The sequence below is a fragment of the Modestobacter lapidis genome, from assembly GCF_054780755.1.
This window is the reverse complement of the sequence record NZ_BAAGVS010000012.1, coordinates 1-112,428: the sequence shown is the minus strand read 5'-3', so window position 1 is coordinate 112,428 and position 112,428 is coordinate 1. Positions and strand designations below refer to the sequence as shown.

Annotated in this window: 101 protein-coding genes and 3 tRNA genes; 34 read left to right on the top strand and 70 right to left on the bottom strand. The window is 74.7% G+C overall.

Going from position 1 to position 112,428, the window contains the following annotated elements:
* The 5 genes from ACYVG5_RS13775 to ACYVG5_RS13755 all read right to left on the bottom strand — a co-directional run.
* A partial coding sequence (locus tag ACYVG5_RS13775; protein WP_460683254.1) for an excinuclease ABC subunit UvrA occupies positions 1-1,949 on the bottom strand: 1,949 nt, incomplete at its 3' end.
* 218 nt (positions 1,950-2,167) lie between these two features.
* Positions 2,168-3,139, bottom strand: coding sequence for a nucleoside triphosphate pyrophosphohydrolase (locus ACYVG5_RS13770; RefSeq protein WP_222049548.1), 972 nt, complete (start codon positions 3,137-3,139; stop codon positions 2,168-2,170).
* 5 nt (positions 3,140-3,144) lie between these two features.
* Positions 3,145-4,137 (bottom strand): peptidylprolyl isomerase, encoded by a 993-nt coding sequence (locus ACYVG5_RS13765; RefSeq protein ID WP_222049547.1) that lies wholly within the window; start codon positions 4,135-4,137, stop codon positions 3,145-3,147.
* Between the two features lie 91 nt (positions 4,138-4,228).
* A complete protein-coding gene (mfd, locus tag ACYVG5_RS13760) occupies positions 4,229-7,801 on the bottom strand; it encodes a transcription-repair coupling factor (protein WP_222049546.1) in 3,573 nt (1,190 codons plus the stop codon).
* A 276-nt stretch (positions 7,802-8,077) separates the two neighbouring features.
* Complete coding sequence (locus ACYVG5_RS13755; RefSeq protein WP_222049545.1) at positions 8,078-8,527, bottom strand: adenylyltransferase/cytidyltransferase family protein; 450 nt, start codon at positions 8,525-8,527, stop codon at positions 8,078-8,080.
* A 368-nt stretch (positions 8,528-8,895) separates the two neighbouring features.
* On the opposite strand from ACYVG5_RS13755, the gene ACYVG5_RS13750 reads away from it, so the two are divergent.
* Positions 8,896-10,080, top strand: coding sequence for a YveK family protein (locus tag ACYVG5_RS13750; RefSeq protein ID WP_222049544.1), 1,185 nt, complete (start codon positions 8,896-8,898; stop codon positions 10,078-10,080).
* Between the two features lie 338 nt (positions 10,081-10,418).
* Here the strand turns inward: ACYVG5_RS13750 and ACYVG5_RS13745 are convergent, their stop codons facing one another.
* The 14 genes from ACYVG5_RS13745 to ACYVG5_RS13680 all read right to left on the bottom strand — a co-directional run bounded on the left by ACYVG5_RS13745 (position 10,419) and on the right by ACYVG5_RS13680 (position 29,515).
* On the bottom strand, positions 10,419-11,696 hold the full coding sequence (locus tag ACYVG5_RS13745) for an O-antigen ligase family protein (RefSeq protein WP_246630689.1): 1,278 nt from the start codon (positions 11,694-11,696) through the stop codon (positions 10,419-10,421).
* A 29-nt stretch (positions 11,697-11,725) separates the two neighbouring features.
* Entirely contained in the window at positions 11,726-13,030 is a 1,305-nt protein-coding gene (locus ACYVG5_RS13740) for an MATE family efflux transporter (protein ID WP_222049542.1), read from the bottom strand.
* Between the two features lie 106 nt (positions 13,031-13,136).
* Complete coding sequence (locus ACYVG5_RS13735) at positions 13,137-18,182, bottom strand: PKD domain-containing protein (RefSeq protein WP_246630650.1); 5,046 nt, start codon at positions 18,180-18,182, stop codon at positions 13,137-13,139.
* A 313-nt stretch (positions 18,183-18,495) separates the two neighbouring features.
* Positions 18,496-19,236, bottom strand: a complete 741-nt coding sequence (locus tag ACYVG5_RS13730) for a polysaccharide deacetylase family protein (RefSeq protein WP_460683253.1) — start codon at positions 19,234-19,236, stop codon at positions 18,496-18,498.
* 97 nt (positions 19,237-19,333) lie between these two features.
* Positions 19,334-20,566: a glycosyltransferase gene (locus ACYVG5_RS13725; protein WP_222049540.1), complete on the bottom strand. Its 1,233-nt coding sequence runs from the start codon at positions 20,564-20,566 to the stop codon at positions 19,334-19,336.
* Positions 20,567-20,569: 3 nt separating this feature from the next.
* Positions 20,570-21,241 carry a hypothetical protein gene (locus ACYVG5_RS13720; protein WP_222049539.1) on the bottom strand — a complete coding sequence of 224 codons (672 nt, stop codon included), beginning with the start codon at positions 21,239-21,241 and terminating at the stop codon, positions 20,570-20,572.
* Positions 21,238-22,023, bottom strand: a complete 786-nt coding sequence (locus tag ACYVG5_RS13715) for a CDP-alcohol phosphatidyltransferase family protein (protein ID WP_460683252.1) — start codon at positions 22,021-22,023, stop codon at positions 21,238-21,240. The genes ACYVG5_RS13720 and ACYVG5_RS13715 overlap by 4 nt, the downstream gene beginning before the upstream one ends.
* Complete coding sequence (locus ACYVG5_RS13710) at positions 22,020-23,291, bottom strand: DUF1972 domain-containing protein (protein WP_222049538.1); 1,272 nt, start codon at positions 23,289-23,291, stop codon at positions 22,020-22,022. The genes ACYVG5_RS13715 and ACYVG5_RS13710 overlap by 4 nt, the downstream gene beginning before the upstream one ends.
* A 213-nt stretch (positions 23,292-23,504) precedes the next feature.
* Positions 23,505-25,010, bottom strand: coding sequence for a sugar transferase (locus ACYVG5_RS13705; RefSeq protein ID WP_460683251.1), 1,506 nt, complete (start codon positions 25,008-25,010; stop codon positions 23,505-23,507).
* A gap of 217 nt (positions 25,011-25,227) precedes the next feature.
* Positions 25,228-25,785, bottom strand: coding sequence for an aminoacyl-tRNA hydrolase (gene pth, locus ACYVG5_RS13700; RefSeq protein WP_246630685.1), 558 nt, complete (start codon positions 25,783-25,785; stop codon positions 25,228-25,230).
* Between the two features lie 121 nt (positions 25,786-25,906).
* The gene (locus tag ACYVG5_RS13695; RefSeq protein ID WP_222049536.1) at positions 25,907-26,602 is read right to left on the bottom strand and encodes a 50S ribosomal protein L25/general stress protein Ctc; all 696 of its coding nucleotides are present in this window, start codon (positions 26,600-26,602) and stop codon (positions 25,907-25,909) included.
* 227 nt (positions 26,603-26,829) lie between these two features.
* On the bottom strand, positions 26,830-27,810 hold the full coding sequence (locus ACYVG5_RS13690) for a ribose-phosphate diphosphokinase (protein WP_222049535.1): 981 nt from the start codon (positions 27,808-27,810) through the stop codon (positions 26,830-26,832).
* A gap of 10 nt (positions 27,811-27,820) precedes the next feature.
* Positions 27,821-29,341 carry a bifunctional UDP-N-acetylglucosamine diphosphorylase/glucosamine-1-phosphate N-acetyltransferase GlmU gene (glmU, locus tag ACYVG5_RS13685; protein WP_460683250.1) on the bottom strand — a complete coding sequence of 507 codons (1,521 nt, stop codon included), beginning with the start codon at positions 29,339-29,341 and terminating at the stop codon, positions 27,821-27,823.
* A 98-nt stretch (positions 29,342-29,439) separates the two neighbouring features.
* Positions 29,440-29,515: transfer RNA gene (locus ACYVG5_RS13680), tRNA-Gln, on the bottom strand.
* A gap of 202 nt (positions 29,516-29,717) precedes the next feature.
* On the opposite strand from ACYVG5_RS13680, the gene ACYVG5_RS13675 reads away from it, so the two are divergent.
* Positions 29,718-30,380, top strand: a complete 663-nt coding sequence (locus ACYVG5_RS13675) for a TetR family transcriptional regulator (RefSeq protein ID WP_246630649.1) — start codon at positions 29,718-29,720, stop codon at positions 30,378-30,380.
* Between the two features lie 22 nt (positions 30,381-30,402).
* Here ACYVG5_RS13675 and ACYVG5_RS13670 read toward each other — a convergent pair whose 3' ends face one another.
* From ACYVG5_RS13670 to ACYVG5_RS13640, 7 genes are all read right to left on the bottom strand, one after another.
* Complete coding sequence (locus tag ACYVG5_RS13670) at positions 30,403-31,377, bottom strand: 4-(cytidine 5'-diphospho)-2-C-methyl-D-erythritol kinase (RefSeq protein ID WP_222049534.1); 975 nt, start codon at positions 31,375-31,377, stop codon at positions 30,403-30,405.
* 32 nt (positions 31,378-31,409) lie between these two features.
* Complete coding sequence (gene rsmA / locus ACYVG5_RS13665; RefSeq protein ID WP_222049533.1) at positions 31,410-32,330, bottom strand: 16S rRNA (adenine(1518)-N(6)/adenine(1519)-N(6))-dimethyltransferase RsmA; 921 nt, start codon at positions 32,328-32,330, stop codon at positions 31,410-31,412.
* Positions 32,297-33,409: a resuscitation-promoting factor gene (locus ACYVG5_RS13660; protein WP_222049532.1), complete on the bottom strand. Its 1,113-nt coding sequence runs from the start codon at positions 33,407-33,409 to the stop codon at positions 32,297-32,299. The genes rsmA and ACYVG5_RS13660 overlap by 34 nt, the downstream gene beginning before the upstream one ends.
* A gap of 345 nt (positions 33,410-33,754) precedes the next feature.
* Positions 33,755-34,591 (bottom strand): hypothetical protein, encoded by an 837-nt coding sequence (locus ACYVG5_RS13655; RefSeq protein ID WP_222049531.1) that lies wholly within the window; start codon positions 34,589-34,591, stop codon positions 33,755-33,757.
* A 43-nt stretch (positions 34,592-34,634) separates the two neighbouring features.
* A complete protein-coding gene (locus ACYVG5_RS13650) occupies positions 34,635-35,504 on the bottom strand; it encodes a TatD family hydrolase (RefSeq protein WP_222049530.1) in 870 nt (289 codons plus the stop codon).
* A 91-nt stretch (positions 35,505-35,595) separates the two neighbouring features.
* Positions 35,596-37,419 (bottom strand): methionine--tRNA ligase, encoded by a 1,824-nt coding sequence (gene metG, locus ACYVG5_RS13645; protein WP_222049529.1) that lies wholly within the window; start codon positions 37,417-37,419, stop codon positions 35,596-35,598.
* A gap of 48 nt (positions 37,420-37,467) precedes the next feature.
* Complete coding sequence (locus ACYVG5_RS13640; RefSeq protein WP_222049528.1) at positions 37,468-38,124, bottom strand: hypothetical protein; 657 nt, start codon at positions 38,122-38,124, stop codon at positions 37,468-37,470.
* A gap of 234 nt (positions 38,125-38,358) precedes the next feature.
* On the opposite strand from ACYVG5_RS13640, the gene corA reads away from it, so the two are divergent.
* Both corA and ACYVG5_RS13630 read left to right on the top strand, forming a co-directional pair.
* A complete protein-coding gene (gene corA / locus ACYVG5_RS13635) occupies positions 38,359-39,471 on the top strand; it encodes a magnesium/cobalt transporter CorA (RefSeq protein ID WP_460683249.1) in 1,113 nt (370 codons plus the stop codon).
* 129 nt (positions 39,472-39,600) lie between these two features.
* Positions 39,601-40,476: an endonuclease domain-containing protein gene (locus ACYVG5_RS13630; protein WP_222049525.1), complete on the top strand. Its 876-nt coding sequence runs from the start codon at positions 39,601-39,603 to the stop codon at positions 40,474-40,476.
* A 67-nt stretch (positions 40,477-40,543) separates the two neighbouring features.
* Here ACYVG5_RS13630 and rsmI read toward each other — a convergent pair whose 3' ends face one another.
* A complete protein-coding gene (rsmI, locus tag ACYVG5_RS13625; protein ID WP_222049524.1) occupies positions 40,544-41,383 on the bottom strand; it encodes a 16S rRNA (cytidine(1402)-2'-O)-methyltransferase in 840 nt (279 codons plus the stop codon).
* A 104-nt stretch (positions 41,384-41,487) separates the two neighbouring features.
* On the opposite strand from rsmI, the gene ACYVG5_RS13620 reads away from it, so the two are divergent.
* Together ACYVG5_RS13620 and ACYVG5_RS13615 are read left to right on the top strand one after the other, a co-directional pair.
* The gene (locus ACYVG5_RS13620; RefSeq protein WP_222049523.1) at positions 41,488-43,011 is read left to right on the top strand and encodes a dolichyl-phosphate-mannose--protein mannosyltransferase; all 1,524 of its coding nucleotides are present in this window, start codon (positions 41,488-41,490) and stop codon (positions 43,009-43,011) included.
* 84 nt (positions 43,012-43,095) lie between these two features.
* Positions 43,096-43,899: an enoyl-CoA hydratase/isomerase family protein gene (locus ACYVG5_RS13615; protein WP_222049522.1), complete on the top strand. Its 804-nt coding sequence runs from the start codon at positions 43,096-43,098 to the stop codon at positions 43,897-43,899.
* Between the two features lie 76 nt (positions 43,900-43,975).
* Here ACYVG5_RS13615 and ACYVG5_RS13610 read toward each other — a convergent pair whose 3' ends face one another.
* From ACYVG5_RS13610 to ACYVG5_RS13585, 6 genes are all read right to left on the bottom strand, one after another.
* Positions 43,976-46,459 carry a PQQ-dependent sugar dehydrogenase gene (locus tag ACYVG5_RS13610; RefSeq protein WP_222049521.1) on the bottom strand — a complete coding sequence of 828 codons (2,484 nt, stop codon included), beginning with the start codon at positions 46,457-46,459 and terminating at the stop codon, positions 43,976-43,978.
* Positions 46,460-46,581: 122 nt separating this feature from the next.
* Positions 46,582-46,655 (bottom strand) — tRNA-Ala (locus ACYVG5_RS13605).
* A gap of 209 nt (positions 46,656-46,864) precedes the next feature.
* Complete coding sequence (gene sepX, locus ACYVG5_RS13600; RefSeq protein WP_222049520.1) at positions 46,865-47,590, bottom strand: divisome protein SepX/GlpR; 726 nt, start codon at positions 47,588-47,590, stop codon at positions 46,865-46,867.
* A gap of 220 nt (positions 47,591-47,810) precedes the next feature.
* Positions 47,811-48,362, bottom strand: coding sequence for a GNAT family N-acetyltransferase (locus ACYVG5_RS13595; protein WP_246630648.1), 552 nt, complete (start codon positions 48,360-48,362; stop codon positions 47,811-47,813).
* 67 nt (positions 48,363-48,429) lie between these two features.
* Positions 48,430-49,926 carry a molybdotransferase-like divisome protein Glp gene (gene glp, locus ACYVG5_RS13590; protein ID WP_222049519.1) on the bottom strand — a complete coding sequence of 499 codons (1,497 nt, stop codon included), beginning with the start codon at positions 49,924-49,926 and terminating at the stop codon, positions 48,430-48,432.
* A gap of 116 nt (positions 49,927-50,042) precedes the next feature.
* Positions 50,043-50,960: a UTP--glucose-1-phosphate uridylyltransferase gene (locus ACYVG5_RS13585; protein ID WP_222049518.1), complete on the bottom strand. Its 918-nt coding sequence runs from the start codon at positions 50,958-50,960 to the stop codon at positions 50,043-50,045.
* Positions 50,961-51,002: 42 nt separating this feature from the next.
* Between ACYVG5_RS13585 and ACYVG5_RS13580 the strand changes: the two genes are divergently transcribed.
* The 4 genes from ACYVG5_RS13580 (at position 51,003) to ACYVG5_RS13565 (ending at position 55,282) form a co-directional block, all read left to right on the top strand.
* Positions 51,003-51,623, top strand: coding sequence for a 5-formyltetrahydrofolate cyclo-ligase (locus ACYVG5_RS13580; RefSeq protein WP_222049517.1), 621 nt, complete (start codon positions 51,003-51,005; stop codon positions 51,621-51,623).
* 49 nt (positions 51,624-51,672) lie between these two features.
* On the top strand, positions 51,673-52,887 hold the full coding sequence (locus ACYVG5_RS13575) for a CaiB/BaiF CoA transferase family protein (protein WP_222049516.1): 1,215 nt from the start codon (positions 51,673-51,675) through the stop codon (positions 52,885-52,887).
* Complete coding sequence (locus ACYVG5_RS13570) at positions 52,884-54,416, top strand: carboxyl transferase domain-containing protein (RefSeq protein WP_222049515.1); 1,533 nt, start codon at positions 52,884-52,886, stop codon at positions 54,414-54,416. Before ACYVG5_RS13575 ends, ACYVG5_RS13570 begins: the two co-directional genes overlap by 4 nt.
* A gap of 146 nt (positions 54,417-54,562) precedes the next feature.
* Positions 54,563-55,282 (top strand): AAA family ATPase, encoded by a 720-nt coding sequence (locus ACYVG5_RS13565; RefSeq protein WP_222049514.1) that lies wholly within the window; start codon positions 54,563-54,565, stop codon positions 55,280-55,282.
* A gap of 29 nt (positions 55,283-55,311) precedes the next feature.
* Here the strand turns inward: ACYVG5_RS13565 and ACYVG5_RS13560 are convergent, their stop codons facing one another.
* The 4 genes from ACYVG5_RS13560 to ACYVG5_RS13545 all read right to left on the bottom strand — a co-directional run bounded on the left by ACYVG5_RS13560 (position 55,312) and on the right by ACYVG5_RS13545 (position 58,499).
* Positions 55,312-56,193 carry a class I SAM-dependent methyltransferase gene (locus ACYVG5_RS13560; RefSeq protein WP_222049513.1) on the bottom strand — a complete coding sequence of 294 codons (882 nt, stop codon included), beginning with the start codon at positions 56,191-56,193 and terminating at the stop codon, positions 55,312-55,314.
* A 106-nt stretch (positions 56,194-56,299) separates the two neighbouring features.
* Positions 56,300-56,860, bottom strand: a complete 561-nt coding sequence (locus ACYVG5_RS13555; protein WP_460683248.1) for a helix-turn-helix domain-containing protein — start codon at positions 56,858-56,860, stop codon at positions 56,300-56,302.
* A gap of 78 nt (positions 56,861-56,938) precedes the next feature.
* Complete coding sequence (locus ACYVG5_RS13550) at positions 56,939-57,973, bottom strand: LLM class flavin-dependent oxidoreductase (RefSeq protein WP_222049511.1); 1,035 nt, start codon at positions 57,971-57,973, stop codon at positions 56,939-56,941.
* A 43-nt stretch (positions 57,974-58,016) separates the two neighbouring features.
* Positions 58,017-58,499 carry a MarR family winged helix-turn-helix transcriptional regulator gene (locus ACYVG5_RS13545; RefSeq protein ID WP_222049510.1) on the bottom strand — a complete coding sequence of 161 codons (483 nt, stop codon included), beginning with the start codon at positions 58,497-58,499 and terminating at the stop codon, positions 58,017-58,019.
* Positions 58,500-58,700: 201 nt separating this feature from the next.
* Here ACYVG5_RS13545 and ACYVG5_RS13540 point away from each other — a divergent pair, with 201 nt between their 5' ends.
* The 3 genes from ACYVG5_RS13540 to mscL all read left to right on the top strand — a co-directional run bounded on the left by ACYVG5_RS13540 (position 58,701) and on the right by mscL (position 60,321).
* Positions 58,701-59,081: an FmdB family zinc ribbon protein gene (locus ACYVG5_RS13540; RefSeq protein ID WP_222049509.1), complete on the top strand. Its 381-nt coding sequence runs from the start codon at positions 58,701-58,703 to the stop codon at positions 59,079-59,081.
* A gap of 112 nt (positions 59,082-59,193) precedes the next feature.
* A complete protein-coding gene (gene cpaB, locus ACYVG5_RS13535) occupies positions 59,194-59,835 on the top strand; it encodes a Flp pilus assembly protein CpaB (protein ID WP_222049508.1) in 642 nt (213 codons plus the stop codon).
* A gap of 48 nt (positions 59,836-59,883) precedes the next feature.
* Positions 59,884-60,321 (top strand): large conductance mechanosensitive channel protein MscL, encoded by a 438-nt coding sequence (gene mscL / locus ACYVG5_RS13530; RefSeq protein WP_222049507.1) that lies wholly within the window; start codon positions 59,884-59,886, stop codon positions 60,319-60,321.
* 4 nt (positions 60,322-60,325) lie between these two features.
* On the opposite strand, the gene ACYVG5_RS13525 is transcribed toward mscL, so the two are convergent.
* Positions 60,326-60,487, bottom strand: a complete 162-nt coding sequence (locus tag ACYVG5_RS13525; protein ID WP_222049506.1) for a hypothetical protein — start codon at positions 60,485-60,487, stop codon at positions 60,326-60,328.
* A 27-nt stretch (positions 60,488-60,514) separates the two neighbouring features.
* Positions 60,515-61,072 carry a YbaK/EbsC family protein gene (locus ACYVG5_RS13520; RefSeq protein WP_222049554.1) on the bottom strand — a complete coding sequence of 186 codons (558 nt, stop codon included), beginning with the start codon at positions 61,070-61,072 and terminating at the stop codon, positions 60,515-60,517.
* Positions 61,073-61,185: 113 nt separating this feature from the next.
* Here ACYVG5_RS13520 and ACYVG5_RS13515 point away from each other — a divergent pair, with 113 nt between their 5' ends.
* Both ACYVG5_RS13515 and ACYVG5_RS13510 read left to right on the top strand, forming a co-directional pair.
* A complete protein-coding gene (locus ACYVG5_RS13515; protein WP_222049505.1) occupies positions 61,186-61,542 on the top strand; it encodes a VOC family protein in 357 nt (118 codons plus the stop codon).
* Positions 61,539-61,958, top strand: a complete 420-nt coding sequence (locus ACYVG5_RS13510) for a PaaI family thioesterase (protein WP_222049504.1) — start codon at positions 61,539-61,541, stop codon at positions 61,956-61,958. The genes ACYVG5_RS13515 and ACYVG5_RS13510 overlap by 4 nt, the downstream gene beginning before the upstream one ends.
* 117 nt (positions 61,959-62,075) lie before the next feature.
* Here the strand turns inward: ACYVG5_RS13510 and ACYVG5_RS13505 are convergent, their stop codons facing one another.
* Positions 62,076-62,990 (bottom strand): MSMEG_6728 family protein, encoded by a 915-nt coding sequence (locus ACYVG5_RS13505; protein ID WP_222049503.1) that lies wholly within the window; start codon positions 62,988-62,990, stop codon positions 62,076-62,078.
* Positions 62,991-63,029: 39 nt separating this feature from the next.
* Positions 63,030-63,884: an NAD-dependent protein deacetylase gene (locus tag ACYVG5_RS13500; protein WP_222049502.1), complete on the bottom strand. Its 855-nt coding sequence runs from the start codon at positions 63,882-63,884 to the stop codon at positions 63,030-63,032.
* Positions 63,885-64,012: 128 nt separating this feature from the next.
* Here ACYVG5_RS13500 and ACYVG5_RS13495 point away from each other — a divergent pair, with 128 nt between their 5' ends.
* Positions 64,013-64,474, top strand: a complete 462-nt coding sequence (locus ACYVG5_RS13495; RefSeq protein ID WP_222049501.1) for a hypothetical protein — start codon at positions 64,013-64,015, stop codon at positions 64,472-64,474.
* Here the strand turns inward: ACYVG5_RS13495 and ACYVG5_RS13490 are convergent.
* From ACYVG5_RS13490 to ACYVG5_RS13445, 10 genes are all read right to left on the bottom strand, one after another.
* Entirely contained in the window at positions 64,461-64,907 is a 447-nt protein-coding gene (locus ACYVG5_RS13490; protein WP_222049500.1) for an SRPBCC family protein, read from the bottom strand. The two genes, ACYVG5_RS13495 and ACYVG5_RS13490, sit on opposite strands and share 14 nt — an antisense overlap.
* Positions 64,908-64,980: 73 nt before the next feature.
* Positions 64,981-65,364 (bottom strand): hypothetical protein, encoded by a 384-nt coding sequence (locus ACYVG5_RS13485; protein WP_222049499.1) that lies wholly within the window; start codon positions 65,362-65,364, stop codon positions 64,981-64,983.
* Between the two features lie 128 nt (positions 65,365-65,492).
* Complete coding sequence (locus ACYVG5_RS13480; protein WP_222049498.1) at positions 65,493-65,783, bottom strand: hypothetical protein; 291 nt, start codon at positions 65,781-65,783, stop codon at positions 65,493-65,495.
* On the bottom strand, positions 65,783-67,060 hold the full coding sequence (locus tag ACYVG5_RS13475) for a hypothetical protein (RefSeq protein ID WP_460683247.1): 1,278 nt from the start codon (positions 67,058-67,060) through the stop codon (positions 65,783-65,785). Before ACYVG5_RS13475 ends, ACYVG5_RS13480 begins: the two co-directional genes overlap by 1 nt.
* A gap of 428 nt (positions 67,061-67,488) precedes the next feature.
* The gene (locus ACYVG5_RS13470) at positions 67,489-68,625 is read right to left on the bottom strand and encodes an FUSC family protein (protein ID WP_222049496.1); all 1,137 of its coding nucleotides are present in this window, start codon (positions 68,623-68,625) and stop codon (positions 67,489-67,491) included.
* 71 nt (positions 68,626-68,696) lie between these two features.
* Entirely contained in the window at positions 68,697-68,993 is a 297-nt protein-coding gene (locus tag ACYVG5_RS13465) for a hypothetical protein (RefSeq protein WP_222049495.1), read from the bottom strand.
* An 83-nt stretch (positions 68,994-69,076) separates the two neighbouring features.
* A tRNA-Arg gene (locus tag ACYVG5_RS13460) sits at positions 69,077-69,152 on the bottom strand.
* Positions 69,153-69,337: 185 nt separating this feature from the next.
* Positions 69,338-70,267: a glycine betaine ABC transporter substrate-binding protein gene (locus ACYVG5_RS13455; protein ID WP_222049494.1), complete on the bottom strand. Its 930-nt coding sequence runs from the start codon at positions 70,265-70,267 to the stop codon at positions 69,338-69,340.
* A gap of 99 nt (positions 70,268-70,366) precedes the next feature.
* Complete coding sequence (locus tag ACYVG5_RS13450) at positions 70,367-71,368, bottom strand: ABC transporter permease (RefSeq protein ID WP_222049493.1); 1,002 nt, start codon at positions 71,366-71,368, stop codon at positions 70,367-70,369.
* Positions 71,361-72,626: a quaternary amine ABC transporter ATP-binding protein gene (locus ACYVG5_RS13445; protein ID WP_222049492.1), complete on the bottom strand. Its 1,266-nt coding sequence runs from the start codon at positions 72,624-72,626 to the stop codon at positions 71,361-71,363. Before ACYVG5_RS13445 ends, ACYVG5_RS13450 begins: the two co-directional genes overlap by 8 nt.
* A 706-nt stretch (positions 72,627-73,332) precedes the next feature.
* Here ACYVG5_RS13445 and ACYVG5_RS13440 point away from each other — a divergent pair.
* The 5 genes from ACYVG5_RS13440 (at position 73,333) to ACYVG5_RS13420 (ending at position 78,508) form a co-directional block, all read left to right on the top strand.
* Entirely contained in the window at positions 73,333-73,653 is a 321-nt protein-coding gene (locus ACYVG5_RS13440) for a GNAT family N-acetyltransferase (protein ID WP_222049553.1), read from the top strand.
* The gene (locus ACYVG5_RS13435; protein ID WP_222049552.1) at positions 73,650-75,038 is read left to right on the top strand and encodes a cryptochrome/photolyase family protein; all 1,389 of its coding nucleotides are present in this window, start codon (positions 73,650-73,652) and stop codon (positions 75,036-75,038) included. Before ACYVG5_RS13440 ends, ACYVG5_RS13435 begins: the two co-directional genes overlap by 4 nt.
* Before the next feature lie 129 nt (positions 75,039-75,167).
* On the top strand, positions 75,168-75,977 hold the full coding sequence (locus ACYVG5_RS13430; protein ID WP_222049491.1) for an Fpg/Nei family DNA glycosylase: 810 nt from the start codon (positions 75,168-75,170) through the stop codon (positions 75,975-75,977).
* 117 nt (positions 75,978-76,094) lie between these two features.
* On the top strand, positions 76,095-77,489 hold the full coding sequence (locus ACYVG5_RS13425; protein WP_460683246.1) for an FAD-dependent oxidoreductase: 1,395 nt from the start codon (positions 76,095-76,097) through the stop codon (positions 77,487-77,489).
* A gap of 80 nt (positions 77,490-77,569) precedes the next feature.
* On the top strand, positions 77,570-78,508 hold the full coding sequence (locus tag ACYVG5_RS13420; protein ID WP_222049489.1) for an SMP-30/gluconolactonase/LRE family protein: 939 nt from the start codon (positions 77,570-77,572) through the stop codon (positions 78,506-78,508).
* A 90-nt stretch (positions 78,509-78,598) separates the two neighbouring features.
* Here the strand turns inward: ACYVG5_RS13420 and ACYVG5_RS13415 are convergent, their stop codons facing one another.
* The 3 genes from ACYVG5_RS13415 to ACYVG5_RS13405 form a co-directional block, all read right to left on the bottom strand.
* Positions 78,599-79,579, bottom strand: coding sequence for a TIGR03557 family F420-dependent LLM class oxidoreductase (locus ACYVG5_RS13415; protein WP_222049488.1), 981 nt, complete (start codon positions 79,577-79,579; stop codon positions 78,599-78,601).
* 320 nt (positions 79,580-79,899) lie between these two features.
* Positions 79,900-81,135: an ABC transporter permease gene (locus ACYVG5_RS13410; protein WP_222049487.1), complete on the bottom strand. Its 1,236-nt coding sequence runs from the start codon at positions 81,133-81,135 to the stop codon at positions 79,900-79,902.
* A complete protein-coding gene (locus tag ACYVG5_RS13405) occupies positions 81,132-82,043 on the bottom strand; it encodes an ABC transporter ATP-binding protein (RefSeq protein WP_222049486.1) in 912 nt (303 codons plus the stop codon). Before ACYVG5_RS13405 ends, ACYVG5_RS13410 begins: the two co-directional genes overlap by 4 nt.
* 164 nt (positions 82,044-82,207) lie before the next feature.
* Here ACYVG5_RS13405 and ACYVG5_RS13400 point away from each other — a divergent pair, with 164 nt between their 5' ends.
* Positions 82,208-82,900, top strand: coding sequence for a UdgX family uracil-DNA binding protein (locus ACYVG5_RS13400; protein WP_222049485.1), 693 nt, complete (start codon positions 82,208-82,210; stop codon positions 82,898-82,900).
* A 12-nt stretch (positions 82,901-82,912) separates the two neighbouring features.
* On the opposite strand, the gene ACYVG5_RS13395 is transcribed toward ACYVG5_RS13400, so the two are convergent.
* The 3 genes from ACYVG5_RS13395 to pdxH all read right to left on the bottom strand — a co-directional run bounded on the left by ACYVG5_RS13395 (position 82,913) and on the right by pdxH (position 86,258).
* A complete protein-coding gene (locus ACYVG5_RS13395; RefSeq protein WP_222049484.1) occupies positions 82,913-84,094 on the bottom strand; it encodes a glucose-1-phosphate adenylyltransferase family protein in 1,182 nt (393 codons plus the stop codon).
* A 42-nt stretch (positions 84,095-84,136) separates the two neighbouring features.
* Positions 84,137-85,528, bottom strand: a complete 1,392-nt coding sequence (locus tag ACYVG5_RS13390) for an MFS transporter (protein WP_222049483.1) — start codon at positions 85,526-85,528, stop codon at positions 84,137-84,139.
* Between the two features lie 73 nt (positions 85,529-85,601).
* Entirely contained in the window at positions 85,602-86,258 is a 657-nt protein-coding gene (gene pdxH / locus ACYVG5_RS13385; protein ID WP_222049482.1) for a pyridoxamine 5'-phosphate oxidase, read from the bottom strand.
* Between the two features lie 170 nt (positions 86,259-86,428).
* Here pdxH and ACYVG5_RS13380 point away from each other — a divergent pair, with 170 nt between their 5' ends.
* Together ACYVG5_RS13380 and serC are read left to right on the top strand one after the other, a co-directional pair.
* Complete coding sequence (locus ACYVG5_RS13380) at positions 86,429-87,562, top strand: citrate synthase 2 (protein WP_222049481.1); 1,134 nt, start codon at positions 86,429-86,431, stop codon at positions 87,560-87,562.
* A 91-nt stretch (positions 87,563-87,653) separates the two neighbouring features.
* Positions 87,654-88,769, top strand: coding sequence for a phosphoserine transaminase (gene serC, locus ACYVG5_RS13375; protein ID WP_222049480.1), 1,116 nt, complete (start codon positions 87,654-87,656; stop codon positions 88,767-88,769).
* Between the two features lie 39 nt (positions 88,770-88,808).
* Here the strand turns inward: serC and ACYVG5_RS13370 are convergent, their stop codons facing one another.
* The 6 genes from ACYVG5_RS13370 to ACYVG5_RS13345 all read right to left on the bottom strand — a co-directional run bounded on the left by ACYVG5_RS13370 (position 88,809) and on the right by ACYVG5_RS13345 (position 96,114).
* Complete coding sequence (locus tag ACYVG5_RS13370; RefSeq protein ID WP_222049479.1) at positions 88,809-89,645, bottom strand: Fic family protein; 837 nt, start codon at positions 89,643-89,645, stop codon at positions 88,809-88,811.
* Positions 89,646-89,847: 202 nt separating this feature from the next.
* Complete coding sequence (locus ACYVG5_RS13365; protein ID WP_222049478.1) at positions 89,848-90,093, bottom strand: hypothetical protein; 246 nt, start codon at positions 90,091-90,093, stop codon at positions 89,848-89,850.
* A 144-nt stretch (positions 90,094-90,237) separates the two neighbouring features.
* Positions 90,238-90,459, bottom strand: a complete 222-nt coding sequence (locus tag ACYVG5_RS13360; RefSeq protein WP_222049477.1) for a hypothetical protein — start codon at positions 90,457-90,459, stop codon at positions 90,238-90,240.
* A gap of 103 nt (positions 90,460-90,562) precedes the next feature.
* On the bottom strand, positions 90,563-92,179 hold the full coding sequence (locus tag ACYVG5_RS13355; protein WP_222049476.1) for a tannase/feruloyl esterase family alpha/beta hydrolase: 1,617 nt from the start codon (positions 92,177-92,179) through the stop codon (positions 90,563-90,565).
* Positions 92,180-92,690: 511 nt separating this feature from the next.
* Complete coding sequence (locus ACYVG5_RS13350; protein WP_222049475.1) at positions 92,691-94,178, bottom strand: circularly permuted type 2 ATP-grasp protein; 1,488 nt, start codon at positions 94,176-94,178, stop codon at positions 92,691-92,693.
* A gap of 52 nt (positions 94,179-94,230) precedes the next feature.
* A complete protein-coding gene (locus ACYVG5_RS13345; RefSeq protein ID WP_222049474.1) occupies positions 94,231-96,114 on the bottom strand; it encodes a S9 family peptidase in 1,884 nt (627 codons plus the stop codon).
* Positions 96,115-96,403: 289 nt separating this feature from the next.
* Here ACYVG5_RS13345 and sepH point away from each other — a divergent pair, with 289 nt between their 5' ends.
* Together sepH and ACYVG5_RS13335 are read left to right on the top strand one after the other, a co-directional pair.
* Positions 96,404-97,351, top strand: a complete 948-nt coding sequence (gene sepH / locus ACYVG5_RS13340; protein ID WP_222049473.1) for a septation protein SepH — start codon at positions 96,404-96,406, stop codon at positions 97,349-97,351.
* A gap of 145 nt (positions 97,352-97,496) precedes the next feature.
* The gene (locus ACYVG5_RS13335; RefSeq protein ID WP_246630647.1) at positions 97,497-97,970 is read left to right on the top strand and encodes a general stress protein; all 474 of its coding nucleotides are present in this window, start codon (positions 97,497-97,499) and stop codon (positions 97,968-97,970) included.
* 30 nt (positions 97,971-98,000) lie between these two features.
* Here the strand turns inward: ACYVG5_RS13335 and ACYVG5_RS13330 are convergent, their stop codons facing one another.
* Positions 98,001-98,813, bottom strand: a complete 813-nt coding sequence (locus tag ACYVG5_RS13330) for a TrmH family RNA methyltransferase (RefSeq protein ID WP_460683245.1) — start codon at positions 98,811-98,813, stop codon at positions 98,001-98,003.
* Positions 98,814-98,884: 71 nt separating this feature from the next.
* Between ACYVG5_RS13330 and ACYVG5_RS13325 the strand changes: the two genes are divergently transcribed.
* The 7 genes from ACYVG5_RS13325 (at position 98,885) to ACYVG5_RS13295 (ending at position 106,229) form a co-directional block, all read left to right on the top strand.
* Positions 98,885-99,847: an NAD(P)/FAD-dependent oxidoreductase gene (locus ACYVG5_RS13325; protein WP_222049471.1), complete on the top strand. Its 963-nt coding sequence runs from the start codon at positions 98,885-98,887 to the stop codon at positions 99,845-99,847.
* Between the two features lie 87 nt (positions 99,848-99,934).
* Positions 99,935-100,657 carry an ABC transporter ATP-binding protein gene (locus ACYVG5_RS13320; RefSeq protein WP_222049470.1) on the top strand — a complete coding sequence of 241 codons (723 nt, stop codon included), beginning with the start codon at positions 99,935-99,937 and terminating at the stop codon, positions 100,655-100,657.
* Positions 100,654-101,463, top strand: coding sequence for an ABC transporter permease (locus tag ACYVG5_RS13315; protein ID WP_222049469.1), 810 nt, complete (start codon positions 100,654-100,656; stop codon positions 101,461-101,463). The genes ACYVG5_RS13320 and ACYVG5_RS13315 overlap by 4 nt, the downstream gene beginning before the upstream one ends.
* Entirely contained in the window at positions 101,379-102,107 is a 729-nt protein-coding gene (locus ACYVG5_RS13310) for a TetR/AcrR family transcriptional regulator (protein ID WP_222049468.1), read from the top strand. The genes ACYVG5_RS13315 and ACYVG5_RS13310 overlap by 85 nt, the downstream gene beginning before the upstream one ends.
* A 12-nt stretch (positions 102,108-102,119) precedes the next feature.
* Positions 102,120-102,866, top strand: coding sequence for an ABC transporter ATP-binding protein (locus ACYVG5_RS13305; RefSeq protein ID WP_222049467.1), 747 nt, complete (start codon positions 102,120-102,122; stop codon positions 102,864-102,866).
* Positions 102,863-103,543 carry an ABC transporter ATP-binding protein gene (locus tag ACYVG5_RS13300; RefSeq protein WP_222049466.1) on the top strand — a complete coding sequence of 227 codons (681 nt, stop codon included), beginning with the start codon at positions 102,863-102,865 and terminating at the stop codon, positions 103,541-103,543. The genes ACYVG5_RS13305 and ACYVG5_RS13300 overlap by 4 nt, the downstream gene beginning before the upstream one ends.
* Before the next feature lie 22 nt (positions 103,544-103,565).
* On the top strand, positions 103,566-106,229 hold the full coding sequence (locus ACYVG5_RS13295) for a hypothetical protein (protein WP_222049465.1): 2,664 nt from the start codon (positions 103,566-103,568) through the stop codon (positions 106,227-106,229).
* Between the two features lie 70 nt (positions 106,230-106,299).
* Here the strand turns inward: ACYVG5_RS13295 and ACYVG5_RS13290 are convergent, their stop codons facing one another.
* The 6 genes from ACYVG5_RS13290 to ACYVG5_RS13265 form a co-directional block, all read right to left on the bottom strand.
* Entirely contained in the window at positions 106,300-107,130 is an 831-nt protein-coding gene (locus ACYVG5_RS13290; protein ID WP_222049464.1) for an acyl-CoA thioesterase, read from the bottom strand.
* 43 nt (positions 107,131-107,173) lie between these two features.
* Entirely contained in the window at positions 107,174-107,710 is a 537-nt protein-coding gene (gene thpR, locus ACYVG5_RS13285) for an RNA 2',3'-cyclic phosphodiesterase (protein ID WP_460683255.1), read from the bottom strand.
* A gap of 56 nt (positions 107,711-107,766) precedes the next feature.
* A complete protein-coding gene (locus ACYVG5_RS13280; protein WP_222049463.1) occupies positions 107,767-108,219 on the bottom strand; it encodes a hypothetical protein in 453 nt (150 codons plus the stop codon).
* A 77-nt stretch (positions 108,220-108,296) separates the two neighbouring features.
* Entirely contained in the window at positions 108,297-109,652 is a 1,356-nt protein-coding gene (locus ACYVG5_RS13275) for an MFS transporter (protein ID WP_222049462.1), read from the bottom strand.
* A gap of 38 nt (positions 109,653-109,690) precedes the next feature.
* Entirely contained in the window at positions 109,691-110,125 is a 435-nt protein-coding gene (locus ACYVG5_RS13270; protein ID WP_222049461.1) for a MarR family winged helix-turn-helix transcriptional regulator, read from the bottom strand.
* A gap of 154 nt (positions 110,126-110,279) precedes the next feature.
* Positions 110,280-111,851 (bottom strand): NCS2 family permease, encoded by a 1,572-nt coding sequence (locus ACYVG5_RS13265; protein ID WP_222049460.1) that lies wholly within the window; start codon positions 111,849-111,851, stop codon positions 110,280-110,282.
* 162 nt (positions 111,852-112,013) lie between these two features.
* Here ACYVG5_RS13265 and ACYVG5_RS13260 point away from each other — a divergent pair, with 162 nt between their 5' ends.
* Positions 112,014-112,223 carry a DUF2530 domain-containing protein gene (locus ACYVG5_RS13260; RefSeq protein WP_222049459.1) on the top strand — a complete coding sequence of 70 codons (210 nt, stop codon included), beginning with the start codon at positions 112,014-112,016 and terminating at the stop codon, positions 112,221-112,223.
* Positions 112,224-112,428 lie beyond the last annotated feature (205 nt).

The following is a 112,428-nucleotide window of genomic DNA, read 5'->3' as shown; positions in this document are numbered from 1 at the left end:
TCCTCGGCCTCGGTCACCGGCATCGCGAGGACCTCGGCGATGTTCCGGCCGCCGAGCGTGTACTCGAGCACCGCCGCCTGGAACCGCTTGCCCTCGCACTCCTCGCAGGTGGACTCGACGGTGGCCATCACGCCCAGGTCGGTGAAGATGACGCCGGCGCCGTTGCAGGAGGGGCAGGCGCCCTCGGAGTTGGCGCTGAACAATGCCGGCTTCACGCCGTTGGCCTTCGCGAAGGCCTTGCGGATCGGGTCGAGCAGTCCGGTGTACGTGGCCGGGTTGCTGCGTCGCGAGCCGCGGATCGCGCCCTGGTCGACCACGACCACGCCGTCGCGGCCGGCGACCGAGCCGTGGACCAGCGAGCTCTTGCCGGAGCCGGCGACGCCGGTGACCACGCAGAGCACTCCGAGCGGGACGTCGACGTCCACGTCCTGCAGGTTGTGCGTCGACGCGCCGCGGATCTCCAGCGCGCCGGAGGACGTGCGGACCGAGTCCTTGAGGGCGGCCCGGTCGTCGAGGTGGCGGCCGGTGACGGTGTCGCTGCCCCGCAGCCCCTCGAGGGTGCCCTGGAAGACCACCTCGCCACCGGCGGTACCCGCGCCGGGGCCGAGGTCGACGACGTGGTCGGCGATCGCGATCGTCTCGGGCTTGTGCTCCACGACGAGCACGGTGTTGCCCTTGTCCCGCAGCTGCAGCAGCAGGTCGTTCATCCGCTCGATGTCGTGCGGGTGCAGCCCGATGGTGGGCTCGTCGAAGACGTAGGTGACATCGGTGAGCGAGGAGCCCAGGTGCCGGATCATCTTGGTGCGCTGCGCCTCCCCGCCGGAGAGGGTGCCCGCCGGGCGGTCCAGCGAGAGGTAGCCCAGCCCGATCGCCGCGAACGAGTCGAGGAGGTGCTGCAGCCCGGTCAGCAACGGGGCCACCGACGGCTCCCGGAGGTCTCGGACCCAGGCGGCGAGGTCGCTGATCTGCATCGCGCAGGCGTCGGCAATGTTCCTTCCCCGGATCTTCGACGACCGGGCCTCGGCGCTGAGCCGGGTGCCGTCGCACTCGGGGCAGGTCGTGAACGTCACCGCCCGCTCCACGAACCGCCGGATGTGCGGCTGCAGCGCCTCGACGTCCTTGGCGAGCATCGACTTCTGGACCTTCGGGATCACGCCCTCGTAGGTGAGGTTGACGCCCTCGACCTTGATCTTGGTCGGCTCCTTGTACAGGAGGTCGTGCATCTCCTTCTTCGTGTACCGGCCGATCGGCTTGTCCAGGTCGAGACCGACGCCGGCGAACAGGCGGCCGTACCACCCGTCCATGCTGTAGCCGGGCACGGTGAGCCCGCCCTCGTTCAGGGACTTCGACCCGTCGAACAGCGCGGTGAGGTCGAAGTCGTTGAGCGCGCCCATGCCCTCGCAGCGCGGGCACATGCCGCCGAGCCGGTTGAAGGTCGCCTTCTCGGCTTTCGTCCGCCCGCCGCGCTCGACCGTGATCGCGCCGCTGGCCTTCACCGACGGGACGTTGAACGAGTACGCGTTCGGCGAGCCGATGTGCGGCTGCCCGAGCCGGCTGAACAGGATGCGCAGCATCGCGTTCGCGTCGGTGGCGGTGCCGACCGTGGAGCGCGGATTGGCGCCCATCCGCTCCTGGTCGACGATGATCGCGGTCGTCAGACCGTCCAGGACGTCGACCTCGGGCCGCGCCAGCGTCGGCATGAAGCCCTGCACGAACGCGCTGTAGGTTTCGTTGATCATCCGCTGCGACTCCGCGGCGATCGTGCCGAACACCAGCGAGCTCTTGCCCGAGCCGGAGACGCCGGTGAAGACCGTCAGCCGGCGCTTCGGGATCTCGACGCTGACGTCCTTGAGGTTGTTCTCGCGCGCACCGTGCACGCGGATCAGGTCGTGACGGTCGGCGGCGTGCAGCTCGGACGACTGCGTGTCGGTCCTCGGGGCCGTGCTCATCGTGTCTCCATCCCTCGGGCGGGGCCGCCCTCGCGGGCTTCCTCGGCGTCGCCGGGCTCGATCCGACCAGCGTCGAGCAGCACGTCAGGTCCTCCCCGTCGACGCGGTCGTTGTCTACCTGATCGGCGGCGTCGGCGGGGAGTGGCGCAACACCCCTCCGGCGGACGCCCCGTCCGCGCAGCCGTGCCGCGGGGGCGCACCGATTCGGGCGCCCGGTCTCAGCAGGGGGGGCGGGCGGCCGCGGCCGCGTCCAGCTCGCCGGCGTACCGGCGGACGGCGGCGCGCAACGCATCCTCGGCGTCCCAGCCGCGCTCGCGGGCGGCCACCACCAGGCCGAGCAGCTGCTCCCCCAGCTCGCCGGCGTCCCGCGCGGTCAGCTCGCCCGGCGGCGGGGTGGGCAGCCCGGCACGGGCGGCCCGCCCGGCCAGCGCTGCCCCCCAGGAGGTGGCCGGCTGCGAACGGGACACGCCCTCGGTGGGTGAGCGGCGCTGCTTCTCGCGCTGCTTGATCTCCTCCCAGCCGCGCTCGACGGCGGCGATGCTCATGCGGCTGTCGCCGATGCTGGCGCTCCCGTCACCTCCGGCGCCCGGCCGCCGGTCCCCGGGGCCTCCGCTGGCACCGAAGACGTGCGGGTGCCGGCGGACCAGCTTGCCGACCAGGTCGCCGGCCACGTCGTCGACGTCGAAGGCCCGGTCGGGGCCCGCCTCGGCTGCCACCCGGGCGTGGAAGACCACCTGCAGCAGCACGTCGCCGAGCTCCTCGCGCATCGCGACCGGGTCGTCGTCGACGATCGCGTCGTAGGCCTCGTGCGCCTCCTCCAGCAGGTAGCCGCGCAGCGAGGCGTGGGTCTGCTCGGCATCCCACGGGCAGCCGCCGGGCGAGCGCAGCCGGTCCATCACCGTGACGACGTCCAGCAGCCGGGCGCCGGGCGGCTCGGGCGCTCCGGCGACCACCGGGGTCTCGATCCCGACCGCCTCGTCGACGGCGAGCAGGCAGGTGGCCCCGGCCGGCACGTCGGCCAGGGCCCCGACGTCGGTGACGGTCGTCCCGGCCTCGCGGAGCGCCTGCGCGGTCGCGGCCGCGCCCGGGAGCGCCACGAGCGGGTCGGCGGCCTGCACCGCCTGCCAGCCGGCCGGGGCGAGCAGGCCGGGCAGCCGGGAGCTGACGGTGACCAGGGTGGAGGGCGGCACGCTCCTCAGTCTCCGCTGCCTCCCGCGACGCCCGCGCCGGCGTCCTCCAGCAGCTGGACGACCCCACCCTCCGCGGGCACGATCTGGCCCTGCTCGAGCACCCCGAACCGGGGGTTGACGTCGACGTCGACGTCCTCCTGCAACTCACCGATCAGCGCGGCGCCGGCCGCTTCGGCCTCGCTGCCGAGCTGCTGGGCGAGCTGGTCACGGACCTCGGCGTAGCTGGGGATGACGAGGTCGCTCACGAAGCCGACGACGACGCCGCCGATCTCGGGGACGGCCTGGGTGAACCCCTGGCCGGCCGGGGTCGCGGCGACCGACTCGGCGAGCACGCCGGGCAGGTCGGCCGACGCGAAGCCCTGCACGGTGGGCAGCGTGCTGTTGCTCGGGTACTGGGCCGCGATGGCCGGGTACGCCGCCGGGTCGGCCACCAGCTGGGCCAGGACGGCGTCGGCGGTGGCCTGGTCGGGAACGGTGATGATGCCGAGCTGCACCTGGGTCAGCTGCCCCTGGGACTGCTCGTAGCGCTGCCGGAGCGCCGCCTCGGACAGCTCGGCCTCGCCGGCGGCGGCGGCCAGCTCCAGCCGCATCAGCTGGTGGCGGATGTTCTCCGCGATGTCGGTGGCGTTGACGCCCTGCTGCCGGGCGAGCTGGCGGAAGGCATCGTCCTGCGACGCGCCCCCGAGCAGGCTGTCGATCCGCGCGCGCACCTCGCCGTCGGTGACCGTGACGTCGTAGCGGCGGGCGGCCACGTCGTAGATCTCCTCGGTGACCAGCAGGGTGAGGACCTGACGGGCGTAGTTGCGCCGCTCGCCCTGGACGTAGGCCGCGATGGCCGGGTCGGCGAGCCGTTCGTCGACGGCCGCCTCCAGCTCCGCGACGGTCACCTCGGCGTCGCCGACGTAGGCGGCGACGTTCGGCGACGTGCGGCAACCGGCCAGGACGGCGACCCCGACCAGGCCGACGGCGAGCAGGGCAGGAACTCTGCGGCGCGACACGGCGCGAGCGTGCCACACCGGTGCGACCCAGGCCCCGCACCGCCGGAGAGGTTGTGGATTCGTCGGCGTCGGCCCGACGGATCCACTCCGCTCAGGACGCGACCGGGACCGGCGCCTTGAGGACGGCGGACAGCAGCGCGTGCAGCTTCTCCAGCAGGGCGACGTCGCGCAACGGGGTCCGCCGATCCGGCCCCACCGGCACCTTGATCGACACCGTGCGGACCGCGTCCTTGTAGCCGGCGCCCTCGGCGAGCCGGGACAGCTTCATCACCTGCGACTCGCGCAGCTCCACCGGGGCGACCCGGATGTTGCGCCCCTGCATCGAGATCTCGGTGACGCCGAGCGTGCGCATCGCCGCGCGGAAGCGGGCCACGGCGAGCAGGTTGAGCACCGGCGCCGGGGCGGGGCCGTAGCGGTCGGTGAGCTCGTCCAGCACGGCCTGCGCCTGGTCGTCGTCCTGCACCGAGGCGACCTTGCGGTAGGCCTCCATCCGCAGCCGCTCGCCGGGCACGTAGTCGTGCGGCAGGTGCGCGTCGACCGGCAGGTCGACCCGGACGTCGGCCGGCTCGACCGCCGGCGACTCCCCCGTCGCCTGCGCCCGGTAGTCGCTGACCGCCTCGCCGACCAGCCGCACGTAGAGGTCGAAGCCCACGCCGGCGATGTGCCCGGACTGCTCGCCACCGAGCAGGTTGCCCGAGCCGCGGATCTCCAGGTCCTTCATCGCCACCGCCATGCCGGCCCCCAGGTCGGTGTTGTGCGCGATGGTGGTCAGCCGGTCGACCGAGGTCTCGGTGAGCGGCTTGGTCGGGTCGTAGGTGAAGTAGGCGTAGGCCCGCTCCCGGCCACGGCCGACCCGGCCGCGGATCTGGTGCAGCTGGGAGAGGCCGAAGGTGTCGGCCCGGTCGACGATCAGGGTGTTGGCGTTGGGGATGTCCAGCCCGGACTCCACGATCGTGGTGGCGACCAGGACGTCGTACTCCTTCTCCCAGAAGCCGACCATGATCCGCTCGAGCTCGTGCTCCTTCATCTGCCCGTGCCCGACGGCGATCCGGGCCTCGGGCACCAGGTTGCGGATCTTCGCCGCGGCCTTGTCGATCGACTGCACCCGGTTGTGGATGACGAACACCTGCCCGTCGCGCAGCAGCTCGCGCCGGATCGCGGCGGCCATCTGCTTGTCGTCCCACGCGCCGACGTAGGTGAGCACCGGGTGCCGCTCCTCGGGCGGGGTGAGGATCGTGGACATCTCGCGAATGCCGGTGAGGCTCATCTCCAGGGTGCGCGGGATCGGGGTCGCCGACATGGACAGCACGTCGACCGCCGTCCGCATCGTCTTCAGGTACTCCTTGTGCTCGACGCCGAAGCGCTGCTCCTCGTCGACGATCACCAGGCCCAGCTCCTTGAACCGGGTGGTCGGCTGCAGCAGCCGGTGGGTGCCGACCAGGACGTCGACCTCGCCGGCGGCCAGCTTGCGCAGCGTCTCGGCGCTCTCCGCCGCCGACTGGAACCGGGACAGCACCGCCACGGTCACCGGGAACTGCGCGAAGCGCTCCGAGAACGTCTTGAAGTGCTGGTTGGCCAGCAGCGTCGTCGGCACCAGGACCGCGACCTGCTTGCCGTCCTGCACCGCCTTGAACGCCGCGCGCACCGCGATCTCGGTCTTCCCGTAGCCGACGTCGCCGCAGATGATCCGGTCCATCGGCACCGGCTGCGCCATGTCCGCCTTGACCTCGTCGATGGCGGCCAGCTGGTCGGGGGTCTCGGTGAAGGGGAAGGCGTCCTCCAGCTCGCGCTGCCAGACGGTGTCCGGGCCGAAGGCGTGACCCTTGGTCGCCATCCGCGCGGAGTAGAGCCGGATCAGCTCCGCGGCGATCTGCTTGACCGCCTTGCGCGCCTGGCCCTTGGTCTTCGCCCAGTCGGCCCCGCCCAGCTTGGACAGCGCGGGGGCCTCGCCGCCGACGTAGCGGGTCAGCTGGTCGAGGGCGTCGGTGGGCACGAACAGCCGGTCCGGCGGCTGGTTCCGCTTGCCGGGGGCGTACTCGACGATCAGGTAGTCACGCTGGCCACCGTGCACGGTGCGGCTGACCATCTCCACGTACCGGCCGATGCCGTGCTGCTCGTGCACCACCAGGTCGCCGGGCTGCAACTGCACCAGGTCGACGGCGTTGCGCCGGCGGGCCGGCATCTTCGTCGCGTCGCGCATGCTGGTGCCGCGCTGACCGGTGAGGTCGTGCTCGGTGACCAGCGCCAGCCCGATGCCGGGGAAGGCGAACCCGGCGTCCAGGTTGCCCTGGGTGACGTGGGTCGGGCCGGCGTCGGGCGCGGACTCGATGCCGGGCACCAGCCGGGCACCGAGGTCGGCCTCGGCGAGCTGGTCGGTGGCGCGCTGCGCCGGGCCCGGGCCGGCGAAGGTCAGCACGACCCGCCAGCCCTCCCGCGCCCAGCCGCGCAGCTGGTCGAACGCCCGCGCCTGGTCGCCGTGGAACCGCTCCACCGACGTGGCGTCCAGGGTGACGTGCCGCTCGTCGTCGTCCGGCTGCAGGGTGAACACCCCGGTCGTCCACCAGGGCAGCCCGCGACCGCGGGCGGCGTCGGCGACGTCGGCCAGGTCGCGGAAGGACGACGCCCCCAGGTCGACCGGCGCGTCCCCGGCGGCCGCGGCGGTCTGCCAGGAGGCGGCGAGGAACTCGTCGGCGGTGCGCACCAGGTCCGCCGCCCGGCTGCGCACCCGCTCGGGGTCGAGCACCAGCACGTGCGTGCCCTGCGGCACCAGGTCGGTGAGCAGGTCCATCCGGTGGCCGGCATCCTGTCCCGCCCCACCACCCCCACTGATCAGGGCCGGGATCAGCGACTCCATGCCCTCCACGGCGATGCCCTCGGCGAGCTTGCCGGTGACCTCGGCCAGCTCCGGGTGCTTGGCGCCCAGCGCCGTGGCGCGGGCGCGCACCTCCTCGGTGAGCAGCAGCTCCCGGCACGGCGGGGCCCACAGCCGCTCGGGTCGCTCGTCGAGCGAGCGCTGGTCGCTGGCGGCGAAGTAGCGCAGCTCGTCGACCTCGTCGCCCCAGAATTCGACGCGGACCGGGTGCTGCTCGGTGGGCGGGAAGACGTCGAGCAGGCCACCGCGGACGGCGAACTCGCCCCGCTTCTCCACCAGCTCGACCCGGGTGTAGGCGGCGTCGGACAGCGCCCGGGCCACCTCGTCCAGATCGGCGCTCTGCCCCGCGCGCAGCTCGACCGGAACCAGGTCACCCAGGCCCGGGGACAGCGGCTGCAGGACGCTGCGCACCGGTGCGACCAGCACGTCGACGGCGCCGCCGTCGCCGGGGTGCGCCAGGTCGCGGAGCACCGCGAGGCGCCGGCCCACCGTGTCGGCACGGGGCGAGAGCCGCTCGTGCGGCAGCGTCTCCCAGGCCGGGAACACCTCGACCCGCCGGTCGGGGACGACGCAGCGGAGCAGGTCGGCGACGGCGTCGGCGTCCCGTTCCCCGGCGGTGACCACGAGGACCGGCACGCCGGCGCCCGGCGCGGCCGCGGCGAGCGCGCCGGCCACCCACGGCTGCACCGAGGGCGGCGCGGTGACCGCGAGCTCGGCGGAGCCGGCCGCAGCGACCACCTGGGCCATGCCGGGATCGGTCAGGACGACGTCGAGCACGCCGCGCAAGCTCACGGTTCCGTTCACTCCTGATCCGTGGCCCGCTCCAGGTCCGCAGCGAGCAGAGCGCGCAGGGTGCGCGCGGGGGGCCACCGTCCAGGATAGTCAAAGGACCCCGTCCCCCTCACCCCTCGCAAGCTCGGGGCGAGCCTCTGGACGGGGCCGCGCTGCCCCCCACGGCTCGCAGGCTCACCGCGGGCCCCTGCAGCGGGGCCGCGTCAGAGGCTCGGGGCGAGCCTCTGGACGGGGCCATGCGGCCCCGCCGGCTCGCACGCTCGCCGCGGGGCCGGGTCAGGCGCGGGCCTGCACCGCCACCGGCGCCTCGGCGGTGATCACCGACAGCGCCTTGCGCAGGATCGTGCTCGAGGTGTGCATCGTGTACGGGAAGTAGCGGACCTCCACGCCGACGGCGGCGAAGTCCTGCTCGAGCCGGTCGCCCTTGGCGGTGCCCCGCCAGTCGTCGCCCTTGAAGATGACGTCGAAGCGGACCTCACGCCAGGTGTCGATCTTGTCCGGGACGACCTCGGCGTGCACCGAGTCGACGAAGCGCAGGCTCCGCACGATCTCCATCCGCTCGGCCAGCGGCACGACCGGCGCCCGGCCCTTGGCCAACAGCAGCATCTCGTCGGACACCACCCCGGCGACGAGGTGGTCGCAGTTGTCCGCGGCGTGCCGGAGGACGTTCAGGTGGCCGATGTGGAACAGGTCGTAGGCGCCGGGTGCGTAGCCGACAACGGTCATGACGAGCCTCCTGGTCGATCGGGGCGGGCCGCTGGGTCGCGACCCCCCGCTCGTCCGCCACGTACCGTGACCGACGACCGGAGCCGGCCCTCCTCGGGCCGAGCCATCAGCGGAACGGTAGGCACCCGCTGGTCACTGTGGGTGAGCAGAGCGGGTGGTTCACCCCATCGGGCGCCGTTCCGCTCACCCGGTCGGGGAGCCCCCGTCACCGGCCGCGTGCGGCCTCCCCTCCTTCCGGGTGACCGGCCCGCCGGAGCCCGGCATGGAGGCTTCGCGCCGCCCTAACCTGCGGGGGCGACCCACGACCGGCGGCGATCCCCCGGGCCGTCGGGGCATCCACGAGCAGGCCAGGACAGAAGGCGGACACGATGGAACTGCGCGACTACCTGCTGGCGCTGCGCCGGTACTGGCCGACGTGGGTCGGCGTGACCGTGGCGGCCCTCGTGGTCGCCGTCGGCGTCGTGCTGATCAGCCCGCCGAGCTACCAGGCCACCGCCCGGGTGTTCGTGGCCAGCCTGGGCGAGGGCACCAGCGGTTCGCAGTTCGTCAACCAGCGCGTCGCCAGCTACCCCGACGTCGCCCGCAGCAGCGCGGTCCTGGGCCCGGTCATCGAGGACCTCGACCTCGCCGAGTCGGTCGCCGCCCTGCGGTCCCGGGTCAGCGCGAGCAACCCGGCCGACACCTCGCAGATCGACATCGCGGTCACCGCCGCCGACGCCGGGCGGGCCGCCGAGGTGGCCAACGCCGTCGCCGAGCAGTTCGGGACCGTCGTGGAGCAGCTGGAGCGGCCGGGCACCGGCGAGCCCCCCGTCGAGCTCACCGTGACCGACCCGGCCACCGCGCCGTCCGCCCCGGTCTCCCCCGACCCCGGACTGCTGCTGCCGCTGGGCCTGCTGGTGGGGCTCGCGCTGGGGGCCGCCGCCGCCATCGTCCGCAGCCGCCGGGACACCCGCCTGTACACCGGTGCCGACGTCCGGTCCGCCTGGGGCGGCACCGACGAGGAGCTGACCGTGCACGCCCCGGCCGCCGACCGCCGCCGCAACCCGCTGGCCGGCCGGCCGGTGACGTTGCTCGCCCGGCAGCTGGAGCCGCTGGCGGAGGACCGGACGCTGCGGATCGTCGTGCTGTCCCCGTCCGCCGGTGACGAGGCGGCCGCCCGCCGGCTGGCCGACGAGGTCAGCGCCGAGCTGAGCGGCTGGGACGTGCCCGTCGAGGTGGCCGCGACGGTCCCCGAGGCCCCGGCCACGGGTGACCGGGCCGGCGTCCAGCTCGCCGTGGGCACGGCCGGGGCCGCGCTGCGCCGATGGCGGGCCATCGGCCGTGAGCACGACGGCGTCGTGCTCACCGTGGAGTCCGGCCGGGTCGACCGCGCCGAGCTGCAGGAGATCCGCTCGGTCCTCGGCGCGGCCGGTATCCAGCCGCTCGCCGTCGTCGTCACCCCGCGCCGGAAGGCCGCCCGCACCACCGCGGCCGCCACGGCCCCCCGCCCGGCGCCCGCCCCCTCGCAGCCCGGCGCCCGGCCCGCGGCGCCGGTCCCCGCCGGCCGTCGCTGAGCGCTCCGGCCGCACCAGCCGGACCCCGGTCCCCGTTCCCGCCGCCCGGCGGGGGCGGGGACCTCGTCGTTGCCGGGCCCGGTCCCGCGGCCCCGCCGGAGGTTCGCGGGGTGCAGGCCGACAGGCAGCCGGGTCGCCAGGCGGCCGGGGCCCGGGTCACCGACCGCACGCGGTGGTCGCCGACCTCGGCCTACAGCATGAGGACGGCGACGACAGCGTGCGCCCGGGACAGGCAGCGCAGGTCCCGGACACGGCGAGCAGGTCCCCGACACGGCGAGCGGGTCCGGGACGGCGCCGCGCGGGGACGACCGGCGCCGGGGGCACCCGGAGGAACGGGTTCAGCGCCGCCCGGAGGGCGTGCGGGCGTCATCCAGGGCGGGCTCGGGGATGCCGCCGGCCCCGCTGGCCGCCTCGTCGCGCAGCCGTTGCCGCGATCCGCCTTCGGCCAGCAGCGAGACGGCGAGGAAGAGCAGGAACGCGGGGGTGGCGTCGAACAGGCCGCTCTCCAGGGTGCTGCGCCCGAGCAGGAACACCAGCAGCCCCAGGAAGAGCACCCGGTGCGGGTGGGGCGCGCGCAGGGCGCCGCGGAAGGCCCACAGGGACCAGCCGAGCGCGCACAGCACGCCGAGGACGCCGGTCTGCACCAGCAGGGACACCCAGCTGCTGTCCAGCGGCTGGGTCTGCCAGTACTGGCCGTACACCCGGATGATCTTGACCGAGAGGCCGCCGCCGAAGACCTCCTGCCAGGCGGAGTCCGCCCAGCTCAGCGAGGCCCGCCAGGCGATGAAGCGGGAGTCCAGCGTGCTGGCGCCCGTGCCGTCCCGGCCGGCGAACGCCGCGACCGCGCCGGTGGCGACCGCCCCGACCGCGCCGACCGCCCCGAGCACCAGGCAACCGACCACCAGGCCGACCCGGGGCCGCCGGATCTGGACGGCCATGACCGCGATTCCCAGCAGCAGCATGAGCAGGCCCGTGCGCGATCCGGTCACCCAGACGACGGCCAGCAGAACGGCACCCGTGACGCCGGCGGACCAGCGGGCCTCGCCGAGCACGGCCCGCCAGGCCAGGACGAGGACCACCACCCCGGAGAGCAGGGCCAGTTCGTTGGGGTCGATCGCCGGGACGCCACCGGCCAGGCGGCCGGAGGTGATGGTGGGCAGCCCGGTTCCCGCGGCGACCACGGCCACCGCACCGCAGGCCCGGGCGAGGTCGGTGATCACCTGCACCGCCGGAGCGGCACGCAGCAGGAAGACGACGGTGGCGGCCAGCACGGCCACCCGGATGGCGACCACGCCGCCGGCCACCAGGAGGTCCGCGGTCAGCGCCCCGAACACCGAGATGCCGAGCAGCAGGCCGAGCCACCAGAGCGTGCCCGTGCCCAGCCGCCGCCCGGGCACGGACTGTGCACGCAGGAAGGCCAGCGACAGCGCCAGCAGGCTGACCACGGCCTTTCCGACGACGACGGGGTCCAGGGAACCCGAGAAGTACTCGCCGCGGCGCCAGCCCACGGCACCGACGACGATGAGGACGGCGGCCAGCAGCTCGATCCGCCGGCCTGCGTCGTGCCGCCCGAAGAGCCGCGGGGAGCGGCCGCCGGCGTCGACCTGTGCTGACATGGTCACCTCGCGTGCTGTCAGGGCTCGGGTCACGGGGCCGCCACGCCCCCACGGACGGCTGCGACGCCGGCCGGGGCGCTCCTGCGGTCGGCGGCGGCCGGCTCGGCTGCCGCGTCGCGCACGATCGGCAGCACCACCGTCTGGCGCACCGCCAGGGCGGCCAGGACGGGCCCGAGCGCAAGCACCAGCGGCACCCAGACCACCGCGCCGTCGGCCAGCGCGACCAGCAGGGCCGCCAGGCCGAGAGCGGCGAACTCGAGGCCGCGCAGCGCCAGCACCCGGCGCTGGACGCCGTGCACGGCGGCGAGGCCGGAGTACGGCAGCAGCACCGCCCCGGCGACGGCGTACAGCGCCCAGCCGGCCACCGCCGCGACCGGGACGCCGTAGCCGCCCCCGGTGAGCAACGGACCGAGCCACGGCAGCGCGGCGACTCCGGCCAGGCCGATCGCGCCCACCGCGAGCGCCAGGCCGGCCGCTGCGCGGTCGGCGGTGCGCAGCCCGGCGGCCGGGCCGCGGGACCGGAGGGAGACGAAGTGCGGGAGGAGGAAGGAGCCGAGCCCGGCGACCAGCACCAGGGTGGGAGCGGTGTACACCCGCGCCGCCTCGAGGGGGCCGTAGGCGGCCGCGCCGGCGAGGCCCACGACCAGCACGCGGAGCACCGTGAGCAAGGCGGGCCGGACCGCCTGGGAAGCAGCCCGCCAGGCACCGAAGGACACCACCACGGCGATCGAGGGCCGCCGCCACGGCCCGTGGGGGCGCTCGGTGGCCGGCAGCAGCACCCAGGCCACCAGCGCGGCACCGGTCTGCCCGGCCAGCAGCGCCACGACGAAGGAGGTGAGGCTCAGGTTCCCGGTCGTCGCCAGCCAGACCAGGACGGCCAGCGCCAGGGCCATGCTGGTGACATCGACGGCCGGCAGCGACCAGAACCGGCCGGCCGCCATGAGCAGGCGGCGCAGGGTGTCCTCGACGATGAAGGCGGCGGTCGCCAGACCCAGCAGCAGGCCGGCCCATGCCGGCACCAGGCCGGTGACCACGGCCAGCAGGCACCCGACCAGGCCGGCGGCGCCGGAGACCACGGCCGTGCCCACGTGCAGGCCGGCCCGGATGCCGGGATCGGTGCGGTCGAGCACGGTGAGCGAGTCACCGACCAGGCCGCTGCACACGGCGGTGGCCAGCACGATCGCCCCGTAGACGAGGGAGAAGGCCGCCAGCCCGGCCGCCCCGAGCTCGCGGGCGGCCGCGACCTGGAGCACGAGCCCGGCCAGCGCCGAGGTGGCCTGCCCGGCCAGCGCGCCGGCGGCAGGACGCCGCAGCACGCGCGCGAGACCGGTCACCGGTCGATCCTCCCAACGACGACACCCGGTTCCGCCTGGGCGGGACCGGGTGTCATCCGAAGTGGTGAACGCGGGACCGCACCGGGTGGTGCGGCCCCGCGGCCGGTCAGCCGACCGGGGTGACGGTGATCTGGGCGAACCGCACGTCCACCGGCGCCGAGGCGCTGCCGGAGAGGTAGGCGTTGAGGCCGACCGCACCCGGCGCCTGCAGCGCCGCGGTGGTGTCCGAACCGGTCACCGTCGGGGTGGTCGGCTCGGCGGCGCCGGCCGCCCACACCGTGACCGACAGCTCGGTGGCGTCGGTGCCGGACGCCGTCACCCGGACGTCGAGCTCCGTGCCCGGGACGTAGACCAGGTCCTCCACGAGGACCTCCCGGCCGAGCAGCACCTCGTCGCTGGTGCCGTCGAGCTTGGCCAGCGCCACGCCCACGGTGCCGTCGGCGAGGAAGCGCACGCGGCCCTGGTAGGCCAGGTTGGTGCCCACCCGGCGCGCCCCCACGTAGACGCTGGCCCCGCCGCCGGTCGGCACCCCCGACAGCGACAGCGTGGTCCGGACGTCGACCCCCGTCTGCGCGACCTCAGCGAGGTAGGAGCCGGTGTTGGTGCCGCTGGTCAGGGCGAACGTCGCCGCTCCGTCGGCCACCGACTGCCGGGCTGCGCCGGCCGCCACCGTCCAGGCGCTCCCGTCGTCCGCAGCACCCAGGCCGCCGGACACCGTCCGGTCGAACCCGTCCACCGCCAGCACGTCGGCGTCCGCCGGGACCTCCGGCTCGGCCGGGACCTCCGGGACCTCCGGGGCCTCCGGCTCGGCCGGGACTTCCGGGACCTCCGGGACTTCCGGGACCTCCGGGACCTCCGGGGCCTCCGGCTCGGCCGGGACCTCCGGCTGCACCGGCTCGGCCGGCGCCGCGCCGACCGGGGTGACGGTGAACTCGCCGATGCGGAGCTCGACCGGCGCCGACGCGCTGCCGGACAGGTAGGCCGTGAGGCCCACCCCACCCGGCGCCTGCAGCGCATCGGTGCTGTCGGTGACGCTCACCGTCGGGCCGGCCGGCTCGTCCGTGCCCGCCGCCCACACCGTCACCGCGAGCTCGGTGGTGCCGGTGCCCGAGGCCCGGACCCGGACGTCGAGCTCGTTGCCCGGGGTGTAGGTGAGCCCGCTGAGCAGGACCTCCTTGCCGATGATCACCTCGGCGGTGCTCCCGGACAGCCGCACCGCGGCCACCCCGACCCGGCCGTCGGCCAGGAAGCGCACCCGGGCCTGGTAGGCCTGGTTGGTGTCCACGCGGCGGGCGCCGACGTAGACCATCGCCCCACCGCCGGTCGGCACCGACGACAGCGACACCGTCGTCCGCACGTCGGCGCTCGGCTGCAACACCGCATCCAGGTACGAGCCGGTGTTGGTGCCCTTGTTCATCGTGAACACGGCGTCACCGCCTTCCACCGACTGGCGGGACCCGCCGGCCGACACCGTCCAGGCGCCACCGACGTCCGCCGTTCCCAGCCCACCGGACACCGTCCGGTCGAAGGCGTCCGAGGCCAGCTGCGCCGGCGCACCGGGCACCTCGGGGTCGGCCGGGGTCTCCGGCTCGGCCGGGGTCTCCGGCTCAGCCGGCGCCGGAGCATCGCCCGGCACCGTGATGCCGACCGGGGTGACGGTGAACTCGCTGACGCGGAGCTCCACCGCCGAGCCGGCACTGCCCGACAGGTAGGAAGACAGCCCCACCGCACCCGCCGCCTGCAACTCAGGGGTCGAGTCGGTCCGGGTCACCGTCGGGGTGGCCGGCTGCGCGGTGCCCGTCTCCCACACCGTGACCGACAGGTCGGTGGTGCCGGTGCCGGCGGCCTGCACCCGGACGTCGAGCTCCGTGCCCGCGGTGTAGGTCAGGCCAGGAACGGCGACCTCGCTGCCGATCAGCACCTCGTCGGTGCTCCCGGCCAGCCGCACGGCGGCCACCCGCACGCTCCCGTCGGCCAGGAAACGGAGCCGGGCCTGGTAGGTCAGGTTGCTGGCGACCCGGCGGGCGCCGACGTAGACCATCGCCCCGCCGCCGGTCGGCACCGACGACAGCGCCACCGTCGTCCGCACGTCGGCGCTCGTCTGCGACACCGCATCCAGGTACGAGCCGGTGTTGGTGCCCCTGGTCATGGCGAACACCGCGGCACCGTCGGCCACCGACTGGCGGCTGGCACCGGACACCACCGTCCAGTTCCCGCCCACGTCCGCCGTTCCCAGCCCGCCGGGCACCGTCCGGTCGAAGGCGTCCGAGGCCAGGAGGTCGGAGGAGACGGTGATCTCCTGCGTACCGGTGGTCGTCGCGCCGTCGTCGTCGGTGACCCGGAGAGTGACGGTGTAGGTGCCGTCCGCGGCGTACTGGTGCGACGCCTGGGCGCCGGTACCCGTGCTCCCGTCACCGAAGTCCCAGGCGTAGCCGGTGATGGTGCCGTCGACGTCCTGCGCCGCGGCGGCGTCGAAGGTGCCGGCCAGCCCGGCGCCCGCCGCGGTGAAGTCCGCGGTCGGCGGGGCGTTCGGGATCGGCGCCGTCACCGTCACCGACGTGGTGCGGGTGGCGGTGGTGCCCTTGTCGTCGGTCACCGTCAGGGTGACGCCGTAGGTGCCGGCGGCCCGGTAGGTGTGCGTGACCGTGCGGCCGGTGCCCGTCGTCCCGTCGCCGAAGGCCCACGCCCAGGAGGTCACCGTGCCGTCGGAGTCGCCGGAGGCCGCGGCGTCCAGGGTGGCGGTCAGGTCGGTGCTCGCCGAGGTGAACGCCGCGGTCGGCGGGAGGTTGAGCACCGCCCCCGTGCTGCCGGCCGTGTAGTGGTCGGCCACCTGCCTGCCGGTGAGCGCCTTCGGGTAGATGGCGACCTCGTCGACCCGCCCGCTGAAGAACTTGGCCCCGGACCAGGTGCTGTCCCCGCCGATCCGCCAGTAGCCGTAACCCGGCTGGCCGCCGGTCGTGTCGGTGCGCGAGGCGACCGCCTTGCCGTCGACGTAGAGGGTCATCCCGGTGGCGTCGACCGTGGCCACGACGTGGTGGAACCGGCCGTCGTTGTACGACTTCGGGCTGGTGACGATCCGCTCGGACCCGGGCCACAGGCCGAAGTGGAGCCGGCCGAAGAAGTCCATGTAGACGTGCCGGTCGTAGTTGGCGCTGGTGCCGGTGTTGCTGCTCCCGAAGCCGATGATCTTGCCGCCACCCCAGGTGGTCGTGGTGAACCAGGCCTCGATGGAGAACGTCTGCGGGCCCAGGACCGGCTTCTGGGTGGCCAGGAAGCTGGAGTTCTGCCCCAGGGTGTTCGCCGCCGTGTCGCCGTCCCTGGCGATGGCGCCGGCCTGGCCCAGGCTGATGCCGCCGTGCACGGTCAGGTCGCTGCCGCCGACGCTGTCGTAGGCGACCGTGCTGCCCCTGCGCTCACCGAGGGACCAGTGGTTGGCCGCCCCGTCGGCCTTGACCGTCGCGGCGTAGGACCGCTGGGCGGCGGTGCCGGCTGCGACGTCCACCGACGTCCACGCCCCGGTGTTCTTGTTGCCCGTCGGGTCGAGCACGCCGATCCGGTAGGTGTGCCGGCCGGCGGACAGGCCGGTGTCGGTGAACGCGAGGGTGTTCACGTCGTACCAGGTCGAGGTGGACGTGACCTCGTGCACCGGGGTGGTGCCGTCGTCCCGGTAGACGCGGTAGGTCAGGTTCGCGTCGTCCTGGTCGGTGCTCTCGGTCCAGCTGACCCGGGCGGCACCCGGGCCGGTCGGGACGACGGTCGGGGTCAGCCCACCGCCCGTCGGGCCCATCGCGGCCGGCGCCGTCCCGGCGAAGGCGAAGCGCACCAGCCCCTGCTGGGTAGCGCCGTTGACCCGGGGGAACTCGCCGCCGAAGACGACGTACTCGCTGGTGCCGGTCACCGACCAGCCGGCCTGGTTCTGGCCGGTGTAGGTGCCGCCGGCGAAGCTGGGGAACCAGTTCAGCAGGGAGGGCGCGGCCTGCCCGGCGAGGTTGGCGTTCTCCATCGTGAAGGCGCCGGTCCGGCCGGTCGCCGCGAGGCTCTCCGCGGTGGCGTACTTGTTGACCTGGGGGTTGTGCTCCGGAAAGCCACCGATGTTGGCGCAGTCGTGGGCGTGCGACGCGACGTACAGGGCGCCGCCGACGGGGAAGCTGGAGTAGGAGTCGCCGCGGCAGTCGCCGATCCAGCGGATCGCGCCACCGGCGGCCTCGGCGGCGAAGGTGCCCTCGAGGTTGCCGGGGCCGTTGAAGTCGTACCCGGTGCCGTAGACGGTCGTCCCGTCGGTGCTCAGGCTGTAGACGGCGGAGTTGACGCCCTGGTTGGTGATCTTCTGGTTGACGGCGAAGGGTCGGGTGGCCCCGGTTCCCGCGTCCAGCGCGCCGACGCCGGCGGCCGGGGTGTTGTTGAGCGAGTTGAACCGCCCGCCCACCACGACCTGGGAGCCGCCGTTGGTGAGCACCATGGCCAGGACCTCGTTGCTGCCGGCCGTGGCAGCGGCGCCGGCCACCGGCGCCCACGGCAGCAGCGCGCCGTTGGCCGCGGACACCGCGGCCAACCGGGTGCGGCTGGTCGAGCCGACGGCGGTGAGGTTGCCGCCGAGGTAGACCTTGTCGTCGGTGGCCGCGAGGGCGCGGACCTGGCCGGAGACGCTGGGCCTGAAGTCGGCGACCAGCCGGCCGGTGCCGGTGTCGTAGGCCGCGATCCGGTTGCGCACCTGGCCGTCGGCCACGGTGAAGTCACCGGCGACGTAGACGCGCGTGCCGTCCGGGGAGGCGGTGACGGCCAGCGCCTGGGCGTTGAGGCTCGGCACGAAGGAGGTGATCAGCTCCCCGGTACGGATGTCGTAGGCCAGGAAGTTGTTGCGCGCCACCTCCTGCGTGCCGGCAGCAGCGCCGGCCGGGCGGGCGGTGGTGAACTTTCCGGCGACGTAGACGGTGTCGCCGACGACGACCTGGGACCACGCGACGCCGTTGATCTGCACGGTGGGCAGCGCGTCGGCGGTCACCGTGGTGGGGGTGGCCGGGTCGGCCGGGTTCACCGGCGCGGAGTCCGCCCGGGCCGCGGGGGCCATCAGGCCGAGGCCGCCCGCTGCCAGCAGCAGGCTCGTCACCCCGGCGATGCACCGTGACGCCATGGGCGCCTTGCGTGCCGTCATGCTCGTTCCCCAGTCGCTCATCCGCTCGGACCCTGGTGGTCCCAACGCGGTAAACGAACACTAAGCGTGACGATCGATCAGTCGCCAGAGTGAGCCAGTCACCCCTTTTGGTGCATTTGTGCAGGTGGGCGAGGGGCTTGCGGAAACCTGGGTGACGCTCGGTGAGTAAATTGTGGTTACGTAGAGCAACCGCACACACGGCCGCGCTACCCGGGCGCCCGCAGGGGCCGGGAACGCGAGAGCCGGGCCGGCCCGGCGCTGTGGTGCAGCGCGGGGCCGACCCGGCGAGGGTCGACGCGGGGTACGGCGGAGCTCAGTGCAGCCGCAGCCGCACCGAGTGCCGGGCGATCCGCGCGATCAGGTGCGCGGCGGTGTCGCGGGGGCTGATGTAGCAGCGGGGCAGGGTGAACCGGTCGCCCGGGTCGTAGTCGCCGATGACGCATCCGTGGTCGTAGCCGGCCGCCCGGACGGCGTCGGCCGCGGCGTCGTCGAACTCGCCGTAGGGATAGCAGAAGCCGGCCACCTCGGCCTGCAGGACGTCGGCCAGGACCTCGCGGCTGCCGCCGATCTCCGCGGCCAGGGTGCCGGCGCCGGCGCCGGCCAGGTGCGGATGGGTCATCGTGTGGCTGCCCACCTCCTGCCCGGCGGCGGCGACGGCGCGCACCTGGTCGGCGTCCATCAGGCCCAGTCGGGGGCCGTCGTCCCACTCGTTGCTGCCGCCCAGGCGGCCGGCGACCACGTAGAGCGTGCTGGTCATCCCGTGCCGCTGGAGTACCGGCAGAGCGTGCTCGAGATAGTCGGTGTAGCCGTCGTCGAAGGTCAGCCCGATGAGCCCGCGGGCCGCGCCGCGGTCCGCGGCGCGCAGCAGCTCGGAGAGCGACACCCCCCGTAGCCCCAGCCGGCGCAGCAGCCGCAGGTGCCGGTCCAGCCGCGCCGGGGAGACGCGCAGCCGGTGCGGGTCGGGCCGGGTCGACGGGCTGATCGAGTGGTACATGAACACCGGCGGGGTGGCCGTCCGGACCCGGCCGGCGGAGATCGCGGAGTTGTCGAGCACGGTGGTTCCCCCTGGTCGAAGAGCGAGGTGTACGCCGGCAGTGCGCCGGCGGGGTGGTGCTGTCGTCATCCCCCGGAAGGTGCGGCGGGACGGGCGGTCAGGCCGGCCGGTCCCCCGCCGTCGCCACCACGGGCTCGGCGGGCGCCGCGGGCTCCGCGGGCGCCGCGGGCGGGACCGGACGGGCGCCGCCGAGCGAGGTCAGCACCGCGACGAGTCCGTCCCGGTACCGCTGGGGTGCGTGCCGGCGGCGGGCCTCCCGGGCGTCGTCGCAGGCGGCGTTCCGGAAGGTGGCCCAGTCCGCGGCCACCCGCTGGACGGCGTCGGCCCACTCGGCCGTCCGTCCGGCGGGCACCGACTGCGCGCTGGCGTAGCCCGCGGCGGCCTCACGGAGACCGCTGTGGTCGCTGACCACGAGCGGCCGGGCGGCGAGCACCGCCTCCACCGCGGTGTTGCCGAAGGACTCCTCCTTGACCGAGGGCACCAGCACCACGTCGGCGTCGGCCAGGTGCGGCCAGATGTCGGCGCGGAACCCCAGGAACTCGACCCGGTGGCCCAGGCCGTGCTCCTCGACCGTGGCGCGCAGCTCGGCCTCGAACCACTCGTAGCCCTCGAACACCGAGCCGAGCAGCCCCAGCCGCGCGTCCACCCCGCGCGCCAGCAGCTCCTGCAGCGTGGCGAGGGCGACCTGTGGTCCCTTCCGCGGCGACAGCCGGCCCACGAACAGCAGCCGCAGCGGACCGTCGAGCTCCGCGCGGGCCGGCCGCACCTCGGCCGGCGCCGGGACGGTGTTGTGGACGACGGTGCTGCGCGCCCGCAACCGGGGGGCGACATCGGTCAGGACGTCGAGGCAGAACGCGCTGTTGGCCACCACCCGGTCGGCCAGCGACGGGCACACGGCCATCGCCCGCCGCAGCAGCCGCGGCGCCGACTCCTCCGCCTCGTGCACGTGGCAGACCGAGCGCCGGCCGGCGAGCCGCGCGAGCAGCGGCCAGGACGGCAGGGTCAGGGTGTTGACGTAGACGCCGTCGGCGCCGTGCCGCCGGATCAGCCGGAGGGCCGGCACCAGCCCGAGCACGGCGTCGCCGAGCAGCCGGAGGGCACCGCGGGGCCGCAGCGCGGCGTTGCGCAGCACCGGCATCCGGCAGAGGGCGACCCGCACCCCGCGCGCCTCGAGCTCAGCGACGAGCGGCCCGGGTCCCGGCAGCGCGACCGTGACGTCGAAGCGGGTGGCCAGGGCGGCCGCCGAGGCCAGCAGCACCCGGTCGGCGCCGTACAGCTCGGCCCCGGGGTGGACGACCAGCACCCGGGGCTGCGTCGGGACGGCGGCCACGGGTCAGGCCGCCGGTCCGGTGAACACCAGGAACGGCGCGCCGGCCTGGTACCCGACCGAGAGCGTGACGACCGCGCGGGCATCCACCGGCACGGTGAAGACGTAGCGGCCCTCGGCCGCCTCCCCCGGGGCGACGGTCCCGCGGAACGGCAGCTCCGACGGGTCGTCCAGCGGCGAGGCGGGCGTCAGGTCGGTGCCGGTGGCGAGGTCGACCGTGACGGCGTCCAGGGACACCGGCTCGGCTGTGTCGTTGCTGATCCGCACGGTCGCCCGCAGCGCCGGGCCGGCGACGTTGCCGGGGCCCTGCGCCGTCCCGTCGATGGCCTCGAGCGACACCACGGCCCCGGTGATGCCGTTGCCGACGGCGGCGGGCTGGTCGAGGGGTACGGCGGGCAGGCTGGGCGGCAACGCGTCGGCGTCGCTGGTCGGCCCGGCCGGGACCGGCGTGGGCGGCGCGGGGACGACCGTCTCGTCCGGGGCCACGGTGCCGGTCGGGACGACGACCCCCGAGGGCGGCGCCGTCGTCGCGGCCGTCGCGCTGGCGTTCCCGCCGTCGCCGGAGCCGGTCACGACCAGGGCGAGAGTGACCACCGCGACCAGGACCGCCGCGGCGAGCCCGCTCAGCAGCAGGCGCCGGCGGGTCCACGCCGGGCGGGAGAGCTGGGGGGTGTTCATCGGGGCAGCCTGCCGATCTCGCGGAACCACTTGACCGAGGCGAGCAGCAGGAAGGCCGCCGCCGCCAGGAAGAGGAGGGTGTACAGGGGGACGAAGAGCGCCGGCGCGCCGAGGACCAGGAAGAAGCAGCAGAGGAGGCCGTAGTCGGTGGGCAGCACGAGCAGCGACCGGAGCACGCTCGGCCGCTGGTCGGAGCGCTGGGCCCGGGTCGGCGCACCGTGCTGGGCGCGCAGCGCCTCGTTGAGCATCGTGCCGAAGTAGGTGACCGCGTCGACGACGCAGTAGCCGATCGGCACCAGCAGCAGCGCCGGCTCGACGAGGTCGTTGCGGTACATCCCGATCAGCACGGCCAGGTGCAGGCTGGAGGCCTTGACCGCGTCGACCATGTGGTCGAGCCACTCACCGGCCGGTGAGCCACCGCCGCGCAGCCGGGCCAGCTGGCCGTCCGCGGCGTCCAGCGCATAGCCGACGACGAGGCAGGCGGCGATGACGGCACCCAGCGTCCAGGTCGGCGGCCGCAGTGCGATCAGCGCGATGCCGGTGGCGGTGCACGCGGCGCTGATGCCGGTGACCGCGTTCGGGGTGAGACCCAGGTGGTAGGCGACCGCGGCGAGGAGCCGGCCGAGCCTGCGGTTCACGAACCGGGAGTAGGCGGGCGCGCCGGTCGCGCCCTTCTGCGCCGCCGCCAGGCGACCGAGGGTCTGGCCGAAGGTCTCCCCGGTCGCCCGCGGGCCCGGCCCGGGAGCAGGTGCGGGCCGCAGGTCGGGGGCCGTCGCGGTCACTGCCCGACCCCGGCCACCGGGGTCTGCGCCTCGGCGGCCACGTCGGGCACGGGCTCCCCGGCGGCCCGCTGACGCGGGAACGGCACGACGGTCGCGATCTGCCGCTCGCGCTGCGGGCAGCGCCGGCCGCTGGGCCGCCGGCGCGGGAACTGCCGGCCGGCCAGCCGGCGGGCGAGCTCCTCGTAGCCGGTGGCGACGTCGTCCCAGTCGTAGTCGGCCGCCAGCTCCCGGGACCGGGCGCCGTTGCGCCCGACCTCGGCCGGGTCACCCTCGGCGGCCTCGACGGCCGCGGCCACGTCGGCGGCGTCGGTGAAGTAGCGCCCCGCCTCGGCCACGACCTCGCGGTTGAAGTCGACGTCGAAGGCCAGCACGGCAGCACCGGCGCCGATGGCGCGCAGCAGCGAGGGGTTCGTCCCGCCGACCGAGTGCCCGTGCAGGTAGGTGTAGCTGTGCGCGTAGAGCTGGTCGAGCTGGCGCTGGTCCCAGACGCCGCCCAGGAAGCGGACCCGGTCGTCGGCCAGGGAGTGCACCCGCTCGGTGTACGCGTCGGAGTACGGCGCCGACCCGACGACGACCAGCGGCCTGGTCGCCCCGCTGCGGCGGTAGCCGTCGACGATCACGTCGACGTGGTTCTCCGGCTCGAACCGGGCGACCACCAGGTGGAAGCCGCCGGGCTCGAGGCCGAGCTCGGCGAGCCGGTCGTCGCCCGGGTCGATCATCGGGGCGCCGTAGGTGAGCAGCGTGGTGGGCGCGGAGAACTCGCGCCGGTAGTAGTCGGCGATGCCCTCGGCGTCGGCGATCAGCGCGTCGGACCAGCGGACGGCCATCGCCTCCGCGGCCCGGTAGTAGCGCTGACCGGTGGGGCCCCACTTGGCCCGCTTCCACTCCAGCCCGTCGACGTGGGTGGCGACCGGGATCCGCGCGGCGCGCAGCACCGGGAGCAGCGGTGAGTTGGCCGCGTTGAACACGATCGCCGCATCGGTCCGGTGGGCCAGCAGGTGGCCGACCGACAGGGCGGAGTGGCTGAGCGTCTCCAGGGACCGCTTGCGCGCCGCGGGCAGGTGGACCAGGTCCATGCCCAGGTGCGTCGCCGGCGGCGCGGACCGGTCACCGGGCGCCGTCCGGCAGTAGACGACGACGCGGTGACCGCGGTCGGCCAGCCGGAGCCCGACCTCCTCGACGGCGGTCTCGAAACCTCCGTACCGGGCGGGGACGCCGCGCGTGCCCACCAGGGCCACGCTCAGCTTCCCGGATGTGCCTCGGGCCATCGGTGTCACTCCGTTCTGTGCTGCGTCGTCTCGCGGCCGGCGCGACCTCGGGCCGGCAGTGGCGGGTGGTCCCGGTGGGCACGGGCCGCTGCCCGGTCCCGGGTTCCGACCCCTTCCCCGTCGACCATCGACCCGGGACGGCCGGACATCGCGCCGTCCCGGGACGGCGTCACCCGGACGGATGATCGGGCGGACACGTCCGGGTGCCGGGGGTCAGTACGCCCCCGAGGCGCTGACGACGGCGCGGGCCGTGCGCCAGAGGATGTGCAGGTCCATCGCCAGCGACCAGTTCTCCACGTACCGCAGGTCGAGCCGGACGGCCTCCTCCCACGGCAGGTCGCTGCGCCCGGAGATCTGCCAGAGCCCGGTCAGGCCCGGCTTGACCAGCAGCCGGCGGCTCACCGAGGTGTCGTAGCGGGCGACCTCGGTGGGCAGCGGCGGCCGGGGGCCCACCAGGGACATGTCACCGCGCAGCACGTTGACCAGCTGGGGCAGCTCGTCCAGTGACAGCCGGCGCAGCCAGCGCCCCACCGGGGTCACCCGCGGGTCGGCGCGCATCTTGAACAGCAGCCCGTCGGCGTCGTTGCCGTCGCTGAGCCCGGTCACCTGCTGGTCGGCGCCGGTCACCATGCTGCGGAACTTCAGCATGGTGAACGGCACGCCGTTCAGGCCCACGCGCTGCTGCCGGTAGAAGACCGGGCCGGGGCCGGACTGCCGGACGGCCAGTCCGATGGCCAGGAACACCGGCAGCAGGAGCACCAGGGCGCCCAGCGCCGCGGACCGGTCGAGGCCGTCCTTGACCACCCGCCGCCAGCCGGTGAAGCGGGGCTGCTCGACCGACAGCAGCGGGAGCCCGTCGAAGGGACGGATGTGCAGCCGGGGACCGGCCACCTCGACCAGGCCGGGGGCGACCAGCAGCTCCAGGCCGCTGCCCTCCAGCTGCCAGCTGAGCGTGCGGAGGTACTGGGCGGCCGTCTCGCTGGCCGACGTGACGGCGACGGCGTCGGCCGAGGTGAGTGCGGCAGTGGCGAGCACGTCCTGCAGGCCGCCGACCGGCAGGTCGACCGCCTGCGCGACCCGGCTCCGGTCGTCGGGGGTCACGCAGACGCCCACGACGTCCAGCCCGGCGTGCTGGGTCCGGCGCAGCCGGTCCACGAGCTCCAGGACGGCGCCGCCGCGGCCCACCACGACGACGCGCTTCAGGCACCGCCCCTGCTGCCGCTGCCGTTGCACGAACTGCCGGCTGACGTAGCGCTCGGCCGAGGTGACGACGGCGAGGGCCGGGACGGCGACGACCACCAGGGCCCGGCTGAGGTCGAGCCCGGCGGCGTAGGAGATGAACCCGAGGAGCGCGAGCAGCACCAGGCCGGCGCGGCCCACCCGGCGGAACTCCTCGCTGCCGGAGCCGAAGACCCGCTGGTCGTAGGCGCCACAGGCGGCGAGCAGGGCCGGCCAGGCGGCGACGAGGGAGAGGCTGGCCCAGAACAGGCCGGTGGCCGCCGACACCGGCTCGGCCGCCGCGCCCAGGACCACGGCACCGACGGCGCCGGCGATCGCGATCTCGGCACCCAGCAGCAGACCCTGGTACCGGCGGACCCACCGGCGGGCTCCCCGCGGCGCGACCTGGGCGGGACGCAGCTGTTCCGGGGAGTGGCGTGGGCTCGGCACGGCCCGGGCGCGCCCGATGCGCTCGGTCAGCTCTGCGCGTTCCAGCAGCACGTCATCTCCCTGGCACTCCGGCGGTCACGGACCGTCGCCAGGAGTTCCGCGCCCGGACCCAGGTGCTGCAGGTCCGGCGGCGGTCGTCGGTCGGCGACACGACAACCATCACCGTGCGTGACGACCGGGGCAATCCGCTCGCCCAGGGTTCACCCGAAGGGGAACGACCTCGCCCGGCCGGGCCACCCGTTCGTGGGCATGGCTCCGCAGCGTGCGCTCAGCTGCGCGGGTGGACCACGTTCTGAGCTGCTTCCAGCCCCCGCTCGAGGAGCAGCTCCGCGGCGTCCGCGGCCTCGGCGACCAGCAGGTCGAGCGTCTTGCGCTCGGTCGCGGAGAAGTCCTTCAGCACGAAGTCGGCCGGGTCCTGCCGGCCGGGCGGGCGGCCGATGCCGATCCGCACCCGGAGGTAGTCGCGGGTGCCGGTCGAGCGGGAGATCGAGCGGAGCCCGTTGTGCCCGCCCTCGCCCCCGCCGCGCTTGAGCCGCACCACCTCGAAGGGGAGGTCGAGCTCGTCGTGCAGCACCACCAGATCGGTGGCCGGCAGGTGGTGGTAGTCCAGCAGGCCGCGCACCGGTCCGCCGGACTCGTTCATGTACGTGGTCGGCTGGGTCAGCACCACCCGGCGCCCGGCCAGCCGGCCCTCACCGGAGATCGCCCGCGCCCGGGCCCCCTTGCCCGGTGACAGCCGGACGCCTGCCCGGGCGGCGAGCTCGGCCAGCACCATGGCGCCCACGTTGTGCCGGTTCCCGGCGTAGCCCGGCCCCGGATTGCCCAGGCCGACGACCAGGAAGGGGCCCGTGGAGGGCGGCTGGGAAGACGCCGCGGGGGCGCCGGCACTGCCGGCGCCCCCGCGGGTCGTGCTCTCGCTCAGCCCTGTTCCCCGGTCTGCGCCGTGCTCAGGCGTCGGCGGACTTCGAGGCGGAGTCCATGGACTCACCGCTGCCCTGGTCCTGCGGCTCGGGGACGACGTCGCCGTCGGTGTCGGACTCCTCGCGCTCGATGCCGACCTCGGCCTCGGCCTCTTCCAGCTCGGCCTCGAGCTGCTCGGCGGTCGGGGCGCCGAGGAAGCCGATGACCAGCGCCTCGGGGTCGGTGATCAGGCTGGCGCCGGCCGGCAGCGGCAGGTCGCCGGCGGTGATGCCGTTGCCGGCGGTACGGCCGGTGATGTCGACCTCGATCGACTCGGGCAGGTCGGTGGCGTCGGCCTCGAGGGAGACGCTGTTCAGCTGGTGGTTGCTGATCGTGTCGGGAGCCGGGGAGCCCACGATGATCACCGGGACGTCGACGGTGGTCTTCTCACCGCGGCGGACCAGCAGCAGGTCGACGTGCTCGTGGATCCGGCTGATCGGGTCGCGCTGGACGGCCTTGGTCAGCGCGAGCTGCTCCTTGCCGTCGAGCACGATGGTCAGCAGCGCGTTGGTGCCGCCGTTGCGCAGGGCCGCGGCGAACTCGCGGGCCGGCAGGGACAGGTGGACGACGTCCTGGCCGTGGCCGTAGAGGACGCCGGGGACGCGGCCCTCCCGGCGGGTGCGGCGGGCGCTGCCCTTGCCGAACTCGGTGCGGGTCTGTGCCTCGAGGCGGAAGTCAGCCACGGTGATGTGCTCCTCAACAGGTGGATCGGGTCTGGAGCCGGCGCACGGGCGCGGCACACCCGGTGAGGGCAGACGCACGTCGATCACGGAGCACGGTCGGACCGTCTCCCTCGCCGGGCAACGGGAACGAGGTTACAGCACCCATCGCGGCCGCCCAGCACCGAGATCGGAGTCGTGGGGGCCTCGACGTGGGTTGCGCACCCCCACATTCCCGATCTCGCCGGAGGCTACGACGCCCCGTCGAACAGGCTGGTCACCGAGCCGTCCTCGAAGACCTCCCTGATGGCCCGGGCGAGCAGCGGGGCGATGGGCAGCACGGTCAGCTTGTCGAAGCGCCGTTCCGGCTCGATCGGCAGCGTGTTGGTGACGATGACCTCGCTGACCCGGCTGTTCTTCAGCCGGTCGACCGCCGGTCCGGACAGCACCCCGTGGGTGGCGGCGATGATCACGTCGGCGGCGCCGGCGGCGAACAGCGTCTCGGCCGCGGCGACGATCGTGCCGCCGGTGTCGATCATGTCGTCGACGAGGATGCAGACCCGGCCCTCGACCTCACCGACCACGCGGTTGGCGACGACCTGGTTGGGCTGGGTCATGTCGCGGGTCTTGTGGATGAAGGCCAGCGGGGTGCCGCCGAGCTTGTCGGTCCAGCGCTCGGCCACCCGGACCCGGCCGGAGTCGGGCGAGACGACGGTGAGGTCGCGATCGCCCCACTTGCGGCAGATCTCGCCGACCAGCAGATCGATGGCGAAGAGGTGGTCGACCGGGCCGTCGAAGAAGCCCTGGATCTGCGCGGTGTGCAGATCCACCGACATGAGCCGGTCGGCGCCCGCGGTCTTGAACATGTCGGCCACCAGCCGGGCGGAAATCGGCTCCCGGCCGCGGTGCTTCTTGTCCTGCCGGGCGTAGGGGAAGAACGGCGCCACCACGGTGATCCGCTTGGCCGAGGCACGCTTGAGCGTGTCGACCATGATCAACTGCTCCATGAGCCAGGTGTTGATCGGCGCGGTGTGGCTCTGCACCACGAAGGCGTCGCAGCCGCGTACCGACTCCTCGAACCGGACGAACAGCTCGCCGTTGGCGAACTCGTACGCCGCGGTGGGCGTCGGCGTCACCCCGAGGTGACCGGCGATCTCCCCGGCCAGCTCCGGGTACGCGCGCCCGGAGAAGAGCATCAGGCTCTTGTTGGTGGTCTGCCTGATGGCGCTCATCTGCTTGTCCCTACCGCTCGTCGTCCGGCGCCGAGCCGGTGGCCCGGCTCCCGGCTTGCCCGCCCCCACCAGTCTCCGCCGCAGCCTCGGCCGCCGCCTCGGCAGCTCGCGTCCCAGGGCGTCGGAGCGCGACCCAGCCTGCCACATTGCGTTGCCGGCCCCGGGCGACGGCCATCGCCCCGGCGGGGACGTCCTCGGTGATCACCGACCCGGCGGCGGTGTACGCACCGTCGCCGACCTGCACCGGAGCGACGAACATGTTGTCCGCGCCGGTGCGCGCGTGGCTGCCGATCGTGGTGTGGTGCTTCGCGACGCCGTCGTAGTTCACGAAGACGGTCGCCGCGCCGATGTTGGTGCCCGCACCGATGGTGGCGTCCCCGACGTAGCTCAGGTGCGGAACCTTGGAGCCCTCGCCCAGCTGGGCGTTCTTCGTCTCGACGAAGGTGCCGACCTTCGATCCGCGGGCCAGCCGGGTGCCGGGGCGCAGGTAGGCGAACGGCCCGACGGAGACGTCGTCGCCGACGACGGCGAGCTGGCAGTGCGCCCGCACGACCGAGGCCCGCTCCCCCACCTCGGTGTCGGTGAGCGTGGTGTCCGGTCCGACGACCGCGCCGGCCGCGACGGTGGTGGCGCCCAGCAACTGGGTGCCCGGGTGCAGCACGACCTCGGGGGCCACCTCCACGGTCACGTCCACCCAGGTGGTGCGCGGGTCGACGACGACCACGCCGTCCCGCATCAGGCGGTCGAGCACCCGGTCGTTGAGCGTCCGGCGCCGGTCGGCGAGCTCGCGCTGGTCGTTGCAGCCGAGGGTGTCGGCCGGGTCGTCCGCGCGGTGCCCACCGACCCGCCGCCCGTCGGCGACCAGCAGCCCGAGGACGTCGGTCAGGTACTGCTCACCCTGCTGGTTGGCCGACCCGACGCGGGTCAGCGCCTCCCGGACGGTCCCCGCGTCGCCGACGTAGACCCCGGCGTTGACCTCGGTGATCGCCCGCTGCGCGTCGTCGGCGTCCTTCTCCTCGACGATGCGCTGCACCGCGCCCCCGGTGTCCCGGACGATCCGGCCGAGGCCGGTCGGCTCGGCCACCTCGGCGGTGAGCACGGTCAGCGCGTCGCCGGCGGCGCGGTGCGCGGCGACCAGCCCGGCCAGCGTCTCCGGCCGGAGCAGCGGGGCGTCCCCGTTGACGATGAGCACCGGCCCGGCCACGTCGGGCAGCGCGTCGAGCGCGACCGCGGCCGCGTGACCGGACCCGTTCTGCTCCTCCTGCACGACGGCCAGGGCCGACGGGGCGGCCTCGGCCAGGTGGGCGGTGACCTGCTCGCGGCCCGAGCCGACGACGACGGCCGTACGCGCTGCGGCCAGTGGAGCGGCGGCGGCGAGCACGTGACCGAGCATCGAGCGCCCGCCCAGCGCGTGCAGCACCTTCGGGGTCCGGGACCGCATCCGGGTGCCCTGGCCGGCAGCCAGGACGACGACGGCCGCGACGACCGGCTCGGCGGGGGTGGTGCCCACCGGGGGCTCCTGCAGACTCACGTGACTCCTCGGCTGGTGGTTCGTGGACTGGTGCCGGGCGGCAGGTCGGCCGGCCGGGCGCGCCGCGGTCGTCCGGCGCTGGACGGCGCACGCGGCTGTGGCTGGGGGACTCGGACTCGAACCGAGACTGCACGGCTCCAAAGGCCGGCGGGCTGCCGATTACCCCATCCCCCATCGCCGGCCACCCGCGCCGGCGCCCCGGACGAGTCGCCTCGACCCGGACGTGCCGGTGGAACCGGTGGCCCGCGCCTGAGCCTAGGGCCGGGACGTCGCCCGGGCACCAGCGGTCGGCGTGGCCGTCACCTGCCCGGGGGACAGCAGGAGCGCCGCGGCACGCCGACCGGCCCCCTCCGGGGGCGCGGAGGACGATGAGGGCATGACCACACCGGACACCGCGGGCGGGTCCCGGCCCCGGGTGCGGATGACCGGCGCGCAGCGTCGGCAGCAGCTGCTGGACGTCGGGCGCGAGCTGTTCGCCCAGCGCGGCTACGAGGCCACCTCCATCGAGGAGATCGCCACCCGCGCCGACGTCTCCAAGCCCGTGGTCTACGAGCACTTCGGCGGCAAGGAGGGCCTGTACGCCGTCGTCGTGGACCGGGAGATGCAGCGACTGCTCGACCGGTTCACCTCGACGCTGTCCTCCGGCGGGCACCCTCGCGAGCTGCTGGAGCGCGCGGCCCTGGTGCTGCTGGAGTACATCGAGGACGAGACCGACGGCTTCCGGGTGCTCACCCGCGACTCCCCGATCGCGACGTCGGGCACCTTCTCCTCGCTGATCAGCGAGGTGGCCCGCAAGGTCGAGCACATCCTGGCCGCGCAGTTCAGCACGAACGGGTACGACCCGCGCGCCGCGGAGCTGTACAGCCAGGCGCTGGTCGGCATGGTGGCGCTGGTCGGCCAGTGGTGGCTGGAGAGCCGGACGCCGGGCAAGCGGCAGGTCGCCGCGCACCTGGTGAACCTGGCCTACAACGGCCTGGCCCACCTGGAGACCCGGCCGCAACTGGTCGGCCCGCCGCGGCCGGCTCCCGACCCGCGGTAGCTCCCCCACCGGCAGGTGCGGTTCAGCCCACCAGCCGGGCGCCCGGCACCGGCCCGTGCACGGCCCGCACCGTCCGGAACACCCCGGCCCCGGCCAGGCTCGCGGCGAGCCGGACGGCGGCGTCCTCGTCCTCGGCCAGCGCGGCCACCGTGGGGCCCGAGCCGCTGACCACCGCGGCCCGCGCGCCGGCCTCGGCGGCCGCCTGCAGCGCCCGGCGCAGTTCGGGGCGCAGCCGGACGGCCGGGGCCTGCAGGTCGTTGGTCAGCGTGGCCGCCAGCGCCGACGTCGGGCCGCTGCGCAGCGCGGCGATCACCGGCTCCGCGGCGTCCCCGGCCCCCTCGGCGTGCGGCGCGGCCGTGCCGTCGGTGCGCATGGCGTCCAGCTCGCCGTAGACCGTCGGCGTGGACAGCCCCTCGCCGGCGATGCCCAGCACCCAGTCGCAGCGGCGCCGGGCCAGCACCGGCGAGAGCTGCTCGCCGCGGCCGGTGCCCAGGGCGACGCCACCCATCAGGCTGAAGGGCACGTCGCTGCCCAGCTGGGCGGCCAGGCCGGCGAGGTCGCCGCGCGTCGCCCGGGTGCCCCAGAGCGCGTCCAGGGCGACCAGGGTGGCTGCGGCGTCGGCGCTGCCGCCGGCCAGTCCCGCCGCGGCCGGGATCGACTTGTCGACGTCCAGGTGTGCGTCGGCGGCCACCCCGGCGTGCCGGGCGAGCAGTTCGGCGGCCTGCCAGACCAGGTTGCGGCGGTCGGTCGGCACGCTCGCCGGCCCCTGCCCGGCCGCGCTGCCCTCGCCGCGGACGGTGAGCGCGATCCCCTCACCCGGGCGGGCGGTGACGGTGTCGAAGAGGGAGACGGCGAGGTAGACCGTCGAGAGCTCGTGGAACCCGTCGGGGCGCAGCGGGCCGACCCGCAGGTGCACGTTGACCTTGGCCGGGGCGCGGGCCACCACGGCACCGTCGCCGGCGATCCGTCTCGGGCCACCGGTCATCGCGTTGCTCACCGGCACACCCTCCCCGCCGAGCGGAGCACGCGCTACCGACCCTCGCCCGGCACCGGGGCGGTGGCGGCCAGCCGGGCGAAGTCGGTGACCGACAACTGCTCACCGCGCGTGGTCGGGTCGATGCCGGCCGCACGCAGCCGGGTCTCGGCGGCCGCCGGGCTGCCCGCCCAGCGGGCGAGGGCGGCGCGCAGCCCCTTGCGGCGCATGGCGAAGGCGGCGTCGATGACGGCGAAGGTCGCCGCGCGGTCGCCGGCCGGAGCCGGCCGGCGGGTGAGCGCGACCAGGCCGGAGTCGACGTTGGGAGCCGGCCAGAAGACCGGGCGCGGCACGTTCCCGGCCCGGCGGACGTCGGCGTACCAGGCGGCCTTCGCGCTCGGGACGCCGTAGGCAGCGGTTCCAGGCGCGGCCGCCAGCCGGTCGGCCACCTCGGCCTGCACCAGCACCAGCGCGGTGCGGACCGACGGCAGCAGCTCGAGCAGGTGCAGCAGCACCGGGACGGCGATGTTGTAGGGCAGGTTCGCCACCAGCGCGGTAGCGGGCGGCCCGGGGAGCCCGGTCACCCGGAGCGCGTCCGCGGTGACCACGGTCAGCCGGTCGGCGAACTGCGGGGTGCGCGCGGCGACGGTGTGCGGCAACTGGTCGGCCAGCCGGGGGTCGATCTCCACGGCGGTCACGCCCGCGCAGGCCGGTAGCAGGCCCAGGGTCAGCGACCCGAGGCCGGGACCGACCTCGCAGACGACGTCGTCCGCCGACAGCCCGGCGGTCCGGACGATCCGCCGGATGGTGTTGGCGTCGTGCAGGAAGTTCTGCCCCAGCGCCTTGGTGGGGCGCAGGTCGAGCTGCCGGGCCAGATCGCGGATCGCGGCCGGGCCCAGCAGCCCGTCGGACTGCGGTGCTGCGTTCAGGGCGTCGTGTCTGCTCAGCCGAACAGGCGCGGGCCGCAGTGCGGCCACTGGCCGGCACCGGAGCGGGCGTACAGCATCTGCGCCCGCTGCGTCTGCTCCGCCGCCGAGGCCGCGGCCGGGTCACCGGAGCCGCCGACGGCGTTCCAGGTGCTCTGCGAGAACTGGTACATGCCGCGGTACTTGCCGGTGCCGCTCACCGCGTCGGGGCGGCCGCCGGACTCGCACTTGGCCAGCGCGGCCCAGTTGAGGCCGTCGGCGGTGGCCGGGGCACCACCGGCGGCGGGGGCCGGCTCCGGCTTGGGCTTCGTGCCGACAGCGACCTGCTGGTCGACCGGCGCGGTGGTGACCGTGACGCCGACCTGCTCGCGCGCCGTCTCGACACCGTCGGTCACGGTGACCCGGAAGGTGACGGTCTGCGCGCCCTCGACACCCCGCTGCGTGACGGTGCGGGTGCCCTCGAGCGCCCCGGCGTCCGGGGTCTCGACGGTCTGGTAGTCGATCGGCTGGACCTCGGCCACGTCGGTGACCTGGATCCGCGAGACCCGCAGGACCATGGCGTTCATCAGGGGCTGGGTCGCGGCGAGGCTGGTCCGGTCGGTCGGGGAGAGGGCGATGCCCTGCTCGGCGAGCAGCTCGCCGGCGGTGGCGGCGATGGTGTTGACGACGCGCTGCTGCCCGTCGGCCACCAGGGTCACGGCCTTGGGGGTCTGGATGGCCAGGTCCATCCCGTCGAGCGGGAGGCGCTCGCTGCGGCTGGCGGACAGGACGAGGTCGTCCTCGCGGTAGCCGAGCTGCTCCAGCGCGGCCTCCACGGACAGCGCGGTGGTGTAGACCTCGCTCCGGACGCCGTCCACGGTCAGCGCCAGCGGGCGGGCCCGGTTCAGGACGACGGTGTCACCGTCGCGGACAGCCTGGTCCGGCGCCGGCAGGACGACGTCGTGCGCCGCCGGGCTCAGCCCCTCGTCGGCGAGGATCTCGCCCGCGGTCGAGGCGTAGGTGCTCACCTCGCGCGACTGCCCGTCGATGGTGAGGGTCACCGACTTCTGGGCGACGAAGTAGGCGAAGGATCCACCCACCAGGCCCGCCAGAACCAGGGCGAAGAGACTGAGCTTCAACGAACGGCGCACAACACATCCACGTGGTCACAGGTCCGGGCAGGGAACGTGGGCAGCACGCCACAGACCCGGCCCGGAGGCGGCGGTCCGTCGTCGTACGCCCCGACGGTGGCCTGCCCGGGATACCCGGGCCGGCCGCCTGGGAGTTCCCACCCCGGCTGGTCGGTCACGACACGATAACGAACGCGGTTCGGAAGACAACCGTGCTCCGGCAGTAAAGCGCCCTGTCGACAAGTCGTTGCGCAGGCGCGCCGGTACACAGCGTCACACCGGGTCGGCGTTTCGGCGGCGGATCGGGCAGATGATCAGTGGTGAGGCCCACACAACGGCTGGGCCGCCCCCGGGCAACCCGGGAGGTCAGCCCGCCAGGGCCCGGCTGCTCTGCCGCACCGGGCGCAGCCAGGTGGTCAGGAACACCGCGACGGCCAGGCCGGCCAACAGCGCGGAGAAGCCACCGGCCACCAGCGCGACCGGCACCAGGCCGGCCCCGTCGCCGCCGACCACCTCGCCCTGCCCCAGCCCGGCGACCAGCAGCAGGCTGCCCAGCGGCAGCAGGGCCAGCGTGCTGGCCGCCGCCACGACCAGGTGCGCCGTCCAGGTGCGCTGCGCCTCGTCGACCGGCACGTCGGCCCCCTCGGCCGGCACCGGCCGGACCAGCACGCGCAGCAGCGCCACCTCCGCCAGCAGCCAGGCGACCAGTGGCACGGCGAGCGCCGTTCCGGTGACCGGCGTGCCGAGGTCGTCGGCGAGCAGGACGGCGGTGAACACCTCGCCGGCGACGGCACCGCGCATCGTCCACAGCAGCCACGGCGAGAGCTGGTCACCCCGGCGGGGCCGGCGCGCCGGGGACGAGAGGGCCCAGCGCGGGCGGGGCCGGCTGGCCTCGGCCAGCAGCACCCCCAGCAGCAACCCCGTGGCGAGCGCCGGCACCCACAGGAAGACCGACGCCTCGGCGAAGATCACGATGCTGGCGACCACCGCCAGCACGCCCAGGACCAGGCCCAGCTGCCGCACCCGGCGACCGTGCACGGCCTGCCGGGTCAGTTCGGCGGCGCCCGCCTGCGAGGGCGTGACGAACTCGACGGCGGCACCTGCGACGGCACGACGGCCGGCGGCCAGTGACCACCCGCGGACGAGCAGCCCGGCGGGCACCATCAGGGCGATGAAGAGCACGACGGCGATGAGACGGCCCACACCGAACAGTGTGCCCTTCTTAGCTGTGTGACGGCGCCGGGTGTCAACCCCAGGCGCCGAACACCCGCTCCGCGTTCGTGGTGAGGGCGTCGCAGAGCTGGTCCAGCGGGGCGCCGGTGAGGTCGGCCAGGGCACGGACGGTGTGCGGCACGAGCCGGGAGGAGTTGGGCCGGCCGCGCAGCGGGGCCGGGGTGAGGAACGGTGCGTCGGTCTCGACCAGCAACCGATCCATCGGCGTCAGCGCCGCGGCCTCCCGCAGCCGGCCGGCGTTGCCGAAGGTCAGCGTTCCGGCGAAGGACAGCACGTAGCCGCGCTCGATGCACGCCCGCGCGAACGCGGCGTCCCCGGAGAAGCAGTGCAGCACCGTGTGCTCCGGGGCCCCCTCCTCCTCGAGAACGCGCAGCACCTCGTCGTGGGCGTCGCGGTCGTGGATGACCAGCGCGATGCCGTGCCGCTTGGCGATGTCGATGTGCGCCCGGAAGGACGCCTCCTGGGCCGCCCAGCCCTCGGGGCCGGTGCGGTAGCGGTCCAGCCCGGTCTCCCCCACGGCCCGCACCCGGGGCAGCGCCGCCAGCCGGTCGATCTCGGCCAGCGCCCCGTCGGTCGACGCACCGGCGCCGGCCTCGTTGGGGTGCAGCGCGACGGCGGCCAGCACCTCCGGACGGCGGGCGGCCAGCGCGGCCGACCAGCGCGAGGAGGCGACGTCCACACCGACCTGGACCAGCCGTGGCACGCCCACCGCCACCGCTTCCGCGACCGCCCCGTCGACCTCGGCGTCCGTGGGCTGCCGATCCTCGCCGCCCACGGCGATGTCGAGGTGCGTGTGGCTGTCGACCGCCGGCGCGGGCAGCGGCTCCGGCGACGGTGGCGGCTCCCCCCGCCGGTTGGCCCGGGAGCCGGCCGACCGGCTCACCTGAGGGCCAAAGTCGCGACTTTGGCCCTGCGGTGCGGCCCGCTCGGCCTCCCGGACAGGGCCAAAGTCGCGACTTTGGCCGGTGGTGTGCTCACGCCTCGCCGTCCGCCCGGCCGCCCGCGCCGCCCTCTTCCAGCCGGGCGAGCTCCTCGTCGACCACCGACGGGTCGAGCTTGGTGAACACCGGCTTCGGCGGGGCCAGGGGCGTGCCCGGCGCGGCCAGCGGCGTGGAGCCCCAGACCGCCTGCGCCTCCCCGTAGGGGCCGGTGATGATCGGGTAGGGCGAGCCGTCGTCGAGGTCGGTGACCTCCTCGACCCGGGGCACCACCGACCAGATCCCGGTGCCGCCGAGCAGCTCGTGCACCTGCTGCGACGAGTGCGGCAGGAACGGCGTCAGCAGGGTGTTGCAGTCCTTGATCGCCTGCAGCGCGGTGTGCAGCACGGTGTCCCGGCGGGCCGGGTCCTCCTTGAGCTTCCACGGCGCCTGGTCGGACAGGTACTTGTTCGCCTCGCCCACCACCCGCATCGCCTCGGTGGCCGCGGCCTTCTGCCGGTTGCGCGACAGCAGGTCGCCCACCGGCCCGAACGCGCCCGACGTCGTCGCGAGCAGCGCCCGGTCGGCATCGGTCAGCTCGCCCGGGGTGGGGACGGCGCCGACGTTCTTGGCCGCCATCGACACCGAGCGGTTGACCAGGTTGCCCCAGCCGGCGACCAGCTCGTCGTTGTTGCGCCGCAGGAACTCCGCCCAGGTGAAGTCGGTGTCCTGGGTCTCCGGTCCGGCGACGGCGATGAAGTAGCGCAGCGCGTCGGCGTCGTAGCGGGCCAGGAAGTCACGGACGTAGATGACCACCTGCCGGGAGGAGGAGAACTTGCGCCCCTCCATGGTCAGGAACTCGCTGGACACCACCTCGGTGGGCAGGTTCAGCCGCCCGTAGGAGCCCGGCGTCCCGCCCTTGTCACCCGCGCCGTTGTACCCGAGCAGCTGGGCCGGCCAGATCTCGGAGTGGAAGACGATGTTGTCCTTGCCCATGAAGTAGTAGGCGTCGGACTCCGGCGACTGCCACCACTGCCGCCAGGCCTCGGGGTCGCCGGAGCGGCGGGCCCACTCGATGGACGCGGACAGGTAGCCGACGACGGCGTCGAACCACACGTAGATGCGCTTGTCCGGCCGGTCGCGCCAGCCGTCCAGCGGCACCGGCACGCCCCAGTCGATGTCCCGGGTGTAGCTGCGCGGCTTGAGGTCGTCGAGCAGGTTGACGCTGAAGTTCAGGACGTTGGGCCGCCAGCTCTTCCGGGTGCCCAGCCAGTCGCCCAGCGCGCGGGTGAATGCCGGCAGGTCGAGGAAGTAGTGCTCCTCCTCGACGAACTTCGGGGTCTCGCCGTTGATCCGGCTGACCGGGTTGATCAGGTCGACCGGATCGAGCTGGTTGCCGCAGTTGTCGCACTGGTCGCCGCGGGCGCCGTCGTAGCCGCAGATCGGGCAGGTGCCCTCGATGTAGCGGTCGGGCAGCGTGCGGCCGGTGGACGGGCTGATCGCACCCAGCGTCGTCTGCGGGAAGACGTAGCCGTTCTTCAGCAGGCCGAGGAAGATCTCCTGGCTGACCGCGGCGTGGTTGGCCGTCGTCGTCCGGGTGAACAGGTCGTAGCTCATGCCCAGGCTGGCCAGGTCGTTGACGATGACCCGGTTGTTCCGGTCGGCGATCTGCCGCGGGGGAACCCCTTCGGCGTCCGCCGCCACGGTGATCGGCGTCCCGTGCTCGTCGGTGCCGCTGACCATCAGCACCTGGTCACCGGCCATCCGGTGGTACCGGCTGAAGACGTCGGAGGGCACGCCGAAGCCCGAGACGTGCCCGATGTGCCGCGGGCCGTTGGCGTAGGGCCACGCGACTGCGGTCAGGATGTGTCGGTCACTCACGGTCCGAGACTAGTTCGGCTCGCCCGGCCGGTTCCCGCCGGACCGGCGTCAGGGGGCGGTGTCGACCGCGGCGGTGGCGGGGTCGGCGACCGGGCCGGCCGGGGAGCTGACGAGGCAGAACGTCGTCAGCGCGAGGCCGATCACGCCCACGGTCACCCCACGCAGCACCCGGTGCCGGCGAGGCAGCGCCGGGCGCGCGGCCCGCGGCCGGGGCCCGGCGGCCAGCCAGCCGGTCGCCGCGACCGAGCCGGCCAGCAGCAGCTTGGTGAGCGGGACGGCGAGCGCCAGCAGGGTCAGCGCCGGCAGGGGCAGCCCACCGAGTGGTCCGCCGACCACCAGCCACACCCCGCCGACGCCGAGCACCCCGGCCACCGTCAGCACCAGGAGCAGGGCGATCTCCCCGCAGGAGACCGCGATGAGCAGCAGGCGGCCCGCGCCGTCGACCAGGCCGGCACCTCCGCCCGCGCAGAGCACGACCCAGGCGGCGAGCAGCAGCAGGGTGAGGGCCACCAGGCCGCCGTCCGGCCGCAGCGCGGTGCCGAAGATGCCGTCCAGGCCGGTCAGCCCCACCGCGAGCAGGGCCAGCGACTCCACCACCGCGAGCAGCCCGGCGGCGGCCACCGGCAGCGGCGTGCGGGGCCGGCGGGCGATCGGCCGTGCCGGGGGGACGACGCGCGCGACGTCGGGGACGGTGGTGCTGGGCACGGGAACTCCCTGACCGGAGGACTGGCTGTCACCAGTCAGGTCGGCCGTGCGGGTGCGCTGCCGGAGGAGGGCCTCACCCCTCCGGGTGAGGGAGCGGTCGGTGCGACGCAGGCCCCGCGCACCGGTCGGCACGAGGCCGGTCGACCGCCACGTCGTCCTGTCGGGGGCCGGTGCCTACGCTGCCGGTGCCGCATGCCCGGCCGACAGCGGCGTCAGGACGACCGAGGAGGTCCGGTGAGCGACACCGAGAACACGACCGGCACCGCGACCGGCCGCTCCGCACCGGCGGCGCTGCCGGTCACGCTGCGCCCGCGCCCGGCCGGGGAGGCGCGTGAGCCGCGCCCCGAGCGCGCCGGCGGCGGCCCCGTCGTCGACTGCGCCGTCTACGTCCAGGGCAAGCGGCTGGACGTCGACCCGTCCGGGGCGCTGCAGCTGGCCCGGGAGCGCGGCGGCTACGTCTGGCTGGGCCTCTACGCACCCTCCGAGGCGGAACTGAACGCGATCGGCGAGCACTACGGCCTGCACCCGCTCGCGATCGAGGACGCCGTCTACGCCCACCAGCGCCCCAAGCTCGAGCGGTACGACGACTCGCTGTTCATGGTCTTCAAGACCGCGCGCTACGCCGAGCACGAGGAGCTGACCGCCACCAGCGAGGTGGTGGTGACCGGCGAGATCATGGTGTTCGTCGGCCGGCACCACGTGATCACCGTCCGGCACGGCACCCACGGCGACCTCGCCGAGCTGCGGCAGCAGCTGGAGCAGCAGCCCGACCTGCTGTGCCACGGGCCGGCCGCCGTCCTGTACGCCGTCGCCGACCACGTCGTCGACGACTTCGTCGCGGTCGCCGAGGCGGTGGAGGACGACGTCGAGGAGCTCGAGGTCTCGGTGTTCAGCCCGGCCCGGACCGACGACACCCCGCGGATCTACCAGCTGAAGCGGGAGCTCATGCAGCTGCGCCGAGCCGTCGTACCGCTGGAGCTGCCGCTGTCGACCCTCGTGGACCGGCCGAACGAGCTGGTGCCCGACGGCATGCGCTCCTACTTCCGGGACGTGCAGGACCACGCCCTGCGCACCCGCGACCAGGTGGCCGGCCTCGACGAGCTGCTGTCGAACATCCTGCAGGCCTCGCTGGCCCGCACGTCGGTGGCGCAGAACGAGGACATGCGGAAGATCTCCTCCTGGGCCGGCATCATCGCGACCCCGACCCTCGTGGCCGGGATCTACGGCATGAACTTCGAGCACATGCCCGAGCTCACCTGGCGCTTCGGCTATCCGCTGTGCGTGCTGCTGATGTTCAGCCTCTGCTTCGCCCTCTACCGCGGCTTCAAGCGCAGCGGCTGGATCTGACGCCGCCCGCACGTCGCAGTTATGGCCCATGGCTGCCTCTCCGGTCGTCGAAGCAGCCATGAGCGCACAATCGCGGAGGCCTGTGGACGACGGGACCGGGAGCGGGCCGTTCTCCGGCACGGTGCACCGGTGCCCGTGCCGCCGGTCGTCCCCGCCGAGCTCCGCTCGCGGGTGTTCCGCGGCACGGCCGTCGTCGGCGCGGGGCTGCTGACCCGGGCGCAGTTGCGCAGCAGCCCGTGGCGCCGGGTCCTACCGGACGTCTACGTGCACGAGGACGTCGCCGTCACCCACGCCCTGCGCGCCCGCGCCGCCGCCGGGGTGCTGCTGCCGGACGCGGTGGTCACGGGCTGCAGCGCAGCCGTGCTGTGGGGCGTCGACCTCGCGGGCCCCGCGGACGACGTCGAGCTCACCCGCGCCCCGGGCACCAACCCGGTGCGGGTGCCGGGACTGCGGGTGCGTCGCGCCGTCCTGCCGCCGGGCGCCGTCGGCCGGCGTCGGGGCGTCGCCGTGACGACACCCGAGGCGACGGCCGCCGCCGTTGCCGCAGCGCTCCCGGGTGACGACGGCGTCGTGGCGGTCGACCGGCTGGTCCACTCCGGCGTCGTCGACCTCGACGCCGTCCGCCGGTGCGCGGCCTCGCTGACCGGCCCCGGCTCCCGGCGGGCTCGGGACGTGTGCGCGCTGGCCGACGGACTGGCGGAGTCGCCGCAGGAGACCAGGGTGCGACTGCTCGTGCGGCGCAGCCCGCTGCCGGACCCGGTCGCCCAGTTCCGGGTGTACGACGGCGCCCGGTTCGTGGCGCGGGTCGACTTCGGCTGGCCGGACCGGCGGGTGGCGCTGGAGTACGACGGTCTCTGGCACGCCGACCCTGGTCAGCTCGGGCGGGACCGGGCGCGGCTCAACCGGCTGACCGCGGCCGGCTGGCGGGTGGTCTTCGGAACCGCTGCGGATCTGCACCATGGGCACCGGCTCCTGGCGCGGGTCGCCGTGGCCCTGGGCGGGTGACGCCGTTGTGCACCCAGGGCTGCCTCCCTGCCGACCGAGGCCGCCATGAGTGCACAACGGCGAGGGGCTACGGGCTCTTCGCGGCGACGACGGCGTCGTAGACCACCCGGCGCGGCAGCCCGGTGCGGGCGACGATGGTGCGGATGGCGTCCTTGCGGGTGGCACCGGCGGCCTCCTCGATGGCCACCTCGGCGGCCAGCTCCGCCGGGGACAGCGAGGAGGGCCCGGCGACGGCGCCGGCGACGACCAGGGTGATCTCGCCGCGCACGCCCTCGGCCGCCCACGCCGCCAACGAGGCCAGCGACCCGCGACGGACCTCCTCGTGGGTCTTGGTGAGTTCCCGGCAGACGGCCGCCGGACGGTCGTCGCCGAACGCGGCGGCCGCATCGACGAGCGCGTCGGCCAGCCGGTGCGGCGACTCGTAGAAGACCATCGTGCGCGGCTCGGCGGCCAGCGCGGCCAGCGCGGCCCGCCGCTCGCCGCCCTTGCGGGGCAGGAAGCCCTCGAAGCAGAACCGGTCGCAGGGCAGCCCGGAGACGGCCAGCGCCGTCACGACGGCGGAGGGCCCGGGCACCGAGGTGACCACGATGCCGGCGTCCACCGCGGCGCGGACCAGCGTGTAGCCCGGATCGGAGACCGAGGGCATCCCGGCGTCGGTGAGCAGCAGCACCGTGGCGCCGTCCCGCATCGCGGCCACCAGACCGGGTAGCCGCGACTGCTCGACCGACTCGTGGAAGCTGACCAGCCGGCCGGTGAAGGTCACGCCGAGGTCGGCGGCGAGCCGGTGCAGCCGGCGGGTGTCCTCCACCGCCAGGACGTCGGCCGAGGCGAGCACCTCCTTCAACCGGGGCCCGACGTCGCCGGGCTGCCCCAGCGGCGCACCGCCGAGCACGAGTCGTCCGGTCATGGACGCGAGCCTGTCACGACGATCGCCCCCGGCCCGCCTGCAGGGGCCCGGCGCGAGCTCGCGAGTGCCGGGGGCAGCCGGGTCCTGTCACTACGCTGGCCGACATGGCGGTGCTGACCCCGGAGCGGGCGGAGTCGACCCCGGTGGACCCGCTCCGCGCTCCGCGCCGCCGGCCGCCGCGGCCGCGCCGGCAGGGCACTCCCCCGCTGCCCGGCGACCGCCGCCTGGCGGCTGCGCTCACCGCGGTGCTCGGGCTGGCCACCTTCGTCTCCCGGGTCTGGGGCCTGGACTACCCCGGTGACCTGCTCTTCGACGAGGCCTACTACCCACCCGAGGCGCTGGAGCTGCTGCGCTGGGGCACCGAGTACAACCGCGGCTACACGTTCATCGTCCACCCGCCGCTGGGCAAGTGGCTGATCGCGGCAGGCATCCAGCTGTTCGGCTACGACTCGCTGGGCTGGCGGCTGCCCTCTGCCGTGGCGGGCACCATCGCCGTCGTCGTGCTGACCCGGCTCGCCCGGCGGCTGACCGGTTCCACCCTGCTCGGCCTCGTCGCGGGCCTGCTGCTCGCGCTCGACGGGTTCTCCTTCACGCTGTCCCGGATCGGCCTGCTGGACGTGTTCCTGCAGGCCTTCGTCGTCAGCGCCGTCGCCTGCCTGGTGGTCGACCGCGACCGGGTGCGCCGGCGGGTCCGGGACGGCGCCGACCGGGTGAACGCGGCCGGGTTCCGGCTGGGCCCGCGCGGCTGGCGGATCGCGGCCGGGGTGCTCTTCGGCGCCGGGTGCGCGGTGAAGTGGAGCGGCGTCTGGTTCCTGGCATTCTTCGCCGTCCTCTCGCTGTTCTGGGACCGGGCCGCCTGGCGGGAGGCGGGCGCGCCCCGTCCCACGCTGGTCACCGTCCGCCGTGGGCTCCCCGGGGCGCTGTGGGCGCTGGCCGCCGTCCCGGTGCTCACCTACCTGGCGTCGTTCACCGGTTGGTTCCTCTCCGAGACCGGGCAGGGCCGGCACTGGGCCACGCAGCACCCGGACACCGCGTTCGGCTTCGTGCCCGGCGCGCTGCGGTCGCTGTGGCACATGCACGGCGAGTGGCTGGCGTTCCACAGCGGCCTGTCGACCCCGCACCCGTGGGAGTCCGGGCCGTGGTCGTGGCTGGTGACCGGCCGGCCGATCCTGCTGTGGAATCCGCAGGGGCTCACCGATGCCGCCGGCGACCAGGTCGTCCGTTACATCCTGATGGTCGGGACGCCGACGCTGTGGTTCGCCTTCGCCCCGGCGATGCTCTGGCTGATCTGGCGGATCGCGGCCCGGCGCGATCCGGCGGCGCTGACGGTGGCGGTGGCCATCGCGGCCGGCTGGCTCACCTGGTTCGTGAACCTGGACCGGACGATGTTCATCTTCTACATGGCCCCGGCGGCACCGTTCTTCGTGCTCGCGGTGACCCTGGCCCTGCAGGACGTGCTCGGGACGCCCCGCGCGAGCGAGTTCCGCCGGCAGCTCGGTCTCGGCGCGGTCTGCCTGTACCTGGCGGTGGTCGCCATGACGTTCGTCTTCCTCCATCCGATCCTGACCGGGGACCCGCTGTCCCACGGCGAGTGGCTGGAGCGGATGTGGTTCCCCTCCTGGTTCTGAATCCCGCGCCGGGGAGCCGGACGGCGCCCCGCCACCTAGCGTGGCGGTGCGGCCGGCGCGGCGCCGGCGCGGAGGAGGACAGGGATGAGCAGTCCGGGAACCGACGCAGGGGCGCACCGGGTGAGCACGGCCGTCGACGGCGACGTCTGGCGGGTCACGCTCGACTCCCGGGAGGCCGGCAATGCGCTGGACCTGCCGATGGCCGAGCAGCTCGTCAGCGCCTTCACCGCCCGGCCGGCGGAGACCCGCACGGTGCTGCTGACCGCGAACGGCCCACGGTTCTGCGTGGGCGGGGACGTGCGCGGGTTCGCCGCCGCCGCGGACCTGCCCGGGCACATCGGCGCCCTGGCCACGGCCTGGCACGAGGTGTTCCGCGCGGTGCTGCACTGCCCGGTGCCGGTGGTGGCCGGGGTGCGCGGCGCCGTCGCCGGCGCGGCGATCGGCCTACTCGGTGCCTGTGATCTCGTGGTCTGCGGCCGTTCCCTCAAGCTGCACCCGGGGTACGGCTCACTGGGCCTGTCGCCCGACGGCGGTACCTCCTGGGCGCTGACCCGGGCCCTGGGTGCGCCGCGGGCGCTGGAGCTGCTGCTCACCGACGGGGTGCTCAACGCCGCCGACGCGCACACCTTCGGCCTGGTCGCGCGGCTGGTCGACGACGAGGTGCTGACCGAGGAGAGCATCGCACTGGCCCGGCAGATCGCGGCCGGCCCGGTGCGGGCGATGGTGCGCACCCGCGCGCTGGTGCGCCAGGCCGCGGTGCGCTCGCTGGCGGAGCAGCTGGACGAGGAGGCCCGGCAGATCGTGGCGTCCGCGCGCGACCCGGAGGGCCGCGAGGGCGTGGCCGCCTTCGCCGAGCAGCGGCAGGCGAACTTCCGAGCAGCGGAATAGATCGCACAGCCGCGGAGCGGAATAGATCGCACAGCCGCGGAGCGGAGTAGATCGCCGCGGCGCCGGCTGATGGCGGTCAGCGGGGCGTGTCCACGACCTGCCCCGTCGCGGCGTCCCAGGTGATCTGCCCCCGCTCGAAGTCGCTGCGCCGGCCGCCGGGCACGTCGTACTCGTCGCTGGTCGGGTAGCCGAGGTAGGACCGTTCCCAGCCCAGACCCGCCCAGCGCTCCAGGATTGCGCCGTGCACCTCGTGCGCGCCGGTGGTGGGCGTCCAGTAGACCGAACCGGCCGCGAACTGGTTGTACCGGCCGACGCCGTCGGGGGTCGGCGTCTCGTCGGTGAGCGGCGGGCCGAACCGCACGTGGCCGCCGACGGCGAGATAGCTGCCCAGGATCGCGCCGTGCACCTCGTGCACACCGGTCGCCGGTGTCCAGTACAGCCGGCCGCCGGCGTAGGGCCGGTACCGCAGGGCCGCGTCGCCGTTCTCCGGCTCCACCGGCTCGCCCAGCAGGGCCCGCAGCGCCGCATCCGCGGCGAACCGCCGGTCGATCGGGGTCAGGTACGTGGCGGCCAGCGTGACGTCGGCGTCCGGCATCACCAGGGTCCGTTCGCGCGAGGTGTTCCCGTCCTCCCAGCGGTCGAAGGTGGCGACGGAGTCGCTGGCCACCGTCGGCGCGATCACGGTCACCCCGGCGCCGACGGTGATCTCCGAGACCGGCCGGGCGGTGCCGTTGACCGTGACGGCGCTCGGGGTGGTGCCGGCGAGGGTCAGCGTGCGCAACCGGGGCAGTGCGGTGAAACCCGTGCGCGCCGTCACACCGAACCGGTCGGTGGCGGTGGCGACGACCTCCAGGTGGGTGGCGTCGCCGTGGTCGTCGAACGGCCGGGAGAAGGTGTCGGCGGTGACCGACTCGCCGGGGTGGTCGTGGCAGTACCCGCCGCTGCAGTGCACCAGGACGACGCTCCACCGCACCGGCAGCGGCCCGTCGTCGGGATCGGTGGCGGTGGCGGTGGCCTCGACCATCTCGCCGACCGAGAACCGCCGGTCCGGCGGTGGCGCGCTGAGCGTGATCACCGGTACGCCGTTGGCCGGGACGACGACCACGTCCGTCGTCCCCTCCGCTCCCGAGGGGTCGGTGACCGTGAGCCGGGCGGTGAGCGGCGTCGTCCCCGGCTCGGCGTAGGTGTGGCTGACCTGCGCGCCGGTACCGGTGGTGCCGTCGCCGAAGTCCCACCGGTGGGTGAGCGGATCGCCGTCCAGGTCGGTGGACCCGCCGCCGTCGAAGGTCACCGTGCGGGTGGCGGCGTCGGTGCTGATCGCGGCGACGGCGACCGGGGCGCGGTTGCCGGGGACGTAGACGAGCCGCTTGAGCGTGCTGCCGCCGATGTCGGCGTAGACGACGTCGCCGTTGACGGCCGTGGCGAAGGCGACCGGCAGCCCGTTCTCCGCGCCGAACCCGTCGTCCTCGGGCCGGGACACCAACTGACCCTGCGCGTCGTAGCGCAGCGTGTAGAGCCGCTGCGAGGCGTAGTCGCCGTAGAAGTAGGCGCCCCGGTACTGCTCGGGATAGCTGGAGCCGGTGTAGACCACCCCGCCGGTGATGCTGGTGCCGAGCGGCCCGTGCGGATAGGTCCACAGCGGCGCCGAGTTGCCGACCCCCTGGCAGCCGGCCAGGTCGGCGTAGCCCGGGGTCGGGCTGTTGCCCTCCCAGCACGGCCAGCCGTAGCCGGCGCCGGGGCGCACCAGGTCGACCTCCTCCCAGACGTTCCAGCCGACGTCCCCGACCACCGGCGCGCCGGTCGTCGGGTCGAGACTGAACCGGAAGGGGCTGCGGAACCCGCTGGCGTACACCCGGCTGCGCCACGAGTCCGGCGCGGCCGGGTCGTAGAACGGGTTGGTCTCCACGCCCGTCCCGTCGGCGTGCACGTGCAGCAGCTTGCCGTAGCCCGTGTCGACGTCCAGGGCGCGCAACGCCTGCGGGTCGACGGTCCGGAAGTCGGCGCTGTCACCGATCGTCACCCACAGCGTGCCGTCCGGCGCGGTCAGCAGGTCGGTGATGGCGTGCACGTCGGACCCGGCCGGCAGGTCCCACAGCACCTGCTCGTCGGCGAGCGCCGCCGGCTCCGGGGAGCTGACCACCGCCCAGGAGCTCAGCCGCATCACCCACTGCCCGTCGACGTCGATCGTGCGGGCCAGCAGGATCCGCCCCGATGTCGCGTGGTCGGGGGCCAGCGTCACGCCGGTGAGCCCCAGGTCCTGCGTGGACACGACGGGCAGCTCGGCGAGGGTGCGCGCGCGACCGTCGGCCGAGACCCAGGCGACCCGGCCGTTCTTGCCGGTGGTGTACCAGCTGCCGTCGGGGACGGCGGCGAGGTCGGTGAGCAGCTCGTCCTGCCCACTGGGCAGGTCCCGCACCGCGAAACCGGGCGGGAGGCTCGGGGCCGCGCCGGCGGTGGCCGGGGTCAGGACCCCGGCGACCACGAGGAGGACGACGGCCAGCACCAAGCGGGCGGCCGTCCCGAGCCCTGGGCGTCCGTGCCCTGCGCGGTCGGTGTGCACCCGGGATGGGTACCAGCCGCCCCCGGCGCGCCACAAACCGGCGGCGTGGGGGCGGCGAAAGGGCCCCGGACGCAGCAGGAGGCGGTGGCTGTCGCCACCGCCTCCTGCTGTACCTCTCCGGGTGGAGCTGAGGGGAATTGAACCCCTGACCCCCTCGATGCGAACGAGGTGCGCTACCGGACTGCGCCACAGCCCCTTGCACGGAGAGCTTACCGTCCGCCGCCCCCGGAGCTGCCACAGGGGTGGCCCTCCTGCAGGGCCCCGACGCGAGCTTGCGAGCGGTGGGGGGCAGGTGTGGCCCTCCTGCAGGGCCCCGACGCGAGCTTGCGAGCGGTGGGGGGCAGGTGTGGCCCTCCTGCAGGGTCCCGACGCGAGCTTGCGAGCGGTGGGGGGCAGGAGGGTCCTTTACCCGTTGGCGACGCGTCGCGGCTGGTAGACGTCGATCTCGGCGAAGCCGATGTCCTCGTCGTCCAGCCCGACGACGGCGCTCTGCTGCCAGCCCGCCGGGGTGGGCGTGCGCGCCGCGACGACGCGGCCGGGACGCAGCGGGTGCACCGGGGCCAGCGGCAGGCTCGGGTGCTGCTGGGCCGCGGCGGGCTCGGCGACCTGCGGCTCGGGCGCGGCCGGGCGCTGGGCGGCAGCCGGGCGCTGGGCGGCAGCCGGGCGCGGAGCGGACGGACGTGCCACCCGGGCCGGCGGGCGGTGCGCCATCCGGGCGGCGCGGCGGGCCGCGACCCGGCGTTCCCGCTGGGCGGCGGCGCGCAGCACCATCAGGTAGCCGACCACCGCCAGGTCCAGCAGCACCTGCGGGGCCCACAGCCAGGAGCGGTAGGTCAGCGCGCCCACCAGCAGGAGCAGCGCGAGGGCGACCAGCCCGGCCAGCGTCCGGCGGCGCACGGCGTGCACGTCGACCTTCAGCTCACCGGTGGTGCGCAGCGCGGCGCGGTCGATCGTCACCTGCTCGGTCTCCGCGGAGACGAGCGGATCCACGGTCCGCCGTCGCTGCAGCGTCCGTCCCGACTCGGCCGAGCCGGCCCCCACCGCACGCGAATCGCCCCTGGTGACCACCATCGGCACCAGCACGACGAACCACAGCACGACGAGAGCGGCCAGCAGTACGCCCGATCCCATCACCGAACACCCCGATCCGTCCCTGGCGCCCTGCGACCCCGATCCCTGGGGCCACACGAGTCACAACTGTCACTCGTCGGTCAATGTAGGGACGCGGTCTGCCGATACAGCGGAACCTGATCGGTGTGTCGCTGTGGAGTCGGCGTCGCCCCGGCGTGTCGCGCACCCCACGAGCGCCGCGGACCAGTCGCGCGGACCTGTCGTCACGACACGATTTCCGTCAGTGACCGGTCTGCGCCTGCCACCGGGCCAGCACCCCGCCGGGGGCGTCCTCGGCCAGCAGCGCGTACCCCAGGTGGTCCCGCCAGGCGCCGTCGATGTCCAGGTAGGAGCGGAACAGCCCCTCCCGGCGGAAGCCCAGCCGTTCCACCAGCCGCCGGCTGGGCCCGTTCTCCGGCCGGATGTCGGCCTGCAGGCGGTGCAGGCCGACCGGGCCGAAGGCGTGGTCGCAGACGAGCGCGACGGCCAGCGAGGCCACCCCGCGCCCGGCGACGGCCCGGTCCAGCCAGTAACCGAGGTGCCCGGAGCGCAGCGCGCCTCGGACGACGTTGTCCACCGTGACCTGCCCGGCCAGCCGCCCCTGGTAGCGCAGCGCGAAGGGCAGAGACAGGCCGGCCCGCGCCCGCCGCGACGACGCGCGACGCAGCGCCCGGTAGGCCGCCGGCGAGTGCCGGTCGGGCCAGCCGATCCCGGCCGAGGGCTCCCAGGGGGCCAGCCAGTCCTCGTTCGCCGTCCGCACCCGGGACCACTCCCGGGCGTCGCCGCGCTGCAACGGGACCAGCTCGACCGGGCCGTGGGCCAGCCGGGCCGGCCAGCCCGGGTGCGGTGCCGGGTCCAGCTCAGCCGCCGAGCAGCATGGGCATGACGGTCACCAGGCCGCCCGCGGAGACCTCGGTGACGTCCTCGTCCACGACGATCAGGCAGTTGGCGCGGGCCATCCGGGCCAGCATCGCCTGGTCGCCGTCGCCGATCGGCTCGACGACGTAGCCACCGTCGGGGTGCCGCATCACCTGGCCGTGCAGGTACTGCCGGTAGCCCAGCGGCGAGAGCAGCTGCTGCGCCGACACCGCCTGCACGGTACGGCGGAACAGCTGCCGCTTGCCCAGCATCAGCCGGATGGCCGGGCGGACGAAGACCTCGAACGCCACCAGCGCGGCCACCGGCTCGCCGGGCACGCAGATGACCGGCACCTGCTCGTGCCCCAGCCGGCCGAAGGCGTGCAACGGGCCCGGGTGCATCGCCACCTGGGTGAACGCCATGCCGCCCAGGGCGTGCAGCGCCTCCTGCAGTTGATCGGCCCCGCCGCTGGCGAACGTGCCGGCGATCAGCACGACGTCGCTGCGCAGCAGCTGGCTCTCCAGCAGGTCGGTGAGCCGCCGCGGGTCGCCGGGCAGGATGCCCGCCCGGTACACCTCGGCTCCCGCGTCCCGCGCGGCGGCGGCCAGGGCGTAGCTGTTGACGTCGACGATCTGGCCGGGGCCCGGCGTGGCACCCACGTCGACGAGCTCGTCGCCGGCGCACAGCACCGACACCCGGGGCCGGGGCCGCACGGAGACCCGCTCGCGGCCGACCGCGGCCAGCAGGCTGATCTGGGCCGGGCCGATGGGGGTGCCGATCTGCACCGCGGTGTCGCCGGGGGCGACGTCGTCACCGGTGCGCCGCACGTAGCTGCCCGGCGCGAGCGCGGCGTAGACGGCCACCCGGGCGGCGCCCTGATCGGTCCACGCCGCCGGGACGACGACGTCGGCGCCGGCCGGCATCATCGCGCCGACGGCCACCTTCTGCGCCAGCCCCGCGTTGATCGCGGCCCGCTCGCCGGACCCGGCGGTGCTCTCCCCCACCACGGCCAGCTCGACCGGCGCCTCGACGGTGGCCGCGGCGATGTCGGCGGAGGAGACGGCGTACCCGTCGAGCCCGGCCTGCTCGAACGACGGCAGCGCGCGGGTGCTGGTCACCAGCTCGGCGCAGAGCAGCCCCTGCGCGTCGAGGACGGCGAGCTCGATCGGGTCGGGCTGCGGCACGGAGCCGAGGATCTCGTCCAGGTGCTGCTCGACGGTGCGCAGCCGCAGCGCCGAGACGTCGACCGACCCGGTGTTCCCGATCGGGTCGGGCGCGCGGTCCCCCGAGGAGACCGCCGGCGAGGGCACCCGCTCGGCGGCGAAGACCGACCGCTCGACCTGCACGGTGTCCCGGCTGGGCGCCGGCGCGGACCCCTCGTCGAGCAGTGCCAGGCCCGCGTCCGGCGCCGGGTGCCGCACCGGGGTGCCGCGCTCGAGGTCGAGCTGGGTGGTCTCCCGGCTCCCGCCGAACCACCCGCGTGACTTGTCCTCGGTCATCCCCACCACCGTCGTCCCACCGTCGTCGCTGCCCGGTCCGCACGTGGCCCGTCCTCTCGTGACCGGGCCACCCCGACGGACACTCCGGCTGCGATGGTGCCCCCTGGGGGCGCGGGTCAGGCGGGCGACGCGCCCTCGGCGGGCAGGTCGGCCACGAACTTCTGCAGCCACGGCCGCAGCGCGGGGCCCAGGTCCTCCCGCTCGACGGCCAGCTGGACGACCGCCTTGAGGTAGTCGAGCCGGTCGCCGGTGTCGTAGCGGCGGCCGGAGAAGACGACGCCGTGCACCGGCACACCGTCCTCGACCAGCCGGACCAGGGCGTCGGTCAGCTGGATCTCCCCACCGGCACCGGGCTCGGTGACCCGCAGCGCCGGGAAGACCTCCGGCGGCAGCACGTAGCGGCCGATGATGGCCAGGCTGCTGGGCGCCTCGTCGGCCGGCGGCTTCTCCACCAGCCCGGTGATCCGCACCGTGGAGCCCTCGCCCTCGACGGCGACCGCGCCGTACTTGCTGATGTTGTCCCGACCCACGTCGAGCAGCGCGACGACGGCACCGCCGTGCTCGGCCTGGACGGCCAGCATCTCCTCCAGCAGCAGGTCACGGGCGTCGATGATGTCGTCGCCCAGCAGCACCGCGAAGGCCTCGTCGCCGACGAACGCGGCGGCCTGCAGCACCGCGTGGCCCAGCCCGCGGGCCTCGCCCTGCCGGACGAAGTGGACCTGCGCGACGTCGGTGGAGGCCTGCACGGCGTCCAGCCGCGACTGGTCGCCCTTCTTCTCCAGCGCCGCCTCGAGCTCGGGCGTGCGGTCGAAGAAGTCCTCGATGGCGGCCTTGTTGCGGCCGGTCACCATGAGCACCTCAGGCAACCCGGCGCGGGCGGCCTCCTCGACGATGTACTGCAGCGCCGGGCGGTCGACGACCGGCAGCAGTTCCTTGGGCACCGCCTTGGTGGCGGGCAGGAACCGGGTGCCCATCCCGGCGACCGGGATGACGGCCTTGGTGGTCTCTCGGCGCACGGCAGACGGGCTCGGCATGGGGCGAGCCTAGCCAGGCCGGATCGGGCCTAGCCTGCCGTCGTGGCCGATCCCCCTGTCGTGGTCACCCGCAAGGCCGAGCTGCGTGCCCGGCTGCTGGCGGCCCGGGCGGCCCGGTCGGCCGGCGACCGGACCCTTGCCGGCCGCCTGGTGGCCGCCGCCCTGGCGCCCCGGCTGGCCCGCACCCCGGTGGTGGCCGCTTACGTACCGACCGCCGAGGAGCCCGGCGCGGGCCCGCTGCCGGCAGCGCTGGCTGCCGTCGTCGGCCGGCTGCTGCTGCCGGTGGTCCCCGACCGCGGCCGGGAGCTGTCCTGGGCCGAGTACGACGGCCGGCTGGTGGCGGGGCGCTTCGGGCTGGCCGAGCCCCCCGGGCCGCGGCTGCCGGCCACCGCCCTCGGGACCGCGGACGTCGTCGTCGTCCCCGCCCTGGCCGTGGCCCGGGACGGCAGCCGGCTGGGCCGCGGCGCCGGCTACTACGACCGGGCGTTGCTGCTGGCCCGCCCGGGCACGCTCCTGGTCGGCGTGGTGTTCGACGACGAACTGCTCGACGAGGTGCCCGCCGGGGAGCACGACCGTCCCGTGTCGGCCGTCGTCACGCCGTCGGGAGGCTGGTCCCCGGTGGGCCGAGGCACCCTCCGGTCGCCCGCGGCACCCGGTCACTGAGAGAGTGGGCGGCCATCTGGGCACCGCCCGACACAGGAAGAGGGACCACGTGACCGGACCATTGGACGGCGTCCTCGTCGTCGACCTGACCCGCGCCCTCGCCGGCCCGCACGCCGGGATGATGCTCGGCGACCTGGGTGCGCGGGTGGTGAAGGTGGAGACCCCCGGCGGCGGCGACGACAGCCGTGGGTGGGGCCCGCCGTTCGTCGACACCGCCGATGGCGGCCGCGAGTCGACGTACTTCTTCTCCGCCAACCGGAACAAGGAGTCGATCGCCCTCGACCTCAAGGACGACGCGGACCGCGCGGTCCTCACCGAGCTGGTGCGCCGCGCCGACGTGCTGCTGGAGAACTTCCGGCCCGGCACGCTGGCCCGGCTCGGCTTCGGCACCGACGTCCTCGCCGAGCTGAACCCGCGGCTGGTGACCCTGGCCATCAGCGGCTTCGGCCACGACGGCCCCGAGGGCGGCCGGGCGGGTTACGACCAGATCGCGCAGGGCGAGGCCGGGCTCATGTCGATGACCGGGTCCGGTCCCGACGACCCGCAGAAGGTCGGCGTCCCGATCAGCGACCTGCTGGCCGGCATGTACGGGGCCTACGGCGTGCTGGCCGCGCTGCTCGAGCGCGAGCGCACCGGCCGCGGACAGGTGGTGCGCACCTCGCTGCTGTCGGCCGTCGTCGGCGTGCACGCCTACCAGGGGACGGCGCACACCGTGGGCGGGAAGGTGCCCCGCGGGCAGGGCAACCACCACCCCTCCATCTCCCCCTACGGCCTCTTCCACTGCGCCGGCGGCGGCAGCGTGCAGCTGTCCTGCGGCAGCGAGGGGCTGTGGCGGCGGCTGTGCACCGAGTTCGGGCTGGACGCCGACGCCCCGGGCCTCGCCACGAACGGTGAGCGGGTCGCGCGGCGGGAGGAGGTCATCGAGCTGCTGGAGCGGGTCTTCGCCGACATCCCCGCCGAGGAGCTGCTCGCCCGGCTGTCGAAGGCCGGCGTCCCGGCGGGCAAGGTGCGCACCCTCGACGAGGTCTACTCCTGGGACCAGGTGGAGTCGCAGGGTCTGAAGGTCTCCGTCGAGCACGCCACCGCCGGGCCCCTGACGCTGCCCGGCCCGCCGCTGCGGTTCTTCGCCGCCGGACCGGACGGCGAGTCCGAGACCACCCGGCGCGACCACCGGCCACCGCCGGTGCTGGGGGCCGACGGCGACGCGATCCGCGCCTGGCTGGCCGGCTCCGGCGGGGCCGCGACCGACGCCGGGCACTCGTGACCGCCGCGGGGAAGCCCCGGCGGCTGGACGCCCGCTCGCTGCGTGACCTGGTGCTCGACGCCGGCTCGTGGCGGTCCTGGGACACCCCGGTCCCGCCGCGCGAGATCGACGACGGCTACGCCCGCGAGCTGGCCGCGGCCACCGCCAAGACCCAGCAGGACGAGGCCATCGTCACCGGCGAGGCGATGCTGCGTGGCCGCCGGGTGGCGGTGGTGGCCGGCGAGTTCGGCTTCCTGGCCGGCTCCATCGGCACGGCGACCGCCGAGCGGCTGATGTCCGCGGTGGAGCGGGCGACCGAGGAAGGGCTGCCGCTGCTGGCCGCCCCCGTCTCCGGTGGCACCCGCATGCAGGAGGGCACGGTCGCGTTCCTGCAGATGATCGGCATCACCGCCGCCATCGCCCGGCACAAGGAAGCCGGCCTCCCCTACCTGGTCTACCTGCGCGGCCCGACGTTCGGCGGGGTGCTGGCGTCCTGGGGGTCGCTGGGGCACGTGACGATCGCCGAACCGGGCGCGGCCATCGGCTTCCTCGGTCCCCGGGTGTACGAGGCGCTCTACGGCGAGCCGTTCCCGGCGGGGGTGCAGACCGCCGAGCACCTGGCCGAGCGGGGGCTCATCGATGGGGTGGTGCCGCCGGAGGAGATCGCCGAGGTCGCCGACCGCGCCCTGCGGGTGCTCGCCGCCCGGGCGACCTGGCACCGCGGGGCGCCGGTCGAGGGGCCGGTCGAGGGCGACGGCACCGACGCCGACGACCCGGAGGACGGGCGCACGGCGTGGGACGTGGTCACCGCCTCCCGGCGTACCGACCGGCCGGGCGCGCGCCAACTGCTGCGCACCGCGGCCACGGACGTCGTGCCGCTCAACGGCACCGGCGCCGGGGAGGTCGACCCGGGGCTGCTGCTGGCGCTGGCCCGCTTCGGCGGTGCGCCCTGCGTGGTGCTCGGCCAGGACCGGACCGGTCAGTCGCTGTCGGCGCCGCTGGGCCCCGGGGCGCTGCGGGAGGCCCGGCGGGGCATGCGGCTGGCCGCGGAGCTGCGGCTGCCGCTGCTCACCCTGATCGACACCCCCGGTGCCGCGCTGTCCGTGGCCGCCGAGGAGGGCGGGATGGCCGGTGAGATCGCCCGCTGCCTGCAGGACCTGGTGATGCTCGAGGCGCCGACGCTGGCGGTGCTGCTGGGGCAGGGCACCGGGGGCGGCGCGCTGGCGCTGGTGCCGGCCGACCGGGTGCTGGCCGCGGCCAACGGGTGGCTGGGCCCGCTCCCGCCGGAGGGCGCCAGCGCGATCGTGCACCGGACCGTCGACCGTGCCGACGAGATGGCGGCCGCCCAGGGTGTGCGGGCGACCGACCTGTGGCGCGCCGGGATCGTGGACCGGGTGGTGCCCGAGCGTCCCGACGCCGCCGACGAGCCGATCGAGTTCTGCCAGCGGATGGGCCGGGTGCTCGCCGAGGAGCTGACCGGTCTGCTCGGCCGGGACAACGCCGAGCGGATGCGCAGCCGGGGGCGGCGCTGGCGGCACCTGGGCCGCTGAGCCGGGCGCCGGCCCGATTCCCGTCCGCACCCTGTGGTCGCCGTCCTCACGCTGTGCGGAGCGGTCGGCGACCACCGGGTGCGGACGGCGGCCGGGTCCGGGCCGGTCGGCACCGGACGTCGGACCCGCACGCCAGGATGACCGCCGTGGACCGCCGACCGATCCGCCGCTTCCGCCCCGACCGCGCCGCTCCGCCGCCGACCCCGGCGCAGCGCGCGGCCTGGCCGCTGACCGTGCCGGCGATCGCGCAGGTGCTGGACCAGGGGCTGGAGCTGCCCGCCGGGGCGCTGGTGCTGGTCGGCGAGAACGGATCGGGCAAGTCGACCTTGCTGGAGTTGATGGCCGTCACCCTGGGGCTCAACCCCGAGGGCGGCTCGGTGCACACCCGGCACCGCACCCGGGCCACCGAGCCGGAATCGCTGGGGCTGGTGGTCGAACGCAGCCCCGGCGCGTCCCGCTGGGGCTACTTCCTCCGCGACGAGACGCTGCACGGGCTGTACAGCCACCTGGAGGAGATCGGCAGCCCCGATCCGAACTACCACGAGCTGTCCCACGGCGAGGCGTTCCTCGAGGTGCTCACCCGGCGGTCGGGTGGTGGCGGCACCTACCTGCTCGACGAGCCCGACGCCGCACTCTCCTTCGGCGGCTCGCTGGCGCTGGTGACCGTCCTGCTCGACCTGGTGGCGGCCGGCGCGCAGGTCGTCGTCGCCACCCATTCCCCGATCGTCGCCGCGTTGCCGGGCGCCACCCTGCTGGAGGTGGGCTCGTGGGGCCTGCGCCCCGCCGTGTGGTCGGAGCTGGAGCTCACCGCCGCGTGGCGGCAGTTCCTCGACGATCCGCAGACGTTCCTGCGCCACCTCCGCTGAGGAGCGACCCGGCAGGACGCTGCAGACTCCTAGGTGTTCGCGCCGCGGCGGGCGGCCCAGACCCTGCGTTCGGTGCGGACCGCGAGGTCGTGCCGGCGCGCGATGCTGTGCGGACCGTCGGCGTCGAGGAGGCGGTCGAGTGCGGTGAGGTCCTCGGGCGGCAGCAGGTCGGCGACCCGGTGGCGGAGGCGCTGCAGAGCGGCGAGGGCGTAGGCGCCGACTCCGGCACGTCCCGAGGCCTCGATGTTCACGGTGATCGTCCGCTCACCTTCGACGGCGAAGCCGGCGGCGACCAGTTTCGGGCCCCAGTCGGCGCCGCGGTGCGGCAGGTGCTCGGCGAGGTCGCGCTCCGTCGCGGCGTGGCAGCGCTCCTCCAGCCCGGGCCGGTCCTCCGGGGCATCCTCGGGGAGGAAGCGGGGGAAGCCGGCGAGCTCGACGACCGCGAGCAGCCCACCGGGCGCGAGTACGTCGTGAACCCGGCGCAGCGCGCGATCGGGGTCGACCAGGTGATGCAGTGCGGCCGATGCCCAGGCCAGCTCCGGCGTGCCGAGATGGGGCCAGCTCAGGTCGTCCAGGTCGGCCTGCACGGTGCTCACGCGCGCGGCCACACCCCGGGCGGATGCCTTCTCCCGCAGGCGCTGAAGGTGCTCGACCGAGGCGTCGACCGCGGTGACGTGGGCTTCGGGGAAGCGGTCGAGGAGGGCGAGGGTGCCGGCTCCCGTGCCGCATCCGAGGTCCAGGATCTGCCGAGGTGCGGCCTGTCGAGGCAGCCATCGGACGATGTCGGCGTTGATCTCGGCCAGCACCTCGGCGTCCCGGTCGAGGATCTCCCCCTGGCCGTGGCGGGCGTGCTGATCGGGGTGGTCGTGCGGTGCCGGGCGGTCGCCGCTGTCCGGGTGGGTTCGGGTCATGCCGACAGGCTAGGTTGCTCTTGCTTCATAAGCACGACTTCTTGCGTGTCGAGCAAGAAGGTCGACGTTGACACGACCTGCCGGGCAAGGCCTGTTCGGCGCGGGATCACGTCTCGGGGCGACCGAGGTCGCCGTCCCCATCGGTACTGCGGTGACCACGGCGCGCGTCGCGATCGAAGATCCCGAGGATCTCGCACGGCCCACCGGCGGTCCCGATGGCATGCGGCAGCATCGTGGGGAATTCGGCGGCCTGGTCGGTCTCCACGCGGAAGCGCCGGTGGCCCAGCATGAGGACGGCGGTCCCGGACAGGACGACGAGCCATTCACGGCCGGGGTGTGCGCGCATGCGCGCGGGATTCTCGGGCGGCGGCTGGGTGATGCGCTGACGGACGACGGACATGCCCGGATCGCCCTTGACGGTCCACCGCATCAGCCCGTGCGCGCCGTCGATCGTCGGATTGGTGACCACGTCGTCGGACGCCGTCTCGACCAGCTGGTCCAGCGTCGTGTCCAGCGCGCGAGCCAGGGTGACGAGCTGGTCGAGCGCGAGGCGGCGCTGCCCGTTCTCGATCCGGGAGAGCGTCGACTGGCTGACGTTGGCCCGGGTGGCGAGCTCGCCCAGTGACCACCCCTGCGCGACACGCAGCGCCCGGATGCGCTTGCGCACCAGGCTCTCCAGCTCGTCATCGTCTTGCGTCATGAGCATGAGCGTATGACCGTCCAGCAAAGGTCCCCCAGGGCGACGCTAGGCGGCGGGGCGCACCGCTGCCGGGAGAAGCCCCCAGGCGCCGGCCAGCAGTTCCAGGCTGCGCACCCGCTCCGCCGCTCCGTGGGTGGACGCGGACACCATCAGCTCGTCGGCGCCGGTGTCGGCGGCCAGCTGCCGCAGCCCGGCGGTCACCCGCTGCGGGCTACCGATGATCGCGTTGCTGGGCATCGCCTCCGCGGCGGCCCGCTCGGGATGCACGGCGGCCTCCGCCGGGCTCGGCACCGGCCGCAGCCGGTTGGTGCGAATCGCCAACCGCATCAGCTGACCGGGCAGCGCGAGCCGCCGGGCCTCGTCGTCGTCCTCGGCGACCAGGGTGTTCGCCGTGACGATCGTGTACGGCCGCTCCAGCGCGGCCGAGGGCCGGAACGACTCCCGGTACCGCTCGACGGCTGCCACCGTGTTCGGGCTGCCGAAGTGGTGGGCGAAGGTGAACGGCAGGCCGAGGGCGCCGGCCAGCTCCGCGGAGAAGCCACTGGAGCCCAGCAGCACCACCGCGGGCGCGGACGACGCGGCGGGGGTGGCGCTGAACCGCTCGGCGAGACCGCCCTCGACCCGCCCGTCGCCGAACAGCCCCAGCACGTCGATCAGGTTCTGCGGGAAGTCCTCGGCCGACAGGGCCTTCGGGTCGCGGCGCAGCGCGAGCGCGGTGTGCTGGTCGGTGCCCGGGGCCCGGCCGATGCCGAGGTCGATCCGCCCGGGGTGCAGCGCCTCCAGCAGCGCGAACTGCTCGGCCACCACCAGCGGCGCGTGGTTGGGCAGCATCACCCCGCCCGAGCCCACCCGGATGCGGTCGGTCACGGCGGCGAGGTGCGCGATCAGCACCGGCGGGTTGGTGCTGGCCACGGCCGGCATGTTGTGGTGCTCGGCCACCCAGATCCGGCTGTAGCCCAGCCGGTCGGCGGCCTGGGCCACCTCGGTGGTGGCGGCCAGCGCCTCGGCCGTGGTCTGCCCCGTGCCGACGGTGGCCAGCTCGAGGACGGACAGGGGCAGTGGCGTGCGCGTCTCGGACATCGCCTGCGGCAACGACCGGCGGCCACCGGAGCTTCCCGGAGCGTCAGCTGCCGGCGATGGCCCGCTGGGTGTGGTCGGGGTCCAGCCGCTCGAGGACGGCGCCCAGCGCCTCGCCCAGCAACCGGGTCTGCTCCGGGGTGAGCGCGGCGAAGAAGGAGTCGCGGACGGCGGCCACGTGGCCGGGCGCCACCCGGGCGACGACCTCCTGCCCCGCCTCGGTGAGGACGGCGACGTTGCCCCGCCGGTCGTCGGTGGCCCGCTCCCGGCGCACCCAGCCGCGCTCCTCCAGCCGGGCCACGGTGTGCGACAGCCGGCTCTGCGACTGGTTCGCCACCCGCGCCAGGTCGCTCATCCGCCGGCTGCCGTCCGGCGCCTCCGACAGCATCGCCAGGACGACGTACGCCGCGTGGGTCAGGCCCGCGTCGCGCTGCATCTGGGCGTCCAGGGTGCGCGGCATCAGCTCGGCCACGGCCAGCCAGACCCGCCAGGTGTGCTGTTCGGCCTCGTCGAGCCACCGGTCCGCCACGGCCGGAACCGTACCGGCCGACCGCGAGCCCCTCACCGTCCGGAAGTCGACGGTTCCCCGATCAGGACGCCACGCTGTGACCCGCGGCACGACGCGCGTGGCCCGGTGGACGTGGACGACCGGCCCCGGACGGCGCATGATTGGCAGTCGCCGGGCCCGAGTGCCAGCCTGGCGACCACTCGGACGAGGAGCCACTGCACCGTGCCCACCTACCAGTACGTCTGCACCAACACCGAGGGCAAGCACGAGTTCGAGGTCGTGCAGTCGTTCAGCGACCCGGCGGTGAGCACCTGCCCGGAGTGCGACGCGCCGGTGCGCAAGGTCTACGGCTCGGTCGGGGTCGTCTTCAAGGGCTCGGGCTTCTACCGGACCGACAGCCGCAAGGCCGAGACCTCCACCGCGTCGGCGAAGGACTCCTCCTCGAACGGGTCGAAGGACTCGAACGGGTCGAAGGACTCGAACGGGTCGAGCGGGTCGAAGGACTCGAAGGGGTCGAAGGAGCCCGCCTCCGCGGCGCCGAAGAAGGACTCCTCGTCGAGCAGCACCTCCTCCAGCGGTGCCGCCAGCAAGGCCGCCAACTAGCCCGAGCACGGCGGGCGGGCTCGCCGCCCGCCGGCGTCCACACCTGCCGGCGATGTCCACAGTCCCCGGCCGGCCGCCGTCCCGGGCGGGCGCGGCGACCTAGCGTCGCGGCGTGCGACTCCTGCGGCGTCCCCGTTCCCCGGTGCACCTGCTGCGCCAGGTGGCCGCCGGCCTGCTGGTCGGGCTGGCCCTCGCGCTCGCGCTGCGCCCGGCCCCGTCGATCGGGCCACCGGCGGTGAGTACGGTCCCGGTGCTGGTGGCAGCGACCGACCTGCCCGCCGGCACGCTCCTCGCCGCTGCGGACCTGGCCGTGGCCGCCCTTCCGGCGGCCCTGGTCCCCGACGGCGCGAGCGGACCGGGGTCCGGGGTGGCCGGACGGGTGCTGGCCGGGCCGTTGCGCCGCGGGGAGCCGGTGACCGACGTGCGGCTGGTGGGCCCGGCCATGTGGGCGCAGGTGCCCGTCGGAGAGGTCGCCGCCCCGGTGCGCCTGGCCGACCTCGCAGTGGCCGCCCTGGTCCGCCCCGGCGACCGGGTGGACGTCCTCTCGAGCGTCCCGGAGGCCGGGACCGCCGAGGTCGTGGCCGCTGACGCGCTGGTGCTCGGCGCACCGCCCGGCGCCTCGACCGACGAGCCGTTCGGCACCGCTCCGGAGGGCTCCGGGTTGCTGGTGCTGGCGGTCTCACCGGAGACCGCGCGGGCCCTGGCCGCAGCCGCTGCCACCGGATCGCTCACCGTTACCCTCGGCCCACCGTGACCGGCCCGGGGCCCTCCCGGGCGGTGCGCTCCGAACCCGGGAGAACCCGTGATCAAGGGCTTCAAGGACTTCCTGCTGCGCGGCAACGTCGTCGACCTCGCCGTGGCGGTGGTGATCGGCGCCGCGTTCACCGCGGTCGTCGGCTCGTTCACCGCGTCGTTCCTGGAGCCCCTGATCGGCCTGGTCGGCGGGGGCGGGGTCGACGGCGGCACCGTCGTCGTGGACGGCCAGCGGTTCACCTGGGGCGCGTTCGTCAACGCCGTGATCACCTTCGTGCTCACCGCTGCCGTCGTCTACCTCGTCGTCGTGCTGCCGATGAAGACGCTCGTCGAGCGGCGTCGGCGCGGCGAGGAGGCCGGTCCGGTGGCGCCCACGCAGGTCGAGCTGCTGGTTGAGATCCGCGACCTGCTGCGCGCCCAGCAGGGGCAGCGGCCGGGCGGCGACCCGTCGGGTCCGGGCACCACCGCACTGCCCGGCCGGCTGTAGGCCGTCAGTCGCTCCCCCAGTGCGGCGGCCGGTCCTCCAGGTAGCGGCGGTCCTCGTCGTCGGGGTCGGTCAGCCGCTCACCCCAGCCGAGGTCGCTGTCGTCCGGCGCACGTTCCGGCCGGACGACGGGGCCGGGCGCCGGGCGGTCGTCGTCGGGTTCGCTCATCACCGCGAGCCTAGAGCCGCCGGCGCCTCACTCCAGCGGCTGGCCGAGGCCCTCGAGCACCGCGGCGCCCGGGAGCGCGGCCAGCACCGCCCCGGGTACGGCCAGCTTGCTGCCCCGGGTGCCCGAGCCGACGACGAGCAGCTCCCCGGCCGCCACCCGGGCGTCCACCAGCACCGGCCAGTCCGCGGGCAGCCCGACCGGGGTGATCCCGCCGTAGGCCATGCCGCTCTCGGCGACCGCGACGTCCTGCGGCGCGAACGAGGCCTTGCGGGCACCCAGGTGCCGGCGGACCAGGCCGTTCACGTCGGCCCGGGTGGTCGCCAGCACCAGGCAGGCGGCCAGCGTCGTCTGCCCGCCGCGCCGGGCGGCGACGACCACGCAGTTGGCCGAGGCCTCCGGCGGCACCTGGTAGGTGTCGGTGAAGGCGGCGGTGTCGGCCGCCGCGTCGTCGATCTCGGCCACCCACGCCGGTCCGGACAGGCCGGCCAGGGCCGCGGCGACCGGATCGCCCAGCAGGTCGGGCCGGTCGGCGGCGGGGTGCCAGGTGAGCGTGCCCAGCTGGGGTGCGGAAAGCGGGTCGGCCATGTGCCGATCGTGCGGCACGACCGGCGCGGCCCGCAGCCCGGGTGGCCGCGCGCCGTGGCGCCGCCACGACACCGGGCTGCCGGGCCCCGGCCGGCCGGGGGAGGATGGCGGTCATGATCGGCCAGTTGCACTCCGTCGTCATCGACGCCCCTGACGCCCACGCGCTGGCGACCTTCTACGCCGAGGTACTGGGCATGGAGGTCAGCGGCCGGCCCGGCGACGACTGGGTCGTCGTCACCGGCGCCGGTTACCGGATCGCCGTCCAGCAGGCCCCGGATCTCGTTCCCCCGGCCTGGCCGGACCCGACCCGGCCGCAGCAGTTCCACCTCGACATCCGGGTCGCCGACGTCGACGTGGCCGAGCCGCAGGTGCTCGCCCTGGGCGCCCGCCGGCTGCCCGGCGGCGGCGGCGACTTCCGGGTCTACGCCGATCCGGTCGGCCATCCCTTCTGCCTGGTGTGGGACGCATGAGCGCACTGCCTCCGACGGACCTGGCAGCGGTCAGCTCCTTCGCCGCTGCCTCCGGGTTCGTGCCCGCCGAGGTGTCCGGCACCCGGGTCACCGGCGCCGTCGACCTGGGGCGTGCGCACCACACCCCGTGGGGCGTCGTGCACGGCGGCGTCTACTGCACGGTGGTCGAGTCCGCCGCCAGCATCGGCGCCAGCGCCGCGGTGGTCGACCGCGGCGAGTTCGCCGTCGGCCTGCACAACGCGACCGACTTCCTCCGGCCGATGACCAGCGGCCGGCTCGACGTGCTCGCCGAGCCGGTCCAGCAGGGCCGTACCCAGCAGCTCTGGCTGGTGAGCCTGACCCGGGCCGAGGACGGCAAGCTCGTCGCCCGCGGACAGGTCCGGTTGCAGAACGTGCCGCTGCCTGCGACCGGGTGACCGCACCCTGCCGAACGACGGGGGCGACGTCGTGGTGCTCCGGTGCCCGCGCAGGTGGTCACCCGGGTCGCGACGCCGACCCCACGGCTGCGCCGCAGTGCTGACGCCGTCGACCGGTCAGCGCAGCGGCGCCGGGACGCCTGCCGGGTCCAGGGTGATCCGGAACAGCGCCCGCGGGTCCTGCAGCGTGGCCGGCGGGCGGGCCGCCGATCGCGGCACCACCCCGCCGAAGCGGGCCGGCCGCCGGTGCGGCAGCAGCTCCCGGCCGGCGAAGGAGTAGCCGCCGACCACCTCGCCGAGCAGCAGCCCGGTGCCGTGCTCGACGGGCAGACCGACGAGATCGCCGGGGCGCATCTCGTCGAGGAGCGCGCTCAGCTGGCGGAGGTCCTTGGCCGGCCGGCGCCCGGAGAGCTCCTTGGCCAGCACCCGCAGCTCGGCCGGGCTCAGCCCGGTGGCGTCGACGTCGATCCCCGACTGCGTGCCGAGCCCGACGACGCCGGTGGCCAGCGCGGCGCCCAGCTCGGTGTGCGCCCGCGGTCGCACCACCCACACCGGCACGCCCTCGGGCGCGGGCGGCGGCGGCACGTCGTCCGCGCCCGGCCACACGTAGGGCAGGTCGGCCGGCTCCGCGCCGAACGCCGGCCGGTAGAACCCCGGATCCTTGGCCAGCAGGTTGGACCGGTGCGACCGGTGCAGCGCCTCGTCGCCGACCCAGCTGGGCAGCAGGCCGGCGGCCGCGGCCTGCGCCTGGGTCATCCGCGCGGCCTCGGGGGCGAACTCGGCGATGAGCGTCTCGGTGCTGTCGGCGAACCCGCGTTCCGTCCAGGCCCGCACCATCGCCAGGCCGTAGACGACCAGCCCGGCGGTGCGCCCGCGCCACATGGTGACCACCGGGTGCGCGGCCCAGCCGTAGTCGGGCAGCTCGAGGGCCCGCAGCACCTGGAGGGTCTCGACCCGCTGCTTGCCCAGCCGCGGGGAGTCCAGCAGGCGGGCGCTCTCGGCGAAATCGGCGACGGGGAGGAAGGTCTGCATCACCGCCCAGTCTGGGCCGGACGGGCCGGCGGCGCCGGGTCAGCCGGCCAGCCGGCGGGCGAGCTCCGGCAGCACCACGCCGAGCGGGGCGTCGACCCGGACGTCGGCCTTCGCGTCCCCGCGGGTGGCGCCGGCGTTGACGATGGCCACCGGGATGCCGCGCTTGGCCGCGTGGATGACGAACCGGTAGCCGCTCATAACGGTCAGCGAGGAGCCGAGCACCACCAGGGAGGCGGCCCGGTCGACCAGGCCGAAGCAGTGGTCGACCCGGTCGCGCGGCACCGTCTCGCCGAAGAAGACGACGTCGGGCTTGAGCGGTCCGCCGCCACAGGCCAGGCAGTCGACCATCACGAAGCCGTCGAGCGCGGCGTCGGGGAGCTCGACGTCACCGTCGGGGTTGACCTCGTCAGGAGCGTGCCCGGCCGGCCGGAAGCGCGGGTTGACCGCCTGCAGCCGGAGGTCGAGCTCCGCGCGGTCGGCGACGTCCCCGCAGGCAAGGCAGACGGTGCGGTCCAGCCCGCCGTGCAGCTCGACGACGCCACGGGCGCCGCCGGCCTGGTGCAGTCCGTCGACGTTCTGGGTGATCACGTCGCCGACCGTGCCGGCCTGCTGCAGCGCCGCGACCGACCGGTGGCCCGGGTTGGGCCGGGCGTCGGCGATCTTCCGCCAGCCGACGAAGCTGCGCGCCCAGTACCGGTGCCGCCCCCGCGGGTCACGGGTGAACGTCTGGTAGGTCATCGGGGTGTGCCGGCGCAGCGAGCCGGTCACGCCCCGGTAGTCGGGGATGCCGGAATCGGTGGAGATGCCGGCCCCGGAGAGGACGAGCGCCCCGCCGTCGGCGAGCAGGTCGGTGAGGGCGGAGATCCCCTCCACGGTGGGTGGCGCGGCGGTCACTCCCCCATGGTCCCTGCCGATCGGCACCCGCGCCGCCGGCCGGTGCCGCGGGGCGTCCGAAGTGCTTCCGCAGCCGGCCCCGGCGCCGCTAGCCTGCCGCCGCCGGCGGAGCGGCGGACGGAGTCGGGATGGGCATCAGGATCGTGGTGGGCGCGCTGGCGGCCCTGGCCGCCGGGATGGCGCTGGGCGCGGTCTCCCGGGGGCTCATGGCGCTCGTGACCGTCGCGTCAGGCGGGGAGAACTCGTTCTCCTGGAGCGGCACGGCGTTCATCCTCGTGCTCTACGTGCTGGTCATGGTGCCGGGAGGAGTGGTCGCCGGGGTCACCACGAAGCGGCGACGGTGGCTGCTACCGGTCGCCGGCGCGCTGTTCCTGTGCCTGCCGGCCATCGGGGTGGCCGCTGAGGAGGTGGGCTCGACGGTGGGGTTCGGCCCGCTCCAGTGGCTCGGCGTCGGGATCACCGGCACCGCGGTCTTCGCCACGATCGCGGCGCTCCCGCTGCTCACCGTCCGGCTGACCGACCGGTGGCTGGGCCGCCGGAGCGCCGGCCCCGGGCTGCCCGCGCCCGCTGCCGCGCTCAGCCCGCGTTGACCTCGGCGTCCAGCCGGCTGATCAACCCCTCGTAGATGCGGCGCAGCCCCTTCGGGGCGAAGGTTCGCTCGAAGAAGCCGCCGATGCCGGTGGCGCCGTTCCAGGTGCTGCGCACCCGCACGGTGCTCACCCCGGCATCAGCGGGATGCACCGTCCAGGTGGTGACCATGCTGGAGTTGGCGTCGGTCTCCACCAGCCCGCCGTCGGGAGTGGCGGTGACGACGAGATCCTGGTCGCGCACCCGCTTGCTGGTGGCGGCCAGCTTCCAGTGCACCCGGGCGACGGCGCCGTCCGCACCGTCGCTGACCCGGTACTCGCTGAACTGCTCGGTGAGCATCCGCCGGCGAGTGCCCTCGTAGTCGGCGAGCGCGGCGCGCACCCGCTCGGCGGGCGCGCGCACGATGCCCTCTGCTGTCGCGACGACCTGACCCATGCCGCCATCCTGCCCGGCGGCCGTCCGCGGGTGTCGCGCGCCCCGGTCGGGGGACGACCGGGCCGGTCGCGCCCTACTCCTGCTGCTCCTCGTTGTTGAGGTAACGGCAGCGGAAGCGCGCGCCGGACATCGCCTCGGTGAACCGGGCCTCCCACAGCGGGTCCTGCGCGGGGAAGGTCTCGAAGACCCGTTCCTCGAGGACCTCCGGGCGGCCGTCCAGGCCGGTGCAGGTCCGGCGCAGCAGCACCCTGGTCACGCCGTCCACCTCGTCGTGCGCGGTCACCCACCGGGCCGCGGCGATGGCCCGTTCCTGGCGGGCGCGGTCCCACGGCGGCAGCGCCCGCGGGCCGGCGCCGGGGGTCTGCACCTGCCCCGGGCTCTGCAGCACCCGCCACGCCCACGTGCCCAGCACAGCGAGCAACGCGATCAACACCACGACCGCGAGGAGTGCGCCCATGCCGGAACGGTAGTTCGCCGACCGCGCCGACGGCGGGTCCGATCGACCGCGGCCACGACGACCGGGGACGGCAGCACGGCCCGGGAGGCCACCCTGTGGGCGCCCTCCCGGGCCGCACGAGAGCCGGTCTAGCCGAACGACGCGGTCAGCCGCCGCCCGACTGCCCGCGTCCGCACGGACCAGACGATCGAACCGAGCAGGAGCACGAGCCCCAGGACCACTCCCGCCGCGGACACCATCTGCTCACCAGTCCAGGAGAAGAGCCCGCCGTCCCCCACGGTGATCGAGATGTTCGTCGAGGCGATGGCCCCCGGCGGAGCGGTCGGCCGGTCGAAGAGCCCGGCACCCCAGGCCGCGGAGACGGCCATCAGGAGGATGCCCACGGCGCCGAGCAGCCGCGGCCCGAGGTGCCGGCCCATCAGACGGCCAGACCCGAGTCGATCGCGTACACCGTGCCGACGTAGGCGCCGTTGCTGGCGAAGGTCAGCCGGAGGAAGCGGTCGACGTCGGCACCGTGGTCGACCATCAGGCCGTCCTGGGTGACGTGCAGAACGCCGTCGGTGACCTCGAACTCGAGCGGCGCCGCGGTGTCGCACGCCGCGGTGTCGCACGCCTCCAGGGTGACGTCGCCGGTCTGCAGCTCGTCCTCGAACGCCTCGACCTCGAGGCCGATCTGCACGGGGGTGTCGTGGTCGCCGCGCGAGTTGGTCACGTTGACGGTGTAGACACCGCTCTTGCCCACCTCGAGTTCGGTCGGCCCGGCCACGGTGATCCCCACGGCGGAGTCGCAGTCGCTGCTCGGGGCGATCGTCCGCTGCGCCAGCTCCTGCACGACGCCGTCCACGGTGGCCTCGACGCTGACGGCGACGACCTCGTCGAAGGCGACGAGCCGGCTGTCGGAGGTGGTCTCCTGGCCGGCGGCCAGGTCGGCCGTGACGCTGTCCGAACCGGTCGCCGTGGTGAAGGAGACCGTGCCGGCGCCAGCGTTGGTGCCGTCGGTGGAGCCGGTGTTGTCCGTCGTCACCGTGAAGGCGATGCCCTCGTCGGTGCAGTCGGCCACGACGACGGTGGCCGCCGGCGCGAACGTGGGCGGAACGGCCAGGCCCTCGACGGCGAACCCGTCGGTGGCCAGCACGTCCTTCTCGCGGGGCAGCGGAACGGCGGCCTGCGCCTCGGCCAGGACGGCCTCGGCAGCGGTCACCGCGGCAGCCGCCGCGGTGACCGCGGTCTGTGCCGCGGCGAGGTCGGCCTTCGCCTGGGTGAGCGCAGCCTGGGCCGCGGTGTTGTTCGCCAGGCGCTGGGCGTAGGGAATGGCGAGGAACGCGCGTTCCCGGTCGATGCCCGGGCCCATCCAGGCCAGGTTGTCCGCCCGGCACTGGGCCCCGGCGGCGCCGAAGCTGCAGCCCTGGTTCATGATGCCCAGGAAGGCGTTGAGCGTGGTGAGCTCCTGTTGGTGCTGCGCGTCGGTCCTCGCTCCGTACGCCGCCTCGTCCGCGGCGGCCTGGGCGACGGGCACCGCGGCCTCGGCGTCCAGCACGGCCTGCTGGGCCGCCGCATGCGTCTCGTTCGCCGTCGCCAGGTCCGCCTGGGCCTGCTCGATCCGGTGACCCTGGCTGTGGTCGGCCAGCGCGGAGGTCGCGGTCGCCCCCAGCACCAACCCGATCGCACTGACGACGATCATGGTCTTTCGCAACATGTGTTCCCTTCCCATCAGGGAAGGCGTGTCGGTTTCGCCCTGGCTCACCACCGGGCTCGGCGACCAGCTGATGCGCCCGGCGGATCTGTGCCTCACACCCTCACGGACGTCCGCGTCGACGTCTCGGGCGCTTGTGTAGCAGTGAGTAGTGGCTTTGATCACGTTTAGTGCACGAATGGGTGAAAGGGTCTTCCGCGCGCGCCGTTCACTTGCACCGACCTCCCGTGTCGGGTATGCGAGCAGCGAGTCGAGCGCTGCCGCCGGCGGCGGCGTCGTCGACGCAGGGCACGCTCCTGCCGTTGCTGACCGAGATGGTGCCGGTGGCGTCGGCGGGCGGACCCCGTGGGTAATCCGGCCGCCGGAGATGCACCGCCCCGGCCCGCTGGCCGCCGTAGCGCCCGCCGGGATGCCGGTCGGCGCGGCCACGGTCAGCCGGGCGGCTCGTCCGCCGGCTCCTCGTGAGGTGGCATGGCGGCCAGCGAACGGCGGAGGTTCTCCAGGATGTTGCCGGCCACGAACAGGTCGTCACCAGTGGTGACCCGGACCCGACGCAGCTCGTCGGCGAACCCGCGCAGGACGTCGTGGGCCCTGCTGCTCACCTTGGGGTCGGCGGTGGCCCCTTCGACCGACCGGAGGACCTCGGCGACCCCGGCCAGGGCCCGCGCCGCCGGAAGGCGCAGCGACGGGCCCAGCGGCACCCAGTGGTTGTCGGCGTTCTCGGTCTCGGCGATGAGCTGGGTGAGGTCCTCGACGAGCAGCGTGAGCCGCTCCAGCGCCCGCGCCTGCTGGTACTGCCGTTCCGCGTCGTTGCGGTACCGGCGCGCACGCCGGTTGCCCCGCCGCGCCTCCATGGTCTGCTGCACGGCCGTGCGCATCTGGGCGAGGACGGGGTCGATGGTGTGGATCCGCCCCTGCCACCCGGCCTGGGTCGGCGGGTGCTCCTGGCTCAGCCCGTCGACCAGGTCGTCCAGTTGCCCGGCGAGGGTGTCCCGCAGCGCCTTAAGCTGCTGCTCGGCGGGCGCCAGCGGGAGCGGGGGGAAGGCTGCGGTCACGGCCACCCCCACCAGCGCCCCCAGGAACGTCAGCCCGGTGTAGCCCAGCACGTAGCCCGTGGGGTTGTCGCGTCCGATGATCAGCACGAACAGCGCCGACGTGGGCAGCCAGCTGCCGGCGCTGCCCAGTCGGTGCCAGCCGGCCAGCAGCACCCCGATGGCCACGACAGCGGCCAGCGCCAGGAGGCGCGGCCCCGGCACAGCGTGGAAGCCGATGGCGACCGCCGCTCCCAGGGCGATCGCGGCGACCGTCTGGAGCGACTCCCGCGCGGAGCCGGCGACCGTGGTCGAGGTGGCGATCACGGCGCCGAGCGGTGCGTAGTACGGGTAGTCGCTGGCGGGTCCGGGGACGAAGCCCACCAGCACCCAGGCGGTCACCGCGGCCAGTGCCGCCTTGACGGCCAGCCCCAGCCGCGGGTGCCGCGCCCACGTGCGCCGCAGCGGCCCGGTCCAGCCGCCGGGCCGGCCGGGGTGGGCGGCACCCTCGCCCGAGGGGTGGAGCAGTGCAGGCATCGGGTCATCCTGACGCGCCCCGGCGGAACCGGCAGCGGAGGCACGTCGCCGGACCCGATCCTGCCCGCCGCTCAGGGACGGGGGTTGGTCCGCGTCCAGCCGCGCTCGTCCCGGCGGACACCTTGGGCCGCCCGGCAGCGGCGGCACACGAGCTGCACGCCCTCCGCGTGCCGACCCGACTCCGGTTGGACGTCCGCCCAGCCGACGTGCGGGAAGCGGGCCAGCCGGGACCTGTTCAGCGACAGCCCGCAGACCGTTTCGTTGCGCCCTCGCTCCCACGCGTGCACCTCACCGGCGGGGTAGCGGACGCCGTCGTCCGGGTCGGTCCACTGGTCCGCGGCCGCGACCGCCGCGCTGCGTGCTCCCATGCGTGCGCCGGTACCCGCAGGGTCCGGCCACCATCCCGGGACGGCAGGAAGCCGGGCGTCCGCGATGTCCTGCGACATCACGATGGTGCCCCCGGCAGGATTCGAACCTGCGACACACGGTTTAGGAAACCGATGCTCTATCCCCTGAGCTACGGGGGCGGGACGTGTCCACATCGCTGTGGAGGACCGCCGTGGCTGGGCTCATCGTGGCACGTCCGGGCAGCGGCCCGTGGGGCGGGCACCCCGGGCGGCGCACGGCAGAGGGGCCCGGCGGCAGCTGCCACCGGACCCCTCTGGTCACTGCCCGACGGGCGCTGGGTCCAGCGCCCGGGAACGGCAGCCCGTCAGCTCTGCAGGGACTCCATGAAGTCCGGGTTCTGCTCGATCCACGCGTCGACGGCCTCGCCGTAGCGGCCCTCGCCGTACTCGTTGACCACCAGGTTCTCCAGCGAGCCGTACTGCTCGTCGGTCAGCGTCAGGTTCTCCATCATGGCCGCGACGTCGCTGCAGTCCTCGGAAAAGCCGGTGCGGGCCAGGGTGTGCAGCCCCTCGGCGTCACCCAGGGCGCCCTCGGGGTCGGCCAGGTCCTTGACGGGGAACTCGCTGTTGGCCCAGAAGGGACGCCACAGGGTGACGACGATGTCCTCGTTGGCCTCGGTGGCGGCCTGCAGCTCGGCCAGCATGGCGGTGGTGGAGGACTCGACCAGCGTGTACTCCTCCCCCAGCCCGTAGGTGGGGATGACGCTCTCCTTGGTCGTCTTCGTGAGCCCGGCACCCGGCTCAATCCCGATGATCCGGCCGTCGAACATCTCCGCGTTGCCGGCCAGGTCGGCGATGGAGTCGATGTCGGTGTACTCCGGCACCGCGAAGGTCAGCACCGCGCCGTCGTACCAGGCACCGAGGTCCTCGATCTGGTCGCCGTACTCGTCCATGTAGGCCGCGTGCGTGACCTCGGACCACGCCGACGGGTAGACGTCGACGTCCCCGCCGGCCAGCCCGGCGTACAGCGGCGCCGCGTCGGAGATCTCGGTCATCTCGACCTCGATGCCCTGCTCCTGCAGGACGTGGTCCCACAGGTGCGCCAGGCTCAGTCCGTCGGTCCAGGACGGGATGAAGCCGAGGTTGACGGACTCGCAGGCCGCGCCCTCGGACGCGGTGGAGCCCGCCGCGCTCGCGTCGGTGTCGCTGTCGCCGCCGCAGGCGGTGGCGGTCAGCGCGACGGCGGCGAGGCCGGCGGCGAGGCGCGCGCCTCGGGTGGTCAGGTGCTTGTTCATGCGGTCGTTCCTCTCCTACATCTGGTGGCGGTCGACTGCCCCGCGCACCGTTGGTGCTCCGGATCCGCGGCGACGGCCCGGGAGGGCCGCGCCGATCGACTACCGGGCAGGTCGGTTCGGTGAGTTCTGGTCGGTTCCGACGGGCATGACCGCATCGGCGGACCGGCTACTGGCGGCCAGGCCGGCCTTGCCGACCGTGCCGCCACGGCTGAGGAAGGACGGGAAGCCGGACAGCCGCCCCCGCCGCTGACCGAATGCGCTGGTCAGCCGGTCGAGGTAGATGGCGAGGATGACGACCGAGAGGCCGCCCTCGAAGCCCAGGCCGACGTCGAGCCGGGAGATGCTGGTGACGACGACGCCGCCCAGGCCCGCCGCCCCGATCAGGCCGGCGATGACCGCCATCGAGAGCGCCAGCATGATCACCTGGTTGACGCCGGCCATGATCGTCGGGAGTGCCAGCGGGAGCTGGACACCGCGCAGGATCCGTCCGGGCGGGCTGCCGAACGCGTGCCCCGCCTCCACCAGCTCCTTGTCCACCTGCCGGATGCCCAGCTCGGTGAGCCGGACCCCCGGCGGCATCGCGAAGATGATCGTGGTGACGACGCCCGGGACCAGGCCGATGCCGAAGAAGGTCACGGCGGGGACGAGGTAGACGAACGCGGGCATCGTCTGCATGAAGTCGAGCACCGGCCGGAGGACCGCGCTGATCCGGTCGCTCTTCGCCGCCGCGATGCCGATCGGGATGCCGATCGCCACCGCGATCACCGCGGACACCAGGACCAGGGCCAGCGTGGCCATCGCCGGGTCCCACATCCGCATGCTGATCATGAGCAGCAGCCCGAGCAGCGAAACGACGGCGAAGCGCACCGACCGCACCACGCCACCGAGCACAGCCAGCAGCACCGCGAAGACGATCGGCGGCAGGAACAGCAGCGCGTCCCGCAGGCTCTCCACGCCGGCCTCGGTCCCGGTGCTGATCGCATCGAAGACCGGGGAGAAGTTGTCGGTCAGCCAGTCGAGGCCGGTGTCGATCCAGTCGCCCAGCGGAACCCGGGGCAGGTCGCCGTCCTCGGCGGCCACGAGCAGAGATGTCTCAGCCACGAACGGCCTCCCTCGTCCCGACGGCGGTCGCGCCCGCCGTGTGCGGCGATCCGGTGCCGCTGGGCACCGGCCGCCCGTTGCCGGTGGCGCCGCCCAGCGCGGCCAGGACGGCGCCGCGGGGGACGACGCCGACCAGCCGGCCGTCGGCGTCGACGACCGTCACCGGCACCTCGTCCTGCGCGGCCGGGGTCAGCAGGTCCGCGAGCAGCGTCGTCGTCCGGACGCTGACCGGGGGCTGCAGGGGCAGACCGACCAGGCTCGGCGCACCGCTCTCGGCGGCCGTCCGCACGGCCTCCTCGGTGGCCACGCCGGCCAGCCCGCCGTTCCCGTCGCCGACCAGGACGGTGCCGGTCCGGTGCGCGCGCATGGCGGTCAGCACGTCGGCGGGCGCCGCCCCGAGGGGGACGGCGGCGGGTGCGGCCACCATGACGTGCCCGGCGGTGAAGACCCGGCCCCGGTCGACGTCGGCGAGGAACTGCGCGACGTAGTCGTCGGCCGGCTCGTCGAGGATCTGCTCGGGCGTGCCGATCTGCACGATCCGGCCGTCCCGCATGATCGCGATCCGGTCGCCCAGCCGCATCGCCTCGTTGAGGTCGTGGGTGATGAAGACGATCGTCTTGCCCAGCTGGGCCTGCAGCTCGAGCAGCTGGTCCTGCATCTCGCGCCGGATCAGCGGGTCCAGCGCGCTGAACGCCTCGTCCATCAGCATCAGGTCGGTCTCGGCGGCCAGCGCCCGGGCCAGGCCGACCCGCTGCTTCATCCCCCCGGACAGCTCGTCGGGCTTCGCGTCCGCCCACTGCTCCAGGCCCACCAGCGCCAGCGCCTCGCGGGCCTTGGCCCGACGGGTCCGGCGGTCCATCCCGCGCACCTCGAGGGCGTAGGCGGCGTTGTCGACCACCGTGCGGTGCGGAAAGAGCGCGAAGTGCTGGAACACCATGCTCATCCGCTCCTGCCGCAGCCGGCGCAGGGCCTTGGCGTCCAGCGTGGTGAGGTCGTCGCCACCCACTCGGACCCTGCCGGCGGTCGCGTCCAGCAGGCCGTTCAGCATCCGCAGCAGCGTCGACTTGCCCGAGCCGGACAGCCCCATCACCACGAAGATCTCGCCCGGCTCGACGGTGAAGCTGACGTCGATGACGGCCGGGGTCGCCCCCAGCTCGCGGACGTCGGCCACGGAGGCGCCGTCCCCGAGCCGGCGCACGGCCTCGTCGGTGCGCCGTCCGAAGATCTTGAACAGCCCTTCAGCGTGTACAGCAGGCACGTTCACCTCTCGTCGTCGGACATGGACCGGCCCTCGGCGGGGATCCGTCGATCGGGCGCCGCGCGGTCGCCGCGCCCAGCGCCGCACCTGGCGGGCGGACAGCCCCACGATGGGGTGGCGCGACCCCGGCGCGCGTTGCCGCGAGCACTGCTCCGCAGCTCGCGCACCGGGCACAGGCGGCCATGAGGGTCATGGTCGCGACATCGTGCGAAGGGAAAGCTAACAGCCAATTCATTGGTCACCCACCAATAGCGACGGATCCGGCCATTCTGTTATGCGGTCGTGACGTCGATCGACAGTGTCGAACAGCACATTCAGCGGATATCCTCCTCCCGCGTCGACTGCCGAGCACGCCGCCCCGGCCAGCCCGAACGCGTCGCTGTCGAGTCGTTCCAGCGCGTTCTCCGACCATGGCGCGCAGTAGCTGACCTGTCATGAAATCGTCATGAGATCTCCATGTCAGGATGCTGGCAGCCATTTCCGCAGCCGTTCCGGCCCGGCGCCGGGATGGGCGGAGCGGAGCGTGCGTCGCGCCGCACGAAGGCCGCCGCGTCGGGTACCGCCGATACCCGACGCGCCCGAACGGGGAACACCCGATCGGCCCAACGCGTCTCCAGAAGCGGGCGGTTCTGTGCCGCAACCGTTACCTTGTCTCAGCACGTGAGCCTCGGCAGCGGCGCCGAGACAGTGGAGGTGACTGAGCACGATGGACATCACGGTGGTCGACGTCCCAGGACGTGGACGCTTCGAGATCCGGGCGGACGACCGTGTCGTCGGCCTGGCCAGCTACCACGTGGACGGCGACGTCATGACGTTGCCGCACACCGAGATCGACCCGTCGATGGGTGGGCAGGGTCTCGGTACGACGCTGGTCCGCGAACTCCTGTCGGCCGCCCGCTCCCGGCAACTGCACGTGCTCCCCTACTGCTCGTTCATCCGCAAGTACCTGCAGGACCACCCCGAGGACCTCGACCTCGTGGCCGAGGACGACCGCCCGACCTTCGGCCTCTCCCCCGCCGTCCGCTGACGTCCGCCCGGCCGGCGCGCACCGCCCTGCTGTGGTTCCGGCGCGATCTGCGCCTGGGTGACCACCCGGCGCTGCTGGCCGCCGGCGAAGCGGCCGGGAACGACGGCGCCGTGCTGCCGGTCTTCGTGTTCGACGACCGGCTCTGGGGGCCCGCCGGTGCGCCGCGCCGCCGCTTCCTGCTCGACTGCCTGGACGACCTGCGGACGGCGACGGACGGGGCCCTCGTCCTCCGGCACGGCGACCCGGCCCGCGTCGTCCCGCAGCTGGCCGCCGAGGTGGGTGCCGCCAGCGTGCACGTCTCCGCCGATCCCGGCCCCTACGGCCGCCGGCGCGACGCCGCGGTCGAGCGGGCGCTGGGCGACGTCCCGCTGGAGCGAACCGGCTCGCCCTACCTGGTCACCCCGGGCCGGGTGACCAAGCGCGACGGCACCCCCTTCCAGGTCTTCTCCCCGTTCGCCCGCGCCTGGCGCGAGCACGGCTGGCGGGCACCTGCGCCGCGGCCCCGCGCCGTCCCCTGGCTGTCCGGCGTCCCGTCCACCGACCCGCCGCCGGCCCCCGACCCCGGTGACGCCCAGCTGCCCCCGGCCGGAGAGGCCGCGGCCGCGGCGACCTGGGCACGGTTCCGGGACGAGCGCCTGCGCGACTACGCCGAGGGCCGCAACACACCCGGTACCGACGGCACCAGCCGGCTCTCGGCGTACCTGAAGTACGGCTGCATCCACCCCCGCACCCTGCTGGCCGACCTGGCGGCACAGGACGACGGCGGCGAGGCGGTGCGGCGGTACACCGACGAGCTGGCCTGGCGGGACTTCTACGCCGACGTGCTCTGGCACCGGCCGGACTCCGCCCGGGAGTACCTCGACCCCCGGCTGCAAGGCATGCGCTACGACACCGGCCCCGACGCCGAGGAGCTGGTCCGCGCCTGGGAGACCGGCCGCACCGGCTTCCCGATCGTCGACGCCGGCATGCGGCAGCTGCTCGGTGAGGCCTACGTGCACAACCGGGTGCGGATGATCGTCGCCTCCTTCCTGGTCAAGGACCTGCACCAGGAGTGGACCCGCGGCGCGCGGTGGTTCATGCGGCACCTGGTCGACGGCGACCTGGCCAGCAACAACCACGGCTGGCAGTGGGTCGCCGGGACCGGCACCGACGCCTCGCCGTACTACCGGGTGTTCAACCCGGTCACCCAGGGCAAGAAGTTCGATCCGGACGGCACCTACGTCAAGCGCTGGGTGCCCGAGCTGCGCGACGTCCCGGCCCGGTACGTGCACGAACCGTGGCGGTCACCCGACGGCGTCCCGGCCGGGTACCCGGAGCCCGTGGTCGACCACGCCCACGAGCGCCAGGTGTCCCTGGACCGCTACGCAGCCATCCGCACCCGCTGAACTCGCGACACCCCCGGGGGCCAAAATCGCGACTTTGGCCCCCCGGGGGTGTCGGCTGGGTCACCGGTCCCGTCGTGGCGGACGGCGTCGGCGCAGGTGAAGCTGGGTGCATGACCGCGCGAGCTGCCCGTGCCTGAGGGCCACACCCTGTACCGGCTGGCCCGCGAGCAGCACGCCGCGTTCGCCGGCCGCGAGGTGCACGTGACCAGCCCGCAGGGGCGCTTCGCCGGCCAGGCCGAGCTGATCGACGGCCGGGTGCTGGACGAGGTCACGTCCTACGGAAAGCACCTGTTCGCCGGCTTCGGCCCCGACGTCGTCCACGTGCACCTCGGCCTGTATGGGAAGTACACGTCCGGGACGGGGCTGCCACCGGCGCCCCGGGGTGCGCTGCGGATGCGCTGGGAGGGGCCCGGTGAGGACGGCCACGGCGTGTGGACCGACCTGCGCGGAGCCACCACCTGCGACCTGATCACCGACGGCGAGGTGAAGCTCCTCCTCGACCGGCTGGGCCCCGACCCGCTGCGCCGGCGCTCCGACCCGGGAAAGGCGTTCGCCCGCATCGCGAGGAGCCGGACGTCGATCGGCGCGCTGCTGATGGACCAGGCCGTGCTGGCCGGCGTCGGCAACGTCTACCGCGCCGAGCTGCTCTTCCGGCACGGCGTCTCCCCGTTCCGGCCCGGCCGGGACGTCGACGCCGGCACCTGGACGGGGATGTGGGCGGACCTGGTGACCCTGATGCGGGCCGGGGTGCGCGCCGGGCGGATCGTGACCACCCGGCCCGAGGACCGGGAGCGGCGGCGGGGCGTGGCCGGCCCGACCGACGCCCACTACGTCTACCGGCGCACCGGGCTGCCCTGCCGGATCTGCGGCACCGAGGTGCGCACCGAGGTCATGGTCGGCCGCAACCTCTTCTGGTGCCCCACCTGCCAGGCCACCTGACGAAGGACCCCGTCCTCCTCACTCCTCGCAAGCTCGGAGCGAGCCTCGGGACGGGGCCATCACGCCGCAGGGCCGTTGAGCTGGTGCACACCGGGCCGGCGGGTCAGGATGCGAGGTGTGCCGGACACCGAGCGGGACCCACGTCCACTGCGGGTCGCCGTCGTCGGCGCCGGCCCGGCGGGCATCTACGCCGCCGACGCGCTGGCCGGGCAGGACGATGTGCCCGTCGCCGTCGACCTGATCGACCGGCTGCCCACGCCCTTCGGGCTGGTCCGGCACGGCATCGCCCCCGACCACGCCAAGATGCGCGCGCTGCGCGACACGCTGCACCACACGCTGGACCACGAGCGGGTCCGGTTCGTCGGCAATGTCGAGATCGGCCGGGACCTCGGCCTCGACGAGCTGCGCCGGCACGTGGACGCCGTCGTCTACACCTACGGCGCCGCCGGCGACCGCCGGCTGGGCATCGAGGGCGAGGACCTGCCCGGCAGCCTGGCCGCCACCGACGTCGTCTCCTGGTACTGCGGTCACCCCGACGCCGACCGCGCGCTCGTGGAGGAGGCCGTCGGCCGGGCCCGGCACGTCGTGGTCATCGGCGTGGGCAACGTGGCGCTGGACGTCGGCCGGGTGCTGGCCCGCTCCCCCGACGAGCTGCTGCTCACCGACATGCCGCAGCACGTCCTGGACAGCCTCGCGGCGGCGCCGGTGGAGCAGGTGACGGTGCTCGGGCGCCGTGGCCCGGCGCAGGCGACGTTCACCACCCAGGAGCTGCGCGAGCTCGACCACCTCGCCGACGCCGTCGTCCTGGTCGACCCGGCCGACCTCGAGCTCGACCCGGCGGCCGAGGAGGCCGCCGCCGCCGACCGGGTGATCGCCCGCAACCTGGCCACGCTGCGCGGGTGGGCCGGGCACACCCCCGCGCCGGGCCGGGTCGGCATCCGGCTGCGGTTCCACGCCCGGCCGGTCCGGCTGGTGGGCACCGACCGGGTCACCGGGGTGGAGGTCGAGCGCACGGTGGTCGACGCCGCGGGCACCGCGACCGGCACCGGTGAGTTCGACGTCGTCCCCGCGGACCTGGTGGTCCGCTCGGTCGGCTACCGCGGCCACCCGCTGCCCGGGCTCCCGGTCGACGGGCGCTCGGGCACGGTGCCCAACGAGGCCGGCCGGGTGCTGCGCGACGGCGCCCCGAGCACCGGCGAGTACACCGCCGGGTGGATCAAGCGCGGGCCGACCGGGGTGGTGGGCACCAACAAGCACGACGCACGGGAGACGGTGGCCGCCCTGCTCGCCGACGCCGCGGCCGGCACGCTGCGGCCGGGCGGGGACGTCGACGACCTGGTGGACACCCTGGTGGCCCGCGGGGTGGAGCCGGTGCTGCTGTCGAACTGGCGGGCGATCGACGCGGCGGAGACGGCTCTGGGCGCGACCCGCGGCCGCGCCCGGACCACGCTGCACGACCGGGCGTCGCTGCTGGCCGCTGCCCGGGCGGCCGCGGCGGCGGTGCAGGCGTAGGTGCGGCCGGCCCCGTCGGGCACCCGGCCGGCAGCCACCGCCGGTGTGGCGGTCCCGGTGTCGCGGGGCAGGATGCTCCCGTGACCCGACTCCAGGCCGCGCCCGCCGCTCCGTCCCCCGCCGAGCACGGGGAGGGACCGGTCTGGGATGCCGATCGCCAGGAACTCGTCTGGGTGGACATCACCGCCGGCCGGTTCCGGCGGGCGACGGTGTCCCCCGACGGCGAGCTGACCGAGGTGGGCGCCGTCGAGGTGGGCGGCACCGTGGGCGTCGCCGTCCCGGTTGCCCACGGGGGCTGGCTGCTGGGCGCCGGCCCCGGCTTCACCGCCGTGACCGCCGACGGTGAGGTGCGCTCCCTGCTGGAGCTGGCCGGCGAGGGTGGCCCGGCGCAGGCGCTGGAGGGCCGGCCCAGCGGCACCCGGATGAACGACGGCGGCTGCGACCGGGCCGGCCGGTTCTTCGCCGGGACGATGGCCTTCGACGAGCGCCCCGGCGCCGGCGCGCTGTACCGGGTCGACCTGGACGGGACGGTCAGCAGGGTCCTCGACGGGCTCACGATCTCGAACGGGCTGGGCTGGTCACCCGACGACCGCACCGTCTACCTCGCCGACTCCGGCGCCGCGGTCGTGTGGGCGTTCGACTACGACCTGGGCACCGGCGAGTTCGGCGGCCGGCGCCCGGTGGTCCGGTTCGCCGGGGACGACGGCGTCGCCGACGGGCTGACCGTCGACGACGAGGGCTGCCTGTGGACCGCGCTGTGGGGCGCCGGCCAGGTGCGGCGCTACTCCCCCGCCGGCGAGCTGCTCGCGGTGGTCGACGTCCCGGCGTCCCAGACGTCGAGCTGCGCGTTCGCCGGCCCGGGCCGCGACCTGCTGGTGGTCAGCACGTCCGTGCACGGGCTGACGGCCGACGAGCGCACCGGCCAGCCCGACGCCGGGCGGTTGTTCACCGTCCGGCCCGGGGTGACCGGCCCGCCCGCGTTTCCCTACCGCGGCCCGCTCAGCGGCCTCCGCCAGTAGAAGGACCTCCCTGCCCCCCACCCCTCGCAGGCCCGGGTGCAGGCACCCGCGGCGTACGAAGCGCGTCGTGGGGGGCACCCGGGTACTTCTTCAGGAGCCGAAGGCCTCCCGCCAGGCCGGCATCAGGTCGCGCTGCGCCCACTCCAGGTAGGGCTGCTGCTGGTCGCCGCCGATCTGCACCAGCGCCAGGTGGCTGAAGCCCGCCTCCGCGTAGGCCTGCGCCGCCTCGATGACCGCCCCGACGTCGTTCCCGCATGGGATCGACGCCGCGACGTCCTCCTCGCGCACGAACTGGCTGGCCGCCTCGAAACCCGCCGTCCCCGGCAGGTCGGCGTTGACCTTCCAGCCCAGGCCGAACCAGCGGAACAGCGAGTGCGCGCGGGTGACCGCCGCGTCCCGGTCGGTGCCGTAGCTGATCGGCATCTGGCCGATCCGCGGCTTGTCCCCGCCGCCGGCGGCCGCGAACGTCTCGGTGAGCTCGGGCCGGGGCTCGGTGGCGATCAGCACGTCGGCGTACTCGGCGGCCAGCTCGACCGACTTCTCCCCCGACACGGCGATGCCGATCGGCACCCCGCCCTCGGGGAGGTCCCAGATCCTGCCGCCGTCGACGTCGTAGTGGTCGCCGTGGAAGGTCGTGTATCCCTCGCCCTGGAGCAGTTCCCGAATGATCTGCACCGCCTCGGCGAGCATCTCGTGCCGGACGGCGACCGGCGGCCAGCCCTCGCCGATCACGTGCTCGTTGAGGTTCTCGCCCGCGCCCAGGCCGAGGGTGAACCGGCCGTCGCTGAGCAGCTGCAGGGTCGCCGCCTGCTGGGCCACCACCGCCGGGCGGTACCGCATGATCGGGCAGGTCACGTAGGTCATCAGCGGCAACCGGCTGGTCGCCTGCGCCACCGCGCCGAGCGTGACCCAGGCGTTGGGGGCGTGGCCCATCTCGTCCAGCCACGGGAAGTAGTGGTCGCTGCTGACGGCGAAGTCGAAGCCGGCCGCCTCGGCGCCGACGGCGTGGGAGACCAGGTCCTTCGGCCCGGACTGCTCGGTCATCAGGGTGTAGCCCAGCTGCATGCTCATGGGCTGCGGCTACCCCGCCGCCGGGTCGGCCGAACCGGGCACCGACCCCACCCTGTGGTCGCCGTCCTCACGCTGGGAGGTGAGGACGGCGACCACGGCGCGCACCGGCCGGCGGCTGGAGCGGCCACCCTTCAGGGGCCCGCGCCGAGCGTGGTGACGTGCTGGAGCGGCCACCCTTCAGGGGCCCGCGCCGAGCGTGGTGACGTGCTGGAGCGGCCACCCTTCAGGGGCCCGCGCCGAGCGTGGTGACGTGCTGGAGCGGCCACCCTTCAGGGGCCCGCGCCGAGCTTGCGAGGCGTGGGGGGAAGGGTGGTCCTTCTTCAGACGCGCTCGGCCTTCAGCGCCTCCCGGAACTTCACCTTGCCGCCGGTGCGCAGCAGCGCCCCGGCGTAGACCCGCCCACCGATCCGGACGATCGCGGCGATCGCCAGCACCATCAGGACGACGGCCACCGCGACCTCCCACCAGGCGGCGGCACCGGCAGCCTGCCGCACCGGCATCACCATCGGCGACATCCCGGGCACGAACGAGGTGACCGTGGCCAGCGTGCTGTTCGGGTCCTGGGCCGCCTGGAAGGAGATGACGAAGCCGAGCACCAGCAGGATGGAGGCCGGGGTGATGACGCTGCCCAGGTCCTCCTGGCGGCTGACCAGCGAGGCCGCCGCGGCGAACACCGAGGCGTAGAAGGCGTAGCCGACCACGAACCAGGCGATGACGGTGACCACGGTGCCGATCAGCCGGCCGGGCACGCTGACGACGTCGAAGGCCAGCGCCCCGACCACCCCGACGACGGCGATCACCAGCATCTGCAGGAAGCCGAGCAGCCCCAGGCCGATGATCTTCCCGGCCAGCAGCTGCCACGGGCGCATGGTCGCGAGCAGCAGCTCGACCACCCGGCTGGACTTCTCCTCGACCACGCCCTGGGCGACGAACTGCCCGAAGAGGATCAGCAGGCTGTAGAGCACCAGGACGCCGACCACCGCGACGACGGTCGCCTCGGTGTTCTCCTCCGCGTCCTCCTCGAGGGCGACGACGTCGACCTGGGGCGGCGGCGTCAGCTGGACCCCGGCCGCGGTGAGCTGGTCGTCGATCGACAGACCCTGCACGGTCGACTGGACCAGCGCCTCGAGCTGCGCGTCGCCGCTCATCACGAGCAGCTCGGGCTGCGCGCCGGACGGGGCGAGCAGGGCGGCGTCGACGTCCTCCGCCTCGACGGCGGTGCGCGCGGCGGCCTCGTCGTCGAGCGCGACGACCTCCACGTCGGTGCCGAAGGCCTCGCCCTGCGCCTGCAGCGCCTGGTCCACCGCGGCGTTGCCGTCGACCACGCCGATCCGGGTGTCGTCGCTGCCGCTGCTGAGCACCACCTGGAAGACCAGCATGCCCAGGATCAGCAGGATCAGGACGGCGGAACCGATCAGGAACCCCTTGTCCCGGATCCGCGTCGAGATCTCCCGGCCCGCGACCAGGCGGACCTGTGCGGCCGCGCTGTTCGGCCGGGTCGCCGGGGGCGGGGTCCGGGCCGACGCCTGGGTCGGGGCCTGCGTGGACGCGGTCACGCCGCCACCTCCGCGGGGGCCGCGGTGACGGCACCGCGGAACAGTTCGACGAGCGTGGGTTCGCGCCAGGCGAAATGGGTGACCGGGCCGGTGGTCAGCGCGGCGGCGAGCACCTGCTGGTCGTCGTACCCCTGGGCCACCTCCAGCACCGTGTCGCCGCGCTGCTCGGACACCACCCGGACGCCGGGCAGCCCGGCCGCCCAGCCGGGGCGCGCCTGGGGAGCGACGACCCGCAGCTGCCGGCCGCTGCCGGCCGCCTTGAGCTCGGCGACGGTGCCGCTGGCCACGATCGTGCCCCGGGCGAGGATGCCGACGGCGTCGCAGAGCCGCTCGACCAGGTCGAGCTGGTGGCTGGAGAACACCACCGGGACGCCGCGGCGGCACTGGTCGAGCAGCGCCTCGGCGAGGGAGTCGACGCCCACCGGGTCCAGCCCGGAGAACGGCTCGTCGAGGATCAGCACGTCGGGCTCGCTGACCAGCGCGGCGGCCAGCTGCACGCGCTGCTGGTTGCCCAGCGAGAGCTTCTCCACCCGGTCGTTGCGGCGCTCGGCCAGCCCCAGCCGGTCGGCCCACTCGGCGGCGGCGCTGGTGGCGGGGCCGGCGGCCATGCCGTGCAGCCGGGCGAAGTAGGCGAGCTGCTCGCCGACCTTCATCTTCGGGTAGAGACCGCGCTCCTCGGGCATGTAGCCGATCCGGCGGCGGGCCTCTTCGTCCACCCGGGCGCCGTTCCAGCGCACCTCGCCGGCGTCGGACCGGGCCAGGCCCATGGCGATCCGCATCGTGGTGGTCTTCCCGGCGCCGTTGGAGCCGCAGAAGCCGAACATCTGCCCCGGGGCGACGGTGAAGCCGACTCCCTGGAGCACCTGGTTGCTGCCGTAGGCCTTGTAGAGGCCGTCGAACTCGAGCACTGTCCCTCCGAGGGTGTCGGGCGAGCCGGTGCGGCGCGGCCGGCGACCGCCCACTTTCCGCCGCGGAAAGCCTGGCCCACCACTTTCCGAATCGTCAAGCGAACACTCCAGCACCCGCTCGGGTTCACCCTGCACGCTCACCCCGTTTCCGGTGTCATCGGGCCATGAGCGCGCACAACCATCCCGCCCAGGTCCCCGACGACGTCGGCCTGGCCCGGCTCCGCGAGGCGGCCGCCGGGTGCCGGGCCTGCGAGCTGTGGGAGCCGGCCACCCAGACCGTCTTCGGCGAGGGCCCGGAGTCCGCCCGGATCGTCTTCGTCGGCGAGCAGCCCGGCGACCAGGAGGACCGCGCCGGTGAGCCGTTCGTCGGCCCGGCCGGAAAGCTGCTGGACCGGGCGCTGGCCGACGCGCAGATCGACCGCCGGGACGCCTACGTCACCAACGCGGTCAAGCACTTCCGGTTCACCCCGACGCCCAAGCGCCGGATCCACCAGTCGCCCGGCGCGGAGCACCTGGCGGCCTGCCGGCCGTGGCTGGAGGCGGAGTTCGCCGTCCTCGCCCCGGAGGTCGTCGTCTGCCTGGGCGCGGTCGCGGCCAAGGCGCTCATCTCGCCGTCGTTCCGGATCACCCGGGAGCGCGGACAACTGCTGCCGTGGACACCGCCGGGCGTGCCGGCCGCCGAGGTGGGCGAGGCCGCCGCCGACGGGCCCGAGCCGGAGGAGGAGGTGCCGGCGCAGACCTGGATCCTGGCGACCACGCACCCTTCCGCCGTGCTGCGGACGCCGGGGGAGGGCCGGGCCGCCGCCTACGACGCGCTCGTCACCGACCTCCGGGTGGTCGCGCACGCCCTGGCGTGACCCCCGGGCGGGCTAATCCTCCTCGGGCTCCGGGAACCGCGCCCCGGCGGCCAGCGAGGCCCCGGCCCCGACCGCGGCCCGGCGGCCGACCAGGGTGATGTCGCCGTCCCCCCCGATCGTGGCCCGCTCCCCCACGTCGACCTGGTCGTCCAGGACGGCGCGGGTGACCGTCGCCCCGGCCCGCACCCGGACACCGGGCAGCAGCACCGAATCCACGACGGTCGCCCCGGCCTCCACGACCACCCCTGGCGACAGCACCGACCCGGTCACGTGCCCGGCCACCCGGGTGCCGCCGGACACCAGGCACTCCTCGAGCACCGCGCCCGGCAGCAGCCGGGCGGCACTGCGCCGGCCGCCCCTCGTGTGCACCGGCCAGCCGGGCTCGTCGAGGTCGATCGGCGGCTCCGCGGACAGGAAGTCGCGGTGCGCCTCCCAGTAGGACGGCACGGTCCCGACGTCGCGCCAGTAGCCCGGCAGCGGGAAGGCCCGGGCCTGCCCGTCCCGGGTCTGGGCCGGCAGCAGGTGGCTGCCGAGGTCCTCCAGCCCTTCCTCCCCGACGTCGGCGTTGATCGCCTCGAGCCGGTCGAGGGTCGGCCCCGGGGAGAACACGAAGACCTCGTTCGTGGCCATGGTGGTCGCCGGCTGCTCCGGCTTGTAGGCGTAGTCGCTGACCTTGCCGCCCTCGCCGACCTGCACGATGCCGTAGCGCGAGGCATCGTCCTCGGCGACCTCGGTGGTCACCATCGTGACCTCCGCGCCGGAGCCCAGGTGGGCCTCGACGACCTCCCGGTAGTCCAGCTTGTACACGGCGTCGGAGCTGACGACGACGAGCGCGTCGGCGCCGAACCCGCGGATCAGGTCCGCGTGCCGCCACAGCGAGTCGGCGGTGCCGGTGTTCCAGCCGCCCCGGTGGGTGCCCATGAACGGCGGCAGGGTCAGCAGGCCGCCGGTGGTGCGGTCGAGGTCCCAGGGCCGGCCGTTGGACAGGTGGTCGTGCAGCGACGTCGGGTGGAACTGCACCGAGATCCACACGTCGGGAATCTGGGAGTGCTCGCAGTTGCTCAGCGGGAAGTCGATCAGCCGGTACACCCCGGCGAACGGGACGGCGGGCTTGGCCCGGTTCTCGGTGAGCAGTTCCAGCCGGCCGCCGGCACCACCGGCGAGGACGAGCACGAGGATGCGGGGCAGGGCCATGGCCCCCCGCTACCCCGCCTCCCCCGGTGCAAGCGCGAGCCGTCAGTCCGCTGCCAGCCGGCGGCGGGCCTGCTCGGCGAGTTCGTCGGCCCGGGACGCGCGGAACAGCCAGAACGACGGGACGGCGACGGCCACCACGGCCATCGCCACCACGATGATCACGCCGCCGGACACCATCGCCATGCTCACGCCGAAGCTGCTGGCGACCAGACCGGCGCGCAGGTCACCCAGCCGGGGCCCGCCCGCGACGACGACGATGAACACGCCCTGCATCCGCCCGCGCATCTCGTCCGGCGCCGCCGTCTGCAGCATCGACGAGCGCAGCACCGCGCTGACCATGTCGCCGGCGCCCGCCACGGCCAGGCAGAAGACCGCCAACCACAGCGTCGAGGCCAGCCCGAACCCGATGATCGCCACGCCCCAGACCGCGATGGCGGCCAGCACGACCGCGCCCTGCCGGTCGACCCGGCTCACCCAGCCCGAAGTCAGCCCCATCAGCAGCGACCCGATCGAGACCCCGGCGAACAGCCAGCCCAGGCTGTTGGCGTCCCCGCCGTACGTGGTCTGCGACAGCTCGGGGAAGACCGCCTGCGGCCAGGCGAACAGCATCGCGATGACGTCGACGACGAAGGTCATCAGCAGCACCGGCTGGGTGCGCAGGAAGGCGAACCCCTCCCACACGCCGCGCACGGCGCGGCCCAGGTGCAGCCGGTGGGTCTCCCCGCCCGGGGGCAGCGGCGGCAGCCCGCGCAGCAGGACCGCCGCGGCGACGAAGCCGATCGCGTCGACCGTGTAGGTGATCGCCAGGTCGCCCAGGCCGATCAGCAGCCCGGCCAACAGCGGCCCGACGATGACGCCGGCCTGGCGCACCGTCATGGCCAGCGCGTTGGCCGCCGCCACCCCCTCGTTGCCCACCAGCGCCGGGATGACCGCGCTGCGCGCCGGCTGGTTGACCGCCGCGAATCCCGACACGGCGGCGGTGAGCACCCACAGCACGGCCAGGTTGCCGTCACCGGGCAGCAGTGCCTGCACCGCCAGCAGCGCGCTGGTCACGGCGGCGCCGACCGACGTCACCACCATCAGCGTGCGGCGGTCCATGGCGTCGGCGATCGCACCGCCGAGCAGGCCGAAGACCACCAGCGGGACCAGCGCCACGATGGAGGTGACGCCGACCATCAGCGTGGAACCGGTGAGCTGGTAGACCTGGTACGGAACGGCGACCAGCGTCATCTGCTGGCCGAGCATCGTGACCGCGACCCCGCTGAACACCCGCCGGTAGTGCCGGTTGCGCAGCGGCGAGGTGTCGATGGCCCAGCCCCGCCGGCGGCGTACCGGCTGCGGCTGCTCGACCGGCCCGCCGCCCTCCAGCGGGTCGACCGGCGTCGTCCCGGCGGGGCCGGGCCCCGGTGGCGGGGTCCCTCCCGGCCCCGTCACGGGTGCTCCTCGCCGGCGTTCGTCGGCCACGTGCCGCCCGGTGCCCTGCTCAGGCGTGAGCTCGCGAACTCGCTCACGGGGCGAGCCGCCGCACGACCCAGCCGCCGCCCTCCTGGTCGTCGCGCACGAACTTCAGCCGGTCGTGCAGCCGGTCGGAGCCGCCCTGCCAGAACTCCACGGTGTCGGGCCGCACCCGGTACCCGCCCCAGGCCTCCGGCCGGGGCAGCGGGCCGGGCGGGGTCTGCTCGTCCAGCAGGCGCACCCGCTCGACCAGCTCGTCGCGGGAGTCGACGACGGTCGATTGCAGCGAGGCCGCGGCCGCCAGCTGCGACCCGCGCGGGCGGGGGTCCCAGAGGAGGTCGGAGGCGGCCGGGCCGATCCGCTCCACCGGCCCGGTCACCCGGACCGAGCGCTGCAGCGCGTGCCACGGGAACACGAGCGCGGCCCGCGGGTTCACCGCCAGCTGCGCGGCCTTGGCCGAGGCGTAGCTGGTGCCGAAGACGAAGCCGTCGACGTCGTAGCCCTTCATCAGCACGACCCGGGCGTCCGGGGCGCCGTCGGCATCCGCCGTGGCGACCACCATCGCGTTCGGCTCCGGTAGCTCGGCGGCCACCGCGTCGGTGAACCAGGAGTCGAACTGCTCCACCCAGGTGGGCGCCACGGTGTTCTCGGCGAGCCCCCCGTCGTCGTAGTCCCTGCGCATGCGGATCAGGTCGGGCACGGCACACATGCTGTCATCGCCGGGGACCACCCGGCAGCCGGCCGACCCGAGGCACCGGTCACGTCCTGGCCGGTGCCCACCCTCCCGGGTTCACCGGCACGGCGGAGAACCCCTAAGTTGGCGGCTGTCGTACGCGGAGCTGCGGACGACACACCGCCGCGCGCAGAGGAGCTTGCGAGATGGCCGACGACTTCGTACCGGGTCTGGAGGGCGTCGTCGCCTTCGAGACCACCATCGCGGAGCCGGACAAGGACGGTGGCGCCCTGCGCTACCGCGGCGTCGACATCGAGGACCTGGTCGGCACGGTGACCTTCGGCGACGTCTGGTCGCTGCTGGTCGACGGCGAGTTCGGCTCGAGCCTGCCGCCGGCCGAACCGTTCCCGATTCCGGTGCACACCGGCGACGTCCGGGTCGACGCGCAGGCCGCGCTGGCGATGCTGGCCCCCATCTGGGGCTACCGGCCGCTGCTGGACGTCTCCGCCGAGGAGGCCCGCGACCAGCTCGCCCGGGCCTCGGTGATGGCGCTGTCCTACGTCGCGCAGTCGGCCCGCGGGATCGGCGTCCCCGCCGTTCCGCAGCAGCGGGTCGACGAGGCCGGCACCGCCGTCGAGCGCTTCATGGTCCGCTGGCGCGGCGAGCCCGACCCGCGGCACGTCGCGGCCGTCGACGCCTACTGGACGTCGGCCGCCGAGCACGGCATGAACGCCTCCACCTTCACGGCCCGGGTGATCGCCTCCACCGGTGCCGACGTCGCCGCGGCGCTGTCCGGCGCCGTTGGCGCCATGTCCGGCCCGCTGCACGGCGGCGCGCCCTCCCGTGTGCTGCACATGCTCGACGGCGTCGAGCAGAGCGGCGACGCGGAGAAGTACGTCAAGGACCTGCTGGACTCCGGCGACCGGCTGATGGGCTTCGGGCACCGGGTCTACCGCGCCGAGGACCCCCGGGCCCGCGTGCTGCGCCGGGCGGCCCGGGAACTGGGCGCCCCCCGTTTCGAGGCCGCAGCCGCGCTGGAGCAGGCCGCCCTCACGGAGCTGCGCGAGCGCCGTCCCGACCGCGCGATCGAGACCAACGTCGAGTTCTGGGCCGCGATCGTGCTGGACTTCGCCGAGGTGCCCAGCTCCATGTTCACCTCGATGTTCACCTGCGCGCGTACCGCGGGCTGGTGCGCGCACATCCTGGAGCAGAAGAACACCGGGCGGCTCGTGCGCCCGTCGGCGCGGTACGTCGGGCCCGACCCGCGCCGGCCCTCCGAGGTCACCGGCTGGGACACCGTCCAGACCAAGGCGATCGACGAAGCCGCGCCCACCTCCTGAAGAAGGACCCCGTCCCGCTCACCCTCGCAAGCTCGGGGCGAGCCTCCGGACGGGGCCACACCGAGGCCGCATCCCGAGAGGCATACCGCTCATGAGCATCACCATCCCGACCGACCTCCTGCCCAGGGACGGCCGCTTCGGCTGTGGCCCGTCGAAGGTGCGCCCCGAGGCGCTGCAGGCGCTGGCCGGCGCCGGCGCCGCGCTGATGGGCACCTCGCACCGCCAGGCCCCGGTGAAGAACCTGGTCAAGCGGGTCCGCGAGGGGCTCGGCCAGCTCTTCGACCTTCCCGACGGCTACCAGGTGGTGCTGGGCAACGGCGGGACGACGGCGTTCTGGGACGCCGCCACCATCGGGCTGGTGCGGCAGAAGAGCGCGCACGGCAGCTACGGCGAGTTCTCCGCGAAGTTCGCCAGCGGGGTCGCCGAGGCACCGTTCCTCGATGCCCCGGTTATCGCCAAGGCGGACCCGGGGTCGCTGGCCCTGCCGTCCGGGGAGCCGGGTGTGGACGTCTACGGGTGGGCGCACAACGAGACCTCGACCGGCGTCATGGCGCCCGTCGTCCGCCCCGAGGGTGCCGACGACGACGCCCTGGTCCTCATCGACGCCACCTCCGGAGCCGGCGGCCTCCCGGTCGACGTGCGGGAGACCGACGTCTACTACTTCGCCCCGCAGAAGTCCTTCGCCAGCGACGGTGGGCTGTGGCTGGCGCTGATGTCGCCGAAGGCGCTGGAGCGGGTGGCCGAGATCAAGGCCTCGGACCGCTGGATCCCCGGCTTCCTGGACCTCTCGATCGCGGTCGACAACTCCGGCAAGGACCAGACCTACAACACCCCGGCGGTGGCCACGCTGTTCCTGCTGGCCGACCAGATCAACTGGATGCTGGGCCTGGGGGGCCTGCCGGGAGCGGTCGCCCGCAGCCAGGAGTCCTCGGGCCGGCTGTACGGCTGGGCCGAGAAGACGTCGTACACGTCGCCGTTCGTCGCCGACCCGGCGCACCGCTCCTACGTCGTGGGCACCGTCGACTTCGACGACTCGGTCGACGCCGCCGTGGTGGCCAAGACGCTGCGCGCGCACGGCGTCGTCGACGTCGAGCCCTACCGCAAGCTCGGCCGCAACCAGCTCCGGGTCGGCATGTTCCCCGCCGTCGACCCCGACGACGTCAGCGCGCTGACCGCCTCCATCGAGCACGTGGTCGGCCAGCTGTGACGTAGGCCCCCGGGCGCGGTCTCCGCGCCCGGGGGACGTTCAGCGCAGCAGGATGGCGAGGACGTCGGGCGCTGCGAAGCTGCGGTTGTAGGTGTTCTCGTTGTACTTGGCCAGGACGCCGGCATCGACGAGCTGAGCCACCAACTTGTTCGCTCGTACGTACCCCACGCCGAGCCGGCGTTCCACCTGCCGCACGGTGAAGATCGGTCGCGCGAGCGAGAAGTCAACCAGGGACATGGCCGTTTCCGCACGCATCCCAGCGGCCTTGACTCGGCTCTTCAGGGTTGTCTGGACGGTCAGCAGGTCGTCCAACTGCGACGCAGTCGAGTTGGCCGAGTCCGTGAGCCCATCGGCGAAGAAGCGAACCCACGCGTCCCAGTCGCCAGTGGCACTGACGCCCAGCAGCCGGTCGTAGTAGTCCGCTCGGCGTGCCTCGAACCACGGCGAGACGGTGAGGCTCGGCTCGGTTAGGACACCGGTCGTGAAGAGTTGCAGCACGACGAACAGACGACCGATCCGGCCGTTGCCGTCGTTGAACGGGTGCAGGGTCTCGAACTGGTAGTGCCCCATCGCTGCCGACACGACCGGATCGATTTCCTCCTGGAGGTCCAGGCTCACCCAACCCAGCCAGTCCCGTACCTGGGCTTCCAGCTCAGGACCGGGAGGGCGCGGGATGAAGCGAGCGTCCTGCACACGAGCACCCCGGCGTGACCCGATGACGACTTGGATGTCGCGGATCCGGCCGGCGCTCGACGTCTCGGCCGAAGTCCCCCTGACCAGTCGGGCCTGCAGCTCGATGAGCAGACCGACCGTCAGTGGTCGACCTTCACCGACCCAGGCAAAGGCGTGTTCGGCTGCACGCAGGTAGTTCAGCACCTCACGGAGATCGGCGTTTGACTGATCCTCGTCCTCGTCCGCCGCGAGCTCTCCGCGCGCACAGTTACACCCTAGGCGTTGATCAGTGTCATTTCCCTGTCGGATGTTGCCTGTACTTACACCCCAACGCGGCAGGACGCTCGCCTGTGCGAACAGAACAAGCGGTCGGATGGCGACCCGACCACGTGCGCGTCAGTGGACGTCACCACGCACTCAGCTCGTTCATCTCCGCCAGGCCCCGTCGGCTCTCGGCGTGGTCGACCGGGTCACAGCCGACTTTCAGCGACTCCCGCCGCATCCGATCACGCCCGGGGACTTGACCCCGACGACGCCGCACGACGTCGACCAGCGCTTGACGGATCGCCTCGGACACAGTGGACCCGTCAGCGGTGAGTTCCGCGAGGGCCCGCTCCGACCGCTCATCGGTGTGGAAGGTGACGACGACCATCAGAACAGCCGGTCGGGCGACGGCTCGGCAATCTCTGCCTCGGTGAAGTTCGGTTTCCGGTCTGCCGGGTCAGCAGCTTCAACGTGACCGCGAAGTCGGCGGCGACGTTGTCGGTGAGCAGTTGCAGCGCTCACCCCCGTCCCGCTACAACCGCCACTCGGTGCCGTTCGTGTAGATGAGGTTCGGCAGGTCGCGCTGACGCTCCCACTGGCGCTTGTTGTGCCCGGTGAACGAGTCGGGGTCCACGGACGCCCCAGGCTTCTTCACCTCGATGTAGCCGGTGATCGCGCCGTTCACCGCGATCGCGTAGTTGCCGCCGCCCGGCGACCAGGCCGAACGCCACAGCTCGTCGGAGCAGTTCGTCACCTGAGTGCGGTCGGGGACCTGCTCGCTCGGTTCGGCACCAGACCTGGGGCGGCAGGGCTGCGCGTACTGCGCAGCCCTGCCGCCGCTCAGGGGCGAGCGACCGTCAGTCGACGGGTCCGGTCAGGCACTCGAAGTTCGCGGCTTCGTCAATGCTTCCCGTCCCGGTGTACTGCGCGACCGCCGGGTAGAGGCACAACGGCCGGGTCTGCACGACCTGGTCGTTCTCCACCCGCTGCGCCGTCAGCTGCTCGGGCGCGTCACCGTTCTCCACCCAGTCCACCAGCTCGGCGAACGGGTCGACCGGCTGCGGCCCGGGACCACCGGCGCAGTGGTCGACCCCGGGAGCCATGAACAGCCGCGCGAAGTCCGTCACGTCGCCGCCCAGCTCCTCCTGGACCCGGTCGAAGTAGTCGATCGACCCCATCGGGAAGATCATCCGGTCGTTCCAGCCGTGCCAGGAGAGGACCTTGCCGCCGGAGTCTCGGAACGCCGACAGATCGGGGTCATCGGTGCCGATCACATCGTTGAACATCTCCTGCGACTGCCGGAAGACCTGCTCGAAACCCTCGTACGTCAGCGTGCGGTAGTCCCAGTCGGGATCGGCGAGGACGAAGTACTTGATGTACTGCTCGCTGACCAGGAAGGGGTTGGTACCGGCGAGGCGGTCCCAGCCCGCTTCGCCCGGCTCCCACACGCCGCCGGTCTCGCCGACGCCCGCCGGGTCATCGCCCAGCGGCGCTCCCGGCTCCAGGCCGTACCAGAGGAAGCTGCCGTCGGCCGCGCGCGGACCGTCCCAGATCTTCTGGATCGCCGCTGCCTCGCCCTCGGTGAAGACCCCGCACGGCGTCTCCTGTCCGATCAGGCTCGCCGGGTCGAAGTCGCAGCGCCGTGGATCCTCCAGGAGGCCGTCCACCACTCCGTCCAGGGGGTCGCAGTACTCCACGGCGGCCTCGGTGGCGAGCTCCAGCTTGCAGGTGGGGATCGGTCCGCCGAGGTCCTGGTGCATGACGACCTGGGGCCACATCTCCGCGACGAGGAAGCGGTCCCAGTTGATCGCCGGCGCTTCGGACAGGATGCCGTCGTAGGCGGCCGGCATGCGCTGGGCCAGCATGAGGCCCTGCCTGCCACCCGTCGAGCATCCCGTCCAGTACGAGTACTCCGGCTCGTTCCCGTAGAAGGCCTCGATCAGCTGCTGCGACTTCTTCGTCAGCTCGAAGAGGGAACGCGAGGCGAAGTCCTCGATCAACTGCCAGTTGCGCTCGCCGTTCTCGGCCAGGGCGAAGGCACCGCTCGTGCCGGTGTCGGGATGCCCGGTGTCCGTCGACGCAGTCGCATAACCGGCACGCAGCGCGGGACTCATCGAGCTGTAAGCGATGAATCCGGCCATGTAACCATTACCCACTGCCTGGAACCGGCCGTTGTAGGTGTCGGTCGGCAGCCAGACCTCGATGTTCACCTGCGGTTCCACGGTCAGCGCAACCCTGCAGAACTCGGGCAGGTCCTCCTGGTCCTGCCCCTCGCCCTCCGGATCCTTGAAGCTACCTGTCGTGACCAGTTCGGCCGAGATCTGATTGACGTCCGCCAGGCCCAGATCAGCGAGGCCCTCGCAGCTGTCTCCGTAGAAGTCGGCTGCCGCCGGCGTCTCGTGCGAGCCGGCTGTCGCCGGAGTCTCGTAGGAGCCGGCCGCCGCCGAGGTCGCCGAGGCCACGCCGATGACCATCAGGGCGCTCGTCGCGCCTGCGAGTAGTACGGAGAGCCGCCGATCACGCCCATGGCCGGCCAGACCCGCCCGCCGTGGAGTTCCGCTCATTCCTGTTCCTCTCTGGAATTCAGTGAGGGCCCGTCCGCCGATGCGCGTACCTCCGGCCACCCCGGCAAGGAGGAACCGACTCGACACACGAATTTCGGACACACGAAATACAGATGCCTCGCCTCGCACCTGACGCGAGCGGGGGCACACCGCCACCGACGGGCCGGCCCTATCCGGGGGAAACTCGATTCAGCGCGCGACCGAGATCAGCGGTTCGGAGCACTGCACGAGATCAGCGGCCCGGAATGCGGATCACGCTCCGCGCCACGACGGCACCTTTGCATCACGGATCGGTCACGGTCAACCCGACCGCGGGGCCGTGCAGTGGCCCGCTGCGCCGAACTCAACACGACATCATCGACACTGCTACCGGCATCCGGTGAACGACGTCGTCAAGAGATCAATGCATCCGGCCGGATCGTCAGCGGGGCAGGATCCAGGTGTCCTTGCTGCCGCCACCACGGCTGGCGCTCACCAGCAGCGAGCCCGCCTCCAGCGCCACCCGGGTCAGCGGTGCCGGCAGTGCCCGGGTGGTCGCACCGGCGACGGCGAAGACCCGCAGGCTGGCCCGGCGGGGCGCCACCGCCCCGTCGACGACGGTCGGCACGGTGGTGAAGTCGACCGGCTCCTGGGCGACGAACCGGTGCGGCGCCGCCGCCACCTCGGCCTGCAGCTCGGCCAGCTCGGCCGCCGAGCACAGCGGGCCGAGGACGACGCCCTGCCCGCCGTAGCCGTCGACCGGCTTGACGATCAGCTCGTGCAGTCGGTCCCGGACCGCCGCGTGGTCGGCCTCGTCGGCGAGCAGCCAGGTGGGGACGCCCGGCAGGACCGGCTCCTCGCCCAGGTAGAACCGGATCATCTCCGGCACGTAGCGGTAGGTGGCCTTGTCGTCGGCCACGCCGGTGCCGGGCACGTTGGCCAGCGCCAGCTGCCCGGCCCGCACCGCCTCGCCCAGCAGCACGCCGACCGGGGTACCGGTGGGCGTGAGGTGGGCGGCGAGGTCGGCCTCGTCGAAGCGCCGGTAGAGCACGTGGACCGGTACCCGGTCACCGTCGACCTGCACCGCCACACCGCCTGACTGCGTCGGCCAGAGCGTGCCGGGGGTGACCACGGGAATGCCCATCGCCGCGGCCAGCAGCCGGTGCTCGAACCAGACGGCGCTGTGCTCGCCATCGGTGAGCAGCCCGAGCTGGGGTGGCCCGTCGCAGCGCGGCGGGGCGGCGTCGACCAGGCCGGCCCGCAGGACGTCGACCGCTGCCTGCGGATCGGCCAGGCCGGCGAGGGCCGGGTCGGCGTGCAGCTGGGGCAGCGCCGTGCGGCCGCTGTCCCGATTGCTGATCGCGTACCCGATGCCCGCCGGCACGCGTACGTCGTCCGCGAGCACCACCCAGCCGTCGGGCCCGCGCAGCACGTCCAGCCCCGAGACGGTGATGCGTGGCTGCCCCGGCCAGGCCAGCCCGACCGCGCCGGGGCGCATCCCGGGGCTGGCGGACACGATCCAGGACGGCACCACGCCGGCACGCACCACCTCGGGGTCGCGCTCGGTATCGGTGCGCCGCCGCCCGGCCGGCCGGTAGACGTCGTCCAGGAAGGCGTTGAGCGCCCGGGTGCGCTGCTCAGCGCCACGGGACAGGAGGGCCCAGTCGGAAGCCGGCACCACGCGCGGCACAGGGCACAGCGGGAGGGGACGCTCCTGGAGGCGGCCGTCGACGTAGGTGCCGAGCACCACGCCGCGGGCGCGGCGCTCACGGCTGATGTCGCCGGCCACCGCGGCCAGCCCGTCGGCGCCGAGCTCCTCGAGGACCCGGGCGACCGGCTGGTAGCCGGGCCTCAGGCGGCCCTCGGGATCGACCGCCTCGTCGGTGGCCGAGCCCGGATAGCGGGCGAACGAGCCTGCGGTGTCGGTCATGACTGCCTCACGATGGTCGATCGAACCACCCGCAGACCCGGCGCAGCGCCGGTCATCGAGCGACCAGCCACCGATCGAACCACTCCGTCACCCGTTCGGTGAGGTGCACGAGGTTGGCCCGGCCGACGACGGTGTGCCCCTCGCCCGGCAGCAGCAGCAGCTCCACCGGCGCGCCGCGTGCGCTGAGCTCCTGGTGCGCCTGGACCGACTCGAGCACCGGGACGTTGGTGTCCCGGTCGCCGTGCGCGAGCAGCACGGGCGCGCGCAGCCGGTCCAGCGCCGTCATCGGGGAGATCGCGGCGAGCATGTCCCGGTCGGTGACCGGGTCGCCGTACTCGGGCACCGACGCCGCGGCCATCCAGGGCTCCGTGCCGGCGAAGAAGGTCCGCAGGTCGCTCATCCCGGCCAGCGACACCCCGGCGGCGAAGAGGTCCGGCCACCGGGTGAGCGCGACCAGGGTGAGGTAGCCGCCGTAGGACCAGCCATGCGCACCGACCCGGCCGGGCAGCGCGATACCGGCCTCCTCGAGGAACCGGACGGTGGCCGGCACGTCGGCGAACGATGCCTCGCGGGCCGGGCCGTCGTCGGCGGACTGGAACGCGCGGCCGCGCCCGCCGGACCCCCGCACGTTCGGCGCGAAGACGGTGATCCCGGCCGCGACCAGCGCCTGCGCCACCGGGGAGAAGGCCGGCCGCTCCTGCCCCTCGGGGCCGCCGTGGAAGCTGACCACCGTGCGGTTGGCGCCGTGCACGCCCCGCGGCGTGTAGAGCCAGCCGTCCAGCTCGGTGCCGTCGTCGGCGGCGTAGCGCCGGTGGTCCGGGATCGCCAGCAGGGTGGGGTCGGGACGGTGCGGCATGGCCGGCAGCGGTGCCGGCCGGAGCCCGGCGCCGTCCGCGGCGGTGCCGAGCGGGACCTGCCACAGCGACCGGGGCGCGGCCGGGCCGGTGAGCTCGGCGAGCAGCGCGCTGCCGTCGGCGGACAGCGACCAGCCGGGCATGACCGGCAGCGGCAGCGGGACGGCGCGCACCAGCGAGCCGTCGGCCAGGTCGCGCACCTCGAGCTCGGTTCCGCCCCCGGCGTTCCACACGCAGACGGCGGTGCCGTCGGGACGCACCGCGTAGGCCTCGAGGTCGGCGTCGGGACGGCGCACCAGCACCCGACCCGGCATCGGCGCACCGCGCTCGTCCAGCGGCACGTGGACCAGCCCCGTCCGGTCGCTGCCCGCGACCCCGGGGAGCTCCGGCAGGCCGGCGCGCAGGAAGACCGCGTGGCCGCCGGGGTCGAACCGGCCGTCCTCGGACTCCGCGCCGCCGGGGCCGTCCAGCGGCAGCACCCGCCGCTGCGCGCCGGTCGCGACGTCCACGACCACGACGTGCCGGTGTCCGCGCGGACCGCGCCGGGCCAGCACCCGCTGCTCCCCGGGGGCGACCGCGGTGACCGCGAGGAACCCGCCGCGGGCGAGCGTGCGCTGCGCCCCGCTGGGCACGTCGACCAGGACGACGTCGGCGTCCGGCCCGTCACCGGAGGCGATCGAGCACACGTAGTGGCCCGGGACCGAGGTCCAGCCGCCGGCGAACACGGTGGCCCGCGGGTCCTCCCCGGCCACCAGGTGCCGGTCGGTGCCGTCGGGACGGACCGCGTGCAGCTCTGCGCAGATCGACCCACCGGGGCTGACCAGGTAGGCCAGCCAGGTGCCGTCGGGCGACCAGGCGACCGAGACCACCTCCTCGTCGGCGCCGGAGAGGACGGCCGGGAGCGTCGGCCGGTCGAGGGCGGCGACCTCCAGCCGCGGGGTTCCGGAGCGGTCGGTGACGTAGGCGATCCGGTCGCCACCGGGTGCCAGGGCGGGGCGCCAGGCTCCGGCCGCGCCGGCGATCTCGGCGATGGCGAGCCGGACGGCGGTGGGCAGTCCGGCCGCGCGCAGGGCGTCGGGCATCTCACCTCCTCGGCGACGGGACGGGTACGGGGCGCCCGCTCGCCCGCGCCGCTCGGACCGGGGCCGGGATGCCGGACACCCGAAGCCCCCGGACCGGCGCCGCCACTCTGGCACGCTGCCCACCCGGCTGCGAGCGGGAGATCGCGCACCGCCCGGCAGGCCGGACGGCGGCTGTCGAGCCGACGCGCCGCACGGGCGTGTCTGCCGGTGGGGCTGGTGTTGCGCAGATAGATTCGCGGGACTGGCCCGCTCCTCCGGGCCTTCCCCATCCAGCCTGGAGGTCGCCCTCATGCGCTCCCTGCGCCTCGTGGCCCTCTCCGACGACGGCAAGCACCTGGTGTTCGCCCACGACGGGCCGGACGCCCCCGACCCCGCCGACCGGTTCCTCGTGCCGATCGACGACCGGCTCCGGGCCGCGGCGCGCGGCGACGCGCACCGGGTCGCCCAGATCGAGATCGAGGTCGGCAACTCGCTGCCGCCCCGGGTGATCCAGGCCCGTATCCGCGCCGGGGAGACCCCCGAGGAAGTCGCCGCCGCCTCCGGCACCTCGGTCGAGCGGATCATGCGTTTCGCGCACCCCGTGCTGCAGGAGCGCATCCGGGTCTCCGAGCAGGCGCGCGAGTCCCGGGTCCGGCTGTCGGAGGGCACGCCGTCCGTGCCGCTGGAGCAGTTCATGTCCGACCGGCTGCGGCTGCTCGGCGCCGATCTGGACGCCGTCCGCTGGGATGCCCGCCGCACCGAGGACGGCACCTGGCACGTCGAGGCGGCCTGGCGGGCCGGGCACAAGTCGGGCACGACGCTGTGGAGCTTCGATCTGCCGGCCAGGACCGTGACGCCGGTCGACGCCGCCACCACGGACTTCGCCGAGGGCACCCGGCTGGTGCGGGTGGTCCCCGACGTGCCGGCCGGCACGCCCGCGGCCGACCCTCGACGGCCGATCGCGGTGGTCCGCTCCGCCGACCCGGCGGCCGCCGGGTCCGACGACGACCCCACCGCCGACCACCCCGCCACCGACGCCCTCGACGAGGACGGGCCCGGCGAGCCGGCCGAGGACGTCCGCGTGCCCGCGACCGATGCCGACCTGCTGGCGTCCGAGCCGTCCGGCGCGGACGCCGAGGACGACCTCGCCACCCGCGACACCGTCGTGCTGGGCCGGGTGGACGGCGAGACCGAGGATCCCCGCGCCCGCATCCCGGCCTGGGAGGACATCGTCTTCGGGGTCCGCCGGCACCGCTGATCAAGGACCCCCCTGCAGGGGCCGACGGAACATCGCGTCCCGCGTCGCCGTTCGGGTAGACGACGGGCCATCGCCCGGGAGACGTCGGATCGGCCGGACCACCCGGCCACCGCTCCCCCGGGGCGGAGCCGGATCGGAGACAGCCATGCCAGCATCGGTGTCCATGCCGCTCGGCGGCGTGCAGGTCGCGACGTACGACGACTACCAGCAGGCCCAGCAAGCGGTCGACTTCCTGTCCGACGAGAAGTTCCCGGTCGAGAACGTGACGATCGTCGGCAGTGACCTGCGGATGGTCGAGCGGGTCACCGGCCGGCTCACCTGGGGCCGGGCGATCGGGGCGGGCGCGGCCAGTGGCGCCTGGTTCGGGCTCTTCGTCGGTGTACTGCTGGGCATCTTCGCCCCCGACGGCAGCAGTTGGCTCGGATCGGTGCTCTCCGGCCTGCTCATCGGCCTGGTGTTCGGCGCGGTCTTCGGTGCGGTGGGCTACGCCGCGACCCAGGGCAAGCGCGACTTCACCAGCACCAGCCAGGTGGTGGCCAGCCGCTACGAACTGCTGTGCGAACCGCAGACCGCCGAGGACGCCCGGGCCCGGCTGGCCCGCCTGTCGCTGCGCTTCTGAGGAAGGACCGCGCCGCCTGAGCCGGGTCCTTCAGCAGCGCAGCGTGGCGAACGCGATGGCCGCCGCGGCGGCCACGCCCAGGGAGTCGACGCCGCCGCGCATCGGGATGCGGGCGCGCACCCGCGCCGCGGCCTGCGCGGCCGGGGTGAGCCCCGGGCCCTCCGCCCCGAGCAGCACCGCGGTGCGCAGGTGCGCTCCCGGGTCGACGTCGGCGATGTCGACGGCGTCGTCGGCCGGGGTGAGCGCGACGGTGCGGTAGCCGGCACCGTGCAGCCGGTCGAGACCTGCGGGCCAGTCGCCGAGCACCGCGATGGGCAGGGTCAGCACGTGCCCCATGGACACCCGCACGCACCGCCGGTACAGCGGGTCGGCGCAGGTGGGGTCCAGCAGGAGTCCGTCGACGCCGAGGGCCACCGCCGATCGGGCGATCGACCCGATGTTCTCGTGGTCGTTCAGCCCCTCGAGCACGGCCAGCCGGCGCGGCGCGGCGGGATCGGGGCCGGTGAGCAGCGCGTCCAGGTCGAGCGGCGGGCGCCGGTCGGCGGAGGCGAGCACGCCGCGGGTGAGCCGGAAGCCGATCACCTCCGAGAGCACCCACCGATCGGCCTCGTAGGCGGCCACGCCGGCGGGCAGCCGCAGGCCGGCGACCCGGCCGGGAATGCCGAAGACGGTGCGGATCCGGTACGGCGAGGCGAGCAGCCGCTCGACGGCGGGCACCCCCTCCACGATCACCGGGCCGGTGCCGCGCTCGGTGCCGGGACGACGGTCGCCGGCGACGAGGTCCCGGAAGTCGGCCACCCGCTCGTCGGCGGGGTCGGTGATCACCTGGGGCTGCGCGGGCACACCCGTGATCATGCCCGCTGCCCGGGGCGGCCCGGGGAGCGGGACGGGCCGGCGGCCGCCAGGATCGGCACGTGGACAGCCCCGGGACGACGGTCATCGGCAGCGGCATCTCCGGCATCGCCTGCGCCCGGGCGCTCGCCGACGCCGGGCTCACCGTCCGGGTGCTCGACCGGGGGCGGCAGCCCGGCGGCCGGATGGGCGGGCGCACCCTGCACGGCCGGCCGGTCGACCTCGGCGCCTCCTACCTCACCGTGCCCGACGGCTCGCCGTTCGCACCCGTCGTCGCCGGCTGGGTCGAGCGCGGGCTGGCCCACCCGTGGACCGACACGTTCGCCGTCGGCGGTCCTGACGGGCTGACCCGGACGACGACCGGCCCCGTCCGGTACGGCACCGCCGGTGGTCTGCGCGGCCTGGTCGCCGACCTCGCGACCGGCCTGGACCTGGTGCAGGAACGCACCGTGCACGAGGTCACGGCCGACGGCGCGGGCCGCCCGTCGGTGGACGGCGAGCGGGTGGACGCCGTCGTCCTCGCCATGCCCGATCCCCAGGCCCGGCGGCTGCTCCCACCGGCGGGCGCCGGCCCGGCTCTCGACCCCGACGGCTGGCAGCCCTCCCTCGCCATCGCCCTGGGGTGGTCACAGCGCCGGTGGCCGGGCGACCTGCACGGCGTCTTCGTGCACGACTCCCCCGTGCTCGACTGGGTCGCCGACGACGGCGACCGGCGCGGCGACGGCGCCCCAGTGCTCGTCGCCCACACCACGCCCGGCCTCGCCGCCCGCCACCTGGACGAGCCCGAGCGGGCCACCGCGGAGGTCGTCGTCGCGGTCCGCACCCTGCTGGGCATCGAGGCGGAGCCCGAGTGGACACACGTCCACCGCTGGTCCTCCGCCAGGCCCGCGCACCCGCGGGAGCAGCCGTTCGCGCTGGCCGGCCGGATAGGGGTCTGCGGCGACGGCTGGGCGGCTCCGGCGCGGGTGGAGAGCGCCTGGCGATCGGGCACCGCGCTGGGCGAGGAGCTCATCCGCACCCGCTGACGGGCGGCAGAGCCGGAAGTCCCTTGCCGCGGGCCACGCAACTCATCTAGCGTTGAGTTCATTACCCGTTGAGTTGTGGAGGCCGGCATGGACGCCGCTGTCACCGTCACCGATCTCGTCGTGCACCGCGGTCGCCGTCGTGTGCTGCACGGCCTGTCCGCCACGCTCCCCCGCGGGCAGGTCACCGGCCTGCTGGGCCCCAGCGGCAGCGGGAAGACCACGCTGATGCGCGCGCTGGTCGGTGTCCAGGTGGTCCGGTCCGGCTCGGTCAGCGTGCTCGGGGAGACCGCCGGCTCACCGGGGCTGCGCGCCCGGGTCGGCTACGTCACCCAGGCGCCGAGCGTCTACGCCGACCTCACCGTCCGGGAGAACGCCCGGTACTTCGCCGCCCTGTACGGCGTCGGCGCCGCGGCGGCCGACGCAGCCCTGGCCGACGTGGGCCTCACCGACGCGGCCGGGCAGCTGGTCACCGACCTCTCCGGCGGCCAGCAGGGCCGGGTGTCCCTGGCCTGCGCCCTGGTCGGCGTCCCCGAGCTGCTGGTGCTCGACGAGCCCACGGTCGGGCTCGACCCGGTGCTGCGGGTCGAGCTCTGGGCCCGCTTCCACGCCCTCGCCGCGGCCGGGACGACGCTGATCGTGTCCAGCCACGTCATGGACGAGGCCGGCCGGTGCGACCGGTTGCTGCTGATCCGCGAGGGCCGGTTGCTCAGCGACTCCACCCCGCAGGAACTCCGGGCCCGCACGGGCACCGAGGACCTCGAGGCAGCCTTTCTCACGCTGGTCCGGACCGCAGAGGAGACGGCGGCATGACCGCCGCGACGCTCCCCCGGCGCACCGCTCCCGCCGCACCACACCCCCCGGGGGGTCTACGCCTGACCGCGGCCACCGCGGCGCGGGTGCTCCGCCAGCTGCGGCACGACCACCGCACCGTGGCGATGATGCTGGTGCTGCCCAGCGCGCTGCTCGGGCTGCTCTACCTGCTGTGGGCCGACCTGCCGACCGTCCCGGGGCAGCCGAGCACCTTCGACCGGGTCGGGCTCACCATGCTCGGCATCTTCCCGTTCGTGGTGATGTTCCTGGTCACCAGCATCGCGATGCTGCGGGAGCGCGCCTCGGGCACGCTCGAGCGGCTGCTCACCACCCCGCTGTCCCGGCCGGCCCTGCTGCTCGGCTACGGCCTCGCCTTCGGGCTGGCCGCCGCGGCGCAGGCCGTCGTCACGGTCTCCGTCGCCACGATCGGCTACGACCTGGACGTGGCGGGGCCGGTGTACCTGGTCGTCCTGATCGCCGTCGTCGATGCCGTGCTCGGGGTCGCGTTGGGGCTGCTGGCCAGCGCCTTCGCCCGCAGCGAGTTCCAGGCGGTGCAGTTCATGCCGGTGATCGTGCTGCCGCAGTTCTTCCTGTGCGGGTTGCTGGTGCCGCGCGAGCAGATGGCCGGCTGGCTGCAGGCGGTCAGCGACGTGCTGCCGCTGACCTATGCCGTCGAGGCCCTGCAGGAGGTCGGTGCGTCGGCCGGGGCGTCGGGCACCATGTGGGTCGACGTCGCCGTCGTGGCCGGCGCGGCGCTGCTGGCCCTCGGCGCCGCCGCGGCCACCCTGCGGAGGAGGACCAGCTGAGCGAGCCCGCCCCCCGGCCCCGCCGGGCCCGGCCGTCCGGACGCCGTCCCGGCAACCCCGACACCCGCGACGGCGTCCTCGCCGCGGCCCGCGCCGTCTTCGCCGACCGCGGCTTCGACAGCGCCTCCATCCGGGTCATCGCCTCGGCCGCCGGGGTCGACCCCGCGCTGGTGCACCACTACTTCGGCAGCAAGGAGAAGTTGTTCCTGGCCGCCGTCCACGCCCCGGCGGACCCGGATGAGCTGCTGCCCGACGTGCTCGCCGGCGGGACGGCGGACCTCGGCGCCAACGTCGTCCGGATGCTGCTGCGGGTCTGGGACGGGCCGGGCCAGGCAGCCGGGCTGGCGCTGGTCCGCTCGGCGGTCAGCAACGAGTGGACGGCCCGGTTGCTGCGCGAGTTCCTGACCGCGCGGGTGCTGCGCCGGGTGGTCGGCACGCTCGACCTGCCGCAGGAGGAGCGGGACGCCCGCGGCGGGCTGGCCGCCTCCCAGCTCATCGGCGTGGTGATCGCGCGCTACGTGCTGCGGGTGGAACCGCTGGCCTCGGCGTCCGCCGACGAGGTGGTGGCCGCGGTCGGCCCCACCGTGCAGCGCTACCTGACCGGCCCGGTGGACCTCCCCGCCACGGGGGCGGCCACCTCCTAGGCTCCCGCCTCGATGAGCGCGAGCGAGGGGTTCCGGTCCGCCGGCGACCCGCTGGGCGACACGGCGTCCGCCGGCGCGCCGGCGGCGGGCCCGGCGGCGGCCTGCCGGGGCGTGGGCAAGACCTACCGGACCGCCGCCGAGGCGGTCCCCGCGCTGGTCGACGTGACCCTCACCGTCCCCCGCGCCCGGGTCACCGTGGTCGTGGGCCCGTCGGGCTCGGGGAAGTCCTCCCTGCTGCGGCTGCTGGCCTGCATCGACCGGCCCGACACCGGCGAGGTGTCCATCGCCGGGGAGCGGGTGGACCGGCTCCGGGCCCGGGCCCGCCGGCGGCTGCGCCGGCAGCAGGTGGCCTACCTCTTCCAGCGCCCCGGCGAGAACCTGCTGCCCTACCTGGATGCCGTCGGCCAGGTCCGGCTGGCCGCGCAGCTGCGCGGCGCCGCGGTCTCCCCCGGCCAGGCGCGGGCCCTCCTGGAGCGGCTGGGGCTGGGCGACCGCGCCGACCACCGGCCGGCCCAGCTGTCCGGTGGGGAGCAGCAGCGGCTCGCGGTCGCCTGCGGGGTGGTCGGCTCCCCCGCCCTCGTCGTCGCCGACGAGCCCACCGCCGAGCTGGACACCGCGGCCGCCGAGCGGGTGCTGGCGGCGGTGGCGGACCTCGCCGGCAGCGGTGTCGGGTTCGTCCTCTCCTCGCACGACCCGCGGGTGATGGCCATCGCCGACGGGTTCATCCGGCTCGACCACGGCCGGGTCGTGCCCTCGTGACGGCGACGCCGTCCGGCGGCTTCACCGCGACCGGCCTGGTCAAGCGGTACCGGCGGGGCGCGGAGCAGGTGTCCGCGCTGGCCGGGGTGGACCTGGAGGTGGCGGCCGGCGAGCTCGTGGCGCTGGTCGGCCCGTCGGGGTCGGGCAAGAGCACGCTGCTGGCCGTGCTGTGCGGCTGGGAGACCGCGGACGAGGGCCGGCTGGCCTACCGCGGCGCGCTCGCCGGCCGGCGCCCGGACACCCTGGGCTGGCCGGAGCTGGCCCTGGTGCCGCAGGCCCTCGGGCTGGTCGCCGACCTGAGCCTGGCCGACAACGTGCTGCTCCCGTCCCGGCTGCGCGGTTCGCCGGCCGCCGGGCAACCCCGGGCGCAGGACCTGCTGGCCGGGTTCGGGCTCACCCACCTGGCCGACCGGCTGCCGGCCCAGGCGTCGCTGGGCGAGCAGCAGCGGGCCGCCGTCGCCCGGGCACTGCTGCTCGCGCCGGTGGTGCTGCTGGCCGACGAGCCCACCGCCCACCAGGACCGCGGGCACGCCGACCGCCTGCTGGACGCCGTCGCCGACGCGGCCCGCGCCGGATCGGCGGTGCTCATCGCCACCCACGACGAGCAGGCGTGGGCCCGCGCCGACCGGGTGCTGTCGATGCGGGACGGCCGGCTCACCGCGGGTACATCCGCATGACCCGCGAGTCCGGGGTCGGGCAGTGACCCGCGGGCTGTGGCGGCTCCCGCCGTGGACCCGGGCCCCGTGGCTGGGCCTGCGCCGGCCGGCCGCCGTCGTCGCCGTGCTGGTGACCAGCGCCGTGCTCGCCTGCGCGGTGGCGTCGGCGCCGCTGTTCCTGTCCTCGGCCCGGTCGGCCGCGCTCCAGCAGCAGCTCGCCGGGCAGTGCGCGGAGGCCGGCTGGGGTCGGACCCAGGGCTTCTTCGCCGTGCCGCCCGGCACGCCTCCGGCCGAGGTGATCGCCGGCCTGGACGGGCTGCGCGCCGGCTGGGCCGAGCAGGGGCGGCGCAGCGAGCGGGTCCTGCAGGTCCAGCGGGCCGTGGGCGCCGGTGGCAACCCCCAGGCCGGGATGCTGGTCCGCGATCCGGCCGGCGCCCCGGTCACCCAGCCGGCCACCCTCTTCTGGCGGCCCGGCGCCACCGGGCACGTCCAGGTGGTCGACTCGCTCGACGCGCCGGGGGTGTGGCTGCCCGCCGGCTACGCGGACGCGGTGGGTGCCCGGGTGGGCGACGAGATCACCGTGTCCGGGCGGCGGGTCGCGGTCAGCGGCGTCTACACCGACCTGTTCGAGACCGATCCGGGCACCTACTGGTGCGACCACGGCGACCTCTACCTGAACCTGGTCTCGGCCAACGTCCCCCCGCCCGCCCTGGTGCTGGCCACCGACCAGGAGACCTTCGCCCAGCTCGCGGCCGCGGCCGGCTTCGCCATGGTCACCGAGCAGGTGCCGGCCGACGCCACCACCCTGTCGGTCACCCGTGCCCGCGCCCTGGCCGCCGCCCAGGAGCGGGCCGCCCGCGGGTCGCCCGCACCCGCCGGTGGGGTCGAGTTCCTGGGGGGCGGCTGGAACGGCCGGCTCGACGACGCGATCGGGCGGGCGGAGCTCATCGCCGCCGGGCTGCGGGGACCGGTCGTGCCGGTCGCCGTCGCGGGCGCGCTGCTCGCCCTGGCGCTGGTGGCGGCGGCGGGCAGCGCCTGGGTCGACCGGCGGGCCGCCGAGGTACGGCTGCTGGCCGCCCGCGGGGTCGGGCCGGTGCCGCTGGCGGGCAAGGCCGCCCTCGAGCTCGGCGTCCCGGCGCTGGCCGGGGCGGCACTGGGCTGGGCGGCGTCCCGGCTGCTGATCGCCGGGCTGGGCCCGGCCGACGACCTCGACCCCGGCGCCACCCGAGCGGCCGTGGCGGCCGGGATCGCGGCCTTCGTGGTCGGGCTGGCCGGCGCCGCGGGAGTCGCGGGGCTGCGCGCCCAGGGAACGGCGGAGCGCCCACCGGGCGCGGCCCCCCGGTGGCCGTCCCGGGTGCCGTGGGAGGTGGCCCTGCTGGTGGCGGCCGGCTGGTGCTGGGGGCTGCTGCAGACCCGGGACGCCGTGGTCAGCGACGGCGGGGTGGCGCAGGTCAACGGACTGCTGGTCGCCTTCCCACTGCTGGCCGTCGCCGGTGCCGCGGTGCTGCTGGCCCGGCTGCTCACCGCTCTGCTCCCCCGGCTGCGCCGCTGGGCCGGGCACCGCGGTCCGGCGGTGTTCCTGGCGGTGAACCGGCTGGCCGCCGCCCGGCTGGCCACGGCCACACTGCTGGCCGCGGTGACCCTGCCGGTCGCCGTCCTCGGTTACACCGCGACGCTGACCGCCACTTCGCAGACCACCCTGGATGCCAAGGTCGGGGTGCAGATCGGCGCCACCCGGGCGGTCGTCTCCGTCTCCCGGTTCGCCCCCACCCCGGCGATCGACGACGTGGGCACCCTCGTCGTCCGCTACGACGGGAGCGTGGCCGCGGCCGCCGGCGAGGGCGACGGTCGGGGCCGGCGCGACGTCCAGGTGCTCGCCGTCGACCCCGCGGACTTCGCCTCGACCGCTTTCTGGGACGAGTCCTTCGCCGACGTGCCGCTGCCCGAGCTGCTGGCGGCGCTGACCGGCCCGGAGATCGACGGCCGGGTGCCGGTCGTCGCCGCCGGGCTCCCCCCGGGCGACCCCGGCCTGCGGCTGGGCCGGGCACCGGTCGCCGCCGAGGTGGTCGCCGGGGCCCGGGTGCTGCCGGGCCGCCGCACCGCCGACCCGGTGGTCCTGGTCGCCGCGGGCCGGCTGCCGGAGGTCGAGCGCAGCGCCGGCGCCGGGCGGGTCGCCGAGGTGTGGACCGACGGGGAGCTCGGCCCGGCCGTGGACGCCCTGGTCGACGCCGGTGGAGTGCGGAGCCGGGACCTGGAGCCGGCCGACGTCCAGCAGACCGCCAACTTCCTGGGCCTCACGTGGACCTTCGGGTACCTGTCCGCGCTGGCCGTCTTCGTCGGCGTCATCGCCGTCGGCGGGCTGCTGCTGCACCTGGAGGCCCGCTCGCGCACCCGGGTCACGGGCTACGTGATGGCCCGGCGCCTGGGGCTCGGCCGCGGCACGCACCTGCGGTCACTGCTGGTCGAGCTGGGCGGCGTCGCCGTCACCGGTCTGGCGCTGGGGGCGGCGATCGCCGCGGCCGCGGTGGCGCTGGTGTACCGGCGGCTGGACGTCGACCTGCTCCGCCCGCCCACCCCGCTGCTCGACGTCCCGTGGGCGGCGATCGGGACGACCGCCGCCGTCACCGTGCTCGTCCCGGCGCTGGCGGCGCTGTACGCGCAGCGGGCCGCCGACCGGGCGGACCCGGCGACGGTGCTCCGCGAGTGAAAGGACCGTCGTGCCCCCCGGACCTCGCTCCGCTCGGCCCGGGCCCCTGCACGACGGCCGTTCCACCCCGTCAGCGGGGGGCGCGGGCCAGTTGGCGGCTCTGTGCGACCAGCCGGCCGGTGGAGTCCCAGATCCGGTAGTCCTCGTCGAGCCAGCCGCCGGCGATCTCCCCGGCCCGCGCCTCGACCAGGCACCAGCCCGGCGCCGGGACGGCGCGCACCAGCACCTGCAGCTGCACGGTCGGCGCCCAGCCGAACCGGCCCAGCGCCCAGCTGGTCGGCGGCAGCGCATCGGCGAAGGTGACCAGGGCGAGCGGGTCGGGCTGCCGCCCGTCGGCGAAGCGCATCCAGGCCCGGATCACCGGCTCCCCGCCGGGCCGGCCCAGCGCCCAGCCGGCGGTGAGCGGGTCGATCCGGGTCTCGACCCGCTCGCTCAGCCCGGGCACCGACACCCCGGCCGGGGCCAGGTGGGCGTGCTCCGCGATCGAGGGGCACTGCTCCACGGGCGTGGCCGCGGGCACCGGGACGGCGACGTCGGCCGGCTCGGCGCCCAGCGTGGCCGTGGTCGCCTGGACGGTCACCGCCGGACCGCCGCCGTCGGCGAGCACGATCGCCGCGGAGGCGAGCGTCCGGCCGGCCGGGCCGGGGGTGACGGTCAGCTGCGCGGGGCCCGCCACCGGCGCGCGGAGGTAGTTGGCCGACAGCGCCACCGGGTGCGGGTGCGGCGAGTCCAGCACCGCCGCCCGGGCGGCGACCGCGAGCAGGTAGCCGCCGTTGAGCACGCCACCGCCGACGCCCCAGCCGGGGTCCAGGACGGCGGTCAGCACACCGCCCTCCCCCCGGTCGACGGCGGTGGCGACGTCGAAGGCGGACTGCTGGTCGGCGCGGTGGGTCTGCGGCACGCAGGACAGGGTGCCAGGCCGCCCACCGCGGGCCGCACCTCGCTCAGCCGACCGGCCAGGCCGCCAGCCGCTCGTACCGCGGCACCGGGCCCAGGTGGCTGCGCCACAGCACCACCTCGGCCACCGGCCAGACCGGTCCGCGGTAGCCGGCCAGCCGGTCGGCCAGGGTGGCGTCGGCCGGGCGCCCGGTCGGCCAGCGGCCCAGCGTCAGGTGCGCCCGGAACGGCCGATCCTCGACCGGAAGCCGGACCGTCCGGGCGGCGGCGCCGAGCCGGTCGGCGAGCGAGGTCAGCGGGACGACGTCGCCGGCCAGCCCCGCCCAGCACACAGCGGGACGGCGTCGCGCGCCGAACGTGCCCGCCCCGGACACCTGCAGCGACATCGGCGGGGCCGCGGCCACGGCCGGCGCGGCCGCTTCCCGCAACGGTCCCACCGCCGCCGCCGGGACCTCGCCGAGGAACTGCAGGGTCACGTGCCAGCGCTCCGGCGGCGTCCAGCGCGGCGCGCCCGGGGCGTCCCGGAGCGGTACCAGGGCGCGGGTGAGGTCGGCGACCGCGGCGGGCGGCGGGTCGACGGCCAGGAAGAGCCGCCCCGACCCCGCCTCGGTGGCCGGCCGTGCCGGCCGGGTGCCGGAGCTCAGCCGGACACCACGAGGCCGGCGGCCTCCAGCGCGGCGACCAGCTGGAGCCGCTCCACCTCACGGGACGCGGCGGGCACCGTGGTCAGGCCGTTCGGCACCTGGAGGATGGCGGCTGCCTCGACGAGCACGTCGTCGTAGGCGGCCAGCAGCCCGCGCCGGCGGGCGACGGGGGTGCCGCTGGGCACGACCGCGAGTTGGTGCGCGAGCCGGCGGAGGTCCGCGGCGACCAGTTCGACGGGCCGGTGCGGGCCGGGTGGGGGCGGCGGCTCGACGCCGGCCGCGGCCCGGCCGCGCGCCCGGCGGGCCGCCCGCCGGTCGGCCTGGAGCTGGCCGGTGAACGCGCGGTAGACGAGCCCGAGCAGTAGGAACCCGCCGACCAGCATCGCGGTCACCGCGCCGAGGTCGAGCAGGGGCCCGACGACGTCGGCTGGGCTCCCGTCCGCGGGCACGGAGGAACGCTACGTCGGCCGCCCCGGCCGGGGCAACGGTCCTTGGTCCTGGCTGGTGGCCCCGGCGCCTGCGGCGGTCAGCGCGGGGTGGCGCCGGGCGGGGGCGCTCCCGCCGACTGCGCACCCGGCGCCTCGCCGTCGGCCGCCGCCACGAGCCCGGCGACCGCCGCCGGCGGGCGCGGCGCGGCGACGCGCAGGTGCGCACGGGGCGGAGTCAGGTGCACCTCGAGCCGCACCCGCCGGCCGCGGGCCAGCAACGCGCCGGCGACGACGGAGGCGAGCACGCAGACCAGGCCGCCGGCGATGAACCCCCAGCGGGCACCCAGGTGCTCGGACACCCAGCCGATCAGCGGGGCACCCGCCGGTGTCCCGCCCATGAAGCACATGAAGTAGAGCGCCAGGATCCGGCCGCGCATGTGCGGCTCGACGCCGAGCTGGACGAAGCTGTTGCAGGCCACGCTGAACATCAGCGCGGCGGCCCCGGTGGGCACCAGCAGGACGGCGAAGGACGTCTCGTTCGGCATCAGGCCCGCGATCACCAGCAGCACGCCGAAGGCGGCCGCGGCGACGACGAGGAACCGCTGCAGCGGCCGGGCGCTGCGGCGGGCCGACAGCAGCGCCCCGGACAGCGAGCCGACGGCGTAGCAGGTCGACAGGAACCCGAAGGCGGTCGCGCCGAGCCCGAACTCCTCGCGGGCCATCAAGGCGATGGTGATCTGGGTGTTGAACCCGAAGGTGCCGGCCACGAAGGCCAGCGACATGGCCAGCAGCAGGTCGGGGCGGCCCCGGGCGTACCCCAGGGCCTCCCGCAGCTGCCCGCGCGCCCGGGCCACCGGGGGGCTGCGGCGCAGCTCGCCGACCCGCATGGCCAGCAGCGCGCCGATGGTGACGACGAAGCTCGCGGCGTTGATCAGGAACGCCGGCGCGGTGTCGCCCCCGGCCAACCCGATGAGCGCGCCGGCGACCGCCGGGCCGACCAGCCGGGCGCCGTTGAAGACGGTGGAGTTCAGGCTCACCGCGTTGGCCAGCCGTTCGGGGCCGACCATCTCCGACACGAACGACTGGCGCACCGGCAGGTCCAGCGACGACGCCACGCCCAGGGCTGCGGCGAGCAGGTAGACGTGCCAGAGGATGACGGCGTCGGTGGCCACCAGCAGCCCGAGGCCCAGGGCGAGCGCGCCCATCAGCGCCTGGGTGCCGACGAGGACCCGGCGCTTGTCGTAGCGGTCGGCGAGCACCCCGCCGTAGAAGCTGAACAGCAGGGTCGGGGCGAACTGCAGGGCGGTCGTGACGCCCAGCGCGATGCCGCTGCCCCCGGAGAGCTGCAGCACCAGCCAGTCCTGGCCGATGCGCTGCATCCACGTACCGGTCAGGCTGACCAGGTTGGCCGATGCGTACAGCCGGAAGTTGCGCACGCCGAGAGCGGCGAACATCGACGTCCGCCTGGTTGCGTCTGCGTCAGGCGTCTGCGTCACCCACTGGCGAGCTTGTCCATGATCGTCGCCGCCTCGCGCAGCACGGCCCGCTCCTCGGCGCTGAGCTGCTGGAGCCGCCCGGACAGCCACGCCTCCCGGGCACGGATCTCGTCACCGAGCATCGCCTCGGCGGCCGGGGTGAGATCGATGACCACCTGGCGGCCGTCGGTGGGGTGCGGCGTCCGGGTGACCAGCCCCTTGGCCTCCAGCGCCACCACGACCCGGGTCATCGACGGCGGCTGCACCCGCTCGTGGGCGGCCAGCTCGCCGGGGCTCATCGGGCCCTGCCGCTGCAGCGTGGACAGCGCGGCCAGGTGCGTGAGCGTGACCGAGGTGTCCACGCGCTGGTTGCGCAGCCGTCGGGAGAACCGCATGACCGCCAGTCGCAGGTCGTGGGCGAGCGCTGCGGTGTCCAGCGTCGTCCGAGGCACGGTGGTAACCCTATCCGAGAACCGAAGCCTGCCTAATGACTCGGCCCCCCTTCAGGGTCCCGCCCCGAGCCTGCGAGGGGTGCGGGGAAGGTCAGGCCCCCCTTCAGGGTCCCGCCCCGAGCCTGCGAGGGGTGGGGGGAAGGGGGGTCCTTACTCAGAAGAGCTGCTGCAGCGGTTCGAGGGCGAAGTAGACGACGAAGACGGCGGCCACCACCCACATCAGGGGGTGCACGTCCCTGCTCCGCCCGACCGCGACCCGCAGCAGCACGAACGCGATCACGCCGGCGCCGATGCCGTTGGTGATCGAGTAGGTGAACGGCATCAACGCGATGGTCAGGAAGGCCGGGATGACCAGCGACAGGTCGCCCCACTCGAGGTCGCGGATCTGACTGATCAGCAGCGCGCCCACGATGACCAGCACCGGGGCGGCGGCCTCGGAGGGCACGACCGCCACCAGCGGCGTGAAGAAGGCCGCGGCCAGGAACAGCGCACCGGTGACGACGCTGGCCAGACCCGTGCGGGCACCGTCGGCGACACCGGAGGCGCTCTCGATGTAGGTGGTGTTCGACGAGACGCTGGCCGCGCCACCGGCCGCGGCCGCCAGCGAGTCCACCAGCAGCACCGGCTGGGAGCGCGGCAGGTTGCGCTTCTCGTCGAGCAGGCCGGCCTCGGCGCCCACGGCGGTGACGGTGCCGACCGTGTCGAAGAAGTCGGCGATCATGATGGAGAAGACGATGAGGATCGCCGCGAGGACGCCGATCCGCTCGAAACCGCCGAAGAGCGAGAAGTTCCCGATGATCGACAGGTCGGGGACGCCGACCCAGGAGTCCGGCCACGAGGGCACCTGCAGTGCCCACCCCCGCGGGTTGGCCTCGGCGCCGTCGGCACCGATCCGCGGGCCGACCTGGGCGATCGCCTCGACGACGATCGCGAACACCGTGGTGACGACGATGCCGATGAGCAGCCCGCCGCGGACCTTGCGGACGACGAGCACGCTGGTCACGAGCAGGCCGACGACGAAGGTGAGCAGCGGCCAGCCGGCCAGCTGGCCGTTGACCCCGAAGCTGATCAGCGGGGTGCCCGGCCGGATCACGCCGGCGTCGGCGAGCCCGATGATGGTGAGGAAGAAGCCGATGCCCACCGCGATCGACGTCTTCAGCTGGGGCGGGATGGCCTCGAAGACCGCCCGCCGGAAGCCGGTGAGCACCAGCACCGTGATCAGCAGGCCCTCGAGCACGACCAGGCCCATGATCTCCGGCCAGGAGAGCTGGGTGGCGGCGAAGACGGCGACGATCGCGTTGATGCCCAGCCCGGTGGCCAGCGCGAAGGGATAGCGGCCGATCACGCCCATGGCGATGGTCAGCAGGCCGGCCACCAGCGCGGTGACCGCGGCGACCGACCCGAAGGACAGCGTGTTCCCGTTGATGTCCGCGCCGGACAGGATGATCGGGTTCAGCACCACGATGTAGGCCATCGTGAAGAAGGTGGTCAGCCCACCGCGCACCTCCCGGCCGACGGTCGAGCGGCGCGCGGTGATCTCGAAGTAGCGGTCCATGCCGTTCTTCGGCCTGATCGTGGGCCCGGGGCTGCGCCGCGGGGAGCCCTGCACCTCGTCCGGGGTGCCGGCCGTCGCGGTGCCGGCGGCCGCCCCCTCCCGGCCGGCCGCGGAGGAACCGCCCCGGCCACCGGAGGGCTTGCGGGCGCTGGGGCGGGACTTGTCGGGCATGGGGTGGACTCCCGGGGACAGCAGGCGGGCGCGCCGCGGTGCGCAGGGCACTCCGGGCCCCCGCGTCGCAGACGGCATCGAGCGGCGACAGCGTGCCACATCCCCGACGGGCGGCGGCACGCCCGGACGCCGGGGCCCGTTCCGCCGTCCTAGTCTCGACGCGTGCCCGTGCCCACCCGCCCCTCGCCCCCGCCGCTGCGTGTCGACACCGCGCGGGTGGTGCGGGTCGGCGCGGCCCTGTGGGCGGTGGCCCTGGTGGTGCTCCTGCTGCTCGGCGACCGGGTCGACCGGGTCTGGACCTGGACCTGCCTGGCCGCCATCGGCCTGGCCGCGCTCGGGCTCGGCATCATGAAGTGGCAGGGACAGAGGTAGGGGAAGCGCCGCTGACCCGCCCCTGCCGTCGTCCTGACGGTCTTGCGCTGTTGTGCGCGACCGCAAGAGCAGCAGCGCGACCGCAGGAGCCGGCAGCGGCGGCCGGGAACGGCAGTGATGATTGAAGGCGAGCCCCGCACCGGTGGTCTGACTCTGGGAACGGCTGACCGTTGGTGTCTTCCAGTTGATCTGTCGGCCGCCCGGT

Excerpts from the sequence above, each read along its gene's own strand:
- ACYVG5_RS13720 (WP_222049539.1), bottom strand. The coding sequence starts at position 21,241 with ATGAACACCCCCCAGCTCTCCCGCCCGGCGTGGACCCGCCGGCGCCTG.
- ACYVG5_RS13465 (WP_222049495.1), bottom strand. The coding sequence starts at position 68,993 with ATGGGAGCACGCAGCGCGGCGGTCGCGGCCGCGGACCAGTGGACCGAC.
- ACYVG5_RS13440 (WP_222049553.1), top strand. The coding sequence starts at position 73,333 with ATGGACATCACGGTGGTCGACGTCCCAGGACGTGGACGCTTCGAGATC.
- ACYVG5_RS13400 (WP_222049485.1), top strand. The coding sequence starts at position 82,208 with ATGAGCGCGCACAACCATCCCGCCCAGGTCCCCGACGACGTCGGCCTG.
- ACYVG5_RS13520 (WP_222049554.1), bottom strand. The coding sequence starts at position 61,072 with ATGGCCGACCCGCTTTCCGCACCCCAGCTGGGCACGCTCACCTGGCAC.
- serC (WP_222049480.1), top strand. The coding sequence starts at position 87,654 with ATGAGCATCACCATCCCGACCGACCTCCTGCCCAGGGACGGCCGCTTC.
- ACYVG5_RS13675 (WP_246630649.1), top strand. The coding sequence starts at position 29,718 with ATGACCACACCGGACACCGCGGGCGGGTCCCGGCCCCGGGTGCGGATG.
- ACYVG5_RS13455 (WP_222049494.1), bottom strand. The coding sequence starts at position 70,267 with ATGAACAAGCACCTGACCACCCGAGGCGCGCGCCTCGCCGCCGGCCTC.
- ACYVG5_RS13470 (WP_222049496.1), bottom strand. The coding sequence starts at position 68,625 with ATGCCTGCACTGCTCCACCCCTCGGGCGAGGGTGCCGCCCACCCCGGC.
- ACYVG5_RS13320 (WP_222049470.1), top strand. The coding sequence starts at position 99,935 with ATGGACGCCGCTGTCACCGTCACCGATCTCGTCGTGCACCGCGGTCGC.
- ACYVG5_RS13275 (WP_222049462.1), bottom strand. The coding sequence starts at position 109,652 with ATGTTCGCCGCTCTCGGCGTGCGCAACTTCCGGCTGTACGCATCGGCC.
- ACYVG5_RS13355 (WP_222049476.1), bottom strand. The coding sequence starts at position 92,179 with ATGGTCATCGGCGTGGCCTCGGCGACCTCGGCGGCGGCCGGCTCCTAC.
- pdxH (WP_222049482.1), bottom strand. The coding sequence starts at position 86,258 with ATGTGTGCCGTGCCCGACCTGATCCGCATGCGCAGGGACTACGACGAC.
- ACYVG5_RS13475 (WP_460683247.1), bottom strand. The coding sequence starts at position 67,060 with ATGTTGCGAAAGACCATGATCGTCGTCAGTGCGATCGGGTTGGTGCTG.
- ACYVG5_RS13525 (WP_222049506.1), bottom strand. The coding sequence starts at position 60,487 with ATGAGCGAACCCGACGACGACCGCCCGGCGCCCGGCCCCGTCGTCCGG.
- ACYVG5_RS13745 (WP_246630689.1), bottom strand. The coding sequence starts at position 11,696 with ATGTCAGCACAGGTCGACGCCGGCGGCCGCTCCCCGCGGCTCTTCGGG.
- ACYVG5_RS13615 (WP_222049522.1), top strand. The coding sequence starts at position 43,096 with ATGAGCAGTCCGGGAACCGACGCAGGGGCGCACCGGGTGAGCACGGCC.
- ACYVG5_RS13495 (WP_222049501.1), top strand. The coding sequence starts at position 64,013 with ATGGGCATCAGGATCGTGGTGGGCGCGCTGGCGGCCCTGGCCGCCGGG.
- ACYVG5_RS13550 (WP_222049511.1), bottom strand. The coding sequence starts at position 57,973 with ATGTCCGAGACGCGCACGCCACTGCCCCTGTCCGTCCTCGAGCTGGCC.
- ACYVG5_RS13305 (WP_222049467.1), top strand. The coding sequence starts at position 102,120 with ATGAGCGCGAGCGAGGGGTTCCGGTCCGCCGGCGACCCGCTGGGCGAC.
- rsmI (WP_222049524.1), bottom strand. The coding sequence starts at position 41,383 with ATGACCGGACGACTCGTGCTCGGCGGTGCGCCGCTGGGGCAGCCCGGC.
- ACYVG5_RS13560 (WP_222049513.1), bottom strand. The coding sequence starts at position 56,193 with ATGACCCGAACCCACCCGGACAGCGGCGACCGCCCGGCACCGCACGAC.
- ACYVG5_RS13620 (WP_222049523.1), top strand. The coding sequence starts at position 41,488 with ATGGCGGTGCTGACCCCGGAGCGGGCGGAGTCGACCCCGGTGGACCCG.
- glp (WP_222049519.1), bottom strand. The coding sequence starts at position 49,926 with ATGACCGAGGACAAGTCACGCGGGTGGTTCGGCGGGAGCCGGGAGACC.
- ACYVG5_RS13265 (WP_222049460.1), bottom strand. The coding sequence starts at position 111,851 with ATGCCCGACAAGTCCCGCCCCAGCGCCCGCAAGCCCTCCGGTGGCCGG.
- ACYVG5_RS13485 (WP_222049499.1), bottom strand. The coding sequence starts at position 65,364 with ATGGGCGCACTCCTCGCGGTCGTGGTGTTGATCGCGTTGCTCGCTGTG.
- ACYVG5_RS13315 (WP_222049469.1), top strand. The coding sequence starts at position 100,654 with ATGACCGCCGCGACGCTCCCCCGGCGCACCGCTCCCGCCGCACCACAC.
- ACYVG5_RS13345 (WP_222049474.1), bottom strand. The coding sequence starts at position 96,114 with ATGCCCGACGCCCTGCGCGCGGCCGGACTGCCCACCGCCGTCCGGCTC.
- ACYVG5_RS13750 (WP_222049544.1), top strand. The coding sequence starts at position 8,896 with ATGGAACTGCGCGACTACCTGCTGGCGCTGCGCCGGTACTGGCCGACG.
- ACYVG5_RS13365 (WP_222049478.1), bottom strand. The coding sequence starts at position 90,093 with ATGGTCGTCGTCACCTTCCACACCGATGAGCGGTCGGAGCGGGCCCTC.
- ACYVG5_RS13690 (WP_222049535.1), bottom strand. The coding sequence starts at position 27,810 with ATGAGCGCCATCAGGCAGACCACCAACAAGAGCCTGATGCTCTTCTCC.
- ACYVG5_RS13380 (WP_222049481.1), top strand. The coding sequence starts at position 86,429 with ATGGCCGACGACTTCGTACCGGGTCTGGAGGGCGTCGTCGCCTTCGAG.
- ACYVG5_RS13350 (WP_222049475.1), bottom strand. The coding sequence starts at position 94,178 with ATGACCGACACCGCAGGCTCGTTCGCCCGCTATCCGGGCTCGGCCACC.
- ACYVG5_RS13395 (WP_222049484.1), bottom strand. The coding sequence starts at position 84,094 with ATGGCCCTGCCCCGCATCCTCGTGCTCGTCCTCGCCGGTGGTGCCGGC.
- ACYVG5_RS13735 (WP_246630650.1), bottom strand. The coding sequence starts at position 18,182 with ATGACGGCACGCAAGGCGCCCATGGCGTCACGGTGCATCGCCGGGGTG.
- ACYVG5_RS13755 (WP_222049545.1), bottom strand. The coding sequence starts at position 8,527 with ATGACCGTTGTCGGCTACGCACCCGGCGCCTACGACCTGTTCCACATC.
- ACYVG5_RS13490 (WP_222049500.1), bottom strand. The coding sequence starts at position 64,907 with ATGGGTCAGGTCGTCGCGACAGCAGAGGGCATCGTGCGCGCGCCCGCC.
- ACYVG5_RS13415 (WP_222049488.1), bottom strand. The coding sequence starts at position 79,579 with ATGAGCATGCAGCTGGGCTACACCCTGATGACCGAGCAGTCCGGGCCG.
- ACYVG5_RS13585 (WP_222049518.1), bottom strand. The coding sequence starts at position 50,960 with ATGCCGAGCCCGTCTGCCGTGCGCCGAGAGACCACCAAGGCCGTCATC.
- ACYVG5_RS13710 (WP_222049538.1), bottom strand. The coding sequence starts at position 23,291 with ATGGCCCGAGGCACATCCGGGAAGCTGAGCGTGGCCCTGGTGGGCACG.
- sepX (WP_222049520.1), bottom strand. The coding sequence starts at position 47,590 with ATGGGATCGGGCGTACTGCTGGCCGCTCTCGTCGTGCTGTGGTTCGTC.
- ACYVG5_RS13510 (WP_222049504.1), top strand. The coding sequence starts at position 61,539 with ATGAGCGCACTGCCTCCGACGGACCTGGCAGCGGTCAGCTCCTTCGCC.
- ACYVG5_RS13515 (WP_222049505.1), top strand. The coding sequence starts at position 61,186 with ATGATCGGCCAGTTGCACTCCGTCGTCATCGACGCCCCTGACGCCCAC.
- ACYVG5_RS13335 (WP_246630647.1), top strand. The coding sequence starts at position 97,497 with ATGCCAGCATCGGTGTCCATGCCGCTCGGCGGCGTGCAGGTCGCGACG.
- ACYVG5_RS13480 (WP_222049498.1), bottom strand. The coding sequence starts at position 65,783 with ATGGGCCGGCACCTCGGGCCGCGGCTGCTCGGCGCCGTGGGCATCCTC.
- ACYVG5_RS13505 (WP_222049503.1), bottom strand. The coding sequence starts at position 62,990 with ATGCAGACCTTCCTCCCCGTCGCCGATTTCGCCGAGAGCGCCCGCCTG.
- sepH (WP_222049473.1), top strand. The coding sequence starts at position 96,404 with ATGCGCTCCCTGCGCCTCGTGGCCCTCTCCGACGACGGCAAGCACCTG.